This window comes from uncultured Methanospirillum sp., from assembly GCF_963668415.2.
In the GTDB taxonomy this organism is placed as follows: Archaea; Halobacteriota; Methanomicrobia; order Methanomicrobiales; family Methanospirillaceae; genus Methanospirillum.
This window is the reverse complement of record NZ_CAXXDL010000001.1, coordinates 2,189,985-2,305,327: the sequence shown is the minus strand read 5'-3', so window position 1 is coordinate 2,305,327 and position 115,343 is coordinate 2,189,985. Positions and strand designations below refer to the sequence as shown.

The 115,343-nt window shown below is 46.9% G+C and carries 116 protein-coding genes and 1 tRNA gene (1 of these 117 only partly in view); 68 read left to right on the top strand and 49 right to left on the bottom strand.

Annotated elements, in window-relative coordinates; all coding sequences use genetic code 11:
* The first annotated feature begins 33 nt into the window (after positions 1–33).
* The 6 genes from ACHZA2_RS10855 to ACHZA2_RS10830 all read left to right on the top strand — a co-directional run bounded on the left by ACHZA2_RS10855 (position 34) and on the right by ACHZA2_RS10830 (position 6,445).
* A complete protein-coding gene (locus tag ACHZA2_RS10855) occupies positions 34–1,077 on the top strand; it encodes a GTP-binding protein (protein WP_319579720.1) in 1,044 nt (347 codons plus the stop codon).
* Between the two features lie 544 nt (positions 1,078–1,621).
* A complete protein-coding gene (locus ACHZA2_RS10850; RefSeq protein WP_319579719.1) occupies positions 1,622–2,716 on the top strand; it encodes an FmdE family protein in 1,095 nt (364 codons plus the stop codon).
* 36 nt (positions 2,717–2,752) lie between these two features.
* The gene (locus tag ACHZA2_RS10845) at positions 2,753–3,898 is read left to right on the top strand and encodes an iron ABC transporter substrate-binding protein (protein ID WP_319579718.1); all 1,146 of its coding nucleotides are present in this window, start codon (positions 2,753–2,755) and stop codon (positions 3,896–3,898) included.
* 51 nt (positions 3,899–3,949) lie between these two features.
* Complete coding sequence (locus ACHZA2_RS10840) at positions 3,950–5,020, top strand: iron ABC transporter permease (RefSeq protein ID WP_319579717.1); 1,071 nt, start codon at positions 3,950–3,952, stop codon at positions 5,018–5,020.
* Entirely contained in the window at positions 5,017–5,802 is a 786-nt protein-coding gene (locus tag ACHZA2_RS10835; protein WP_319579716.1) for an ABC transporter ATP-binding protein, read from the top strand. The genes ACHZA2_RS10840 and ACHZA2_RS10835 overlap by 4 nt, the downstream gene beginning before the upstream one ends.
* 7 nt (positions 5,803–5,809) lie before the next feature.
* Entirely contained in the window at positions 5,810–6,445 is a 636-nt protein-coding gene (locus tag ACHZA2_RS10830; protein ID WP_319579715.1) for an FmdE family protein, read from the top strand.
* Positions 6,446–6,462: 17 nt separating this feature from the next.
* Here ACHZA2_RS10830 and ACHZA2_RS10825 read toward each other — a convergent pair whose 3' ends face one another.
* Both ACHZA2_RS10825 and ACHZA2_RS10820 read right to left on the bottom strand, forming a co-directional pair.
* Positions 6,463–7,308, bottom strand: a complete 846-nt coding sequence (locus tag ACHZA2_RS10825) for an EFR1 family ferrodoxin (RefSeq protein WP_319579714.1) — start codon at positions 7,306–7,308, stop codon at positions 6,463–6,465.
* A gap of 48 nt (positions 7,309–7,356) precedes the next feature.
* Complete coding sequence (locus ACHZA2_RS10820; protein WP_319579713.1) at positions 7,357–7,821, bottom strand: MarR family transcriptional regulator; 465 nt, start codon at positions 7,819–7,821, stop codon at positions 7,357–7,359.
* Positions 7,822–7,955: 134 nt separating this feature from the next.
* On the opposite strand from ACHZA2_RS10820, the gene ACHZA2_RS10815 reads away from it, so the two are divergent.
* The 13 genes from ACHZA2_RS10815 (at position 7,956) to cysK (ending at position 18,949) form a co-directional block, all read left to right on the top strand.
* Positions 7,956–8,276: a hypothetical protein gene (locus ACHZA2_RS10815; RefSeq protein ID WP_319579712.1), complete on the top strand. Its 321-nt coding sequence runs from the start codon at positions 7,956–7,958 to the stop codon at positions 8,274–8,276.
* A 259-nt stretch (positions 8,277–8,535) separates the two neighbouring features.
* Complete coding sequence (locus ACHZA2_RS10810; protein ID WP_319579711.1) at positions 8,536–9,732, top strand: MFS transporter; 1,197 nt, start codon at positions 8,536–8,538, stop codon at positions 9,730–9,732.
* A gap of 78 nt (positions 9,733–9,810) precedes the next feature.
* Positions 9,811–10,527 (top strand): hypothetical protein, encoded by a 717-nt coding sequence (locus ACHZA2_RS10805; RefSeq protein WP_319579710.1) that lies wholly within the window; start codon positions 9,811–9,813, stop codon positions 10,525–10,527.
* A 416-nt stretch (positions 10,528–10,943) separates the two neighbouring features.
* Entirely contained in the window at positions 10,944–11,843 is a 900-nt protein-coding gene (gene mtrE, locus ACHZA2_RS10800) for a tetrahydromethanopterin S-methyltransferase subunit E (protein ID WP_319538817.1), read from the top strand.
* Positions 11,840–12,685: a tetrahydromethanopterin S-methyltransferase subunit D gene (gene mtrD, locus ACHZA2_RS10795; RefSeq protein ID WP_319538818.1), complete on the top strand. Its 846-nt coding sequence runs from the start codon at positions 11,840–11,842 to the stop codon at positions 12,683–12,685. Before mtrE ends, mtrD begins: the two co-directional genes overlap by 4 nt.
* A 9-nt stretch (positions 12,686–12,694) precedes the next feature.
* Positions 12,695–13,591, top strand: coding sequence for a tetrahydromethanopterin S-methyltransferase subunit MtrC (gene mtrC / locus ACHZA2_RS10790; protein WP_319538819.1), 897 nt, complete (start codon positions 12,695–12,697; stop codon positions 13,589–13,591).
* Positions 13,591–13,878: a tetrahydromethanopterin S-methyltransferase subunit MtrB gene (mtrB, locus tag ACHZA2_RS10785; RefSeq protein ID WP_319538820.1), complete on the top strand. Its 288-nt coding sequence runs from the start codon at positions 13,591–13,593 to the stop codon at positions 13,876–13,878. The genes mtrC and mtrB overlap by 1 nt, the downstream gene beginning before the upstream one ends.
* A 10-nt stretch (positions 13,879–13,888) precedes the next feature.
* Positions 13,889–14,626 (top strand): tetrahydromethanopterin S-methyltransferase subunit A, encoded by a 738-nt coding sequence (gene mtrA, locus ACHZA2_RS10780; RefSeq protein ID WP_319579709.1) that lies wholly within the window; start codon positions 13,889–13,891, stop codon positions 14,624–14,626.
* Positions 14,626–14,829: a tetrahydromethanopterin S-methyltransferase subunit F gene (locus tag ACHZA2_RS10775; protein ID WP_319579708.1), complete on the top strand. Its 204-nt coding sequence runs from the start codon at positions 14,626–14,628 to the stop codon at positions 14,827–14,829. The genes mtrA (ACHZA2_RS10780) and ACHZA2_RS10775 overlap by 1 nt, the downstream gene beginning before the upstream one ends.
* Complete coding sequence (gene mtrA, locus ACHZA2_RS10770; RefSeq protein WP_319579707.1) at positions 14,829–15,572, top strand: tetrahydromethanopterin S-methyltransferase subunit A; 744 nt, start codon at positions 14,829–14,831, stop codon at positions 15,570–15,572. Before ACHZA2_RS10775 ends, mtrA (ACHZA2_RS10770) begins: the two co-directional genes overlap by 1 nt.
* 13 nt (positions 15,573–15,585) lie before the next feature.
* Positions 15,586–16,608 carry a tetrahydromethanopterin S-methyltransferase subunit H gene (gene mtrH, locus ACHZA2_RS10765; RefSeq protein ID WP_319579706.1) on the top strand — a complete coding sequence of 341 codons (1,023 nt, stop codon included), beginning with the start codon at positions 15,586–15,588 and terminating at the stop codon, positions 16,606–16,608.
* 163 nt (positions 16,609–16,771) lie between these two features.
* Positions 16,772–17,770 (top strand): serine O-acetyltransferase, encoded by a 999-nt coding sequence (gene cysE / locus ACHZA2_RS10760; RefSeq protein ID WP_319579705.1) that lies wholly within the window; start codon positions 16,772–16,774, stop codon positions 17,768–17,770.
* 228 nt (positions 17,771–17,998) lie between these two features.
* Positions 17,999–18,949, top strand: a complete 951-nt coding sequence (gene cysK / locus ACHZA2_RS10755; protein WP_319579704.1) for a cysteine synthase A — start codon at positions 17,999–18,001, stop codon at positions 18,947–18,949.
* 90 nt (positions 18,950–19,039) lie between these two features.
* On the opposite strand, the gene cysS is transcribed toward cysK, so the two are convergent.
* The 6 genes from cysS to ACHZA2_RS10725 all read right to left on the bottom strand — a co-directional run bounded on the left by cysS (position 19,040) and on the right by ACHZA2_RS10725 (position 24,267).
* On the bottom strand, positions 19,040–20,299 hold the full coding sequence (gene cysS / locus ACHZA2_RS10750) for a cysteine--tRNA ligase (protein WP_319579703.1): 1,260 nt from the start codon (positions 20,297–20,299) through the stop codon (positions 19,040–19,042).
* 18 nt (positions 20,300–20,317) lie between these two features.
* Positions 20,318–20,391 (bottom strand) — tRNA-Cys (locus tag ACHZA2_RS10745).
* Between the two features lie 121 nt (positions 20,392–20,512).
* On the bottom strand, positions 20,513–21,157 hold the full coding sequence (locus ACHZA2_RS10740; protein WP_319579702.1) for a TetR/AcrR family transcriptional regulator: 645 nt from the start codon (positions 21,155–21,157) through the stop codon (positions 20,513–20,515).
* A 59-nt stretch (positions 21,158–21,216) separates the two neighbouring features.
* On the bottom strand, positions 21,217–22,422 hold the full coding sequence (locus ACHZA2_RS10735; protein WP_319579701.1) for an aldo/keto reductase: 1,206 nt from the start codon (positions 22,420–22,422) through the stop codon (positions 21,217–21,219).
* Between the two features lie 197 nt (positions 22,423–22,619).
* The gene (locus ACHZA2_RS10730) at positions 22,620–23,663 is read right to left on the bottom strand and encodes an AIR synthase family protein (protein ID WP_319579700.1); all 1,044 of its coding nucleotides are present in this window, start codon (positions 23,661–23,663) and stop codon (positions 22,620–22,622) included.
* Between the two features lie 10 nt (positions 23,664–23,673).
* On the bottom strand, positions 23,674–24,267 hold the full coding sequence (locus ACHZA2_RS10725) for a thiamine-phosphate synthase family protein (protein WP_319538830.1): 594 nt from the start codon (positions 24,265–24,267) through the stop codon (positions 23,674–23,676).
* Between the two features lie 233 nt (positions 24,268–24,500).
* Between ACHZA2_RS10725 and ACHZA2_RS10720 the strand changes: the two genes are divergently transcribed.
* The 3 genes from ACHZA2_RS10720 to ACHZA2_RS10710 are packed head-to-tail and all read left to right on the top strand — an operon-like array spanning position 24,501 to position 26,730.
* Positions 24,501–24,878 carry a hypothetical protein gene (locus ACHZA2_RS10720; protein WP_319579699.1) on the top strand — a complete coding sequence of 126 codons (378 nt, stop codon included), beginning with the start codon at positions 24,501–24,503 and terminating at the stop codon, positions 24,876–24,878.
* Positions 24,879–24,919: 41 nt separating this feature from the next.
* Positions 24,920–26,044 carry an ABC transporter permease gene (locus ACHZA2_RS10715; protein ID WP_319579698.1) on the top strand — a complete coding sequence of 375 codons (1,125 nt, stop codon included), beginning with the start codon at positions 24,920–24,922 and terminating at the stop codon, positions 26,042–26,044.
* Positions 26,041–26,730 carry an ABC transporter ATP-binding protein gene (locus tag ACHZA2_RS10710; RefSeq protein WP_319579697.1) on the top strand — a complete coding sequence of 230 codons (690 nt, stop codon included), beginning with the start codon at positions 26,041–26,043 and terminating at the stop codon, positions 26,728–26,730. The genes ACHZA2_RS10715 and ACHZA2_RS10710 overlap by 4 nt, the downstream gene beginning before the upstream one ends.
* Before the next feature lie 177 nt (positions 26,731–26,907).
* Here ACHZA2_RS10710 and ACHZA2_RS10705 read toward each other — a convergent pair whose 3' ends face one another.
* From ACHZA2_RS10705 to ACHZA2_RS10680, 6 genes are all read right to left on the bottom strand, one after another.
* A complete protein-coding gene (locus tag ACHZA2_RS10705) occupies positions 26,908–27,192 on the bottom strand; it encodes a hypothetical protein (protein ID WP_319538834.1) in 285 nt (94 codons plus the stop codon).
* Positions 27,189–28,385, bottom strand: a complete 1,197-nt coding sequence (locus tag ACHZA2_RS10700) for an aminotransferase class V-fold PLP-dependent enzyme (RefSeq protein WP_319579696.1) — start codon at positions 28,383–28,385, stop codon at positions 27,189–27,191. Before ACHZA2_RS10700 ends, ACHZA2_RS10705 begins: the two co-directional genes overlap by 4 nt.
* On the bottom strand, positions 28,348–28,746 hold the full coding sequence (locus ACHZA2_RS10695) for a molybdenum cofactor biosynthesis protein MoaE (RefSeq protein WP_319579695.1): 399 nt from the start codon (positions 28,744–28,746) through the stop codon (positions 28,348–28,350). The genes ACHZA2_RS10700 and ACHZA2_RS10695 overlap by 38 nt, the downstream gene beginning before the upstream one ends.
* Positions 28,747–28,812: 66 nt before the next feature.
* Positions 28,813–29,613 carry a HesA/MoeB/ThiF family protein gene (locus ACHZA2_RS10690; protein ID WP_319579694.1) on the bottom strand — a complete coding sequence of 267 codons (801 nt, stop codon included), beginning with the start codon at positions 29,611–29,613 and terminating at the stop codon, positions 28,813–28,815.
* A gap of 129 nt (positions 29,614–29,742) precedes the next feature.
* Positions 29,743–29,937, bottom strand: a complete 195-nt coding sequence (locus ACHZA2_RS10685; protein ID WP_319579693.1) for a hypothetical protein — start codon at positions 29,935–29,937, stop codon at positions 29,743–29,745.
* 284 nt (positions 29,938–30,221) lie between these two features.
* On the bottom strand, positions 30,222–30,683 hold the full coding sequence (locus tag ACHZA2_RS10680; RefSeq protein WP_319579692.1) for a hypothetical protein: 462 nt from the start codon (positions 30,681–30,683) through the stop codon (positions 30,222–30,224).
* Positions 30,684–30,956: 273 nt separating this feature from the next.
* Between ACHZA2_RS10680 and thiI the strand changes: the two genes are divergently transcribed.
* The 4 genes from thiI to ACHZA2_RS10660 all read left to right on the top strand — a co-directional run bounded on the left by thiI (position 30,957) and on the right by ACHZA2_RS10660 (position 34,359).
* The gene (thiI, locus tag ACHZA2_RS10675) at positions 30,957–32,054 is read left to right on the top strand and encodes a tRNA uracil 4-sulfurtransferase ThiI (RefSeq protein ID WP_319538840.1); all 1,098 of its coding nucleotides are present in this window, start codon (positions 30,957–30,959) and stop codon (positions 32,052–32,054) included.
* Between the two features lie 49 nt (positions 32,055–32,103).
* On the top strand, positions 32,104–32,907 hold the full coding sequence (gene larE, locus ACHZA2_RS10670) for an ATP-dependent sacrificial sulfur transferase LarE (RefSeq protein WP_319579691.1): 804 nt from the start codon (positions 32,104–32,106) through the stop codon (positions 32,905–32,907).
* An 8-nt stretch (positions 32,908–32,915) separates the two neighbouring features.
* Positions 32,916–33,242 carry a hypothetical protein gene (locus ACHZA2_RS10665; protein WP_319579690.1) on the top strand — a complete coding sequence of 109 codons (327 nt, stop codon included), beginning with the start codon at positions 32,916–32,918 and terminating at the stop codon, positions 33,240–33,242.
* 199 nt (positions 33,243–33,441) lie between these two features.
* Entirely contained in the window at positions 33,442–34,359 is a 918-nt protein-coding gene (locus ACHZA2_RS10660) for a hypothetical protein (RefSeq protein ID WP_319579689.1), read from the top strand.
* 37 nt (positions 34,360–34,396) lie between these two features.
* Here the strand turns inward: ACHZA2_RS10660 and ACHZA2_RS10655 are convergent, their stop codons facing one another.
* Together ACHZA2_RS10655 and ACHZA2_RS10650 are read right to left on the bottom strand one after the other, a co-directional pair.
* Positions 34,397–35,020, bottom strand: coding sequence for a LytS/YhcK type 5TM receptor domain-containing protein (locus ACHZA2_RS10655; RefSeq protein ID WP_319579688.1), 624 nt, complete (start codon positions 35,018–35,020; stop codon positions 34,397–34,399).
* Between the two features lie 207 nt (positions 35,021–35,227).
* Positions 35,228–35,929 carry a hypothetical protein gene (locus tag ACHZA2_RS10650; protein WP_319579687.1) on the bottom strand — a complete coding sequence of 234 codons (702 nt, stop codon included), beginning with the start codon at positions 35,927–35,929 and terminating at the stop codon, positions 35,228–35,230.
* Positions 35,930–36,488: 559 nt separating this feature from the next.
* On the opposite strand from ACHZA2_RS10650, the gene ACHZA2_RS10645 reads away from it, so the two are divergent.
* The 4 genes from ACHZA2_RS10645 (at position 36,489) to ACHZA2_RS10630 (ending at position 41,941) form a co-directional block, all read left to right on the top strand.
* Complete coding sequence (locus ACHZA2_RS10645; protein WP_319579686.1) at positions 36,489–37,679, top strand: cation:proton antiporter; 1,191 nt, start codon at positions 36,489–36,491, stop codon at positions 37,677–37,679.
* 458 nt (positions 37,680–38,137) lie between these two features.
* A complete protein-coding gene (locus ACHZA2_RS10640; protein WP_394698550.1) occupies positions 38,138–39,019 on the top strand; it encodes an AAA family ATPase in 882 nt (293 codons plus the stop codon).
* Between the two features lie 16 nt (positions 39,020–39,035).
* Positions 39,036–40,592, top strand: coding sequence for a nitrogenase component 1 (locus tag ACHZA2_RS10635; protein WP_319579684.1), 1,557 nt, complete (start codon positions 39,036–39,038; stop codon positions 40,590–40,592).
* Positions 40,592–41,941: a nitrogenase component 1 gene (locus ACHZA2_RS10630; RefSeq protein ID WP_319579683.1), complete on the top strand. Its 1,350-nt coding sequence runs from the start codon at positions 40,592–40,594 to the stop codon at positions 41,939–41,941. The genes ACHZA2_RS10635 and ACHZA2_RS10630 overlap by 1 nt, the downstream gene beginning before the upstream one ends.
* Positions 41,942–42,247: 306 nt before the next feature.
* Here the strand turns inward: ACHZA2_RS10630 and ACHZA2_RS10625 are convergent, their stop codons facing one another.
* A complete protein-coding gene (locus ACHZA2_RS10625; RefSeq protein WP_319579682.1) occupies positions 42,248–42,652 on the bottom strand; it encodes a pyridoxamine 5'-phosphate oxidase family protein in 405 nt (134 codons plus the stop codon).
* 266 nt (positions 42,653–42,918) lie between these two features.
* Here ACHZA2_RS10625 and ACHZA2_RS10620 point away from each other — a divergent pair, with 266 nt between their 5' ends.
* The 4 genes from ACHZA2_RS10620 (at position 42,919) to ACHZA2_RS10605 (ending at position 45,747) form a co-directional block, all read left to right on the top strand.
* Positions 42,919–43,503: a winged helix-turn-helix domain-containing protein gene (locus ACHZA2_RS10620; RefSeq protein WP_319579681.1), complete on the top strand. Its 585-nt coding sequence runs from the start codon at positions 42,919–42,921 to the stop codon at positions 43,501–43,503.
* Between the two features lie 37 nt (positions 43,504–43,540).
* The gene (locus tag ACHZA2_RS10615; RefSeq protein ID WP_319579680.1) at positions 43,541–43,858 is read left to right on the top strand and encodes a hypothetical protein; all 318 of its coding nucleotides are present in this window, start codon (positions 43,541–43,543) and stop codon (positions 43,856–43,858) included.
* A 702-nt stretch (positions 43,859–44,560) separates the two neighbouring features.
* Entirely contained in the window at positions 44,561–45,379 is an 819-nt protein-coding gene (gene larE / locus ACHZA2_RS10610) for an ATP-dependent sacrificial sulfur transferase LarE (protein ID WP_319579679.1), read from the top strand.
* 110 nt (positions 45,380–45,489) lie between these two features.
* Positions 45,490–45,747 carry a DUF4405 domain-containing protein gene (locus ACHZA2_RS10605; protein WP_394698549.1) on the top strand — a complete coding sequence of 86 codons (258 nt, stop codon included), beginning with the start codon at positions 45,490–45,492 and terminating at the stop codon, positions 45,745–45,747.
* A 14-nt stretch (positions 45,748–45,761) separates the two neighbouring features.
* On the opposite strand, the gene ACHZA2_RS10600 is transcribed toward ACHZA2_RS10605, so the two are convergent.
* Positions 45,762–46,394: a flavodoxin family protein gene (locus ACHZA2_RS10600; RefSeq protein ID WP_319579678.1), complete on the bottom strand. Its 633-nt coding sequence runs from the start codon at positions 46,392–46,394 to the stop codon at positions 45,762–45,764.
* Between the two features lie 150 nt (positions 46,395–46,544).
* Between ACHZA2_RS10600 and ACHZA2_RS10595 the strand changes: the two genes are divergently transcribed.
* Positions 46,545–46,901, top strand: coding sequence for a helix-turn-helix domain-containing protein (locus ACHZA2_RS10595; RefSeq protein ID WP_319579677.1), 357 nt, complete (start codon positions 46,545–46,547; stop codon positions 46,899–46,901).
* A 53-nt stretch (positions 46,902–46,954) separates the two neighbouring features.
* Here the strand turns inward: ACHZA2_RS10595 and ACHZA2_RS10590 are convergent, their stop codons facing one another.
* The 4 genes from ACHZA2_RS10590 to ACHZA2_RS10575 all read right to left on the bottom strand — a co-directional run bounded on the left by ACHZA2_RS10590 (position 46,955) and on the right by ACHZA2_RS10575 (position 50,485).
* A complete protein-coding gene (locus ACHZA2_RS10590) occupies positions 46,955–47,731 on the bottom strand; it encodes a LarC family nickel insertion protein (RefSeq protein WP_319579676.1) in 777 nt (258 codons plus the stop codon).
* Positions 47,728–48,483: a nickel pincer cofactor biosynthesis protein LarB gene (larB, locus tag ACHZA2_RS10585; RefSeq protein ID WP_319579675.1), complete on the bottom strand. Its 756-nt coding sequence runs from the start codon at positions 48,481–48,483 to the stop codon at positions 47,728–47,730. The genes ACHZA2_RS10590 and larB overlap by 4 nt, the downstream gene beginning before the upstream one ends.
* A 66-nt stretch (positions 48,484–48,549) precedes the next feature.
* A complete protein-coding gene (locus ACHZA2_RS10580; RefSeq protein WP_319579674.1) occupies positions 48,550–49,452 on the bottom strand; it encodes a permease in 903 nt (300 codons plus the stop codon).
* Complete coding sequence (locus tag ACHZA2_RS10575; RefSeq protein WP_319579673.1) at positions 49,445–50,485, bottom strand: DUF362 domain-containing protein; 1,041 nt, start codon at positions 50,483–50,485, stop codon at positions 49,445–49,447. The genes ACHZA2_RS10580 and ACHZA2_RS10575 overlap by 8 nt, the downstream gene beginning before the upstream one ends.
* A 602-nt stretch (positions 50,486–51,087) precedes the next feature.
* Here ACHZA2_RS10575 and ACHZA2_RS10570 point away from each other — a divergent pair.
* The 3 genes from ACHZA2_RS10570 to ACHZA2_RS10560 all read left to right on the top strand — a co-directional run bounded on the left by ACHZA2_RS10570 (position 51,088) and on the right by ACHZA2_RS10560 (position 53,710).
* Positions 51,088–51,489, top strand: a complete 402-nt coding sequence (locus ACHZA2_RS10570) for a helix-turn-helix domain-containing protein (RefSeq protein ID WP_319579672.1) — start codon at positions 51,088–51,090, stop codon at positions 51,487–51,489.
* A 370-nt stretch (positions 51,490–51,859) separates the two neighbouring features.
* Positions 51,860–53,059: an aldo/keto reductase gene (locus ACHZA2_RS10565; RefSeq protein ID WP_319579671.1), complete on the top strand. Its 1,200-nt coding sequence runs from the start codon at positions 51,860–51,862 to the stop codon at positions 53,057–53,059.
* A 114-nt stretch (positions 53,060–53,173) separates the two neighbouring features.
* Positions 53,174–53,710: a flavodoxin gene (locus ACHZA2_RS10560; protein WP_319579670.1), complete on the top strand. Its 537-nt coding sequence runs from the start codon at positions 53,174–53,176 to the stop codon at positions 53,708–53,710.
* Positions 53,711–53,777: 67 nt separating this feature from the next.
* Here the strand turns inward: ACHZA2_RS10560 and ACHZA2_RS10555 are convergent, their stop codons facing one another.
* Positions 53,778–54,137 (bottom strand): helix-turn-helix domain-containing protein, encoded by a 360-nt coding sequence (locus ACHZA2_RS10555; protein ID WP_319579669.1) that lies wholly within the window; start codon positions 54,135–54,137, stop codon positions 53,778–53,780.
* Positions 54,138–54,277: 140 nt separating this feature from the next.
* Here ACHZA2_RS10555 and ACHZA2_RS10550 point away from each other — a divergent pair, with 140 nt between their 5' ends.
* The 4 genes from ACHZA2_RS10550 to ACHZA2_RS10535 all read left to right on the top strand — a co-directional run bounded on the left by ACHZA2_RS10550 (position 54,278) and on the right by ACHZA2_RS10535 (position 57,522).
* Positions 54,278–55,696: an MFS transporter gene (locus ACHZA2_RS10550; protein ID WP_319579668.1), complete on the top strand. Its 1,419-nt coding sequence runs from the start codon at positions 54,278–54,280 to the stop codon at positions 55,694–55,696.
* Between the two features lie 66 nt (positions 55,697–55,762).
* Positions 55,763–56,380: a flavodoxin gene (locus ACHZA2_RS10545; RefSeq protein WP_319579667.1), complete on the top strand. Its 618-nt coding sequence runs from the start codon at positions 55,763–55,765 to the stop codon at positions 56,378–56,380.
* Positions 56,381–56,485: 105 nt separating this feature from the next.
* Positions 56,486–56,902: a cupin domain-containing protein gene (locus tag ACHZA2_RS10540; RefSeq protein ID WP_319579666.1), complete on the top strand. Its 417-nt coding sequence runs from the start codon at positions 56,486–56,488 to the stop codon at positions 56,900–56,902.
* A gap of 71 nt (positions 56,903–56,973) precedes the next feature.
* Positions 56,974–57,522: an NAD(P)H-dependent oxidoreductase gene (locus ACHZA2_RS10535; RefSeq protein WP_319579665.1), complete on the top strand. Its 549-nt coding sequence runs from the start codon at positions 56,974–56,976 to the stop codon at positions 57,520–57,522.
* A gap of 65 nt (positions 57,523–57,587) precedes the next feature.
* Here the strand turns inward: ACHZA2_RS10535 and ACHZA2_RS10530 are convergent, their stop codons facing one another.
* From ACHZA2_RS10530 to ACHZA2_RS10510, 5 genes are all read right to left on the bottom strand, one after another.
* Positions 57,588–58,001, bottom strand: a complete 414-nt coding sequence (locus ACHZA2_RS10530; protein ID WP_319579664.1) for a hypothetical protein — start codon at positions 57,999–58,001, stop codon at positions 57,588–57,590.
* Positions 58,002–58,218: 217 nt separating this feature from the next.
* Positions 58,219–59,037, bottom strand: a complete 819-nt coding sequence (locus tag ACHZA2_RS10525) for a hypothetical protein (protein ID WP_319579663.1) — start codon at positions 59,035–59,037, stop codon at positions 58,219–58,221.
* A gap of 120 nt (positions 59,038–59,157) precedes the next feature.
* The gene (locus tag ACHZA2_RS10520; RefSeq protein ID WP_319579662.1) at positions 59,158–59,406 is read right to left on the bottom strand and encodes a hypothetical protein; all 249 of its coding nucleotides are present in this window, start codon (positions 59,404–59,406) and stop codon (positions 59,158–59,160) included.
* Positions 59,403–59,951: a hypothetical protein gene (locus ACHZA2_RS10515; protein ID WP_319579661.1), complete on the bottom strand. Its 549-nt coding sequence runs from the start codon at positions 59,949–59,951 to the stop codon at positions 59,403–59,405. The genes ACHZA2_RS10520 and ACHZA2_RS10515 overlap by 4 nt, the downstream gene beginning before the upstream one ends.
* Before the next feature lie 84 nt (positions 59,952–60,035).
* A complete protein-coding gene (locus ACHZA2_RS10510; RefSeq protein WP_319579660.1) occupies positions 60,036–60,545 on the bottom strand; it encodes a hypothetical protein in 510 nt (169 codons plus the stop codon).
* Positions 60,546–61,086: 541 nt separating this feature from the next.
* Between ACHZA2_RS10510 and ACHZA2_RS10505 the strand changes: the two genes are divergently transcribed.
* From ACHZA2_RS10505 to ACHZA2_RS10470, 8 genes are all read left to right on the top strand, one after another.
* A complete protein-coding gene (locus ACHZA2_RS10505; RefSeq protein ID WP_319579659.1) occupies positions 61,087–61,437 on the top strand; it encodes a hypothetical protein in 351 nt (116 codons plus the stop codon).
* Between the two features lie 78 nt (positions 61,438–61,515).
* The gene (locus tag ACHZA2_RS10500; RefSeq protein WP_319579658.1) at positions 61,516–64,488 is read left to right on the top strand and encodes a hypothetical protein; all 2,973 of its coding nucleotides are present in this window, start codon (positions 61,516–61,518) and stop codon (positions 64,486–64,488) included.
* 297 nt (positions 64,489–64,785) lie between these two features.
* Positions 64,786–65,058, top strand: coding sequence for a hypothetical protein (locus ACHZA2_RS10495; protein WP_394698548.1), 273 nt, complete (start codon positions 64,786–64,788; stop codon positions 65,056–65,058).
* Positions 65,059–66,132: 1,074 nt separating this feature from the next.
* Entirely contained in the window at positions 66,133–69,648 is a 3,516-nt protein-coding gene (locus ACHZA2_RS10490; RefSeq protein ID WP_319579656.1) for a PAS domain-containing protein, read from the top strand.
* Positions 69,649–69,652: 4 nt separating this feature from the next.
* On the top strand, positions 69,653–70,168 hold the full coding sequence (locus tag ACHZA2_RS10485; protein ID WP_319579655.1) for a chemotaxis protein CheW: 516 nt from the start codon (positions 69,653–69,655) through the stop codon (positions 70,166–70,168).
* A 172-nt stretch (positions 70,169–70,340) separates the two neighbouring features.
* Entirely contained in the window at positions 70,341–72,464 is a 2,124-nt protein-coding gene (locus ACHZA2_RS10480; RefSeq protein WP_319579654.1) for a PAS domain S-box protein, read from the top strand.
* Between the two features lie 927 nt (positions 72,465–73,391).
* Positions 73,392–76,169, top strand: a complete 2,778-nt coding sequence (locus ACHZA2_RS10475; RefSeq protein WP_319579653.1) for a PAS domain-containing protein — start codon at positions 73,392–73,394, stop codon at positions 76,167–76,169.
* A 235-nt stretch (positions 76,170–76,404) separates the two neighbouring features.
* Complete coding sequence (locus tag ACHZA2_RS10470) at positions 76,405–76,986, top strand: redoxin domain-containing protein (protein ID WP_319579652.1); 582 nt, start codon at positions 76,405–76,407, stop codon at positions 76,984–76,986.
* A gap of 19 nt (positions 76,987–77,005) precedes the next feature.
* Here the strand turns inward: ACHZA2_RS10470 and ACHZA2_RS10465 are convergent, their stop codons facing one another.
* The 8 genes from ACHZA2_RS10465 to ACHZA2_RS10430 all read right to left on the bottom strand — a co-directional run bounded on the left by ACHZA2_RS10465 (position 77,006) and on the right by ACHZA2_RS10430 (position 82,653).
* Complete coding sequence (locus tag ACHZA2_RS10465; RefSeq protein WP_319579651.1) at positions 77,006–77,278, bottom strand: ubiquitin-like small modifier protein 1; 273 nt, start codon at positions 77,276–77,278, stop codon at positions 77,006–77,008.
* Positions 77,279–77,368: 90 nt separating this feature from the next.
* A complete protein-coding gene (locus tag ACHZA2_RS10460; RefSeq protein WP_319579650.1) occupies positions 77,369–78,106 on the bottom strand; it encodes a HesA/MoeB/ThiF family protein in 738 nt (245 codons plus the stop codon).
* Positions 78,107–78,192: 86 nt separating this feature from the next.
* The gene (locus tag ACHZA2_RS10455) at positions 78,193–79,122 is read right to left on the bottom strand and encodes an ABC transporter substrate-binding protein (protein WP_319579649.1); all 930 of its coding nucleotides are present in this window, start codon (positions 79,120–79,122) and stop codon (positions 78,193–78,195) included.
* 15 nt (positions 79,123–79,137) lie between these two features.
* Positions 79,138–79,785, bottom strand: coding sequence for a (Fe-S)-binding protein (locus tag ACHZA2_RS10450; protein WP_319579648.1), 648 nt, complete (start codon positions 79,783–79,785; stop codon positions 79,138–79,140).
* Positions 79,757–80,464: a GTP-binding protein gene (locus ACHZA2_RS10445; protein WP_319579647.1), complete on the bottom strand. Its 708-nt coding sequence runs from the start codon at positions 80,462–80,464 to the stop codon at positions 79,757–79,759. The genes ACHZA2_RS10450 and ACHZA2_RS10445 overlap by 29 nt, the downstream gene beginning before the upstream one ends.
* Complete coding sequence (locus ACHZA2_RS10440) at positions 80,461–81,264, bottom strand: ATP-binding cassette domain-containing protein (protein ID WP_319579646.1); 804 nt, start codon at positions 81,262–81,264, stop codon at positions 80,461–80,463. Before ACHZA2_RS10440 ends, ACHZA2_RS10445 begins: the two co-directional genes overlap by 4 nt.
* Positions 81,265–81,444: 180 nt before the next feature.
* Positions 81,445–82,257 (bottom strand): sulfite exporter TauE/SafE family protein, encoded by an 813-nt coding sequence (locus tag ACHZA2_RS10435; protein WP_319579645.1) that lies wholly within the window; start codon positions 82,255–82,257, stop codon positions 81,445–81,447.
* A gap of 252 nt (positions 82,258–82,509) precedes the next feature.
* A complete protein-coding gene (locus ACHZA2_RS10430) occupies positions 82,510–82,653 on the bottom strand; it encodes a hypothetical protein (RefSeq protein WP_319579644.1) in 144 nt (47 codons plus the stop codon).
* A 182-nt stretch (positions 82,654–82,835) separates the two neighbouring features.
* Between ACHZA2_RS10430 and ACHZA2_RS10425 the strand changes: the two genes are divergently transcribed.
* Complete coding sequence (locus ACHZA2_RS10425; RefSeq protein ID WP_319579643.1) at positions 82,836–84,086, top strand: response regulator; 1,251 nt, start codon at positions 82,836–82,838, stop codon at positions 84,084–84,086.
* A 19-nt stretch (positions 84,087–84,105) separates the two neighbouring features.
* Here the strand turns inward: ACHZA2_RS10425 and ACHZA2_RS10420 are convergent, their stop codons facing one another.
* Positions 84,106–84,408 (bottom strand): two-CW domain-containing protein, encoded by a 303-nt coding sequence (locus ACHZA2_RS10420; RefSeq protein ID WP_319579642.1) that lies wholly within the window; start codon positions 84,406–84,408, stop codon positions 84,106–84,108.
* Positions 84,409–84,489: 81 nt separating this feature from the next.
* Positions 84,490–84,798, bottom strand: a complete 309-nt coding sequence (locus tag ACHZA2_RS10415) for a two-CW domain-containing protein (RefSeq protein ID WP_319579641.1) — start codon at positions 84,796–84,798, stop codon at positions 84,490–84,492.
* A gap of 227 nt (positions 84,799–85,025) precedes the next feature.
* Between ACHZA2_RS10415 and ACHZA2_RS10410 the strand changes: the two genes are divergently transcribed.
* Positions 85,026–85,268: a hypothetical protein gene (locus tag ACHZA2_RS10410; protein WP_319579640.1), complete on the top strand. Its 243-nt coding sequence runs from the start codon at positions 85,026–85,028 to the stop codon at positions 85,266–85,268.
* 449 nt (positions 85,269–85,717) lie between these two features.
* On the opposite strand, the gene ACHZA2_RS10405 is transcribed toward ACHZA2_RS10410, so the two are convergent.
* The 3 genes from ACHZA2_RS10405 to ACHZA2_RS10395 form a co-directional block, all read right to left on the bottom strand.
* Entirely contained in the window at positions 85,718–86,779 is a 1,062-nt protein-coding gene (locus tag ACHZA2_RS10405; protein ID WP_319579639.1) for a radical SAM protein, read from the bottom strand.
* A gap of 115 nt (positions 86,780–86,894) precedes the next feature.
* Positions 86,895–87,185 carry a DUF1894 domain-containing protein gene (locus tag ACHZA2_RS10400; protein ID WP_319579638.1) on the bottom strand — a complete coding sequence of 97 codons (291 nt, stop codon included), beginning with the start codon at positions 87,183–87,185 and terminating at the stop codon, positions 86,895–86,897.
* On the bottom strand, positions 87,164–87,640 hold the full coding sequence (locus ACHZA2_RS10395; RefSeq protein WP_319579637.1) for a DUF1890 domain-containing protein: 477 nt from the start codon (positions 87,638–87,640) through the stop codon (positions 87,164–87,166). Before ACHZA2_RS10395 ends, ACHZA2_RS10400 begins: the two co-directional genes overlap by 22 nt.
* 261 nt (positions 87,641–87,901) lie before the next feature.
* On the opposite strand from ACHZA2_RS10395, the gene ACHZA2_RS10390 reads away from it, so the two are divergent.
* The 5 genes from ACHZA2_RS10390 (at position 87,902) to ACHZA2_RS10370 (ending at position 93,297) form a co-directional block, all read left to right on the top strand.
* Positions 87,902–88,909: an ABC transporter substrate-binding protein gene (locus ACHZA2_RS10390; RefSeq protein ID WP_319579636.1), complete on the top strand. Its 1,008-nt coding sequence runs from the start codon at positions 87,902–87,904 to the stop codon at positions 88,907–88,909.
* A gap of 243 nt (positions 88,910–89,152) precedes the next feature.
* Positions 89,153–90,547, top strand: coding sequence for a SpoIIE family protein phosphatase (locus ACHZA2_RS10385; RefSeq protein WP_319538863.1), 1,395 nt, complete (start codon positions 89,153–89,155; stop codon positions 90,545–90,547).
* 9 nt (positions 90,548–90,556) lie between these two features.
* A complete protein-coding gene (locus ACHZA2_RS10380; protein WP_319579635.1) occupies positions 90,557–91,969 on the top strand; it encodes a carboxyl transferase domain-containing protein in 1,413 nt (470 codons plus the stop codon).
* A 214-nt stretch (positions 91,970–92,183) separates the two neighbouring features.
* Positions 92,184–92,378, top strand: coding sequence for a thiamine S protein (locus ACHZA2_RS10375; protein WP_319538865.1), 195 nt, complete (start codon positions 92,184–92,186; stop codon positions 92,376–92,378).
* Positions 92,368–93,297, top strand: coding sequence for a TIGR00269 family protein (locus ACHZA2_RS10370; RefSeq protein ID WP_319579634.1), 930 nt, complete (start codon positions 92,368–92,370; stop codon positions 93,295–93,297). The genes ACHZA2_RS10375 and ACHZA2_RS10370 overlap by 11 nt, the downstream gene beginning before the upstream one ends.
* Positions 93,298–93,308: 11 nt before the next feature.
* Here the strand turns inward: ACHZA2_RS10370 and ACHZA2_RS10365 are convergent, their stop codons facing one another.
* Positions 93,309–94,526, bottom strand: coding sequence for a cysteine desulfurase (locus ACHZA2_RS10365; protein WP_319579633.1), 1,218 nt, complete (start codon positions 94,524–94,526; stop codon positions 93,309–93,311).
* A 24-nt stretch (positions 94,527–94,550) separates the two neighbouring features.
* Between ACHZA2_RS10365 and nadA the strand changes: the two genes are divergently transcribed.
* The 3 genes from nadA to nifU are packed head-to-tail and all read left to right on the top strand — an operon-like array spanning position 94,551 to position 97,298.
* A complete protein-coding gene (nadA, locus tag ACHZA2_RS10360; protein ID WP_319579632.1) occupies positions 94,551–95,612 on the top strand; it encodes a quinolinate synthase NadA in 1,062 nt (353 codons plus the stop codon).
* A gap of 59 nt (positions 95,613–95,671) precedes the next feature.
* Positions 95,672–96,865, top strand: a complete 1,194-nt coding sequence (gene nifS, locus ACHZA2_RS10355) for a cysteine desulfurase NifS (RefSeq protein ID WP_319579631.1) — start codon at positions 95,672–95,674, stop codon at positions 96,863–96,865.
* Entirely contained in the window at positions 96,858–97,298 is a 441-nt protein-coding gene (gene nifU, locus ACHZA2_RS10350; protein ID WP_319579630.1) for a Fe-S cluster assembly scaffold protein NifU, read from the top strand. The genes nifS and nifU overlap by 8 nt, the downstream gene beginning before the upstream one ends.
* A 270-nt stretch (positions 97,299–97,568) precedes the next feature.
* Here the strand turns inward: nifU and ACHZA2_RS10345 are convergent, their stop codons facing one another.
* Complete coding sequence (locus ACHZA2_RS10345; RefSeq protein WP_319579629.1) at positions 97,569–98,798, bottom strand: C1 family peptidase; 1,230 nt, start codon at positions 98,796–98,798, stop codon at positions 97,569–97,571.
* A 338-nt stretch (positions 98,799–99,136) separates the two neighbouring features.
* Between ACHZA2_RS10345 and pscS the strand changes: the two genes are divergently transcribed.
* The 7 genes from pscS to ACHZA2_RS10310 all read left to right on the top strand — a co-directional run bounded on the left by pscS (position 99,137) and on the right by ACHZA2_RS10310 (position 105,991).
* Positions 99,137–100,504 carry an O-phospho-L-seryl-tRNA:Cys-tRNA synthase gene (pscS, locus tag ACHZA2_RS10340; protein ID WP_319579628.1) on the top strand — a complete coding sequence of 456 codons (1,368 nt, stop codon included), beginning with the start codon at positions 99,137–99,139 and terminating at the stop codon, positions 100,502–100,504.
* 13 nt (positions 100,505–100,517) lie between these two features.
* Complete coding sequence (locus ACHZA2_RS10335) at positions 100,518–101,813, top strand: O-acetylhomoserine aminocarboxypropyltransferase/cysteine synthase (RefSeq protein WP_319579627.1); 1,296 nt, start codon at positions 100,518–100,520, stop codon at positions 101,811–101,813.
* A 5-nt stretch (positions 101,814–101,818) separates the two neighbouring features.
* Positions 101,819–103,291 (top strand): homoserine O-acetyltransferase, encoded by a 1,473-nt coding sequence (locus tag ACHZA2_RS10330; RefSeq protein ID WP_319579626.1) that lies wholly within the window; start codon positions 101,819–101,821, stop codon positions 103,289–103,291.
* Positions 103,292–103,348: 57 nt separating this feature from the next.
* Positions 103,349–104,212, top strand: coding sequence for an MBL fold metallo-hydrolase (locus tag ACHZA2_RS10325; RefSeq protein ID WP_319580961.1), 864 nt, complete (start codon positions 103,349–103,351; stop codon positions 104,210–104,212).
* Between the two features lie 53 nt (positions 104,213–104,265).
* Complete coding sequence (locus ACHZA2_RS10320) at positions 104,266–104,496, top strand: DUF3006 domain-containing protein (RefSeq protein WP_319538876.1); 231 nt, start codon at positions 104,266–104,268, stop codon at positions 104,494–104,496.
* Between the two features lie 81 nt (positions 104,497–104,577).
* Positions 104,578–105,411 (top strand): winged helix-turn-helix transcriptional regulator, encoded by an 834-nt coding sequence (locus ACHZA2_RS10315; RefSeq protein ID WP_319579625.1) that lies wholly within the window; start codon positions 104,578–104,580, stop codon positions 105,409–105,411.
* A 49-nt stretch (positions 105,412–105,460) separates the two neighbouring features.
* Positions 105,461–105,991, top strand: coding sequence for a hypothetical protein (locus ACHZA2_RS10310; protein WP_319579624.1), 531 nt, complete (start codon positions 105,461–105,463; stop codon positions 105,989–105,991).
* Positions 105,992–106,057: 66 nt separating this feature from the next.
* On the opposite strand, the gene ACHZA2_RS10305 is transcribed toward ACHZA2_RS10310, so the two are convergent.
* The 3 genes from ACHZA2_RS10305 to ACHZA2_RS10295 all read right to left on the bottom strand — a co-directional run bounded on the left by ACHZA2_RS10305 (position 106,058) and on the right by ACHZA2_RS10295 (position 112,883).
* The gene (locus ACHZA2_RS10305; protein ID WP_319579623.1) at positions 106,058–108,262 is read right to left on the bottom strand and encodes a protein kinase; all 2,205 of its coding nucleotides are present in this window, start codon (positions 108,260–108,262) and stop codon (positions 106,058–106,060) included.
* 30 nt (positions 108,263–108,292) lie between these two features.
* A complete protein-coding gene (locus ACHZA2_RS10300) occupies positions 108,293–110,794 on the bottom strand; it encodes a protein kinase (RefSeq protein ID WP_319579622.1) in 2,502 nt (833 codons plus the stop codon).
* A gap of 70 nt (positions 110,795–110,864) precedes the next feature.
* On the bottom strand, positions 110,865–112,883 hold the full coding sequence (locus ACHZA2_RS10295; protein WP_319579621.1) for a protein kinase: 2,019 nt from the start codon (positions 112,881–112,883) through the stop codon (positions 110,865–110,867).
* A gap of 149 nt (positions 112,884–113,032) precedes the next feature.
* Here ACHZA2_RS10295 and ACHZA2_RS10290 point away from each other — a divergent pair, with 149 nt between their 5' ends.
* Positions 113,033–114,133, top strand: a complete 1,101-nt coding sequence (locus tag ACHZA2_RS10290; RefSeq protein ID WP_319579620.1) for an AI-2E family transporter — start codon at positions 113,033–113,035, stop codon at positions 114,131–114,133.
* A 19-nt stretch (positions 114,134–114,152) separates the two neighbouring features.
* Here the strand turns inward: ACHZA2_RS10290 and cmk are convergent, their stop codons facing one another.
* The 3 genes in view from cmk to ACHZA2_RS10275 are tightly spaced (at most 7 nt apart) and all read right to left on the bottom strand, a layout consistent with a single transcriptional unit that may run on beyond the window.
* Positions 114,153–114,689 (bottom strand): (d)CMP kinase, encoded by a 537-nt coding sequence (gene cmk, locus ACHZA2_RS10285; protein ID WP_319579619.1) that lies wholly within the window; start codon positions 114,687–114,689, stop codon positions 114,153–114,155.
* 3 nt (positions 114,690–114,692) lie between these two features.
* Complete coding sequence (locus ACHZA2_RS10280; protein WP_319538885.1) at positions 114,693–115,298, bottom strand: EMC3/TMCO1 family protein; 606 nt, start codon at positions 115,296–115,298, stop codon at positions 114,693–114,695.
* Between the two features lie 7 nt (positions 115,299–115,305).
* On the bottom strand, positions 115,306–115,343 hold the 3' portion of the coding sequence (locus tag ACHZA2_RS10275; RefSeq protein WP_319538886.1) for an adenylate kinase. The gene runs 535 nt beyond the window's last position; 38 of the gene's 573 nt are visible here — the last part of the coding sequence; the start codon falls outside the window, past its right edge — the gene reads right to left on this strand; it ends in the stop codon at positions 115,306–115,308.

The following is a 115,343-nucleotide window of genomic DNA, read 5'->3' as shown; positions in this document are numbered from 1 at the left end:
TTTTTTTTACCGCCGGGATAAGATCTATTCATTATGGGAACATTAGCAGGATTTTTTCTCAATACCTTGCCCGGTTTACTGAACCGAACCCCAACCCGGAAATCTGATCCTGCAAGAAAAAGGGTTGGAAAAGTACCAGTTTATCTTATCACCGGGTTCCTGGGATCTGGAAAAACCACGTGCATAAACCAGATCCTCAGTTCCACTATGGGAGTCCGGTTCGGAGTGATCGTCAATGATTTCGGCTCTATCTGTATTGACCAAAGCCTGATAGAAGGGACTAGAGACCAGGTCATTGCACTTGAAAACGGGTGTATCTGTTGTTCACTCCGAAATAACCTATCTGAAGCGATAACCACCCTCATCAAGTCAGATTCTGAACCAGAGATCCTCGTGATCGAGGCATCAGGAGTGGCAGATCCATTTGGGATCATCAGCCTTCTTGAACATGAAGAGATAAAAAAGATAGTCAGAATTGCAGGGGTTATCTGTCTGGTGGATGCGGAAAACGTCTCATCTGTATCTTGGATCATGAGTCATCTTGTGAGAAAGCAGATCCGATCCGCAGACCTTATTCTTCTCAACAAGACCGACCGAATCTCTGAATCCAAAAAGGCAACCATCAGAAAAGAATGGATACCACCCGGTATTCCATTGCTGGAGACAGCATATGCTGCCATCCCGGTATCGTTGATTCTGGGGATAAAACATGCCGGTCCTTCTGAACATCCTTCTACAGGAGAACCTGCCGGTCATCATCACCATGACAGTAGTGAGCATGGATTTTCTACCGTCTCCTGGACGAATACTTCACCGATTCGCCTCTCCTGCCTCCACGCATTCATGAAAAACCTGCCTCCCACAGTAATAAGGGCTAAAGGCCTTGCATACATCAATGAATTACCATTACAGCAGGTCATCGTCCAGGTGGTTGGAAGGCGGGTCTCGTTGACAAAAGGCAAGCCCTGGACTACGGGAGATAAAGCAACTCAACTCACGTTTATAGGGATCGGGGACAAAATGGAAAATGATGATATCAGCACCAGGCTGGAGTCATGTCTGGTAAAACCGGCATGATATCCAGCCCTCTTCGATCAGATCATCCGGGATTTACATACATAACCACCCCTGACTCATTGAAATAGATTCAGAATACCAGATACCGTGTGGTTTTACAAGTAATTGATCCCATACAGATTTACCAAATCATCAGATCAAAACGTGTTTAATCATTTTTTATCCACACTGTGGAATTTTGAAACTGTTGCTTTTTAACTCGTCAAATATTGTACTCACATTTTCGTCCAATTATCCTTGACATTCCTGGCCCTTCTTACGATAAGATACCAGGTGGCATTTCTGCATCATAGAATTTTCAGAAGGTAATTGCACCAAAAACCGGACAGCACAGGATACAGAATTCCACGCATGATAGTTTTTTTCAAACTACTTAAATAACACAAATTTCAAGATCAATTTCAAAATTATTAATTATTAGTAATTCAGTACAACTGAATAAGATGCATATGAGTATTATAATCTCAAAGTGTAACTAACAGATAACTTTGGCGATTATTTCATGAATGCATCAGATTAGTCATACCATACATGCGGGAGTACAATGAAACTATTAGCGTATCTGGTAATTCTGACCCTATGCTGCAGTATCCTGCCGGGCCTGGCACTCGCGGATACTGATCTGGCATATGATCTCGGATCCCGGGCAGCCACAGTGGGGATGGATCTGCTCAAGTTTGAACCTGGTGACGAGAACATCCTCGCCCTTACCAATGCGGGCCATGCACAGATCAAGGGAGAGACCACAGAACGGGCACTCTCCGGGATTACTGATGTATCAGGACTCCGGACCGGCGATGGCAACCTCTTCCAGGTCAACAGACCGAACTGGAAGCCGCTCTGGTTCTACTTCTTTAATAAGAAGACCGGCCTTGCAGCTTACATGGAGATCGATGCCTCAACCAACAGCATAAAAGGCGAAGAACGGACAGCCCTTCCGGCTGACAAAGTCTTCTCCCAGATCTCGCTGATGATGGTGGACCTGGACACGATGCTTGCACGGCCAGACGATGCAAATGCCACATTTACAAAGAAAAAATTCAGCGGTAATGAGTTCTCCCTGATCGGACTCTCCAATGTCTGGGCAAATGGGGCTACATACGACTTCATGAATGCGGCTGCTTTCCATGACCATCTCTGCCCCGGTGTCACCTCAGGGTACATGATCATCAAGTACGTGGAGAAGAACCTCCCGATCACCAACACTTCAGAGACGTACATCGACATCGGAAGTCCGAACTGGTGCAAAGAGGATGCATTCCAGATGATCTGGGACTCCACACCTGGAAAGAACAGTGAGTTCGTGATGGCCTTAAGTGCTGATGATGAGGCTGCACTCAAGGCAAAATACGGAACACGACCGGCAGGAATCATCATCCGCTGGAATGATGCGGCAAAGAAAGGAACCGGAGTTGCTCTTGGGTTTGACTTTGACAAAGTGAATGCTGATACCGGAGTTGCTAACTGGACCGGACCCTCATGGGCTCCAAAACTGGTTGAGGATATCGGGATGATGCCCCTTGTAGACAAAACCGAAGACTACATAACCACGCTCAAAGAGTTCCCGGTTGACGAAGCAAACCTGACAAAACTGAAGACAGCAGGAAATAACCCCTACAAAGTGCTGGGAATGCTGTAAGGAGACATAAATCCACCTATTTAGACGAGGAATCACATGACACGATTATCAATGTTTTCAATTACTGTACCCTTTAAAATTCTGACACTCATTGCCCTCCTAGGACTGCTCGCAGTACCGGCAGCGATGGCCGCTGATACTACCGCTGACAAGACCGTTACCGACAGTTACGGGAGATCCGTTTCGATCCCGTCAGAGCCGAAAGAGGTCATCTGCTCTGGATCCGGTTGTCTTCGGTACCTGACCTATCTCGGAGCACAAAATCTTGCCTCCGGTGTTGACAGTATCGAGAAGGAACCGCAGAAGATGGATGCACGGGGATACGCACTCCTCAATCCACAGTTCAAGGATCTCCCCCTCTTTGGCGAGTACCGGGGAAAGGATGACCCTGAAAAGATCATCGCAATCAGTCCGGAGATAATCTTTAAGATCAGTTCAACCGGACAGACAGAGGCGGCCACCAAGGATGAAGCAGACAAACTCTCTTCTAAGACCAGCATCCCGGTCATCATGATGCCGTACGGATCGCTCCGGACCGCAGAAGAGCAGGAGCAGATGTTCAGCACCCTTCGTCTCATGGGAGATGTCACCGGGAAGAAAGACCGGGCAGAAGAACTGATCTCCTACATCGAGGCGACCATCGCTGATCTGCAGAGCAGAACCAAGGGCATTTCTGAATCTGAACAGAAGACAGCCTATGTCGGTGGTGTCAGTTATGCAGGAGCTCACGGCATTATCTCAACCGAACCGGCATACCCGCCATTCCTGTGGGACAACATCAAAAATGTTGCCGGAAAAATGGGCTCTCAACATGCCGATGTAGCAAAGGAAGCTATCGTAGACTGGGATCCTGACTACCTCTTCATGGATGTCGGAACACTTCAGATGGATAGTGATGGAGGAATTGGTGAACTCAAAAATGATCCGGCACTTGCAGGTCTGAAAGCAGTCAAGAACGGAAACGTCTACGGAGTTCTGCCGTACAACTGGTATAGCACTAACTACGAGAACGTTCTTGCAGACGCGTACTACATCGGCAAGATTGTGTACCCTGACAAGTTTGCTGACGTTGATCCAGAAGCGAAAGCAGATGAGATCATGACCACGTTCCTTGGATCATCCCCGCTCAAGGATATCAACTCCCAGTACAAGAACATGGGATTTACCAAACTGACCATCTGAACCAGGAATGAATAACCCCCTGATTCACTTCATTTTTTGGAGAAGAGTATCATGCACCTAGCTGATGGAAAAACTCCTGCCGACTATCTCGGGTACATCAGGGTGAAGATCCTCTGCATATGTGCCGGAATTGTCCTGGTATTCCTGCTTCTGATCCTCTCGATATCGGTAGGAGCAGTATCTATTCCTCCCGGTGACGTGCTCTTCACCCTGCTCGGACAGAATGTAAGTACCAAATGGGATGCGATCATCTGGAACATCCGTCTCCCTCAGGCTTTGACAGCAATCGTCGCCGGAGTGGGACTCTCAGTAGCCGGGGTCGCCATGCAGTCGATCCTGAGAAATCCCCTCGGATCGCCTTTTACCCTGGGTATCTCAAATGCCGGTGCATTTGGTGCGGCCGTGTCAGTTATCCTGCTCGGAACCGGCCAGATGCACTCAACCGTTGCCGGTGCGGTCACCATCAACAACCCGTACACCACGACAATCATGGCTTTCATCTTCTGCATGATTGCAACCGGTATCATCCTGATGATCTCCCGGATCAGGGGGGCATCTCCCGAGGTGATGGTGCTCACCGGAGTGGCACTCTCCTCGCTCTTTACTGCAGGCACCATGTTCCTGCAGTATTTTGCTTCAGATACGCAGCTCGCAGCAGTGGTATTCTGGACATTCGGTGATGTGAGCAGGGCAAACTGGCCTGAACTGGGACTTATGACCGTTCTCGTCACACTCTCCACGATCTACTTCCTCAGTAACCGGTGGAACTACAACGCCATCGATGCAGGCAACGAGACTGCAAAAGGGCTCGGTGTCAATGTTGAGCGGGTCCGTATCATTGGAATGACAGTTGCAGCCCTGATTACGGCTGTTATTGTCGCATTCCTCGGCGTCATCGGTTTTGTAGGCCTTGTATGCCCGCACATGGTCCGCAGGATCATCGGAGACGATCAACGATTCTTAATTCCCGGTTCATGTGTGATGGGAGGAATCCTGCTTCTGGCGTCAGATACTGTGGCACGGCTTATCGTTGCCCCGTATGTGCTCCCGGTGGCAGTACTTACTGCATTCATGGGAGCTCCGGCTTTCATTTATCTTATCATCAGGGGGTATCGTCGATGATTCTCAATGTGGAAGAACTGAAATTTCTATACAGAAACAGGGAAATACTGGAGAATGTCGCACTTGAGGTGAACCACGGGGAGATGGTTGCCATCCTCGGACCGAATGGGGTCGGAAAGACAACACTTCTCAAATGTCTCAACCGGATCCTGAAGCCTAGGAGCGGCCAGGTATACCTTGATGGTGCAGAAGTCGGCAGTCTTGACACAGGAGAGATAGCACGACGGGCAGGATATGTCCCCCAGCGGGTCGAAACCGGGAGACTTACCGCTTTTGATGCGGTTCTCCTCGGTCGCCGCCCCCATATCAAATGGGATGTGACATCACATGACCTGAGTATCGTGGATGCAGTCTTCACCCGGCTCTCGATGGAATCTCTACGGCTCTCGTACATTGACGAGATGAGCGGGGGAGAACTCCAGAAGATTGCAATCGCCCGGGCTTTGGTCCAGGAACCACGGATCCTCCTCCTTGATGAACCGACAAGCAGTCTTGACCTCAAAAACCAGGTGGAGATCCTCTCAACGATCCACGGAATCGTGAGAGAACATGGAATTGCTGCGGTAATGACGATGCATGATCTCAACCAGGCATTCCGGTATGCAGACCGGTTTATCTTCCTGAAGAATGGCAGAATTCATTTTCAGGGCGACAGGTATTCGGTAACCCCTCATATCATCGAAGAGGTCTATGGCCTGCCGGTAGTAATGGGGACAATAGAAGGGATCACGTGTATCATGCCCGGCCTTCCCGGTGCCGGGATGGTACACCAGGAGAATTAAGATTACTATGTGTTCAAACGATTCAACAAAAACAGAACCGCAGCCTGAATACGCATCATTTGAGAATGCAGCAGAATTTCACGGGCATGTCTGTCCCGGTCTTTCAAGCGGATACCAGGTTGCAATTGCAGCCATGAAGGCACTCGGAGTTACAAGGCCAAAAGATGAAGAACTTGTAGCCATTGCCGAGACCGACGCCTGCGGGGTTGATGCAATCCAGGTGGTCACCGGATGCACGGCAGGGAAAGGAAACCTGATTGTTCATGATTATGGGAAGCATGTGTTCACTTTTTACTGCCGGGAGAGTGGCAAAGCGGTCAGGGCCATGACCTGCCTTGAGGAGTTCATGCCACAAAAACCAGAGATGGATGTACTCAGGCCAAAGGTCTTCTCAGGCACGGCTACCGAAGAAGAGCAGACAACGTTCTATGCCATGGTGAACCAGGTCTCAAAAGCCATCCTTGAGGCCCCATCAGAAAAGGTTGTGAAACTTGAGTTTGTCCAGATGGAACCTCCAAAGAAGGCACGGATATTCACCTCGATTCCATGCGGATGCTGCGGTGAGATGGTGGCAGATGCAAAGACCCGTGAGCATGAAGGGAAGCAGATCTGCATGCCCTGTTTCCTGAAGTTGAAAGAATGAGAGTTTCCGGTTACAGATCAGAGATAAAACCTGCTCTTCTTCTTTCTCATCTCCTCTTCAGTCACTCCTTCTGTCCTCAGTTTGTACGACCAGCTCTCTGACATGTCATTGATGGATATCAGATGGTCCGGACAAGCCACCACACAGGCAAGACAGGCGATGCAGGAGTCTTTCCCTGCTCTTCCAGTCTCCGGATCCATAGATCCTGTCGGGCAGCAACGGACACATCTCCCACAATCTGTACATGAACCCTGCCGGGCAGGCATTTGAGTAAGAATCCTGAATCTGAACTCTTCGATGCTGTCGAGGAATTCATCAGAGTGTGATGTCCGTTCCATCTCACCAAGAGTCCTACAATCCTCCCCGGTGAACCTGCAAAGAACCTGTTCAGCATAGGCACGGGCAATCTCTAAATCAGACTGATCAGGCCTGCCTTCCATCGCTTTCCATCCGCCGAGGTTGAAGGTGTGCGATCCACAGAACTCAGCCGAGGCAACAACAGAAAAGCCCTGGTTCTCAAGCAGTGACCTGGTTGTCTCATGGGCGGGATGAATACCAAATCCTCCATACGTAAAGAACAGGGCAATCTTTTTTCCATGACCCTGGAGAGTGGCTAGCCACTCCCTGACCACACGGGGAGCCCGCCATGAGTGAACGGGCAGTCCCAGGACAACTAGATCACCGGAGCCGGGGATGACCCCTGCGTTGCGTGAAGTATACGGAGTAATATCAATCAATGTGGCATCTGCACCAAGCCGGACATATTCCTCCTTGATTACTCCGGCTATTCGTGCGGTGTTTCCCGTTGCCGAGAAGTACCAGATATCAATCTTCAGGGGTGGTTGGTTGTGTTGAGCAGACATATGATCCTCTTTTAGTAATAGACTTAACAATAATTCGGTTGAAAAAAATTACCCGGACTGCATGAACTCGCCGGCTGTCTCTTCTATTGACCTGATAACACGCATAAGAAAGGTGTACTGATCAGCGGTGATATCACCGAGTTTCTCCTGCATGCGTGAAAAAATGATGGCGTGGTGCTGTTCATGACCAAGGTATGCGATCTGCCCACGGGGAGTGAGTCTCAGGCGGGTCTCTTTCTCATTGTCAGGACTGCGATATCGTTCAACCAGATTTTTCTCTGCGAGTCGTGCGATCATCTGAGAGACAGCACTTTTGGAGATCCCCAGAGACGAAGCAAGAGAGGTGACATTGATATCCTGATTCTGGCCTATCGCCATGATCGTGTGTATCTCTGATCCATAGAGGAGATCACCGGAGCCATAGTCACGGGGGGTTTTTTCCAGTTCACTCATTTTATTGAGGATCCGGATCCACCCGGCAGAGAACTGCATCATTTCGGCAGACGTTACCATATCAGCCTCACGTCACCTGTTCTCATGGTCCATTATTGGTAAGCACATTATCAATATAATTGATTGGATGATCGTATGATCGCCATACAACAAAGAATATATATTTTTGCGCACATGAGTAGCACAGAGGTGATATGATGGTATGGAACAAGTATTACACCCGGGCCATGGTACTGTTGGGTCTTCTCTCGATCTGCCTGATCATGCCGGTGTCTGCATATAATGAATACCTGGATGGCGGTTTCCTTGGCATTCCGTCTGACATCTACTCACGGATGGATCCCTCTGTCACGAACAATATTATAGGGACTGTTCAAGAGAAGACACTCTTTGGACTATCTGATGACAAACCTCTTCAGACAGGATACTGGAAGAGGCCATCCTACAATCTCTGGCAAAGGAACAGGTACAGCATCTTTAATCCATTCTGGTTCAGACCCACCTTCTTCTTCTGACTTTTTTTATCTGATGAATCACCCGGGTGGAGAGAGTGCAACCGTGACATCCTGAACGGTGATAATACTGCATGTTCCATTCCTGCTGCTAGTCCCAGTATCATCGTTGTCATCCCATTTTTTACTTGAATACGACATAGTACATAGTTGCTAGCTCAACTAACATGATAAGACCTCCAGAAAGGATCTGAAGTCGTCTGCCCAATCTTCAAATGTAAATACATGTCCGGTACCCGGACATCAGGAACCACATGATACGATGATTTTCAAAAAAATACACCTCGTTATGCTCTGTTTTACCGGTTATCTTGCGATGGCAGGAGGATCGCTTCTGGCACCTGTCCTGCCCGAGATGGTAACTCCTCTTCAGACCACGGCTCAGGCTGTCGGGCTGCTAATGTCAGTTTTCACACTCTCAACAGCGATATTCACCCTGGTACTGAGCCACTTCATAGACCGCCTCGACAGGAAACAGATCCTTGTACCCAGCCTGCTGATATACGGACTGACCGGCATTGCAGGGTACTACTCAACCGATTTTACAGTACTTCTGGTCATGCGGTTCGTCCAGGGGATAGGTGTTGCCGGGATGATGACCCTCGCCTTCCTGATCATCGGGGAGGCATACCGGGGAGTTGAGAGCATCAGTGCGATAAGCAGGATGAGTATGTCCCTGGCTATTGGAGCAATTACTGCACCAATGATAGGCGGAACCCTCGCCAGCATGGGATGGAACTACCCGTTCCTCTTCTTCTTACTCTCCATCCCCTTTGCCCTGATGGTGACAGTATTACTCCCTGAAACACGGGAACAGAACAGGAATGTGAGACATGCAGGGATCAGTGAAGCGTTATCTGCTCTCCGAGAGTTCCCGGTAACCTACACGATATTCATGGGATTCTCGATCTTTTTCCTGCTCTATTCACTGATCATCTACCTCCCTTTCATGCTCAAGGAGCTGTTTGACTTCTCATCAGGAGAATCCGGCCTGATGCTTGCCATTGAAGGAGTTGCCGTTGTGATCCTGGCATCACAGATGAGAATGCTCTCATGCAGGTTTTCCATGATCCGGGTTATTGCCGTGGGATTTTTTCTCGTCGGCATATCGATGCTCTGTATCTCGTTCACCTCCTCCATCACAGGTATCTTTCTCCTGCTGATCCTGTTTGGTGCAGGACTGGGGCTTGCACAGACGGCCATCGATGCCCAGATCATTCAGATCAGTCCGGCAAGATCGAAAGGCGGTATCCTCTCGATCCATACATGCATGAAATACATGGGAATGAGCCTTGCTCCCATCATCCTTGGAGTCATCCTCTCCTTCACCGGGCTGCAGACTGTCTTTATCATCTCCGGAATTCTCGGAATCGCTGTCACCATCGCGACACTTCTCATGAGAGGGCGGTTTGACGCCCTTGTTATTCAGGGATCAGAACCTACAGTATCCGCCAGGTAACCAGGGATTTTTCCATTTCTCATTTTAACCTCACCTACCCTAGCCTGATCCTGGTACCAGCAGGAGCAGGGAAAAGATTTGGACAGTACTGATCGATATAATCATTCAGCCTTCAGGATCCAACAATCAGTTATAGGTGACAATCCCATCACCATCAGAGTCAGCATGATCAGATCAGCATGTAACCTCCCGGGGAAGCAGAAGAGAAGCAGAATATCTGGACGGACCCTGCTTATCGCAGTACTCCTGACCGGACTGTGTGTAGTTCATGCCAGCAGTCTTCCGACAATCCTCTATCCCTTAAAAGAGTCTCCACAGACCGGGCCATACCAGGATGAGCAGTTCATGGCTTTGGCAACCGATGCAGTATACAGTCTCTCCAATGCCACAATCCCGAACGGAACTGAACTCCGTGACCTGCAGACCACCCAGCAGAGACTGGCATCGATGAACATCAGCCCTGACTTCTACCAGAAGGCACGAAAGATAAACGCATACCTGTATTATACCGCCCAGGCCGGGGATGCCTACTCAGATGCCATGAGCCTTTCAGGAAAAGCATACTCTCCGGTATATGAAGATCCATCTGCAATGAGTGAGGTCCAGGAGTATCAGGGGGCATCAAAGACGATGTGGAGCCAGATCCAGGATCTCTTCCCGAACGTTACCCCATACCGGATCACGACAGAAAAGAAACCCTTCTCTGTGAACGAGGATCCGGACTTCAAGCAGCCCAACAACCCGTTCTCATCGTACTCGGAAGAGGATGCAATATATGATCAATACTATCGATGATTGTCGATCACATGCCGCGCAATTGCCGACCGGCTCGCGAACGACATGACTTGATCAGGTGCGAAAAGAAGTGCTGAAATTTTCCCCGGATCTGTGATGCCATATATAACCTCCCATCACCATCAGACTTTTTTCCACAACTGTTTCATCGTGGAGAAAAGATGAGCAAAAAAAATTGTTTGCTAAACTACTTTTTCTTAGTTAAAGCAAATTCGGTTATAGCAAAAACGGCATTTTTCGTCTTTTTTCCATTTTCGTGACCGGTATTCTTTATAACGGGACATAATTTCGAAACATTTAACTAAATACTGACCAACTAAGCAATTACCACAACGGTATTGTAACGCTCTATGTGTGTGGTATTGCATAGTGAGTACTCTTGTGTCTGATCAGAGTTACGCAGGAGATAGGTTTACATGGAAGAGATTGTATTAGGCATTGGTATTACTGCATTGGCGGGAGCTCTTGCCACAGTTGCCGGTGCTGCGGAAGATACAGAATCTGATATCGGTTCACAGGGTGACCCGAACTCTCAGGTTCAACTCGCTCCGCAGATGGGATATATCCACCGCATCTTCAACAAGGCAGTCTCCGGTGAGCCACCAGCATACGGGCTTTGGTGTGCCATCGGGGCTGGAGTGGCCTGGGCTTTCTTGCAGCTTAACTACAACCCGGCTCTTGCTATTATACTTGGCTCAATAGTTGCGGTGTTTATTCAGGGTATCTACTGTACATCAGGTTACCTTGGACGTACCGCAAGTCTGGCCAAGTTCAAGCAGCCGGTCTATATCGACATCCTGAAGTCTTTGACTTCGGTGACGATGGCTCATGCGTTTGTCGCGATATTCTGTACCACAGCAGTGTGTTACCTGATGTCCGCAGCGCTGCACCACCCGTTCGCACTTCCGCTCCTCGGACTTATCTGGGGTATAGCGCTTGGTGCAGCAGGTTCAGCATCAGGAAACCCGTTCTATGGAAAGGAACGCCAGTACCAGAACCAGAAGTTCGGTGCCGGTGTCCCAATCTCTGCATCAGGAAACATTGTCCGGTATGCAGAGGCAGGCCAGAGATCTTCCCTTGACAACGGCTGGTTCACCACCAAGTTTGCCGGTCCGGCATCAGGGATCTGTTTCGGTCTGATTGTGTTCCTTGAACTCTGGCGTACCATTCTCTTTGAGAAGGCGCTCGCCGGATGGGGAGCAGTCATCGCAGGAATTGTCCTCATTCTGGTGTTCACATTCATCGACCGCTGGATTGAGGTATGGGGACGTAAGACCTACGGACCATACACTGAACCAGAGGAGGCATCATCATGAGTGCACTCGGAGGAAAGGCAGCCGGTGGTGACGGTATCAATATGTCCGGAACCATCGTCGGTATTGTCATTATCCTTATTTCAATCGGAATCACCGCTGTTCTTGGTGCATCCCTGGTTGTTCCCCTCATCGGGATCATCATTGGTGGCGCACTGATCGCATTCGGTGTTCACTTCGTCCCTGTCGGTGGAGCACCGGCAGCAATGGGACAGGCACCAGGTATTGCAACTGGTGTGGCAATGCTCGCAGCAGGTGCCGGTCTTGCCGGTCTCTTCGGCGGTGCATGGGCATACGAGACAACTGGCGACTTCCTTATCTCCATCATCGGTGGAGCAGTCGGTGGTGGCCTGATGATGGCAATCACCTGTCTGATGGTGAACGCAACTTACGTCTTTGCCATGGGTATCCCTGCAGCATCTGGAAAGATCGCAAAGGACCCAATCACCGGGGACACCTTCCCAGAATACAAATCCCAGGGAACTGAGGGACACGGTCTGCCATTCATCTCCTTTGTTGGTGGTGTAATTGGTGGACTTATCGCTGGTCTTGGAGGAACGATCATCTACATCGAACTTCTGGATGTATACAGCGTCGGTCTCACAACCCTGCTTGAAGCTCAGGCAACTGCAATTCAGCCACTTGCAATCTCACTTGCAGGAATCTTTGCAATTGGATTCTTCCTGGTCAACGCAGTGCTCGCAGCATACAACATCACCGGTACCATCGAAGGACCACACGACCCCAAATTCAAGCGGGTTCCCCGTGCAGTCATCGGTTGTGCCGTTGCATCTGCATTCTGTGGACTCATCTCACTGCTGCTGGTGACCAACATCGGGATGTGAGGAGAAGACATGACAGCAAAAATGGAAGCATCTGAAGGTAAAATGTCTCACAACACGCTGATGACCTATGGTCTGGTCATCGCTGTCGTAGGCACATACCTCACCTATCTCAATGTTCTTACCGGCGTTGCGGTATTCTCCTTCTTCGGAGGAATTGCTGCAGTCGCCGCCCTCTGGTGGGGTTCTGACACGATCAAGCACCTCTGCAGTTACGGTCTTGGTACCGGTGTTCCGTCAGCAGGTATGATCGCATTCGGTTCCGGGGCAATCGCCATGATCGTCGGTACCAAGTTCGGCATTGCATCGCCGATTGTAACCGTCATTCTGGCAGCAATCCTCGGAGCAGTCATCGGATACACTGCAAACAACATCATCAACATGAACATCCCTGTGATGATCATGTCCCTGATGGAGCTCGCAGTTGTCGGTGCAATGACAATGCTCGGATTTGCATCAATGGCAACCGGCTCGTTTGAGTTCAACCAGATGATCATCGGAAGCATGTCTCTCTCTGTAGAGAGTGCCGGAGCAGCAGCAGGTGGAGCACAGCAGTTCCTCGTTACTGCAGTTCCGCAGTACGGAAACTCACTCATTGGCGGTGCAGCACTCGCAGTGATCTTCTTCCTCGGTGCACTCGCACTCCAGCACCCGTTCAACGCCTGTCTCGGACCAAACGAGTCACAGGACAGAACACTGATGCTCGCACTCTCATGCGGATTCCTCTCTATGATCGTCGTAGCGATCATCTCACTTGTGTACCTTGGACTTCTTGCAGGAGTTGTTAACCTCGCTATCTCACTGATCGCCTGGTTCTACTGCTACAAGACTTACATTGACCTCTCCAAGCGTGATGCCTACGCATGGCTCGATTCAAAGCCGATCATTGAGGTCGGAGGTGACCAGTAATGACCTGGATTCCGGTACTTCCCGAGTTTGGTCTCGGTTGTGACGTGTTCGCAGGTTTTGTCTCCCAGCAGGGTGAGTCACTTGCACCCATCATTGCACAGGTAGACAAACTGGACAAGACTGCTGATGATATCATTGGAATGCTCTCCGGAGAAGGCAACTTCCTTGAGTCGTTCCCGAACCGTGAGAAGTCCCTCGTGTATGCAGGTGCCATAACCTCAATCTGGTATGGACTTGCAGTCGGGCTTCTGCTGGCAGGTGTCATCGTACTGGCCTTATTGAAGTGAGGTGATATAGATGGCAAACAAAAAATCACCGGCCAGTGGCTGGCCGATTGTTCAGGGTGACTTCCATACCGGAGATCCCCAGAGCCCGGTCGCAGTCGTGACCATGGGTTCACACCTTGACGAGCAGGCGATCTGTAATGCAGGAGCGGCTATCGCCGGATCCTGTAAGACCGAGAACCTCGGACTTGAGAAAGTTATTGCAAATATCATCTCAAACCCGAACATCAGATACGTTCTGACCTGTGGTACAGAAGTCAAGGGTCACCTCTCAGGACAGAGTCTCATCGCTCTGCACCAGGGAGGGATTACCGGCGGTAAGATCGTCGGATCCAAAGGCGCTATCCCGTTCATCGAGAACCTGTCCGCTGAAAACATCAAGCGGTTCCAGGATCAGGTTGAGATGGTCGATATCATGGAAGCAGAAGATATCGGCGTCGTTTCAGCAAAAATCAATGAACTCAAGGCCAAGGATCCAGGCGCATTCGACGCTGAGGCAATGATCGTTGAGATCAAGGATGAGAGCGGCGGAAGTGGCGACGCGGAAGGGGCAGAAGTCCGTCCGATGTCTGCTGAAGTTGCACTGATTCACGCCCGGATGAAGACCATCCAGATGCTCGTCACCGACATAGGATACCAGGACAAATTTGCAGCTGGTGTTTATGGAGGAAAAGTCGAGGGTCTGATGATCGGTCTCATCGTCTCGTTTGTGATTGTCGGACTCCTTCTTATGGGACACGGGGTGGCATAATGGCAGACGACGAGAAGAAATCAGGTCCGGTCAGAATGGCAGCTATCGAGGCCATGGTCTCTGATATTAAATACAAGGGACAGATCCTTGCACGAACAAACAAACTCGAATCTGGTGCTATGGACTCCGGTCTCATCGGGTTTGCCATCGGTCTTGCAGTAGCACTTCTGATGGTAGTTCCAGTCCTTCTGGGGGTACTGTAATGGCAGACAAGGGAGACGCAGCATCTGGCTGGCCAATCGTACAGGGTGATTTCCACACCGGGGACGTAAAAAGTCCGGTTGCAGTTATCACCATGGGTTCACACCTTGACGAGCAGGCAATCTGCAATGCAGGAGCTGCAATCGCCGGATCCTGTAAGACCGAGAACCTCGGACTTGAGAAGGTAATTGCAAACGTCATTTCAAACCCGAACATCAGGTTTGTTCTGACCTGTGGTACTGAAGTGAAGGGTCACCTTTCCGGTCAGAGTCTCATCGCTCTGCACAAGGACGGAGTGAACGGCGGTAAGATCGTCGGCTCCAAGGGTGCAATTCCATTCATTGAGAACCTCACTGCAGACAACATCAAGCGGTTCCAGGAGCAGGTTGAGATCGTTGACGTCATGGAGGCTGAGGATATCGGCGCTATCTCCGCGAAGATCAGCGAACTCACAGCACGTGACCCCGGTGTATTCCCAGGCGGACCAATGGTCGTTGAGATCAAGGAAGAAGGAGGAGGCGGAGCCGCTGTATCAGCCACTGCAAACCCACAGTTCCTTGAGATCGAGGCAAAACTCGATGCAATAGAGACGAAACTTGAGTTCGTTAACGGAGAAATGACCCAGCGTGTCGGCCGCAAGGTCGGACGTGATATCGGTATTCTGTACGGTATTGTTGCAGGTCTGATGACATATGTCATTGTGACAGAATTACTGCCAAAACTGCTTCATTTGATCGCAAAATAAGAGGTGATGTTAGATGTTCATGTTTGAGAAGGAACAGACGGTCCTTGACTTCAACGGTCACAAGATCGGAGGACAGCCTGGAGAATACCCACGTGTGCTTGGTGCATCGATCTTCTATAACAAGCACGAGACCGTGCTCGACGAGCACACTGGTAAGATTGACAAGGCCAAAGCAGAGGCACTCTGGAACAGGTGTCTTGAGCTCTACGATGCAACTGGCAACTGGTACTTCTGCCAGATCATCGCCGAGTACGGCGAGGCTTTCGAGAGCTACTTCAGCTGGTTCACCGAGATCGATGATGAGTTCCCATTCCTGATGGACTCCTCTGCACCGTCAGCACTTGCACATGCATGCAAGTACGTTACCGAAGTCGGTATCGCAGACCGTGCAGTCTACAACTCGATCAACGGTTCAATCGGACCAGAGAACATCGAGGCTATCAAGAAGTCCGATGTCGATGCAGCAATCGTTCTCGCATTCAACCCCGGTGACGCAAGTGTCCGCGGTCGTGAGAAGGTGCTGACTGATGGTGGTGTTGCAGGTCAGGAGAAATCCATGATCGCAATCGCCGAGGAAGCAGGTATCAAGCGCCCAATCCTCGACACTGCAGCAACTCCACTCGGTCTCGGTTCTGGTGGCTCATTCCGTGAGATCCTTGCATGCAAGGCAATCCACGGTCTGCCAACCGGTGGTGCATACCACAACATGACCGTTTCCTGGACCTGGCTCAAGCGCTGGAGAAAGAACGGTATCATTGACCGGTATAAAGACGCAGGCGTACTGCTTGAACAGATGGGCCACCACCACTTCGGCGGTGTTGAGGGTATCCGTCAGGCAGCATGGTCAGCACCAGATATCGGATGTAACATTATGGCAGGAACGCTCGGTGCAGATCTGCTTATGTTCGGTCCAATCGAGAACTGTGAAGCCGCTGCAACATCAATGGCATTCACTGATATCGTTCTCGCAGAGACCCTCCGTGAACTTGGTGGCGACATCAAAGAGCCAAACCACCCAATCAACAAGCTGGTATAATCCAGCTCTTTTTTTGATACCCGGTCTTATTGTATACTTACCAGAGACCTGCCTGACCCGTGAGGTAATTCTTTCCGCGATGCGAATGATTATTCACACGTCAGGGTAATCAGTACGCCAATAGTCACAATTGTGACCACAACCGCTCTTGGGATATGAAATTATGATTGGTGCACGTATCAGGGAAGATATCGACATTATCCTACAGAAAGATCCGGCAGCACGGAGTAGAATCGAAATTTTATTCTGTTATCCCGGGCTGCATGCCCTTGCCATACATAGAGTGGCACACCGGCTCTGGCTCAGAGAAAATCGGCTTACTGCACGTTTTATCTCTCATATCTCAAGACTTTTTACAGGTATCGAGATCCACCCAGGTGCAACAATCGGGAGACGAGTAGTTATCGATCATGGCATGGGGGTTGTAATCGGGGAGACAGCTGAAGTTGGTGATGATGTGCTGCTCTATATGGGCGTAGTGCTCGGGGGAACAACCCTGACGAAAGGAAAGCGGCATCCGACGCTTGGGAAAGGTGTTGTTATCGGGTCCGGTGCAGCGGTGCTTGGTCCGGTGAATCTTGGGGATTATGCAAAAGTCGGGGCTGGTGCTGTCGTGGTCAGGGATGTTCCACCAGGAGCTACTGTTGTCGGAGTTCCAGGAAGAATTGCAGGCCTTGAACGGAGAACGACTCAGGATGACATCAGGGACAATGCCATGCCTGACCCGACACTCCGGGTTATCAGCCGGATGCTTGAACGTCAGAGTTCTCTCGAAGAGAAGATCAGTAAGCTTGAGAAGGAACTGGTATGCATCAGGCAACATGCACCGATAACCCCGGTGTCAGATCGGGAAGAGGAGATCTGGGTTGCACTCAGGCAGATCATCGACCCTGAGATCGGGCATAATGTGGTTGATGTGGGCCTTATCAGATCAGTGAAGATCACCGGAGAAGAGGTGGACGTGGAGATGGCACTCAACACCGAGTCATGTCCCCTGCTTGAGTACCTCGTAAACCAGGTTGAGACCAGACTTAAGTTGATCACCTGGATCAGCAACGTGAAGGTGGAGGTTATCCATGATCCCTGGGAGGCAGAGACCTGTCTTAATCCGTTGATCCATTACAAAGTGAATACAGAGGATGAAAAGCAGATAGAACCCTGATCTTTTTTCCCGAAGCGGTATTGTTATCACCATCCTGAAGACACAAAGAATCCCAATAGAGACCAATTTTTCAGAAAATAGCCACTACCGGCATCGAGGCTTTTTTTTCCGGTTTGGAATACTATATACCATACCCTTGAGAATAGTATGTTCGAATGTCACAATTGTGATATTGCCCCAGGGCTTTTAATGACCCTGGAGAACGTACGTATTCTGCCGGAGGGCATCATGGGACGAATTTACAATGATATTACCAAAACGATAGGAAACACACCACTCATCCGTCTTAACCGTATAACCAAGGGATTAAGTACCCAGACATTTCCACCAACAATTCTGGTGAAACAGGAATCACGCAACCCGCTCGGGAGCGTGAAGGACAGGCTGGGTGTTGCCCTGATTGAGGCAGCAGAACGCGATGGGCTCATTAAACCGGGGACAACCATTATTGAGCCGACGAGTGGTAACACCGGAATCGCTCTTGCATTTGTTGCGGCTGCAAAGGGATACCGGCTGATATTAGTGATGCCGGAGTCGTTCAGTGTCGAGAGAAGGAAGATATTCAAGGCCCTTGGAGCAGACCTCATCCTCTCTTCAGCAGCAGAAGGAATGACAGGAGCGGTAAACCTGGCAGAACAGATCCACCGGGAACACCCTGACAGTTACCTTGTTCCCCAGCAGTTCAAGAATCCGGCAAACCCTGAGATCCACCGGAGAACAACTGCAGAAGAGATCTGGAACGATACCGACGGGCAGGTTGATATCGTTGTTGCAGGAGCAGGAACAGGAGGGACCATCACCGGTATCGCGTCGGTTATCAAGCCAAGAAAGGCATCATTCAAGGCCATCGCTGTTGAAGCTGCTGCATCGCCGGTTATCTCCGGTGGTAAACCAGGAAAGCACAAGATTCAGGGTATCAGTCCGGGATTTGTCCCTGATGTGCTTGGAGTGAATCTGCTTGACCAGGTGATTCAGATCACCGATGAAGAGGCCTATGAGTATGCACGCCGGCTGGCATCAGAAGAGGGTATTCTTGCAGGTCCATCATCAGGAGCAGCAGTGGCAGCAGCAGTGAAGCTTGGATCCCTGCCGGAGAACGCCGGTAAACTGATCGTTGCCATTCTTCCGGATACCGGAGAACGATACCTCTCAACAGATCTCTTCGATTACCAGGAATAACCAAAATAACCCACACAATTCTTTTTTATTTTATTCGTGCCTTTTAATTTTGTTAATAGGGTATAGTTGATAAAACTGAGTAATGAGGAGTTATAATGGAGAATCGGTAATGGTTATGCCGGCACTGACCATCTTCTCACGGATCAGATCTGCCAGTTCAAACTGTTTCCTGGTCCTCAGCTCTGATCTGATATCCTGTAGTATTGCAAGAGGCACGCTTTTTTCTCGTAGGAAATTTATCCCAAGAATCTCACCATACTCTGTCAGAGCAGTGATATCACCTGCAGATGCAAGAGACTGGATTGCAGCAAGTGCCATAGGAGTCTTGAGATCTGCATCCATCGCATCAGTAAACGCCTTTCTTCCTTCGAGGTTTGCCCCGCTGTCGTGTGTTGCTATAGCACGAATATGCTCCAGGGCTTTTTCAGCACTGGCTAATCCCTCATCGGTTGCCTGAAGCGGAGATCGATAATGCGAAAGGAGGATATAATACCGTAATACATCCTTGTTCCATAATTTGAGGGCATCTCTGATGGTGACAAAATTGCCGAGTGATTTCGACATCTTCTCACCTTTTACTGTCAAAAAGCCGGTGTGGAGCCAGTACCGCACCATCGGATGCCTTCCCTCAAGCGATTCCATTTGGGCGATCTCGGCCTCATGATGGGGAAAGATGAGATCAAGTCCTCCACCGTGAATGTCATACTGCTGGCCGAAGTATTTTTCAGAGATTGCCGTATCCTCGATATGCCACCCGGGTCTGCCCCTTCCCCATGGAGAATCCCAGGTATATTCACCCCACTCTCCGAATTTCCAGAGAGCGAAATCTTCAGGGTTCTGCTTGGTCACATCAGTAACACGGCTGACCCTCTTATCCCGTTTCTGTCCGGACAACTCACCATTGCGTTCAAATGTATCAATATTGAAGTAAACACCGGTATCTGTAGTATATGCCACGCCTTTCCTGACTAGCCGTTCGATCTGACTGATTATTTCGGGTATATGGGTGGTTGCCCTGGCATAGTAACTCACTGCATCAACACCGAGAGAATGCATATCCCTGATATATTCACGCTCGAACTGCCGTGAGAGCGATGCCTGGGAGACCTGCTCTCTCGCAGCCCGGTCGATGATCTTATCATCCACGTCGGTGATATTCTGCAGGTAAAAGACCTCTTTCCCGGTCCAGCGGAGATACTTTGCCAGTACATCAAAGACCACATACGTTCTGGCATGGCCCAGGTGTGAGTAGTCATACACGGTAGGGCCGCAGACAAACATCGAAACCCGATCAGGGGAGAGCGTCTCAAGCGGTTCGATGGTCTTTGATAGTGTACTGTATAACTGCAAAATAATCTCTCCAGTTTACGCCGGCGGAGGGAATCGAACCCCCAAACATTCGCTTTGCAGGCGAAGGCATTCATCCACTCTGCCACACCGGCATTGAAGAATAACCGCATTCACGCAGTTATTACCTGGAACAGGAGAACAGGCTGCTTCGTAATTTCCTTTTAATTCTGACTGCTCTGTCCGAACCAGATACGACAAAAAAGGTAGGACTCTTCAGATATTAAGCTTTACAGAAGAGGCAATTTTGTCATCAGACCCGGTATTCCGCCAGATGAGGTCAAGCCCTAGACTGATCAATTTTTCTGAAGACAGGCCTGTTTCTCCGGCTGCAATCAGTTTAACAACGCCAAACATGATCTGAGAGACCATGACAAGATAGAACTCATGAGGAAGATCACGGATCAGTCCCTTGGCAATCGCCTCTTCAGATATCTGATTCATCCAGGCAAATTCAGCATGGGCTTCACGCATGACTTCTTCAGAGATACTTGGAGAGTGATAGAACTGCTCGACAAAGAGAAATTTCTCATGGTTTGAGATCCCCCAGGTGACAAAACCATGAAAGCACCGCTCAAGTCTGGTCCTTGGATCGAGATCAGGATCATCACAGGTTCTGATCGCTTCAGCCATATCCTTCTTAATCGAGAGATACAACTGTTCAAAAAGGCTGTTTTTATCAGGGAAATAGTGAAAAAGCGTCCCGGTGGAGATCCCTGCCTCCTTACTGATCTGTGAGGTGGGGGTTGCATGAAACCCCTGGCTTGTAAAGAGATGAAGGGCAACATTCAGTATAATTTCACGTTTTCCAAGTGGAACGTCTGCGGTTTCTGAATGCCTTTCAGCTCGGGGTGGACTCATCTTCTCTTTTATTATTATTTTTTAAAACTGAAAATATATCCCAGGATAATGACCTGTGTCTATGCAGAATTATCCAGTTTTTTCCTGCTAACCATCATTTTAACCAGCGGTAGCAGTATTTTTGTTCTCCAGCCACTGAGCGTCTTTGATACATTCTTGAGTTCACCGGGTATGGGAATGTGCTGGGGACACAGGGAGACGCATTTACCGCAGTTTTTACAGAGCGAGGCATGAGATGTTGTTCCTCCCATCGCTCCCATGAGTCGAAACCCGTACATCCCTCTTGTTATCAGCCGGTTCCCTGCCATGTAATACGTGTTATAAAATGAGAAGCACTCGGGAATATTTACTCCAAATGGACAGGGCATGCAGTACGAACAGCCGGTACATGCCACTTTCATCAATTTTCGGTACACATTTTTGATCTCATTCATCATGGAGAGTTCTTCAGGGGTCAGGGATCCAGCAAAGGCATCTTCTGATGCTGTAATGTTTTCTGCAATATGTGCCTCATTATTCATCCCGGAGAGGACTACTGTTACTTCAGGATGATTCCAGACCCATCTGAGAGCCCATTCTGCGGGGGAGCGTTTTTTATCAGCAGAATTATAGATCTTTGTAACTTCAGAAGGGATTTTCTGGGTCAGGACACCTCCCCGCAGAGGCTCCATGATTATGACTGCAATATCCTTAGATGCTGCATAAAGCAACCCTTCTTTCCCGGCCTGGATATCCTCATCAAGAAAGTTGTACTGAATCTGGCAGAACACCCAGTCATATGCATCAATGATCTCTTTGAAGGTCTTTCGATGACCGTGAAATGAGAACCCGATGTTGATGATCTTTCCTGCTGCCTTGGCCTTTTCCAGGAATTCAATAACTCCGAGATCCTGAAACTTCTTCCAGTTGTTTGCATCAAGAGCATGGAGAAGATAGTAATCGATGTGATCTGTCTGGAGTTTTTTAAGCTGACCATTCAGAATTGTCTCCATATCTTCTGGCTTTTGTAGTTGCCATGGAGGAAGTTTGGTTGCAAGTTTTACTTTCTCCCGATACCCGTCCTGAAGTACATCTCCTAATATCCTCTCGCTCTCTCCATACATGAACGCGGTATCGATGTAGTTGACACCCGCATCAATGGCACTGCGGATCTGGGTTTTTGCCCGTTCTTCATCTATTCTCCCTCTTCTTGTAGGGAGCCGCATCGCCCCGAATCCGAGTACAGAAAGAGAATCACCATTCTTTTGAACATGCCGGTACTGCATATGATTACTTCTCCGTGGAATGCCTGATACCCATTAGAGTGATCAGTCTAGACTGACCACTCAATATGCAAATGATTCCACATATATCTTTTGGAACAATCACAGGGAGGACGGACCATGCCTCGCACCTGATTTGAGTTTTAATATTAAAAATGGAGAAGATGTCGGGATCCTGGAGGTATTGTATCAGTATTGTATTATGATACGCTCTCAAAAAAGACCGGCCAGAACGGATCCTGTTCTGGTACCGCGAGCGGGATCTCGGTTCCATCAAGCCGGGTGATCACCCGTTGATCACAATTCTCAGTGACGTACCCGATCACCGATGCCGCAATCCCGTTCTCTTTAAGGACTGAAATGATCTTGTCCGCCCCTTCCTTCTCTGCAGTGATCAGAAGGGAACCTTCAGCAATCGCCTTTACCGGATCAATTTCGAAATGTTCACAGACCATCTTCACTTCCGGCGGATAGACAAAGAGAGACTCATCGATCACCATCCCAACCCCACTGGCATCAGCGATCTCAAATAACCCTCCGATAACGCCACCTTCAGTTGCGTCATGCATACCTGTCACCGCTCCGGTTTTCATTGCAATCAACGCATCCTGAACAACACTCATCTTTTTGCAGAGGGCCTGGGCACGGTGAACGAGGTTGGTATCATATGTTGCAAGAAGATCGCTTTCACGCAGGACGGAGAGGAGGCCTGCCGTCTCTATTGCCGGCCCTTTTGTAAGGATGACCACATTTCCCGGATGGGCTCCTGCCGGAGTTACATACGAGTCTTCCTTGGCGATTGCAAAGACCGTCACACCCCCGATAGTAGGAGCTGCAAATCCCGGGTAGTACCCGGTATGCCCACCCACAATCGCGATACCAAGTTCTGAAGCGGCCTGATGGATAGAATTGACAATTTCCTTGAGATCATCATCAGGGGTATCGGGAGGAAGCAACAGGGAATAAGTCATGTACCGGGGAGCAACTCCCATCACCGCAACGTCACTGGCACCGATATGAACAGTATACCACCCGAACATCTCAAGAGGCTGACCCGGAATCGCGAATATCGGATCCTCGGCCACGATAAGAACTTCGCCGTTGCCAAGCGAGATAACCCCTGCATCTATCCCGGTACGGGGTGGAACGATAACTGATGAATCGGGAGCTCCAAGCCTGTGCTGAAGAAATGAATTGAATATACCAGTATCTATCTTTCCGATTTTTGGAAGCCTGTCTGTCAAAATGATACCTCTACCGTTTTGATTTTTCTGTCAGGTACTGATGAGCAAGTTCAATGACCTGATCAACGACCTCAATTGGGTTTTTCCCAACCAGCACAGTAACTGGCTCCTTTCCTACTGCTCCAGTCTCGTAGAAGACTTTTGGAGCAACACCACCACATGCACGTACTGCTTCAGCAACTTTCCAGGGCATTGACCCGCATTCCTTCTCCTTCACCTCTTCAGGTTCGTTGCTTCGGTCAATCACCGAGAAGGCCCATCCCTTAGAGGCGCAGTAGTCTTTGAGCCATATGGCAAACTCAGGATTGTTCATGAAGTCAATTCCGGCACGATATGAGGGATCAACTTTGGCAAGTTCGATGATGAGACGTGCCATATGACTCGATGCACCAAGCCGGGGACGGCCGGCTGCATGAGGCATTCCGTTGACTACTGTAATTCTCCCGTCAACAGCCAGTACATCATCCCTGGTTCTTGCAGACTTCCTGGCATACACAAGATTTGTCCTGACTTCAGGGATCAGAAGACCAAACTCCCTGCATTGCTCTATCTTCTCCAGTGCAAGGGAGAAGTAGCCGTATAATTCAACCAGTTCATCAGACACGTGAAATCACTCGCGTGATTACATCGGTCAGAATCCATATTGTAGGTTTTCATACAAAGAACCAGATGAATCAGGTAATTGCCCGAAACCAATGACACTCCGTTATGTAGCTGAAATTGTGAGAATTCATTTATTACTACAGAATGAACCTGATTCAGATCAGAAGACGAGTGGTATCTGCTCGACGGAAACCGAACGATACCAGATTCAACCCTCTTTCAATTGGAGAAAATATGAATTCAAAAGTAATCATACCAGGAGCCCTTATAATCATCGCAATCTGTGTCGGATGTTTTGCTGACCAGACAGGAGACCAGACCATCCCTGCACCTGAAAAAGTGAGTATCAGTGACCTGCTTACCGGTGCTGATAAATTCACCGACCAGATCCTTATCGTAGAGGGGAAGATCACGTCGCAATGCGGGTCCGGCTGCTGGTTTATCATGTCAGATGAGAGCGGTGACCTCTATGTCGACCTGAAGCCGAACAACTTTGTTATCCCACCATCTATGGGAAAAAAGGTTGCAGTGACAGGCAAGGTAGTTGTAAAAGACAATGACATCGCCCTTATCGGAAGCAGCGTCGATGTTGAAGGAACGCACTACTCATGAACTTCTGGTCACTGGCAGTAAAAAACCTCAGGAGGAGGAGGGTGAGAACTCTTCTCACCATCATAGGAGTTGCTATTGCTATTGCTGTCCTTTACTCCCTGTTATCGTTTAATGCAGGATATGAGAGACAACTTTCAGGTGAGATGAACAGCCTTGGGGTAAGTCTTCTTGCAGTTCCAAAAGGATGCCCTTATGAGGCTGCAAGTCTTGTCATGCATGGCGGAGTAATTCCGAAGTACCTGAATGAATCAAACCTGCAGACTATCAGGAGTACTACCGGGGTTGAGATAGCAACGCCGATGCTCCTGCAGCAATTTACCAATAACGGAAAATCTCACGTGGTGTACGGGATCGAGAGCGCCGAGATGCAGAAGATCAAACCCTGGTGGAAAGTTCAGGGGAGATTTTTTACAGATGATGAAAAGAACGTCATGGTAATCGGATCCGCACTTGCAGAACTTGATGGTGCAAAAGTTGGAGATACAATCCCGATAGGGCAGGCAAAAGAGCATTTTTCCATCGTAGGAATTCTTGAGCAAACCGGAGGGCAGGATGACCAGTCGCATTTCCTTCCAATAGATGAGGCGCAGCGTATCTTCAAAAAGGAGGGGAGGATCAATACCATTGCTGTTCTCGTGAAGGATCCAAAAGAGGTTGCTTCTGTATCTGATGAGATAGAGAAGATTCCTGATACGCAGGTTGTAACGATGTCACAGATATCAGGAACCATCATGAATCTTGTTGGATCTGCACGGACACTCCTCTTCTCTCTGATCGCGGTCGCAATTGTGATCAGTGCATTTGGGATCATGAATACGCTCCTGATGTCAGTTCATGAGCGTTCACGCGAGTTCGGGATGATGAAGGCTATCGGGGCATCAGGAACAGATATCGGGATCATGATCATGATAGAGACGATCCTGGTTACAACCGCAGGTGGAATCCTGGGTATATTCGGATCATTTGTCGGAGCTGGAATGATCGAGAAGTTTGTCAGATCAAATATTCCCTACGCTCCGGCAGGAAGTCTCATCGCCATAGAACCAGTTTTGATTGGAGAATGCCTGTTGTTTTCAGTCATATTAGGTCTGATTTGTGGATTATACCCGGCTATCCGGTCATCACGACTCAGTCCCATGGAAGCCATCAGGAGTGAGTTTGAATGAACCTGATTGAAGCCCGGGATCTCTCCAAAGTATACCATCGGGGAAGTGAAGAGATTCATGCCCTCAACGGGGTGAGTTTATCAATACAAGCAGGAGAATTTGTCTCTATCGTGGGTCCTTCAGGATCAGGAAAGACCGGGCTCATGAACATCCTCGGACTTCTGGATGCTCCATCCGGTGGGACCGTGATGATAGATGGAACTGACGTAACAAGACTCAAAGAGAGAGAGAGGGTCATCATACGAAGAGATAGCATTGGGTTCGTTTTTCAGCAGTTCTTCCTTATTCCTACAATGACAGCCAGGGAAAACCTTGAACTTCCCCTGCTCTTCAGCAGGAAAAAACCGGATCCTGAGAAGACCGAGACAATCCTGGAGATGCTTGGTCTTGCTCACCGTGGGGATCACCTCCCACATCAGCTCTCAGGTGGGGAGATGCAGCGTGTTGCCATCGGAAGGGCCCTGATGAATGATCCAAAAATTATTCTGGCTGATGAGCCGACCGGTAATCTCGATTCAGCAAGTTCAGAAAAGATCTTTGATCTTTTCAGAGAACTCAGAGAAATGGGGCTCACCCTCATCGTTGTGACCCATAATACCGACCTGGCAAACCGGGCTGACCGGGTATTTACGATCCGTGACGGTATGCTCACCGGAACAGAACCGGTAAGCTCTCCCTGTACCTGATATCCTTGAAAACCCTTTTTTGAAGCCCTGAAGTGGTAGAATTCAAAAAACCGCAGTTCCAGGGAGATAGAGTTAATCGCCTCGCTCGATATCTCATGCAAGCGTGACCGAATGGGTACGTACCAGGTACAGATCAGAAATACATTCAATTCTGTGATCCGGCTCTTATTTCAGAACTCACACAGGTGTGTCAAAGACAGATTCCAGGAACTGGTGAACTTTTTCGGAATTTTCTTTCCGGTTCGTGATATAGATTATGGTATCCCCAACCATTCCCTTCATTGAGAAGAGATCACAGGAGAAGGTAAAGAGAGTATTTGTTCCGAGTTGTTTGATTGAAAGATCGCCGTCAGCCCGAACAAACTGAAGAAAGGCATCATCGACCGGGAGATCAAAGGTGTATTCAGTTACGATTGCACCGTCCGTACACTTTGATGAGAACTGTGATTTGATGATCTTCATGCCGCCAGTTCCTCAATAATATCAGCCACGATCCTGCACTGTTCCATGGTATTCAGGTACGACATGCTCATCCTGACGCAGCCTGCCCCGCCAGTAAGTTTTTTGTGAATCCACGGGGCACAATGAAGACCGGTCCGGGTGACGATATGGTATTTTCTTCCAAGAATCAAGCCGATATCTTCTGGATCCACGTTAGAGAGATTGAACGAAATGATCGGTGTATCCGGATTTGGTGCATACAGTATCAGCGAATCAAGGTGTGACATACGTTCTGAGAGATACCCGGACATTGAACTGAGATGAGAGGTTATCGTATCAAAACCGATATCAGACAGGTACCGCAGCCCGGCTGTCATTGCAGCAATGCCCGGAAAGTTCGGAGTTCCTGCCTCAAACCGTACCGGCATCTCCCCGGGGTGATCAGGGGAAGCAGAGTCGAACCCGGTACCCCCCTGTTTTAGTGGGAGGACAGGTTCAGGAGTTCGGAGGAAAAATCCTCCAATGCCAGGAGTTCCAAAGAGATACTTATGCCCGGTAAAGACAAAAGCGTCAGCAGATGTTTCAGAGAGACTGATTGGAATCTGTCCGGCAGTCTGCGACCCGTCGAAGATCGAAAAAACCCCTCCATCATGAAGGACACGGCTTATTTCCCTGATATCCTGCACTGCCCCGGTTACGTTGCTGCCATGATTGATAATGCCAAGTCTGGTTTCCGGAGTAATGGCTTCAGCGATTGAATCAGGATGTATATGCCCACCTGAATCTACAGGCACGATGGTAAGTGAGATTTTTCCCGCCTTTTTAAGGGACAGAAGCGGGCGGATCACAGAGTTGTGTTCAAGTTCGGTTGTGATCACATGAAACGGGGAGGCATGGGATGCAGCAAACCCGTGAATAAGGATATTGAGCGAATCTGTCGCATTTGAGGTGAAGACATACTCACCCGGTTCATTTGTATGAAAGAAAGAAGCAAGTGCCTCTCTTCCTTCATCAGGATAAGAGACCTGACCTTCCAGTGTCGTTCTCCCGGATTCAAGATAAGGAAGACGGGATGCTTCAGATACAGCATCCAGTACACATGCCGGTTTTGGCCAGGTACTGGCAGCGTTATTCAGGTAGATAAGATCCCGAAGATTCGCCTGCTGCACGATGAAATTACTCTCCTGCACCCGGTACCCAGCGTACCTTGTCACCAAAGAGTTCTGCTTTCCAGATCGGAACCCGGACCTTCAGTTCATCGATAAGATACCGTGATGCTGCATATGCAACATCGCGATGGCCGGATGCAACCGTGATGAGCACGATCACTTCACCCACTTTCATCGGCCCGTACCGGTGAATAACCTGGACACGGGTGAGATCCCACTTCTCTTCAGCCTCTGAAATTATCTTCTGGATCTCTTTTTCAGCCTCTTCCTTATCTGTCTCAAGTCGCAGGATATCCATTCCGTCACTCCTCACAGTTCCTGCAAAGATGAGAACAGCCCCTGTTTCAGGCCCGATATCCTCAAAAACCTGCGTCAGATCGATGGGGTCTTCTTGTAGACGGTACATACTCTCTATCCTATACTATTGGGATCTGTTCCTATAATGGATCTATCCTGCAGATGCGGTGAAGATTCAGCTAAAATGATTACCATGGATCTCTTGGCTGGATCGATCAGACGATTCAGATCGTTTACATACCGGGCAGAAAGGGTCTCTTCTGACCTTGAGATTATCGACAGTTCCCTGTTCCCCATCCCAGAGAACAAGTCTGCCTGCCTGAACTCTGCCTGTTCCGGTGATCAGTTTGATCACTTCGTTCGCTTCCATAAGCCCGATGATGCCCGCCGTTACCCCCAGTACCGGAACGACCGGATATCGTATGGGACGATGAACAAGACACTGCAGGCAGGCGGTCTCATCGGGCATTATCACCATCATCTGACCTTTAAGTCCATGAACAGCCCCATGAACAAACGGGACCTTGAATCTGACCGAATATGAGTTAAGAATCAGACGAGTCTCCATTGAGTCAACAGCATCGACGATGATATCAGCGCCTTTTGCAAGAACAGGAAGAGACTCATAGGTAATAGAATCATGAATGGCGTGGGTGGATATTTCAGGATTGAGACATCGAAGTTTCTCCTCTCCTGACCTCACCTTTGCTCTCCCGATATCAGCAGACCAGTGTAGAATCTGGCGGTTCAGGTTGGACAAGACCACAGTATCCTGATCAACCAGAGTCAGTGTTCCGACTCCAGCAGCTGCAAGATACAGGGCAATCGGGGAGCCGAGACCGCCACAGCCGGCTATGAATACATGGCTTTTTTTAAGAGACTCCTGGCCTTCTGAACCAAATATCAGGATCTGACGAAGGTATCGTTCCTTCTCATCCTCTGACAACCCAACGGATGACAGATCAGGTGACTTCATAAGGATGATACACAGAGAAATGATTCACGATACATGAGATAATCATCAATCTTCAGAAGATATGTAGGAACAGAGGAGGGCATGGCCCCCCCATATAGCAATGACATATACGAAGCGGACATTACAGGTTTATTGTACAGAGATCGGTATCAGGCTGGTACTATTACACATGGCATGTGAATATCGCATCTGCCAACAGTAATTGCCTCGCCTGAGTTCCCTGGGATATGGGATCTCATACACTGATCCTGCCCCGTATCCCAGGATATGTTCTCCATCCTCTGACTGAGAGGCCAGAGTTCCTGCTTTTTTATGAGGATTCATTTCTACCTCGTGTCCACCATGTGAACATACAATAGTCATTCTTCAGACACATAGCACCACCAGTAGCGGCAGATCTTACCTGACACAGATCTGCCCCTTGGGACGTTGATGTATCCATATCGGGAATTATCCAACATAATTGTAGTCAGCAGGCTGACTAAGTACATCACGTAAAAATGCAGATATTGGAGTTATTTCAAACCTGTCGTCCACGGTTTGTATCAAACAGAAGTGCCAATATCGCCAGGGAAAAAAGAACCTGAGGAACCATCGTTCAGATGGTTCTAATACTCATAATAATCTTCATCTGAGTAATCCGGATTACTATTGAGCAGATCCTGTATGTCAGCCGGAGTATATTGTCCCAGATCCTTGATCGTCCCGGGAACCCAGTCGATATCATCGCAGGACAACACCCATTTTCCCTCCCCTTTGTATGCATACAGATACAGGTAATGCTTGTATCCTTTGTGCTGTGGTGCGATTATGTAGTCGGTGTTGCCATCTGCCTTGGAGGAATACCAGGTTTCACCCCAGGTATCCCAGACGTACAGATTATAATCAGCGCCATCAGGCATGTCGACATCGTACTCGATGTCCTTATTTGAATTCGTGTTTATGGTCGTAGTCCACAGATGCTGATTGAAGGTGTAACCATAGATACTGTCAGCGATAGCGGGGCTTATCCCTCCTACCAACATGATACATACTATGACCATTCCAACGATGCGCCATATCTGAATCATGATTCCTCCCTGTGCGGTGAACACGCACGTGATGCTTACATATCACTGGAGGATGATAATGATATCGCCAGAGGATTGCCAACTCTTCCCCTGGATTTTCAAAACCTGATACAATCAGAAATCATTGCGATTTATGCCCATTCAGTCGACATTGCCTCATTCCCATACCTTTTAATCACGAAGGGAGAAGATGTATTCAACTTGAATCCCGGCAGGGTTGATGACAGACATCTGCCTGACAAGAGATTCTGATTATATCTGAACGGAACTTGTATGAAGACTGATATTTGGTTAGTTAGATATTCTGAAATATTTCTAAAGAGCGAACCGGTCAGGAGATCATGGGAGGATATCCTGATCCGCTCACTGGCAGGCAGGCTGCCTGACTGTTCTGTGACCAGAGAGCGGGGACGGATATGGATATCAGGCCCCGTTGATCCTGACCAGCTCAGATACACATTCGGTGTCCACTCCTTCTCACCATGCAAAAAAGCATCCCTTTCTGACATAAAAGAGGAGACAGCAAGGTATGCTGCAGAGACGGGCATCGGCAAGGCATCTACGTTTGCACTCAGAGTTCACCGGACCGGTGAGCACCCCTTCACCTCTCAGGAGCTGGCACGGGATCTCGGAGATTATTTGAGGAGTTTTCACCCTGAACTACGTGCAGATCTCAAAAATCCGGAGTACGAACTGTATATTGAAGTCAGGGAACAGAACTGTTACTTTTACACTGAAATATTCCCGGGTCCGGGAGGAGTGCCCCCCGGTGCATCAGGAACCCTTGTTGCCCTTCACTCAGGTGGTATCGACTCACCGGTTGCAATGTACATGATGATGAAACGGGGATGTAAAATAATCCCGGTGTACATCAAGATTGCTCCGTTTCATGATGACAGTTCAGAAGAGAGGGCACGTCTCATTGTCGAGCATCTCAAGAGGTATCAGCCAGATCTCTCTCTCCATGTGATCGATGACGGTCAGGTGTATGCAAACCGGATGCAACTCAAAAAGAAGGGAATTGAGAAGTATGCCTGTGTCCTCTGTAAACGGCACCTCTACCGGATTGCTGAGGACATCGCCCGAAAATCAGGGGCGAAGGGGATCGTTACCGGTGAATCCCTGGCCCAGGTCGCATCCCAGACACTTGACAACCTCTTTGTCCTTGATGATGCAGTAGATGTGCCGGTGTATCGTCCGCTCATCGGATATGATAAAGAGGAGACGATCATCATGGCACGAAAGATCGGGACATTCGATCTCTCGATCATGCAGGTCCCGTCCTGCTGCTGTGCCATCCCGTTCAAACCTGCAACAACATCAGAGCGGGAAAGAGTACAAGAGATAGAAGATACCCTGTACAGCGAGTGAAAATTCTTTAGATAACTCTCCAGATAGGATATCCTGCAGGAACAAACCCATGGATCTTATAACAAAACTCTCCAGACTCGAAGGGATACTCAAAGAACATGCACCGATCCTGATCGCATACTCAGGAGGAGTGGATAGTTCACTCCTGGCTGCATTGTCACTGGAGACACTCGGCACTGAAAACGCCCGCTGTGTCCTTGTAGACGGACCTGAAGTCCCACGTAGAGGGGTTGCAGAAGCAATATCTACCGCTACAGCACTCGGTTTGAACATTGAGATAATCAAGGGTGAATCACTTTCAAAAGACCTGAAACAGATCAATCCGTCAGACCGGTGCAGACACTGCAAGATCGGAACATACCAGACTCTTGTAGAAGCAGCCCGGCGATATGGAAGTAACTCAATTGCTGACGGAGCAAACATCTCTGATCTGGGAGAGCACCGTCCCGGAATCGATGCCTTCAGTTCATGCGGCGTGATTCATCCGTTCATTATGGCAGAGATCACAAAACAGGATATCAGGGAGATCGCACGACAGAAAGGACTCCCGTTCTGGGACAAGCCATCTTCTGCATGCCTGTACTCCCGTATCCCGTATGGCGACGAGATAACAGATAAAAAACTGCAGATGATCGAGGAGAGTGAAGAAGTGTTGAAGGGCTTCGGATTCACCCAGGTCAGAGTACGCCATCATGGAAATATCGCACGGATCGAACTGCTGCCTGATGATATGATCAAATTCATGGCCCTGAAAACAGAGATAGAGCAGAAAATTCGGGGTATCGGATTCTCGTATGTCACACTCGACCTTCGGGGATACCGATCAGGAAGCATGGACGAAGTGCTGCCATAACGTGATATATGACCGAAACCGGAGAAGAAGAGGATACCACCAGAGTCATCCTGACTTCTGACCGATTTCGGGTATGGATAGATGATCTGTCTATCGGACATGTACGGGTCATCAAACGAATCAACTTCGGTATGATCATCTCGGCGATACGTCAGATAGTATCAGATCAACAGAAAAAGTCTGAAAAAACCCGGATAATTCGCATATACATTCCCAGATCACTCAGGTCGATTCACTCAGAAAACCTTCAGGCGTTTATTCAGTTTGCAAAAGACTGTGGAAATATCTCAATAGAGGTGATTGAGACTGAAGAACTGCAGAATACTACTCATTAAATCCGGTAAATTTTGTAGAATTACCGGCACAACAACAGCAGAATATGTGTCGTCCGATGTAAAAGTGTTGAGGAGTTGGACGGGTTGAAAGAGTCGAATACCATGATAAACCTGACAGATAAACGTATTGAGCATGAGCAGCTCTTTCGGATTTCCAGGATCTCTGTGATGCTTATACGTAATAACAGACGGTAGCAGAATGAGTCTGAAATACAGTATAAACAGGGCAATAGATATCACTCGTGCACTACCTGATGCGATTGAGAACTCAGGGCTCTTAGCTCCGGAGGAGACCAGAAATTATGCTCCACCTCAGGGGGTGACGGTTGGATCTATCGAGCATATCATCTTCATCACACTCACGCTCTCGATTGACAACGGGAGTAACTCTCCTGCACTCTGGGACTCATCGAGGCAGGCATATGAGGCTGAACAGACGAGATACCTCTTCTCACCTGAGGCACTGTTCAGTGAAGAGGTGGATCAGGTCAGATATGATCTGAAAAATCTCAACATGGAAGGCACCAAGAATAAAAATGTTGAGATCTGGAAGAACGCCGGCACATACCTGTTTCAGAAGTGGGGAGGGGATCCAAAAAATTTCCTCAGTTCATGCCAGTGGGACGGACCTGAAATCCTGAGCCGGATGATACCGGCCCGGTATCATGAGGTGTACGACTTTCAGCATTTCATCGGTGAGAAGAAAGGGCAGTTATGGCTGTCGCTGCTCAAGAGTGAAGCAGGGATAGAGGAACTTGTAAACCTCAATAAAATCCCTCTCCTCACCGATATCCACATCGTCAGGGCAAGTATAGCCCTGGGACTTGTATATGGTTCGTACTCGGGGCAGATGTCACTGATATCTCAAAAGGTCAGGGAGCTCTGGGAGGAGGCACTGACACAAACCGGGTCTGAAGGAGCGTCAATCACCACATTTGGCCTTACAGAAGCCCTTCGTAGCCTTTCACGGAACGGATGCTCACATCGGGACGGAAAGAGAGCCCGATGTCAACACTTTGAGGAGTGCCCGTTCAACCGGTTCTGTGTCGAGGGCATATTTGCACTTGAGAATAAAGGAGCCCTGATCGATACAACAAGTGGAAGTACCCTGGCCTAATGATAGGTACCATTATTCATTATTGCAGAATAACTCCTCAATCACCTTTTTCACTAGCACCCTTCTCTTTCATCCGGGCCAGGTAATCTGTAACAATTATTGAAAATGCGGCCATTCCAAGGGCATTTGCCACGATCATTGGTATAGCAGAGGTGGCGACAATCTCATATGCAACCGAAAATGGCTGAACCATCGAGAGCTGCATAAGCATATGGAGGCCCTCCATCAGGATAGCAAAACAGACAGCAGTACGAACACCACAGAATCGTTTCCCTGATCGCAGATAGATCAAACCACCAATGAGACCTGCCAGGATGGTTGCCAGAGAGCAGGGAATTGCGGTGATACCACCGATCGAATACCGTTGGATCCCTCCGATGAGGCCTGCACCAATACCTGCATACGGACCAGCGATGAGACCTGCAATCATGGGACCGAGATCCCTGATATTTATCTTTGCACCAAGGATCTCAAGACCTGAATATGTCCCATAGATTGAGAGAAGACCAAAGAGAATAGCAATGACCAGGATCTGTCTCCATGTTCCTTTTTGCAGAAGGGTTAGTCTGAGAAATGGTGAAGCCGTGACGACCTGGGCAACAACCACGATAACACAGGCCATCTGGATGAGGATAACCACCATATCGAATGATACATTCATGAATTTGCCGTAATCTCATTTCTGAAGGAGTACTATAAAAATGAATTCGGTTGAAATGTTGCTGCTCTGGCGGTTACATGGAGAGGAAGAGATCTCTATTCCAGAGATTGAATCCCTGGTTCAAACCCCTCGCCATTTCACATGAAATAGCCCTTTATCGGCCCTGCCCAGGTCCCCAACGGGCACCATTGGGGGTATCAAACCTGATCACAGAACCTTTGTTGCATTCCACGAGTCAGCTCCTGCAGAAGAATTTTGTGCCATATCATAGGTTCCATTCCAGTACCGGTCATCTTTAGATATAGTAAATGAGAAATTTCCACTCTCACTCCAGTTTCCAAAGAGTGTTGTTCCATCTTCAGAGACAGTTCCGGTAAATGTCCCGGGTTCATCTCCTGTATCAGGCAATGGGGCATATGAACCGGTAACTGTTACTCCATTCTGAATGAATGTATTTATTACCCGATCTGTCTTCCATGAACCATTCCAGAGTTGTTCAGGATCAAACGACGATTCCATCCTTGTTCCTATTGTAGCGTATGATCCAGATGAGTTCAGGCTGGCATCAGGGCGGACATTTCCAGCCCCGGTATATGACAACTTATCAGAAGTCAACACAAACGCAATGGGACCGGTTTCAGACCATGTTCCGGAAAAAACCCTGCCATCAGATGAGAGAACCCCTTCAAGCAGCCCGGGATCCTGGCTTGAGATATTAAAAGGCTCATAATATCCTTTGATTTCTGAATCACTCTGCTGGATATACAGAGAATACCCTTCAGATTCCCAGGTACCATTCCAGATCTTTTCACTCTGGTTAATCACGCCAGGTGCCTGATCAGCCGTTCCCATACCTGATAGACATAGGAGGCATATCAGGAAAATTCCACACATAATCGCGAATTTCATTCCAGTCTCCTCAATTATAATAGAATAGGGGTTTCCACCTTATGTATTATAATTTTGCATGAAAAAGTCCTTTTCACCGGTCCTACCTGGGGCCCCCAACGGGGCACCGTTGGGGTTTTTATTCGGAACTCATGATATCCCGGGCATACCCTGTACATAAGAGAGCAGATCCTGTAGGAACAGGATACGAATCAGGATATGCATGGTGATCTCCGATTCCGATCTCCCCCATACATGATCCTGATTTTTCATTCATCAGGTTACAGGAATCCCTCCGAATCATGGTTGTTGAGGTTCTGCCCACGCCAAATGGTTTTTTCCAATGTAAGACAGAATATTACTCGGAGAATCGCTTTTTTGTTCAGCGCGTTCTGTCTTTGACATAGAGGATACATACCAACTATTGCTCGTGGATGTATTGCTCATGGTTTTTCCTTTTCGAGTATGATTATCTCAAGTACAATCAGGATTATTTCGAATCTATTTTTTCCACGGAGAGCAAACGTATCACATTATATGATTCCAGACCCCGAAGATGGGGCCTTAGCTGGGAGATACCATGGAAGAGTTATTTATTTCACCTGAATTTCAGATGAGTCTGCTTCTGCTTGTTGCCCTTGCTGGTTATCTGATAGCCTCTCGAATTAACCAGTCCGCAGTAATCGGGCTTATCTTCGTCGGGATTCTCGTTGGTCCGAGTGTTCTCGGATGGATTCAGTACACGGATTTTGTGAGTAGTCTTGCCCATCTGGGTGCAGTGATCCTGCTCTTTGTGATAGGATTGGAATTTAAACTGCATGAGATTATGCAGATTCGAAACGGAATAATTGCCCTTGTCGGAGTGATTATTCCCTGGATCGGAGGATATGGTATTTCAATTCTCTTCGGGTACTCAGGAACCAGTGCGATCTTTATCGGGACAGCACTCACCGCAACGAGCATCGCAATTACGGCAAATGTTCTTCAGGAACTTGACCAGCTCCAGACCAATGCAGCAAAAGCAATCATCGGTGCGGCTGTTATCGATGATATTCTGAGTCTCCTTGCACTATCCATCAGCAATGAAGCTGCCAGCGGATCGATATCAGGAATATCAATTGCATTTATGGCAATCAAAGCGGTGGCATTTGTCATTATCGGAGCGGCAGTAGGGGTTCTGATCATCTCCCGGTTTATCGAATACGTTGACGAAACACCATTTGCCGGAAAATACCCGGAGTTCACCTTCATATTTGCGATGATGATGGCATTTGTTTATGGAATTCTTTCTGAAATGGTTGGGTTATCAGCGATTGTCGGTGCATTCATCGCTGGTGTTTCATTCAACGAGATCAAACTGAAACAGGGTCATGATCTAAAAGAAGGAGCAGGGTATCTCCAGATCATTTTTGCATCAATATTCTTTGTTTCACTTGGAATTATGGTTGATCTGAAAGCAATAACATCTGATATTGCCATATTCCTTGTTGTATTGACAATAATTGCAGTAGTGACCAAATTAATCGGCTGTGGAGTTCCGGCATATTTCAGTGGTATGGGTGTTAAGGAGTCACTCATTGTCGGATTTGGGATGGCACCCCGGGGAGAGGTCGCAATGATTGTCGCATTAATCGGGCTGCAGGAAGGGGTAATAAACCAGGGTATCTATGTCACTATCATCATCATGAGCCTGCTTACAACAATGTTCACTCCGTTAATCTACCGGAACTGTTTCTTCCGGGACTGTAAGAATGGGGTGAATGGTTCATAACTTTTTTAGTAATCTATTATCAGCCATATACAATCCCAGAATCTTGTTATTATCCCGTTGTGTTATTAGATCAACAAATCAGAGAATATCAGATCTGGTTCAGCAGAGATCTCTGATTGAACCAATACACCATTTTTCAGGATATTGCCGTTACATCTACTGGTCATGTAGTTGTGAAGTACCTGGATCCGTATCTGATAGCGCGATCGGCATTCACGTGTAGATTCTTCAGAATCAGGGAACATGAACCCTGATCACAGGAGTTGAGATCTCACCAGCCAGTATGAGATCTGTACTTAAAAGAACCTTATTTTCACCCTGGATTTCTCTGGAGAGAGCTGAGGCCTACAATAATTGCCGCATCTTTTCCATCATTTGAGAGATACAGCCATCAGTTGCACCATTCTTTCGGTTTATCCTTTGTCATGATGACCTTGGTATCAGAATTTGGAGATACCATGACCGGAACCAAAAATATTGCCATCTATGGAAAGGGCGGTATTGGAAAGTCAACGACGACATCCAATATCAGTGCAGCTCTTGCTGACAGTGGCCTGAAGGTCATCCAGATAGGATGCGACCCGAAGAGTGATTCGACCAACAACCTCCGTGGAGGAAAATCAATCCCGTCAGTTCTTGACGCCATCAGGAGCGGCAAGAAGGTCGAGATCGAAGACATCGTGTACGAGGGATTCGGAGGAGTACTCTGTATTGAAGCCGGAGGACCAGAGCCGGGGGTAGGCTGCGCAGGACGAGGAATCATCGCAGCTATCGAACTGCTCAGACAGAAGAAGATCTTCGAGGAGTACAAGCCTGATGTTGTCCTCTATGACGTCCTCGGCGATGTGGTCTGTGGAGGATTCTCGGTCCCAATCCGTGAGGGTGTTGCAGAGCAGGTGTATACGGTAACATCTGCCGATTTCATGGCAGTATACGCTGCAAACAACCTCTTCAAGGGGATTAAGAAGTATGCCAACAGTGGAGGAGCCCTCTTCTCAGGCATCATCGCAAACTCGGTTTCCCTGCCGATCCACAAGGAGATCATCGATGATTTCGCTGCCCAGACCGGGACAACCATCGCCGAGTATGTACCGAGATCGATCACCATCACGAGGAGTGAACTTCGTGGACAGACAGCGGTTGAGTATGACCCTGACTCAGAGCAGGCTGATGTCTACCGCAAGCTTGCAAAAGCGATCATAGCCAACGAGAAGAAGTATGTTCCTGCCCCGCTTGACGCGGAAGGACTGAAAGGATGGGCTGAATCATGGTCAGACCGCCTCCTTGATAAAAAGGAGGAGGGTTCTCACCAGTCAGGAAGAGCAGCTGCAGCCACGTAATTGAAAGGGGATAAAAATGGTATACAACACCAGGGATGAAGCAGAGAAGGAGCTCTACGAGAAGAAGATAGATCTCTCCCAGACCACCTGTCCAAACCGTGAACAACGGGCAAATGGTATCAATATCTTCTATGGGAAAGCGAGTGAGCTCGTCGACCAGGCAAAATCAGGATGCCTCAAGAATCATGAGCGTGGATTCGCACAGTCGTCAGGATGTACGCTCAACTTCTACCTCTCGGTTCGTGTCGGCACGATCAGGGATTCGGCAACGATCTTTCATGCTCCGGTGGGGTGCTCATCGTCGGCACTCGGATACCGTGAGCTCTTCAGGGGAGTCCCTGTCGAGATGGGAAGACCTGCAAACTATGACCTGCACTGGATGACCACAAACCTTCGGGACAAGGATGTCGTATACGGGGCCGGCGACAAGCTGAAAAAGACCATATACGAGGCACAACGCCGTTACAATCCAAAGGCAATCTTCATCCTGACCTCCTGTACTACCGGGATCATCGGTGAAGACATCGAAGGAGCAGTCGCTGATGTACAGCCTCATATCGACGCAACCATCGTTCCGATACACTGTGAAGGCGTTCGATCCCGGTTGGTTCAGACCGGATATGATGCATTCTGGCATGCAATCCTGAAGTACCTGGTGAAAAAACCAGAGAAGAAGCAGGAGGACCTGGTTAATGTTGCAAGTATGCTCTCGTACACCTGGCAGGACAGGCTTGAGATTCAGAGGCTGCTCAGCAAGGTCGGTCTTCGTGCAAACCTGATTCCGGAGTTTGCCAGTGTGGAACAGTTCCAGCAGCTCTCAGAGGCCGCAGTAACTGCACCACTCTGCCCGACGTATACCGATTACATCTCTCGCGGACTCGAGCAGGAGTATGGTGTTCCGTACTTCATGTATCCCTCACCGATGGGTGTTGCAAATACTGATGAGTGGCTCAGACAGATCGGAAAGCATACCGGGAAGGTCGATGAGATCGAGGCGTTGATTGAGGATGAGCACAAGACCTGGGTTCCAAAACTACAGGCGATCAGATCAGAGTTTGACCGGATTGCTGCTGAAAAGGGAAGCAAGGTACGGGTGCTCGGATCACTCGGACAGGGCAGGCTGCTTGCACAGCTCCCGTTCTTTGACGAACTTGGGCTCACATCACCGGCTGCGATGTCACAGGACTATGACAATCTGATCCTTGAGGATCTCGAAGAGGTTATCTCAAAGGTTGGTGACTTCGATCTTCTGGTAAACACGTTCCAGGCCGCAGAGCAGTCACATATCACCCAGCAGCTCGACCCCGATCTGACCCTCAGCTGCCCATTCCAGGGAGGGGCATACAAGAGAGTCAAGGGATCAACCAGGATTCACGCACTTCGTGGAGATCCACATCCGTGGAGTGCACAGAGCGGGTACACCGGAGCGATCGCCTTTGGAAATTTCCTCCTCCAGGCACTTAAGAGTACCTCGTTCCAGAAGACCCTCAAAGCGAAGACAAAAGACAGTTACCGCGAGTGGTGGTTCAAACAGTCAAACCCACTCTACTACATGAAACCGGAGAGCATCTAATGAGCAGTGCAGAAGCAGAATCGACATCTGAAGATTATTCAGAAGGGAGAGCATTAGAAGCACCGAGATTCTCCTGTGCACTTGGAGGAGCACTCGGAACTGCACTCGGGATATATGGATCAGTTCCAATCCTTCACTCAGGAGCCGGCTGTGGTATCGGCCAGCTCTTCGGGCAGCTCTATGCCGGGGGCCAGAACGCAGGTGGTCCACAGGGAGGAACCAGTACTCCCTGTTCCTCACTTGTCGAGCACCACGTCGTCTTTGGCGGTGAGGAGAAACTGAGGGATCTCATCTCGGCAAGTACTGAACTGATGGAAGGGGATCTCTACGCAGTGATCACCGGTTGTGTTCCATCACTTATCGGAGATGACGTGAGTGCGGTTGTCAGACCATTTAGAGAGGAGAAGGACATCATCTATGTGAAGACTTCCGGGTTTACCGGAAATTCATATGAAGGGTATGAACTCTTCTTTGAAGCAGTAATCAACGACCTGCTCAAACCAGCTGAGAAGATCAAGCCGAAGACGGTGAACATATTCGGAATAGTTCCATATCAGCATGTCTTCTGGAAAGGAGATGCAAAAGTCATAAAGGATCTGCTTGCGAGAATCGGAATAACCGCAAATGTGTTCCTTGCCGAGTTTGACGGAACCGATCAGCTCAGAAACATCCCATCTGCAGAGTATAACATCGTCCTCTCGACATGGAACGGTCACCGGGTTGTAAACCTGCTGAAAGAGAAGTTCAACACACCGTATCTGACATTCCCATCAGTCCCAATCGGGCCAAAACAGACCGCAGAGTTTCTCCGGACTGTTGGAAAAGCACTCAATGTTTCAGAGGGCGTTGTTGAGAAGGTCATTGAATCTGAAGAGCGACGGGTGTACCGGTTCATTGAATACGGTGGTGACGCTCACATGCTGGTCAGACCACATCCGTTCTTTGCGGTAGTGGCTGATTCAGGCATTGCAATAGGGATTACCCGGTTCCTGGTTAATGAACTCGGGTATTTGCCTGATGTCGTCCAGATCTCTGATGAACCACCGGAGGAGGTCAGGGCAGAGATCATAAAACACCTCACCGAAGGCCTTGAGACCCCGGTTAAACCTGATGTGATATTTGAGACCGATTCATATCTCGTGCGACAGAATCTGAAGAACCGCCCATTTATGTTCCTGTATGCAAGTTCGCTCGAAGCACCAACTGCACTGCAGGAGTATGGAGCACTGCCGATAACCGTCTCATTCCCAACGATGAACCGGCTCATCTTAAACCGGACCTATGCCGGGTTTGATGGTGCTCTCACGCTCTTTGAAGAGACGATCAGCACCTTTGTCGGACCGCTGTAAGGAGGGGTATATGTACGTGTAGTCAATAATTTCGTGAGACCAGAATTCCGGGCATAAAGGGAAGATCAGACATCTACTGCTTTCCCAATCTCCAGATTGTAGGTCCTAACCTACAATCTTACTTCCTTACGGGAACTTTCGGATATGGGTACTGGTTCTTCAGGCATATTGACCAGTACCCTGATTCCACAGGAGAGAAAACAGAGTATAACCGGGGGTGGAGTTGTACTATCAAAACCCCAACGGTGCCCCGTTGGGGGCCCCAGGTAAGACCGGTGAAAAGGTCTTTTTCATGCAAAAAGGGAGTTATATGATCTTTTCTCCGACTGTCGGTCCTGGAGTGCAGGAGAATACTTCCCGTATCTTAACAATGAGAAGTCCTTTTGCAGGAGCCTGTGCCATTTTTGATCTTACAGTTTCATGCATCTTATCAAACTCAGGACCCGATGTCTTCAGTTCCACATCACCCTTTATCTGAAAGCAACCTTGGGTTTCTGGGCCCCAAATAAAGATGGATAGTTTAGGATTTTCCCTAATGTTTGCAAGGGTTTTTTTCATGAAATTGTCAGCAATCCAGATTGTATCATCACTAGCGAGTTCAACAAATCCGATAGGAACAACATTCGGCCATCCTTCTTTTGAGGCAGTTGCAACCGGGAAAACTTTTATGGTTGAAAATGCCGCTTTCATTTCTGCTGTGAGTGCTACCATCTGTATCAACTACTATTCTGTCGAATACAAAGATATACTGAATCGTCATAAAAGTATACTTCCCACCTGTTTGATACAGATTTATAACTTACTTCATCACTTTGGGGAATAAAATGACTAAAATTTCTGAAATTTCAACCGATTTTACCCGCATTTTAAACGAATTGCAGGAGATGCGATCAGACTTAAAAAAGTACTCAGAACAAATGTATCATCTCCAATCCTCTTCATTTCTGAAAGAATTTCAAAAAAATTGCAGTGAAGTCATGATGAAAGGTTATCAGGATGCGGGGTGCGAGTCAATTGGGAAGGTAGCTGCAGGCTGCACGAACTGGACGAGATGTCACCCAGTATTCAAAGAACTCCTTGGTGATATTCTGAACTACCTTAATTCAGGTGAACTCACTTCAGATGATATACAATCAGTTCGGAAAAAAGCACAGGTAATACAATCCCGGTCCACACATGATAACTGTGAATTATGTCACCAGGAAGTCATCCAACAACTCGATAAACAAATAGAGATGCTTCGTGCAATAGGTGTCTACAAGGAGGGAGAAGAAATTTCAGAACTTGTAATGTCTATACCAGAGGGGGAGAGTGCTGCTCTTTTCAATGAGGGACTCAGTAGTCCTGTTCGGATTCAAATTCTCAAATTGCTTTACTGTGGTGGTAAGTCATTCACCGATTTGTCGTCTGCGACCGGGCTCCGTGGAGGAAATCTTCTCTTTCATCTGGAAAAACTACAAAAGTGCGGGATGATTCATAAGAAGGGGGAATATCTGATGAGTTATCGAGGATATGAAGTGTTACACTCAGTGGCCCATCTTTTCAGAGAGTCCTTTACGTAGGGTGAATGAGCATCGGATTTGAGGAGATACATCTCTCGTGCGACAGAACCTGAAGAACCGCCCATTCATGTTCCTGTATGCAAGTTCGCTCGAAGCACCAACTGTACTGCAGGAGTATGGAGCACTGCCGATAACCGTCTCATTCCCAACGATGAACCGGCTCATCTTAAACCGGACCTACGCAGGATTTGATGGTGCTCTCACTCTCTTTGAAGAGACGATCAACACCTTTGTCGGACACGGTAAGGGGGGGTATATGCACGTGTCGTCAATAATATCGTGGGACCAGAATTCCGGGCATAAAGGGAAGATCAGACATCTGCTACTTTCCCAATCTCCAGATTGTAGCTCCTAACCTACAATCTTACTTCCTCACGGGAAAGATCATCGGATATGGGTACTGGTAATTCAGGCATATGTACCAGCACCCTGGTTCCACAGGAGAGAAAACAGAATATACGATCTGTTGTTTTTGAGTAGCCTCATCGAAGGCATCCCGATGATAATCGTTTTTACAAGTAAGAGTGCAATCGTTTAATTCCCTGGATTAACTCAATACTTCTTCAGTGCATGAAAGGCACGGTTCACACCATAGTAGGGCAAATTCACCAAAATAGAAAGCAATTTAGTATGAATCGTTTTTCTATATTACCTTTCAGTTTCATCCATGTTCCTATGAAACAACTATGTTTCTTAACTCTTTTTCATTGATACGATATCACATGTATTGAGACAGTTACACACACTTATCTCATTCCCTGTTTGAGCAAAGAATCCAAGCATCTTGAATCGAATTTTTTAAGAATTCATTCTCCGTGAAATATCAGATCGGTAAGAGTTAGGGAGCTGGATCAGCCTTCATAATAACCAGCCCGGCACTTGAAATTTGCAACCTTGGTGTGTCAAATATCATCTAGGAGCAAAAAAATTTGTATTTTGCTTGCCTATGTCATGTTACTTACAATAATTCCCTGGTTTCTTGAAACACATTCATCTCATGGACCTGCATTGTCGAATAACTAAAATCGGGACAAAACATTGAAACAGGACAGGTATTATGGATCAAACAACTAAATTAGAAAAACTTGAAGAAATACTCCAAAAACATGCCCCCATGTTGGTTGCATATTCCGGAGGGGTAGACAGTACGCTCCTTGCGGCAATTGCCAATGAGGTTCTTGGAAAAGAACAGGTTCATTGTGTACTCGTCGATGGTCCGGAGGTCCCTCGGAAAGAGGTTGCAAAGGCTGTCGAGACTGCTGAAAATCTTGGGTTTTCTTTGGAAGTGATACCTGGTGAATCTTTATCTACCGAATTAAAAAAGATCAATCCCCATGATCGGTGCAGGCATTGTAAAATTGGGACATACCATACTCTCATAAAGGCAGCAACACAGCATAGGTGCAGTTTTATTGCTGATGGGGCAAATGTATCTGATCTGGGAGAACATCGCCCGGGAATTGAAGCATTTAGTTCTTGTGGGGTTATTCACCCGTTCATTCTTGCGGATATCACCAAAACAGACATCAGGGAGATAGCCAAATTCAGAGGATTTTCTTTCTGGGATAAACCCTCTGCAGCATGCCTCTATTCCCGTATCCCTTATGGAGAGGAGATTACTGATGTAAAATTGCGGATGATTGAGGAAGGGGAAGAGATCCTAAAAGTACTCGGAGTCAGGCAGGTTAGAGTCAGACATCATGACACCATAGCAAGAATTGAAGTTCTTCCTCAGGATATCATCAGAATTATTGACCAACGATTACCAATCGAAGAAAAATTCCGTAATATTGGGTTTTCTTACGTAACAATCGACCTGAAAGGGTACCGTTCCGGGAGTATGGATGAAGTTTTATCAGAAAATCAGCAGTCATAGTCATCTTCATGGTGAACTGATATTGAACATTTGAAATTCGGTTCATGAAACGAAACAGTGGTTTGGATTTCATCCTTTCTTTTATCTATGAGAATAATTAGTGATTTTTCATGAAAAAAAGGGTATTCATCAGAATTACAACAGTCCTCCTTCTCATGACGACAATTGTCTCCGTGATAACCGGTATCATCAAATGGCCAGGATTCATTTCTACCTTTGGACTGAGTTATCGGCATATCCCTCTTGCTTTAATCACAGACATCCACGACTGGTCTGGATTATGCATGATCATTTTCTGTAGTATCCATGTGTTCCAATTCCGTAGAGCAGTCAAAAGGATGATCCTCAAATTATTCACAACAGATTGATCTGAAAACTCAGGCTATCTGATAAAATTTGTGAAGATGTATTGTTCTTTTACCGGGAGTTGTACGCCTGCTTTCAATCCAGCTTCCTTGCATTTTAGGAAAAATGCCATATTCCGTGCAAGTACTCGCATGATTTGCAGGCCTTCAAGATCATTTTCGACATCCTCAGGTTTTCCTCCATGTACCATATTCCAGTATCGGGAGGATATTACAGGCATTTCCGAGATGGTGAAGTACTTGATGAGTTGATCAAATGCAGCTGTCGTTCCTGCTCTTCGTGCGGAAACGATTCCTGCGGCTGGTTTCATGTAAAATGTCTTTTTACCTGCCTGAAGATCGGTATAGAATGCCCTATCCATAAATGAGGTCATTGCACCCGATATCGCTGCATAATGGACCGGAGATCCGAATATGAAACCATCAGCATCGCAAGCAATCTCCAGAAATTCATTGACAGAGTCATCAAATATGCATTGGCCTGTCTTTGCACAGGACTTACAGGCCGTACAACCGGCAAGTGGTTTTATACCAATCCAGAAGATCTCGCTATCCAACCCTTCTTCATTCAGGGTTTTTTCTATTTCAGTCAATGCAGTATGTGTACAACCCTTCTTATGCGGGCTCCCATTCACCAGTATTACCTTCATGTCATCTCCTCTACATCGGTGGTATATAATCTGAGTGTTTCTTGTATGACAGACCGGTATCACCGATGTTTTTGTAGAAAAATGATAGGAAGGTTTCTCTAAAATAATGCATACAAACATACATGAGACATACTTACCGGTTTGATACCCATGATCGATACCCCAGGGAAATACAAATATAATTGGCCAATTGAGGCAACAATGGATATTATTGGAGGAAAATGGAAACCTCTATTAATTTATCAATTAAAGGAAGGGACGTTACGCTTCAGTGAGTTCTTAAGCAAAGTTAAACCCAAGATCACACAACGCATGCTGACAAAGATACTTCGGGAAATGGAGAGTGATGGTCTCATCACCCGGAAAGTCTATGCACAGGTGCCTCCGAAAGTAGAATATTCCCTAACTGAAAAAGCAGAATCCCTCATTCCAATCCTTGATCAACTTTGTGAGTGGGGATCGGAACATATGGCTGATGATATTGAGTTTAAATGCGAAGAAGAATAAGCACACATACACAGATCTGGTTGCAAGGTATTCAATAAAAGGTGAATAAAAGATTATGCCTGTTTGAAACTCTGAGATTCTCCAATTATTGCACGAAGACAGTTAGCACTCTCAAAATCTTTCTTTCCCATCCCGTATCCAATCTTTTCAACCTTCATCACTGGCATTGATACAAAGTCTGATGAGAAATATCTTAGTAAAGCAGCTCCTGTTGGTGTGCAGAGTTCTCCTTTGATCGTTCCACCATAGATCGGGACACCATTGAGAATATGTGCCGTTGCAGGAGCAGGTACCGGCAGGATTCCATGTGCACATGCAACCTCCCCTGATCCGACATGAACAGGGGAAGAAAGCACGTAATCTACCCCAAGTTCACTCATTAAAAGGCATACCCCGGCAACATCTGCGATTGCATCCATCATTCCTACCTCATGAAAATGAACCTGTTTCACAGGTTTTTGATGAACCTGACTTTCTGCAGCTGCAATGATCGTGTACACAGCAATTACATCATCTCGAACAATTAAAGGGAGATCCAGATGATGTATGATGTGCTTGATGTCAGACATCGAGGTGTGCTGATGTTCATGAGGAGGATCATGATGGTGGAGATGATCGCTCCCTTCTTCTATCCCATGTATGGTAACGATGATCTGCGTTCCACAAATCCCGCACTTTTCTGCTGACACTGCCTGAATAAAAACACCAGGAATTTGTAGAGCGTTGAGCCTCTGCAAAAAACCTTCAGGATTTGGATGTAACTCAAGCAGTGCTGACATGAGCATATCCCCTGATGCACCCATGCTGCAATCAAGGTAGAGGACTTTCATTCAACCCCAATGTGATTGATCATACTCGCCAGATATCCGGCTCCAAATCCATTGTCAATATTCACCACGCTTATTCCACTAGCACAGGAGTTGAGCATGGACAAGAGAGCAGCCAGACCACCAAATGATGCCCCGTATCCAACGCTTGTTGGCACTGCAATGACCGGGCAGTCGGCAAAACCCCCGATTACACTGGCCAGTGCTCCTTCCATTCCTGCAATAGCGATGATGACCCGGGCACTCATGATATCCTCAACATGAGCAAGTAACCGGTGCATTCCTGCAACTCCAACATCATAAAGCCGTGTAACCTCATTTCCAAGAGCCATAGCAGTAAGTGCTGCTTCTTCAGCAACCGGAATATCACTTGTTCCCCCGGTAGCAAGAACAATCTTTCCTGCACCATTTGGTTCAGGTATCTCACCGATAATTCCTACTTTCCCAATGTCATAATAATGTAATGGAAGTAATTTCCCCACATACTCAGCAGCCTCATTATTAATCCGGGTAATCAGAACTGTCTTCTGGCCATGAGAGAGCAGGGACGATGATATTTCTGCAATCTGCTCTGGTGTCTTTCCTGCTCCATAGATCACTTCTGCTATACCCTGGCGAAGGCCACGGTGATGGTCTATCTTGGCAAATCCCATATCCTCAAACGGCTCTGTCCTGAATTGCAATATTGCCTCATCAACAGACAAAGAACCATCTGCAACTTGTTTTAATATTGTTCTAATTTTATGTTTGTCCATTCAATCACCTCCGCATATGTTGATGAAATCATCTCATGTTTTAAATAACCCTGAAGATTACGTTCACTACATAAAAGCATTGATCAAAACTCCGCTAATTACAGCAAATATCCACACATAGAGGATGTAAATCGTGAAATTTTTTGCACCAAGGATAATTTTAACCGCACCCAGATTGGTTATCTTTGTAGCAGGACCGGTTATCATAAATGCAGCCGCAGCCCCCATGCTCATCCCACTCTGGAGCCATTCCATCAGAAGGGGTATTGTTCCTCCACCACATACATAGAGCGGAACTCCGATGGTAGCCGCAAGGAGAACACCAAATCCTCTCTGATCTCCAAATATATTAGCGATAAACTCCGGTGGAACGTATTGTTGAAATAATGCTGACAAAATGATACCAAGGAGAAAATATCCTCCTGTTGCTCTTACATTTCTCCAGACATTTTTCAGGTACCGCAGAAACAGATTTGGATCTATGTCACGACATACCGGATCTCCAAAACCGGTAAAATTAAAGAAACCTTTATTCTTGTATGCTATTCTAACCCCAATTCCTGCAATAACACCGCAAAGGAGACAACTGAAAAAACGTATGCTAAACGCTGTGTTGCCAAGGGCCAGGGTATAAATCAGTAATTGAGGATTTAACAAGATGGAACTCATCATAAACGCTGCAAGCCAGTCATCCTTAATCCCCTTCTGTGAAAAAGAGGCAGCAATTGGAATTGTTCCATACATACACAGAGGTGAAGCAATTCCCAGCAGGCTGGCAAGAACAAGGCTTAAGACTCCACAATTTTTCTTTTGCATTGCCACGGAAAATGTGTGAATCCAGCGTTGACCAAACACAGATATTGCTGATCCAATAAGGATGCCCAGGACCCAGTAAATGGCTATCTGGTCGAGTTGGGTGTTGAAATAAAACTGGAAATAGATGAGTTCCCTTTGTAAAGGGTCATCCATCCACTGACACCAGGTTATATTGCTGACTGCCTACTCCAAGTTTTTCTGCATCATCGAGAACAAGAGTTCCGTTTCGTGCTTCTATCCTCTCGATTAAATGCTTCTTACCCTCATCAGGAGATGCATAAATTTGGTCAACACTGGCTTTGTCGAGGGCTACCGGATCGAGTGAGGCAAGAATGCCGATATCTGCCAGTTCAGCTTTATGTGCACGGCCGTCACAATCACAATCTACAGAGAGATTGTTCAATACATTGATGTAGACAATTTTGTCACCTTTATCATCAGCAACGGCTTTGGTGTACTCAGCCACATTTTCAAGGAATTCAGGTTGAGGAGTAATAAAGGCATCCGCGAGTGTCTCAGCTCCATGAACCTTTCCCTTCCCCTTCACTGAAGCAAGTCCAATCGCAAGATTCTTGAATGTTCCACCAAATCCCGCGATTGCATGACCTTTAAAGTGCGCAATTGAGATAATAAAGTCATAATTCTTGTAATGTGATCCAAGTATTGCCTCTTTTTGTTGAATTCCTCCATTTATTGGAAGACTGATCTCTCCGTCAGTATCCAGGATATCAACTGGGGCATAGGTAAAACCATGATCCTTTGCAACCTGCAGGTGCATTGGGGTATTGTTTCTTGCCCCTCCATAGAAGGTATTGGAGTCAACAAATGTGCCATTTACTGAAAGAACCAGATCTTTGATGAGATCAGGAGAAAGATAATTTGTGTTTCCAAGTTCTCCCATATGCAGTTTAATCGCAACTTTTCCTGTTGCTTCACGCCCAAGTGCCTTGTATACAGACATCAACCCCTCCGGAGTGATATTTTTAGTCATATAGACTGTTGGCACATCTTGAGCATTCCCACCTGATAGTTGAGAATCAGGTTCTGAAACTTCTCCAATGAAGGACAAATTAGTTGTTGATTGCTGATCCTGGATAATCCCCTCATCTTCAGCACCAAGGCTTCCATATACACAACATGTAAGAAAGAAGAGAGAAACCAGAAGAATATGTAATTTTTTTCGCATTGTTCGTCACTTCCATAATCTTTTAATAATCAGAGTCATCGTTTTCATACACCCAATATCGCGAATTACAGTCACAATCTGATAATGATATCAAAAAATCACAGATTTAGTGTTGGTTCTTCGTTACCCTGGGTAATAGAAGAACAATGATGTGTTTTTAGATATCGCAATATATTGTAAAAAATGTAAATTCATAAAGGAAAATGGAACATTCATGTTCCATACGAACAAGGATGTAACTAAATGTTATTATACAAACATACTACATAACTGGAAAAAACAGAGTTATTGTACGATATAATCAGGATCATCCAGACAAATAGGGATATTTTTACCAAGCAAATAATTAAACTTCGGATTTCATGAAAAAACTATCAAACTCCCGATGATTGATAAAAATATCGATAATTTAAGGTAAATCAAATTATTCGCAAATATATGTTAAAATTCCAGTAAACGCACTACAATATTCTTCATAACCCCACATTGTTTAAACAATTATCAACCGACATATTTGATCCAAATTCCATTTAAAACGGTTGTTTCAAGAAAGAAATCTGATATAGAAAGCAGTTGATAGCATTGGGGGCTATTCGTATCATATGAATCATTCAACTGGTGGAAATAGCAGGAAAAAAACTGATAAAAAATATCTCACCGGTGTTGAGGCAACCCTTGATCTAATAGGAGGAAAATGGAACGGATTGATGATTTATGTTATTGGAGACCGGAAAATTCGCTCCTCCACGATATTAGAAGAGGGAGACCATATCATCAGTCAAAGGATGTTAACGAGGGTTCTTCGAGATCTTGAAAAGAACGGGATTGTTCATCGGGAAGTGTTTGCAGAGATACCACCTCATGTGGAATATTCTCTTACAGACCTTGGAAAATCATTAATGCCTGTTTTGGATGTACTTTGCCTTTGGGGATCCAGACACATGCCTGATGATATTGAGGTAGTATGTAGCGAAGATGAAGAATGTGAAAAATGTAATGAGTAACTCCCTGGCTTCATCTGCCAATGTCTCTACAGTATTATCCTTTTCTGGTATCCAAATGAAAGCACCCCAATTATCAGCAGCGAATTAATGGGGATACAATTTTTGAAGGCAATTAACCACAGAACACACAAAATCGGCTTACATCTCCATTGTTTCGAAAAGGTACTGAAGTTTGAGATCTACTTAAGAATACAGGATCAAAAAAGCGTCAAAAATCGCTTAATTTTAAATTCAATAGGATAATTACTCATTAGTCACACACATGTTTGTATGTGCTATTCATGTTCGAACCCACTATATATGCAATTATGTCGCATACATATATTTGTCTTATATTGAAATTTTTTATTACAAAATACTGAGGTAAATCATGTTATACAGAAATAACCCAAAGACTGGCGATAATCTTTCAATTCTTGGATTTGGATGTATGCGACTTCCTGTAAAAGAAGATGGCTCAATAGATGAAGACCGGGCAAAGAAACAGGTACGATATGCCATTGATCAGGGAGTAAATTACGTTGATACTGCCTGGCCCTACCACATGGGAGAGAGTGAACCCTTTTTAGCTCATGCCCTTGCGGACGGGTATAGGGAGAAAGTAAAAATTGCAACGAAACTCCCATCATGGCTCATCAATACCAGGGAAGATATGGAGAAGTTTCTCAATGCTCAACTAGAAAAACTTCAGACTAACCAGATCGATTATTACCTTGCTCATTACCTTGTAGGTGATCTCTGGGATACCCTTGTAAAACTTGGTATTCAGGATTTCTTTGATACAGCCAAAGCAGATGGAAGAATAAAATATGCAGGTTTTTCGTTCCATGGCGATGGAAAAGATTTCAACCGGATTGTGGATGGGTATGATTGGGACTTCTGTCAAATCCAATACAATTACCTGGATGAGAAAAACCAGGCTGGAACAGCAGGTTTAAAATACGCTGCTTCAAAAGGTCTTGCTGTTATGATTATGGAGCCTCTGAGAGGGGGAAACTTAACAAATCCCGTACCGCCTGTAATCAAAGAAATATGGGAGAGTTCTCCGATTAAGAGAACTCCTGCAGAGTGGGCTTTTCGCTGGATATGGAACCATCCTGAGGTCACTGTCGTTCTCTCAGGGATGAACGAAGAATCACATATTGAAGAGAATATACGGATAGCAAATGAAGCATACCCGAACTCCCTGACTGAAACTGAATTGCAGGTAATTTCAAAAGTAGAAACGAAATTCCACGAATTATTGAAAGTTAACTGTACCGGGTGCCGGTATTGTATGCCCTGTCCAGCTGGCGTAAATATTCCACTCTGCTTTGAAATCTATAATAACAAGTATTTAAACGGAAATGCTGACGAAGCAAAATTCTATTATGCAGTTCGTTTGAGTGGAGCAATAACAGCAGGCGAACCTGAGTTTGCATCTCAGTGCATACAATGTGAGCAATGCCTAGAGAAGTGTCCACAACATATCGAGATTCCAGGCATTCTTGAATCAGTAGAAGAAGAGCTTGGTGGGTCTGATCTTGAGGAACGAATTGCTATTGCACGGGAGATGTTCAAGAAGTCATAAAATCATCATCCTTAAATCGCGACATTAGTACCAGTTTTTTAAACATTTCCCACATTTTCGTAAATATCTTCAATGTGGCTCATTGCTACAACATTTAGATAGAGAGGTAACATAATGGACCCTAAAAAAGCTACAATTCTCATCGCATATTTTTCACGTAGCGGTAATAACTATGTCAATGGGCAGATTGTTAACCTGATCAAGGGTAACACAGAAGTAATCGCAGATATGATTCGAGATATAACCAAAGCAGATCTTTTTTATATTCTATCAGCTGCAGCATATCCTTCGGATTATATGGAAACTACTGAGATTGCGAAGAGAGAGTTGCATGACAATGCCAGACCAAAACTGACCGATTCGCTGTCAACCGCAGCACCGTATGATATCATCTTTCTTGGATATCCCAATTGGTGGGGAACTATGCCAATGCCGGTCTGTACCTTCCTGGAGAGTTGTGATTTCTCAGGAAAGACCATTGTGCCATTCTGTACTCACGAAGGAAGCGGTCTTGGAAGAAGTGTTTCAGATATAAAAAAAATATGCCCGGAATCAATTGTTTTGGATGGCATAGCCATTCGGGGCGGTGAAGTGACAAATGCCCAGGATACTGTCATCAAATTCGTTCGAAAGATTGGGATAGTATTGTAATTTATTAAACCATTTAATTTTTTTAACTTGATAATAGTCGTATATAATCAGTCTGATCCTGATGAAATTATTCCTCTTCGTTACAATGAAACTCAACGATATCACTCAAGTGCTCATCGCCCCAGACACAGAGGTCCTCAAGAATTGGTATGAGGGTTTTTCCTTTTGCAGTAAGTGAATACTCAACTTTGGGTGGAACCTCAGGGTACACTTTTCTAATTACGAGATCGTCCCGTTCTAGCTCCCGAATTTCTTTGGTAAGCGCCCGTTGGGATATTTTAGGCTTGATTCGTTCCAATAGTTCACTTGTTCGTAATGTCTCTTCCATTAAGGCATACAGAATCAAAGGTTTCCATTTTCCACCGATGACATCTATTGCAGCAATGATTCCCCAACTGTATTTCACTTTTCTCTGCTTTTTAGCCATTAGTTTCATCCTTGTGTGTATGTAACATACATGTTTGAACTTTCTATTAAAGTAATACATTCCATATATGTGCTATAACGTATTCAAATGATACGTTTTGGTTAATCCGAAAAAACTTATTTCTGTTTGAGAGTACCACGATGCAAAATTCTTTCCAGGACAAAGGCCGTTCCCACAAAATAGCAGTTCTTGTGATCATTCTGGTAAGTTACCTAATGATCGTTCTTGATATTGCTGTCGCCATAACGGCTCTCCCAAAAATTCATTCAAGTCTTGGCTTTTCTGATACCGGACTTGCATGGGTACAAAATGCATATACTCTTGCATTTGGAGGGTTGCTATTGCTTGGTGCACGATCTGGTGATATCCTTGGGAGAAGAAGGATGTTCATTCTCGGAGTTGCCCTTTTTTCTGTTGCATCGTTCATCGTAGGTGTTGCTCCAAGTGCTTTCTGGCTGATTGCAGGCCGGGCATTACAGGGAACCGGTGCTGCGGTGTTGGCTCCTTCGACACTTGCACTCCTCTCTGATTATTTCCCGGAAGGTACAGAACGAACCCGTGCTGTCGCATATTATGGTGCCGTTGCCGGTATTGGTGCAAGTACAGGACTCATTTTAGGTGGAGTACTCACAAGTTGGCTTTCATGGAGAGTAGCTTTTTTCATCAATGTACCTATTGGAATCGCGTTGATCCTTGCAGCCATATCCTTCATTGTTGAAACACAGCGAACCCCAGGTCACTTTGATATCGCAGGTGCTTTGAGTTCAACACTCGGTATGACTGCACTCGTCTATGGAATCATCCACTCTGCAACAACCGGGTTTGATTATCCCCTTGCAATTGGAATAATCGTCATCGGAGTTTTGCTCCTTGCGTTCTTTGTTCTGAATGAGTGGAAGGCAAAACAACCGATAATGCCGCTCAGATTATTCTCAAGTCGGGAGCGTTCAGGCGCATATGGTGCACGATTTCTCTTTCTTGGAGCGATGATGGGGTTTTGGTTCTATATCACACTCTTTCTCCAGAATGTGTATGGATATACCCCTCTTGAGGCAGGTCTTGCGTTTTTGCCGATGACAATTGCGAATTTTATTGTCGCAATTGCAGTTCCAAAACTTACTGAACGGTACGGAAACGGACGCCTCCTCGCTGTAGGTCTGATTATTACTATGGTCGGTATGGCATGGCTCTCAAGGCTCTCTGTTGAGGTTCCATACCTGACTGCAATTGCACTCCCGATGGTTGTCATTGGTGCTGGTCAGGGTGCTACGCTCGGGCCACTTACAGCATCAGGAATTGCTGGTGTTACCAAAGAGGATGCAGGGGCAGCTTCAGGAGCGGTCAATGTTGCTCATCAGCTTGGTGGATCTCTTGGATTGAGTATTCTCGTTGTTGTGTTTGCAGCAGCAGGATCTCCAGGATTAGATGCACAGCATATCCTGGCCGAACGGATTTCTGCTTCACTTACCGTCGGTACTGTCATGCTGGCGTTTGCATTCGTTCTTGTGATGACATTAATTGTTCGATCACCTTCACTCTGTCAGAATCCGGAAATGTAAAGATGCACCTGAAAAAATGCGTTTCGAGAATTGTCTAAAACTAAAATTACCAGGAGAACCAGGATTATGAAAAAAAAATTGATCATACTCATTATGTTGATGAGCCTCTCCATGATTGCTTGGGGAGATGTAACCAGTGACCAGAATAGCCAGACGAATGATGTACAGAATCAGGAGCCTGATACATCCAATGGAGGGAGCAACCATATCCTTGTAGCATATTTTTCCCATTCCGGGAATACCCGCACGATAGCCAATCAGATCCATGATGTGGTCGGGGGAGATCTGTTTGAAATCAAGACGGTTGATCCGTATCCTACAGAATACCAGGCAGTAGTTGATGTTGCGAAGAAGGAACTGAGTGAAGGATACCGGCCAAAACTCGCTACCCATGTTGAAAATATTGATTCATATGATGTAATCTTCCTTGGATATCCAAACTGGTGGGGAACCATGCCCATGGCAGTTGAAACCTTTTTGACTGAGAATGACCTTTCTGGAAAAACAGTCATCCCCTTCTGTACTCATGAGGGAAGTCAACTCGGATCCAGTGTAACAGATATCAAAAATCTCTGTCCCAAAGCTACTCTACTTGACGGGCTTTCGATCAGGGGAAGTGAAGTGAATAATGCTCAAAATCAGGTCGCAGAGTGGATTGGCAAGTTAGGTATAACCAAGGCATAATCTCATTTTCTTAATCAGGTTTTTTTCGATATAATCTGGAATAAAGAACTCAGATGATGTCGATCTTTGTGATATATTTGGATTACACGAATAAGGAATATTTTCATGGAATGTGGAAAAGAAGTTCATGATAGATCTGTCTTCCCGGTAGGGGAACGGATAACAAATGAGAATTTTATAGGTCCAGTCTGGCTTGAAATACTGGTATCATCGGATACTATCTTCAACTGCCCCATCTACAATGTGACATTTGAACCAGGAACCCGCAATAACTGGCATAAACATCCCGGAGGCCAGATATTGCTTGTTACAAACGGGAATGGCTACTATCAGGAAGAAGGAAAACCTGTTCAAACCCTTAAAACTGGTGATGTCATCAGTATTCACCCTGATGTGAAACACTGGCATGGAGCAACACCTGACAGTTGGTTTACCCATCTTGCCATCAGCACAAACCCACAAAAGGGAGAGGCTCAATGGCTTGAACCTGTACCGGATGATGAATATCACAATGTACGATAATTTTTGGAGTGTACGTTAATAACAGCCTATTTTTCTCTAAAAATTTTAAAAAATTACATTTACAGGACTAAATGAGAACTATGAGTCAAAGTGTGTTAATCTTATCTGCAAGCCCCCGGAAGGGTGGAAATTCTGATCTGTTATGTGACCAGTTTATGAAGGGAGCAGTTGAATCAGGCAATCATGTTGAGAAGATCTCTGTTCAGGATAAGAAGATCAATTTCTGCATCGGATGTATGACCTGTCAGACAAACGGTGGAAAATGCGGTTTGAATGATGATATGGGCGAGATCCTGGAAAAAATGATCAAGGCTGATGTCCTTGTTATGGCAACCCCGATCTATTTCTATAACATGGATGCCCAGTTAAAAGTCCTGATTGATAGAACATGTTCGCGTTATCAGGAGATATCTAACAAAAAAGCATACCTGATAACCACCTGTGCAGATACCAGTGAAACTGCATCTGATGTTACTATTGGCGGATTCAGAGTATTTCTTGATTGTCTGAACAATGTGAAAGAGGCGGGTATCATCTCTGCAGTAGATGTAACCTATGTGGGAGATATCAAAGATAAACCAGAGATGAACCTGGCGTATCAGATGGGGAAAAGTGTGTAATCTCCATCTCATCATTTTTAATTTAGCCAAAAATTAGGATAAAGTATTCTGCAATACCATCTGACCTATTTTCGTTCATATGAGGCAGAATAACTCGCCTTCATCAGTGTCTCATCATTCAATAATTTAGGCATTGTTGCCTGGAATACTTTAGTTCTCTCTTTTGGGGTTGTATTGACGTGTATAATAGAGGTTACACGATAAACGGATTTATTTCCATAGATCTTTTCTAATGATGTACCTGTTGCATTGATCTGTGAGACTGAATACGGTACAACCGTAATATCAGACAAATTCATGTTTCCTTTGGATGGATCAAGCATTGAGGATAAGATATAGTTTATCCGTTGTTTACTTTGGTTTTCTGCAGCCTCAATTGTATAATCGGTGGTATTCACTGTGATATTAAGATTCAATGGAGCAGATTCATTCGCAGAAAATCCTGGGAAGAACGTACCTTTTTGTCCGTGTGATGGCATATAGTCGGCGCTAATCGGTGATGAGAAACCAATCATTACAAACAGTAGTCCTAACCACAAGGAAAGGCAAGGGAATCGATAATTAACGCCATTTTTGTGAAGCCATACTGATATCACATTCATGTATACACTACCCTGTATGCAAAGAAAATGTTTCTTCTATCATACAAATATCGTTGAAATTTTTTGAATGTTTCAAAAAAATGGGTGTTTTAAATCAAACACGTAACCCGGATGTGTATCCGAATGACTTCTGGAAATTCTTTATTCCACCTGTTACTGATGAGGAATCTTTCCATGTGTTTGTTGCAGATGTCTTGTTCCAGTTCTCTCCGGTTGTGTCTCTCGCCTCCATAATACTGCCAGCAAAGACGGTCTTCACGGTTCCTTCTGCAAACTTTGATCCAGAATTTGAATCAGGGGTGACCGCTATCTGGTAGTTTAGAGCAGCAGGAACATCAGCACTTGAGGCTACAGCCCTTACTCCTCCTCTTGTAGATATCTGTGCACTGTTTACATTGATCAGACTACTCTTGGCAGTCACGATATTACAGAACGATGGCAAATCTGCCCCGCTTCCCTGTGAGAAGACGCACCTGATTGCGTCATCTGAGCTTCCACTCCTTCCGGCAACGGAGAGCGTGTACTCTTCTTCACCAACAAGATGAGACCCGTCAATTCCATTATATGTCAGAACCTTCTGTGTCTCCAGATTGTTCATACCTGCAGATTTGTCTTTGGAATCGAAATCAACCTGCTTGTTCATCATGAGATGCCCGCCGTTCGTCATAGTTGAGTCATGATAACTGAGATCAGCTACAGACTGACCTGCTCCGAGCATTCCGGTGGGTATTGCACCTGGAGATGCAGTCACCCAGGAAAATTGTGTGCTATCTGAAACAAAACCGATGACATCTATGACAGTACTGATGGAGATCACCTGGTTTTCAGGAGTCTGGTTCGGCAACCAGTCCGCGAAAGCACCTCCTGAACTCAGGATCGCGGTGATCATTCCAATCCACAAAAGTTTACACATATTGCATTCCAGTTGTTCTGTCTCGATAAACAAACAACTCGAATACTTCGTTTAAAACAAGATAATTAGTTTCTTCTGAAAAAAGGGATGGATAAAAGGGTCCATAGCCATGGATCACCATTAATCTCTTCCCCTGATCCATTTCACAATCCCGGACATCCGACTCATATAATCCATGACCTCTCCGGCAAGGACCACCGGATCAACAGCGATCTCCCCATCCTCATGCCTGATCAGGGTAATCACCATACCTGCAAACTCTGTTGACTCCTCTGCAAGCAGACGATACTGTCGGTAGAGATGATACGCTGCGAGCCCGTTCATCACCGCAATCCCAACTGATACCCCGGCAGCCAGTTCAGTGATCATACTCTCCCTCCATACCTGAAGAAATCCTGCACGGAGAGGTTGCCCGAAACGAACCCCCGGGTCTTCAAAGACCTGTTCCCAGATCCGACTGATCCGAAAGCAAGCAGCCCGGACCCGTTCACCTGGGTCTCTCCCGAGAGATCTGTACCGATAGCACGGGAAGCATCATACTCTCCCTTTTGCAAAATCCCGGAAGTGTATACCGACGCCTCACCCAGAGATCGGTCACTTCCGGCATCAAGAAAAATGCAGCGATCCCTGATCTCAGGATTTCTCAATAGTGTTGATGCAAAATCTGATACAAGAACCGGTCCTGAACCAGATACCACCAGATCGTGCACGCCATCGTCACCTGATACCGTCCTGACCAGACGGGCAGCATCCACACCCATCACCCGCGATACAAACGACCCGTTCTGATCAGACCCTGATGTTGCAAGCATCGCCGACCCGTCGGTGCTTATCGAAGTTGCGAGATAATCAGCACCTGCAAGCCCTGCGAGAATAAGGCAAATGAGCCCGACAGCAACGCAATCTTTCTTCATACTCCCCCCGGATATAAACCCCAATGGTGCCCATTGGGGGCCCCATCAGGACTATTTAAAATGTTTTCATGCAAAAAGAGAGGTTCAGGCCAGGATGGCAACCGTATCAGCCCAGGCCTCAAGACCGGTCCGAATTGAATCAGCCTCATAACTGGAGATGGTGACACTGTCCCTCTTGAATGTCACCGAGTAGAGCTCCCCGTTGCTTGCATGAGCCTTAAGCGTGCAGCTGAACGAGTCCTCAGACGAGTCATGTGATGGCGTCACACCGGCCCCCATTCCGGTAGTGATTGCTGCAGTGCCAGTGATCTGGGTGACGGCGGTGTTCACCGCTGACATCGTCGGCCCACGGACCGGAATGCTCCCGACGGTCTTGGCCTCTGCATTCTCATACACGATGGTTGCCGCATACGCTTCTTTTGACTTTTCAACAGCAGGCTTTGCGACACCTGCGGACTCGTAGGCTGTGCATCCCCACGGATTGTTGTCCAGGACATCCTGGACAAGTGCATTGAATGCAGTATAGTCGGTAATTGGTGATGCAAGTTTGCGCACCGCTGACTTAACCACACTCTTCTGAGTGAAATCTCCCATATTTTCCCCCTTGTCGCCCGAATAGCGACTATAAGAGATGGGTAGTCCACACATATAGTTCTCCGGGCAGGGGTCCGGATCACGGCCATTACAGGACTTATTTTAGAAACTAACCCGTTTTAGAAGCATTACTGCATGCGAGAGAAGTATACAAAAAACCCCTGACAAACACAGTCATCAGCGCTATAATGAGAATAAAAACGGTTAACCGTACTTCCGCATGCTATTAACTCCCATAATAGTTACGTTTACTTTTCCGATTAATATCACAACATTTAGAAAGATGACAAGAATACGGTGTTTTCAATGCCCGGAGAATCAGAATCAACATGTGGAGCGGGCAGACAGGAGAAATAATGAATCAGAAGAGGAATTATGCAACGATATGAATCCCCGTTAGTTATTCATGCTTGCAGGCCGATTAACGCGGGGATTACTCATATTGCAACCGCCACTTTTTTAATAGTATCCATATTGAAGGTTGTAAAAGCAAGTTTCAGAAAAAGAACCGGACAGAGATTATCAGGACGCGGGGGCAGTAATGACTCCGGTTTATGAACGGCAAAGCCGCAGAACAGCAGAGTATGGAGCAAGGAACCTGCTCCGGAAACACGGATACAATGCTGTCAGGGTTACTGAACGTGATGGAGCCCTACCCTCTCTTTTCCATCTGATAGCCTGGAACAAGATGAAAAGGATCTTGTTTATCAGGATAGGCTCGCTTAAGATGAAGGAAACAACATTTCAGGATGAGATCAGGCTCCTCGTCTCCTCTGTCCAGACCGATGGATATCCTGGAGAAGTTCAGTTCTGGATAGGCTCAGACCACTGTTATCGTCGATACCTGATCCTTTCTGGCGGGGCAATCAGGTTAAAGGAGCCTCTCCCATGATTTTTCTACAGACACCGGTAATACGCGATGCCTATTTTGCCGGAATGAACCGCGAAAAATTCATTCATGGATGGAGCGATGACAGACTGTGATCGTGTCACAGAGGTCCTCAGTTCTCTGCAGTATCTCTTTGAGCCCGGGCAGGTTATTGAGATCAGGACCATTAGTGGCGATGGAATATCATCCGGATACTTTGATGATCTTGCAAAAGCTACAACAGAGATTCTTGAGCGGGAGAAGGATTTTCGTGTTTCAGGCATATATGCAACCCTGAACGAGGTAAATCCTGCCCTGCTTGCCAGACGGGCAAACAGGATCAAAGTGAGGCTTGAGAGAAAGGATGCATCAACAGCGGATGCAGATATCATCAGAAGACATTGGCTCCCCATTGACATCGACCCAGTGCGTCCATCAGGTGTCTCTTCTTCAGATGAGGAACACGAAACAGCCCTCTCACTTGCTAAAACTATCAGATCGTTCCTTGTCTCATGCGGATGGCCTGACCCGCTTATGGCTGATTCAGGCAATGGGGCACATCTTCTCTATCCGGTGGATCTTCCAAACGATGATGATAGTAGAAACCTCATCAGAAATGTCCTTGAGATCCTTGACATTAGGTTTTCACATGCACGATGCAAGGTAGACACTGCCAACTTCAATGCAGCACGGATATGGAAGGTATATGGGACAATATCCCGCAAAGGGGACAATCTGCAAGAGAGACCACACAGGAGATCGCGAATTCTCTTCGCACCACCTATTGAAAGAGTTCTTTCTGCTGATGACATAAGCCAATTTATCAGTACCTATCCGGTTCACTCATCAGAACCAGATGTGAGGCATAAAGGAAGAACCCGGACCTCTGAAGCTATTGCTGCAGTGAGTGAGCATGTTCTGGATCTTGCAAAGTGGCTCCGCAGATATGGTCTGACATATATTGCTAAGCCATACCAGAGTGGAACACTCTATGTTCTGGATTCATGTCCGTTTTCAACTGCTCATACTGACGGGGCATTTGCTATTCAGTTTGAAAATGGCGCCATCTTTGCTGGTTGTCATCATGACTCCTGTGGAGGTGGAACGCAGCGATGGCCTGAACTGAGGGCCAGATTTGAACCTGTGTATAAGGATCCGGAGAAATGGATTGCAAAAGTAAGATCTGATAGGATCAGGGCAAAGATCGATCCAGAGGTGATCAAGTATGCTAAAGGAGAACTTAAGGCTGACTCTGTGTTTTCCGGCCACGGTTATGCCAGAGAGGCTCCTGATCCCTTTGCGACCCAGTCATTTGAGATACTATCAACAGGTGATCCGCTGTCATTCCTGCTCGAAACCTTCGGCAGACAACATGAAGGTGACAGACAGGTTGCTCAATGCCTTATTCATTCACTTATTTCCCGGATTGTACTGAATAGCAAAGGTCTTCATGTATCAATTTCTGGTGAATCAGGGAAAGGGAAGTCACATGCAATGGATACCATGCGATCCCTGATCCCACCAGAGTTCAGGATAGAAGGGAGGGTGAGTGATAAAGCTCTCTTTTACATGGAAGATCTCAAAGCAGGAACCGTGATTACTCTTGACGATGTGGGTCTTTCAGACCAGATGCAGGAGATCCTCAAAGGAGTGACAACATCCTTTCAGAAGCCTTTTCCCTACCGGACCGTTAACAAGGACAGAAAACCACAGATCTGTATCATCCCTGAACGTTGCGTGTGGTGGCTTGCAAAAGTTGAAGGTGTCGGTGATGATCAGGTCTATAACCGGATGCTCACCTGCTGGATCGATGATACCGACGATCAGGACCACAAGGTACTTGATCGGACGCTCTCTAACGCAGGACAATTACCTGATTCTTCTGTTGAATCAAACAACGATATCAGTGTCTGTCAGGGGATGTGGGAAGACCTGCGTTCTGTATGGGTCGTTATCCCGTATGCCACGAATATCAGGTTTCAGTCTGCAGAGAACCGAAGAAACCCTGACATGCTTCTTGACCTGATACGCACCAATGCGGCCATTTTTCAGCATCAACGGGAAAAGAAGGTTTTAAACGATGTTGTCTGTATCGTTGCAACAATTGATGACTTTGATCAGGCAGCCAGGCTCTTTATGGGACTCAACGGGGAGGTAGGAGGACAGGCAAATAAGCTGACAAAACGTGAAGCAGTTCTTGTTTCAGCTCTTTCCCAGTTCAGCCACTCTGAAGTTACAGTTTCTCAACTTCAACGGGCTACCGGATGGACGAGTAGTCAGGTTTCCAAGTTACTTCATGGGTATACATCCAGAGGAAAACTGTATTCAGGTCTGCTTGAAAAATGCCCGGCTGTCTCATTTCTTGACCGTACGGTTTCCAAAGGGGATGAAGGGTACACAACCATGCGACGGACAACTGTGTACATGTGGGACCAGTACCTCTATGATGCCTGGGTAAAAGGTGGGAGTGTCTGGCTGGTTACCGATCCCGATAAAATGAGCGGATCTGATGACCCTGATGATCGTACCAGGGAGAATGATTCAGGCATCAAAACTGTCAAGCAGAAGGATGGAGGCAATACACAGGGTAACAGAGAGGATGGTCTGATATCCCGGGATCTCTGTATATCTGATGATTCTCTTCATTTGCCAGATAATGAGAGCGGATGTTCATTTGAGTCTATTAATCCATATGATTTCACACGAATTGCAGGGTTCCCGGAGTACCGTTCATGTTCAGTCTGTGGAAAAGGCCAGGTACATTACAAAAAGCGAAGGTCAGCAGTTCAGAATGCTAATTCGTCAGATGAGCATCAGGTTCTTTGTCTGACCTGCTATAACAGGGCTGTATCGCGAAGAATCGCCTCGATTGTTACAATTCCCGGCGTGATAAACCCGGATGCGATGATCCGCAGGGAGGTTTATATCGGCACTTGCGATATCTGTGGATTAAACCCTGCAACAATGTCAGATCCGGTTTCACGGACAAAAATCTGTGAATCATGTTATAACCGGGAGAAACTGAACGCAGATTCGACTGAATGTGCGTCAGATAGACAGGCTGGCCCTCCCTGAATGCGATAACGGGAGGAGAACGCGGGTGGGAAGTTACATACTTAAGGTGAACGATGCGGTTGCTTACTTCCAGGTGTCGAAAAAATGGGTGTCAGTTTCTGAAATGGCAGTATTACACGACAACACGATCGACACCAAAAAAACGGAGGCGGGGGATATGCATGATCAGCGTGAAGCAGCCAGGAAACATGTATGTCTGTCCACTTGAAGATGAGAAATCAGACTAAAAGGTAATGGAATATGGGTGCATTCATAGAAAAAACAGTATTGGATAGCGGATTTGATCTTTGTGGAAGAATGATTCGGCAAAATGGAGATCTCGCTCTGTTTATTGATGGAGTTGGAAGGTTCACGATACCGGAGAGTCATGTTATTACAGTCCTGATGGGTCTTGGTGAGTGTGAGGTATCAGGTCCGGTGTCTGGATGTGCCAGGCTCTCGGATAGTGGAAAAGGGTTTTACCTTTCGATCAAGGATACCTTATACGTCTCTCCGGTTTCACGGGTCAGGGCTGTTCTTTCAGGAGAACACAGGAAAGGACCCGTAAGCAGAGTGAAACAGATCCCTTGAGTTCTCTTTCACCAAAATCTCGTCCCTTTTTTGTGTTGATCTGATGATCCTGATAGTGGTATGTATCAGGTTTACAGTGCGGCAGTGCGGGGAAAAAGCCTGTTTATTGACAGCCGAGCGGAATCCACCGCACTATAAAATCCTTACATTTACTCTCTAAATTTAAAATAATAGAATTATATTAAGATTCATTGAAGTAGTGCGGAAAAAGAGAGATGTGTATAATGATTCCATAATTCTACAAGAGGATATCAGTGAGATCTGATCTTCCGCACTAACGGGCAATACACGTAATATTCAGTCGTGGAATTAAGATTCACATGAGAGATCAAGTGCGGATCGGATCCGCACTACAGAGGGGAGAGATCATCATCAGTGGTGATGAAAGGGTAGAAATAGCGTTTGAATTTTAGTATTTATGACATCAGACAATTTTCTCACGACATGTTCATTAAATAAAAATATTGACAGATTATCACAGAACTGCCGATATGCTGGTGATATCAATAGCTGAACAGAGAAGAGAGAAGAGGATAAGAAGATGAGGATGATATTGCCTTGATATTTGCTTATATAACCCTGGAAGAGCAACGATAGTATGTAACAGGTGTAAGCCTGAAACAGACGCCAGAATGGCAGAGAGGCTATGCAGCTGACTGCAGATCAGCACAGCCCGGTTCAATTCCGGGTTCTGGCTCTATAATCTAAATAGATATTGACCGCAATTTCTAAGTTCGGGCTCTATTATCTTATAATGCAAACATACTGTTTTGAAGTAATCGAAGTGACACAGAGATTGATTCTAAACGTACTCTCAAAAAACGCTTCATAGTATTAAGCAAACGTTCTGGATTGTTCAAGAACGTTTTGCATTATACTATAATCAACACCGACTTTTCTTTGACATAATAATCCGAGAGAGACCCATTAATAGTCCTTCCCAAGATACTGATATATAAATATTATTAACCTGGCGCCAGCACTCTTCTTTATTATGACTCTACAGGGTTAACAATTGTATCATATTAAATCACTCGGTGCCAGCTTTGAAGGCAGAGTGAATCGGGTAATGTTATGACAAGAAGTGACTCTGCCACTATTAATTCCAAAGATACAGCATCGCTTCAGAAGATAATAGACTCAATTCCTGTTGCAGCATTCATCATTGGAAAAAACGGGACTGTAATAGACTGCAACAAGGGCACCCTTCGGATATTTGGCGCTGGAAGCCGTGAGGAGATAGTAGGAAAACATCCAGGTCTTCTCGCACCCCAAACACAGAGAAATGGACGAGCTTCAGATTCTGAAAGCAGAAAATACATACAAAAAGCACATGAGACCGGATCAGTAACGTTCTACTTTGATCACAGCACTTTGAGCGGTTCTATTTTTTCTGCCAAGGTGACCCTCACTAAAATCGAGTACGAAGGTGAACCTTGCCTGTTGAGTTCTGTCACCGACATGACCGGACAGGTAAGAATCGAAGAGAACAATACCCTGATTCATGAAAATCCATACGCCCTTGTTGAAATGGATCCTAACCTGTCAGTTATCGGAGTAAACCAGGCTTTTCTTGAGATGTCAGGGTACAAAAGAGAAGATTGGATCGGAAGATCCTTTACAGACTTTGAAATAATACGGCGTGACGGCCAGACAGTTAATGAGGCCATATACAACAAGAGAAAGGCAACCGGAAAACTCATTATTGAGTTTCCAAACGGTGTAAAAACTCTTGAGTATGCCCATATTCCGGTTATTGATAATACAGGCGAGATACCCAAGATCTTTGCCGTTTTTGCTGATAATACTGAACTTGTCGAAAAGATCAACGAGGCCGAATCGCTGGTCAGAGAGAATCCGGCTTCCATTTTAACAATGGATCTTACTGGAAAAATACTCTCTACGAACCCTGCATTCCAACAATTATCCAGGATATCCAAAGAACAACTGCTCACAATGAAAATGCAGGATTTTAAGATCCTAAAGAGAGAAGGACGTTCACAGCAGGATATACTTGCATCCAGGCAGCCATCAAGAGGAAGACTTGTTGTTGATTTTGGATGGGGAGTCAGAACCCTTGATTTTACCTACATTCCAATCGTGAATGCAAAAGATGCTGTAACCTCCCTTGTTTCGATGTATGTTGATGTCACTGAACTTTTAGAAAAGATTCATGAGTCTGAATCACTTATCAAAGAAAACCCAGCTTCTATCCTAACAATGGATCCTTCTGGAAAAATACTCTCTACGAACCCTGCATTTCAACAATTATCCAGAATATCCAAAGAACAGTTACTTACCATGAGAGTGCTGGATTTTAAGATTCTAAAAAGGGAAGGACGCTCACTACAGGATATACTTGCATCCAGGCAGCCATCAAGAGGAAGACTCGTTGTTGATTTTGGATGGGGAGTCAGAACCCTTGATTTTACCTACATTCCAATCGTGAATGCGAACGATGTTGTGACCTCCCTGGTTTCGATGTATGTTGATGTCACTGAACTTTTAGATAAGATCCACGAGTCTGAATCATTGGTTCGAGAGAATCCGGCTTCCATTTTAACAATGGATCCTTCTGGAAAAATACTCTCTACGAACCCTGCATTCCAACAATTATCCAGGATTTCGGAGGAAAAACTACTGTCCATGAAACTACAGGACTTTAAGATCCTTGAAAGAGAAGGTCTTTCCCTTCAGAGTATTCTTGCCTCTAAACAACCATCGAGGGGAAGACTTGTTGTGGACTTTGGATGGGCAGTAAGAATCCTTGATTTTACTTATATTCCAATCGTAAACGCGAATGATATTGTTACCTCTTTGGTTTCGATGTACGTGGATGTCACAGATCAGATATCCTATATTGAGGAGATCAAGACCTTTATCAGGGAAAATCCACATGCCATCATCACAGTAACTCCTGATCTGTCCATTACTGATGTTAATCCTGCCTTTTCACGAATCACAGGATACAGTTCTGAACAAAGTCTAAAGATGAAACTGTCTGATATTAAAGTACTTGAACGCAAAGGAAAAACTTTAAAAGACTCACTTGCAAGTAAAAAACCAGAGGGTGGAAAACTAATTGTTGAAACTCCGGCAGGACTGCGACACCTTGAATGTGTATACATCCCAATCCTCGATAAAAATGGAGAAGTTCAGAGATTTATTGAAATATTTACTGATTTGACTGCAGTAAATTCGATGATACAATATTTGAGTAAATCTGTAGCACTCATCCAGGAAAACATCAGTTCCATTGCCAGGGGAGATACAAATTTCACGAGCACCGTTCTTGATGCAGATGAACATTCTGCATCTGCAAGAGAGGAATTTGTAAAGATCAATACGGCTGTTGAGACTGCACGTAACGCGATTACTCAACTGGTGAATGATTCAAACACGATTGCCAAATCAGCAATAGCCGGAGATCTCAGTTTTAGATCTGATCCAACCATTCATGAAGGGGACTATCGGGCTATAATTGAAGGGATGAACCAGACTCTTGATTCTATATCAATTCCGATTCAGGAATCCATGAAAATTGCAGAGGCCTATTCGAATTATAACTTCACTGCACGATTCGATCCATCAATAAAAGTAAAAGGGGACTGGACACAGTTTGTTTTTGCACTAAACAATATGGGTATCCAGGTTTCCGAAGCAATCTCATTGATTACTAAAAATGTCACTGATCTGGTCACCAGTACTGAAGAGGTCCATGCAAGTATTGAGGAGGTTCTTTCAGGTGCACAACAGATCGCATCAAATACCGGTAAAGTAAGTCAGAATGCAGAACAGGGAAATGATGGAATTGCCCAGGTTCTCAAAGCGATGGAGGATCTCAACGTTACAGTTGGAGCCGTATCACGAAAAGTCGAATCAGTTTCCGTAGCTTCAGATGAGGCAAATAACCTTGCAAAAACAGGTGTTGAACTTGCCAAACAATCTGAAAAAGCAATGACCGAGATTACACTATCGGCAAACGAGGTTGACTCAATTGTAACAGGGATCAATTCCCAGATGGATGAGATCGGAAAGATAGTTCGTTTAATATCAGATATTGCAAACCAGACCAACTTACTCGCTCTTAATGCAGCTATTGAAGCTGCCCGGGCCGGGGAGGCAGGTAGAGGATTTGCAGTCGTAGCAGCTGAAGTCAAATCCCTTGCCCAGGATTCACGAAAATCTGCTGAGAATATAGAGGATATGATCGCAACCCTGCAGACAAAAGCGAAACAGGCAACCGAGGCGATGGGGAAATCCACTCATGCAGTACAGGACGGAAGCTCAGCCCTGAAACAGACTCTTTCTGCGTTTGACCAGATTGCCACCACCATAGAAGATATCAACCGTAATACCGTCGAGGTCGCATCAGCTTCGGAAGAACAGGCTGCATCTGTTGAAGAAGTAACCGCCAGTATACAGGAAGTTTCAAACCTGGTTCAGAATACATCACATGAAGCCGGAGATGCTGCTGCAGCAACCGAGGAAACGAGTGCTTCAATAGAAGAAATTGGTCGTATAATGAATGGTGTTGTCACAATCGCTGAAAGTATCTCTGGCGAGATGACCAAGTTCAGGGTAGCATGATACCATGGGTGAGTATGAACAGATATCCTCTAAAAAGATCCATGGAGTTAAAACAGAGACAGAAGAAGAGATCCAGATTGTTGAGTTTCTTCTTGGAAAGAATAAATTTGCACTCAACCTTTTTGATGTAAAGGAGATTGTTGAATATACCCGGATTACACCAGTTCCAGAAAGTGGTCATTACATCAAGGGAATTATTGATTTAAGAGGAGATATTACCACAATAATCGATCTCAAATCAAAATTGGGAATCGTATCATCTAAAGAAGATCTTAAACAGTCCAGGATTATCGTAATAGATAGTTCAGTGACAAATAGCAAGAGCGGAATCCTTGTTGATGATGTAGCAACCGTTCTTTCAATCACAGAATCAGAGATCGATAAAAAAGTATGCGATAAAAACGGATCATCGTTCATCCTTGGAGTCATACGACATAAACAGGGAGATAAGGAATCTGATAATGGTGAACTGGTGATATGGATCGATGTCCCAGGTCTTTTGAGGGATATGGGTCAGTAGAGGAACTACCATGTCTCCTTAATTTATATTATCGGTTTTGGTTTAACCGATTATCATAGCCATTAAAGAAAGAAGACCATGGAAATCCTATTTGGTAATCTCTGGTTCTGACTATTGGGTTTCTGCAATGTTTAATGAGAGATTACACTAATTATCTTTTGTTCTAACCAGTATGATTAAAAAGGCTGACGATGAAAGGAGAAAAATACTTGCAGTACTTAATGATGACCGGTATTCTCTTTCGATTTCAGCAATTGCTCAGCATACAGGGCTTAATCGCCATATGGTCGCCCGACACCTGGATATGCTTGAATTACTTGGAAAGGTAAGAAAGTTAGAGAAGGGAACGGCAAAAAAGTATTTACTTGTCAAAAGTATTCCGGTATTCGGTCTGATAGATATAAGTTCAGATCTGATTCTAATCCTCAATTCAAATTTAATAGTTCAGTATATAAATGCATCTGCATGTAGATACTTCAATACATCGCTCAATGACTGTATCGGGATACATGTAAACTCGTTACATTTTCCATTGTTATCTGACTGGGACGTAATTAAGGCATTGAGCTCTTATTCTTTTGAAAAATCCGAGGTGATTGTTATCCAGGATTCCCACGGGCTATGGTTTGAGATAACTATCCTCCGTTTTTCTCTTCTCCACGCATCAAATCAGATTTCACTCATTTGCAGGAATATCACAGAAAAAAGGTGTTCTGAAGAGGAACTTAAAACAACCCAGCAAAAATACGTTCATGCATTTCATGAATCGCCAGATGGCATTATTATGAGCAACCTCGACACTGGTGAACTTCTTGAGGTTAATCCCTCATATTGCAATCTGGTTGGATATGCCTGGCCTGACTTAGTGGGTAAGACTTCAGTGGAACTGGGGCTATTTGAATCGTACGAATTCAGGAAATCCCTTGTTCAAAATATAAAAAATAGTGATAACAATAAATATCGCTATGACCTGAAAATCCACAATTTATCTGGAGAAATAATCGATGTATCATGTTCATCCAGCATAATTCATATGCAGGATAGAAATTGTATGCTCACAGTTATCCGGGATGTCAGTGAACAGAAACGGGCAGAGGAGCAGGTACGTAAAACTGAAGCCCTATATCGTCTTCTTGCTGACAATACCATGGATGTTATCTGGATTATGGATCCTGTAACCTATTCACTTTCCTATGTGTCTCCATCTATCGAACATCTATTGGGATGGACTCCTGATCAAATATTACAGATGAATATTCAGGAGATTATGACAAAGAAAACATATCTCCGGATGATACTAAAAATGCCTCAGTATATCAAAGGTCATTTAAAAGGGCGATATCCGGATTATTGCAGACTTCGAATAAATTATTTGCATTCAAACGGATCAAAAGTCCCGACCGAAGCTGTTATCACCTTTATAATTGATGAATTCGGAACGATCACACAACTATTGGGAGTCTCAAGAGATATTTCATACAGACTAGAAATAGAAGAAAAATCACGACAGTTTGAGCGTCATTACCGTTTATTTGCCGATTCAACCACAGACCTTGTATGGGTAATGGATCCATTATCAAGACAACTAAAGTATATGAGTCCGTCTGTTACTGCAATGCTTGGCTGGATACCGCGTGAGATCTGCGAAAAACCTTTTGAAAAATTCATTTCTCCAGATATGCGTGAAGAGTTCATTTCCAACTGTAAGATGCATTACCAGGAATTTCTCGATACTAATAGCACGCGACAATATACAAGTGAACTTCGAATGCTTACAAAATCAGGAGATATTGTCTGGAATGAATTCATATCTCACTATTCCCGAAACGAAGAGATAGGAGTTGTTGAAGTAATCGGGACATCCAGGAATATCACTGAAAAGAAGGAAGTTCTTCTAAAATTAACAGAAAGGGAGGCAAATTATAAGTTAATTTTTGATAACATTAAGGATGTTATCTGGATTCTAGATCTTCAGTCCGATTTTTTCACATACGTCAGTCCTTCAATATCACTTCTTTATGGATATCAGCCAGATGAGATCATGGGGCAGCCTTCTTCTAATATAAATCCGGGCATTATCGATACCATCGGTATTAATCTGCTGAAAAAACAGATTTCAGATTATCAATCTGGTGATGAAAATGCAGTGTTCCGACAGATGATGAGTATTTACAATCACCAGGATGGCTGTATATTATCTATTGAGACATCAATATCACTCATTCATGCCTCTGATCAGAAATTAATTCTGGCCATTGGTATTTTAAGAGAGGTCCAAGATAATAGAAACAAGTAGTGCAGGTTGCATAAGATTTCCATGATTATCCCCAATAAGAGGCTCTTCGTTGTTTCAAGTGAGTTAGTTACGTTTCAATTGTTCCTGTCTTGCTTGCCTAACCCCGAAATTAGGACGGACTATTCTTGGAATTCTACCATTAAGAAAGGTTTGATGTTCAAAAAAGTCTTAACGATGTCATGTTATGGTTGTTGTATCACGTACTTCACATTGTAAGTGATTGCATTCTGGGCATGGAAATCGTGTAACTTTAGGAAAGTCAACGCAGATGTTTAATTTTCGCTCTCCTTCTGTGATTTTTTTATATAGATATATACTAGGGTCCCTCGTCATCTAAAATTTATATCAAAAATCCCTAGAGAATCAATTCGAAAATAAAGTGACGATAAGCACTAGGGAACTGTTAAGCGAAGGGCGGCCCAAAAGAGATCCTCTGCAATAACCATTACTCATATTGAATGGCATCCTACATCTTCCCCACTAAACAGACGAAAAGCCTCAATAATCATACCCTCTCCTCTTTATCATCTGTTACACTTTATCTATCAGAATTTAATTCTTCTTAATGTCCATATGAACAGGAATAAAATAAATTAAGCCATTTTACGTTATAATCAGATGAAACAGGTAATGAATGATAAAAACTCCATTCACTCTCATGAAACACTCTGAACAAACATCAATATGAAGTTTGTTTCAGGGTGTTTCATTATCATCTACGAACCGAGGTTCATCGCTGACTTTTTTTAAACTGCTGGATTGGAAGCATATTCGAATTGTTTATATGATTAGATCTCACAATCCACATAGAGTCAAGCAAAATAAAAAAAATATGTCAGACAATAAAGCATTGATTGTTGAGATAAGTAATGAGACCATCAGTTTCATTACATTCCGATTAAACCCCGCATATTCAACGTGAATACAATGCTCTCTCTACTCTACATCGACGACGAAAAGGATCTTCTTGAGATCGGTAAACTCTTCCTTGAAAGGTCAGGAGATTTTATCGTCGATACTCTATCCTCACCAGATCGAGTTTTGGATATTATCCGCTCAAATCAATACGATGCAATTATTTCAGATTATGAAATGCCAGGACTGAATGGGATAGAACTGTTAAAAAAAATAAGATCTGAGTTTGGGGACATTCCCTTTATTCTATTCACGGGCAGAGGACGAGAAGATGTGGTAATTGAAGCGATCAATAATGGGGCTGACTTTTACATCCAAAAGGGAGGTGAACCACAATCACAATTTGCTGAACTCGGACATCAGATAAAACAGGCAGTGGCAAAGAGACAGGCAGAATGTTCCCTTGTTGAATCAGTTGAGAAACTCAGGGCATCATCTTCCCGCTTTGAGGCACTCATTTTGGCCTCAAATACTGGTGCTTGGGAGTATGATAGTTCCGGAAATTTCTGGTGCAGTCCTGAATATTTCTCCATGCTGGGACGAAATATCAGGGATTACGGAAGTTCAGAAAGCCAGGATTTCAAAAAAGTTTGGATTGACCTTATCCACCCTGATGACCGGGAACAAGCGGTAAAAGCCTGGAATTCGTATCTTGTCAATCCCGAAGGGATGTACGAGCAATATTTCCGGATGCTCCATCAGGATGGGCATTGGGTCTGGATCCTATCGCGTGGGAAAACACTACAGGATTCATCCGGATATTTTACCCCTGTGACGATTGGGACACACATCGATGTGACAGGGCAAAAGTTGATAGAAGAACAGCTTTTGAAGAAAAATGAAGAACTTCAAGCCACTTATGAGGAGATTATCGCTACAGAAGAGGAACTTCGTACAAATTATAATGAACTCGTCAAGAGCAAACAGGCTCTTGAAATTAGTGAAAACAGATACTCCCTGACATTAGAATCGATCAATGACGGGTTATGGGACTTAAATATCGCAACAGGTGTCCTCTTTCTCTCTCCCCAGTTTTACCGGATGTGTGGTTACCAACCTGATGCCTTTCCACCAGATATAGCACATTGGGCTTCACTTATTCATCCTGATGATCAAGAAAGAGTTCAAATATTATTTAATAAAACCCTGATGAACGGGGATAATCTTTTCGTTGAATACCGTGTCCTGCGAAGCGATGATACATACCAATGGATATTAGAGAGAGGAAAGGTTATTGAATGGAGTCCGGAAGGTAAACCACGTCGGGTTTTAGGCACTCATACAGACATTACCGCAAGAAAAGAGATTGAAGAAAAATTAGACGAAAAGAGTCGAGTGCTACAGACATTAACGGATAATCTGCCAGGGATGGTGTATCGCTGCAGGAATGATCAGAACTGGACAATGGAGGTCATCAGCGATGGGGTTCTGCCATTAACCGGGTATCAAAAAGAAGAGATGCTTTACAACCGGGATGTCTCGTATGGGTCGATAATTCATCCGGATGATCAGAAAATTGTCTGGGATTTTGTGGAAGAGGGGGTAATTAATAGTAAACCCTTTGAATTGAGATACCGGATCATCTGTAAAGATAGTTCTGTTAAATGGGTTTGGGAGCAGGGTAGGGGAGTGTTTCAAGGAGAAATATTACAGGCTTTGGAGGGTTATATTACTGATATTACTCCGGAAATTGCTGCACAAAAAGCACTTCAGAAATTAGCTCACTCCATCGAACATCTCAAGGAAGGGGTATTCTGGTTTAATAGTGAGGGAATCATTTATGACACAAATATTGCCTTTTCTGAATTTTCATCCCAATCAAAGGGAACAATTATCAGATCTCATGTAAGTGTGCTTCCTTTCATCCTCCAATCTAAAACCTGGTCAGAGTTGATGGACCTGGCAAAGTCAACAGGTTCCATTTCAGAGGGTGCTTTATTAAATATCTCCCCAGATACTCAAAAGAACCTCCATATGAGTATAAGTTACGGTCAATTTGGGGAGGAGAGTGTTTTTTGTGGTATAATCAATGATCGAACGAAAGAAGAGGAATATCTCAGTGAGGTGGTAAGGAGCAGGGAGGAGCTTGCATCTGCATATGAGGAACTTCTCTCATCCGAAGAATCTCTGAAAGACCAATATCTCCAACTCACGAATACAAAAGAAGCTCTTCAGGAAAGTGAGTATAAATTTCGTTCCATTTTTGAGGATGCTATCCTCGGTATATTTAAAGTAACAAAGGAGGGCTCTATAATTAACGTAAATCCTGCATTCGCAAGGATACATGGATTTGATACCCCGGATGAAATGAAAGCAGCCATAACAGATATCAGAAGCCAGATGTACGTTCACCCTGAAGATCGTGACTTACTGCTTCGCCTTCTTGAAGAAAACGGAGAGGTCAGAGGATTTGAAGTCGAAAAGTATCGTAAAGATGGATCTACGGTCTGGATATCGGTAAATGAGAAAGTTATTAGATATCAGGATGGAGAGAGCTATTCTCTGGAAGGTACCATTGAGGATATCACGAGGAGAAAGACAGTTGAATATGAAAATGGAATTTCTCTCAATCAACTAAGAAAAAATTTCGCTGAATTCTCAATTCTAAATGATGGCATTAGAAATCCATTAACTGTTCTCGCTATTTTGGCAGAATCTTGTGATCCGATTATATCTGATAAGATCTCAAATTACATCCAGCAGATAGACGACTTGATCAATCAGGTAGACAACCGATGGGTAGAATCAGAGAAAGTAATCTCATATCTCCAAAAACACCATAATTACTAAATTTGCATTGCCGTTTCAGAGAAATTCTTACTTCTTGATTGAAAAAGATCAGGAGTATGATGTATTTAATTCGTAATACTCTTCTTCGACTGGAAATCTGGTTCCTCATGCTCCCCGCCGTTGATAAGAGTTACATTAGTCACATGGTAATTACTCATGCGGTATTCTCATAAAACTGATGATTCAGGAATAAATATTCAACAAACTATTATCCTGAAGATTACGAACTCTGTATATGCAACGTATAGATCACCGGATACTGCTCCTGGCATTATGTCTCATAGCGGTCCTGCTTTCAGCAGGCTGTACAACATCTGATACCAGCAACCAGACAAACACCAAATCCAATACATCACTTTCTTCTGCTAAAGAGATGGGTAATGAGTCATCGTGGATGACAGTCCCGATCACTGATGTAATGACCGGAAGGCAGACCACGATCGTAGACCTTGCCGATGAGGGAAAACCGGTGATCATTCATTCCTTTGCGGTATGGTGCCCTGCCTGTTCAATACAACTCCGTGAAACTGCTAAACTTCTTAAAGAGAACCCGGGGGCATACACAGTCCTTGGGATAGATTTCGATTCTCGGGAGAACACGGAGATGATCAAGAGTCATGTTGAGAAGAACCAGTTTGTCGGGATGTATATCGCCGCTCCAACAGATCTCACCAGGGGATTAATCCAGACAGTGGGGCCACGGGTTGTCCAGTCACTCCCACAGACCCTGATCATCTGCAACAAAAAAGTTACGTATGTGGGAGACGGGGCATTTCCTGAAGCTAAACTGAAATCGATCCTTTCAGAACTCTGCTGAACAGGCAGAAAAATATTTTTTATCCTCCCGAGACAGGGGGGAATACCTTGATCTCATCACCATCGTGAACAGGCGTTGAGAGACCATCAAGATCCCGATATCCGGTTCCGTTCACCAGAATGTTCACATACCGCTTCAGTTCCCCATCCTGGAACAGAAGTGCATTAAGGCCAGGATATCTACTCGTCAGTTCAGTGATAATATCCTGTACAGTCGTAACATTACTGATCTCAACATCTTTTACACCGGCAATTTCCCGGTAATTTGCAAACAGAATTACTTTCAGACTCATAATAATCGCCTGGGGTATCTTCCTCTCTTATATTGAAAAGTCCTTTTCATCGGTTCTGCCGGGGCCTCCAGTGGGGCACCGTGGGGTTTTTTATTTCAGGTGTGAACATGCAGGACACACCGGATTGCGGGAAAGCGGGAGCTCATGGAATTCAAGATACTCTCCATCATATATCACCATACGGTTTAACGCAAGTTTCCCAACTCCGGTAATAGCCTTGATCGCCTCAGTCACCTGAAGAGTTCCCATCACACCCGGTGTTGCACCAAGGACAGGGAAGACCTCTTTGGGTGGAGCCTCCGGGACCAGGCACTCAAGACAGGGCGTCTTCCCTGGGATGATGGTCGTAAGGCGGCCCTCAAGACCCCATACTGATGCATGGATAAACGGAATATTATGATAAATAGCGGCCTTATTCAGAAGATAGCGGGTCGGGTAGTTGTCCATCGCATCAATGATGATATCAGAGCCTTTGGTCAGGTCCAGGTAGTTTGCCTCATCGATCTTCTCCTGAAGACCAGTAACCTTGATCGACGGGTTGATCGCGGCAAGTTTGGCACTGGCACTCTTGACTTTATACTGATCAACATTCTCATCCCAGTGCAGGATCTGACGATTCAGGTTTGATGCGTCAACAACGTCCATATCAACGATGACGAGATGACCTATCCCTGCTACTGCAAGATATGTTGCAACCGGGCATCCAAGCCCTCCACATCCTGCAACAAATACGGTTGCATTCTTCAGACGCTCCTGCCCTGCCTCACCAAACCCACGAATCAGGATCTGGCGGTTGTATCGTTTCTGATCATACGATGTTAATGTCATACTTTGAAGTCAGTACTATGAGTTCAGTGATGATCCATAAAATCCCGGTGATCCGGGCAAATATTGACATCACGATCCTCTGTTATTCACACAATTCCATCCCGGTAATGATGCCCTGCAGGGTGAATCCTCTCCACTGCTGCCAGGAAAAATATCTCATCTGATGATATCAGTCGTTCAGTTGAACCGAGTTTGTACAGTGTCTGTGCAAACCCGGCTGTAGACTGGATATACTCTGGAGGTAATGATGCACAGTAATGAGGAGAGAGGCGATATGTCTCCTCAACAAAGGATTCATCAACAAACCCACAGGTATCAGCAACGATTGTTGCACATACCCGGGGTTTCTGGCAGATCATGTGAGACACCTCTTCATGAGCCCGAATAAATGACGATACAACGTCATCCTCACTGATCAGGTCATCAGTGGCAACAATACCATAACTCGGATTAAATGACCATATCTTCTCTGCAGGGATTACAACCCGGGCTGATCCATATCGCCGGGCCGCGACTGCAAGAGCAGGAGTTCCTGCCGCAGCCATGATCTCACCATCAGCAAGAGCATCATGAAGAAAATCTGCCCAGGCATAATTCTTCACATGGACCGACTCTTTCCCGTACCGGGAGAGAAGATCCCTGATGATGATATCATGGATAGAGCCTTTTGGTGGTGTTCCGATGCTTTCACATGCAAACTGATCGAGAAAACTGCCCATATCAGGGAATGATTCCAGGGGGGCAACAGAAGGGTTTGCGATGATAACTGTCCCTTCAACATGGCCTCCGGCAATACACCGGGCATGAAGACCCCGATCTAGACCAATAATAAAAGGGGGGAGCCCGATATAAGCCAGATCGAGTGACCCATTCTCCATGGCTCTGATGATATCAGGACCTGAAGGATACAGATTCCATTGGGCACTAATCCGGTTACGTTCCAGAAGATCGGTTCCCATCAGAATAAAAGCCGTATGATACACCGTCGAGAGGTGACCGATACGAACTTGATGCATGGTCATAATTTTCTATCAGAGAATTCTGATATCCTCCACACGGACGTGAATTCCGTCCTTCTTCTGAAGTACCATGTTCACAAGTGCTGTGTGTGCAAGATCGATCATGCAGTATCCGGGAAGGAAATACTGCCTGATTCCCAGGATGGGTGGCCGTTTTATCGGCTCTGCAATCCCTTCAAATGCATGGACATGGTAGGCTTGTACATCATGTGCCTCTTCTGACCGGGCTGCCAGAGGGCCGACAGTATGGCACTCAAGTACTCCGGTAACCGGGTTTGCAGAGAGGACCCTGAGTGCGTGATAGAGCGGACAACCAGGGCCGGCAGGTCTTCCAGTTATCAGATCACCAGCCTTGATATCCCATTTCTCCACAAGATCGGCTCTGAAGGGAACCACAAACTTCCGGGCAGACGGCTCTCCGGGAAAGGCTTTGATTACAAAGTCATACTCCTTTCCTGCGACATCAACTCCGGAATAGGAGACCGTTCTGGCAGTATGCTCTGATGGAGCCACTGAATACGGACAGTCCTCCTTTGAACGGTCACCTGTTGAGAGTGCCCTTGAGAAATCATCGCATGTGGAATAACCACATGCACCACAATCTCTCCCTGGCGGATGCCAGACCATCTCTTCAGTCACCCCGGTAGATCGGATCTGCATTGTCAAGGGTTCTGATGACACCAAAGTGGTTCTTCCATCCGATCTCCTTCTTGCCGATGCAGACCGTGCACACCCCAAGGGGAGGAGTTCCCCGGAGCGTTACAGTTCCGGCATCTTCCACATCCGGGAAATCTCTGATCTTGTTTATCAGGAACCGAAGCCCTGAACCCTGGAGTGCATTGGTCTCGATGATCTCGATATCGGGTGATGCAGAGAGAATTCCCTCGCGGTACACCTCTTTCTCTGCCTGCGATACAAGATCGACCTTGGTAACCACTGCAACATCAGCGAGGGCAATCATGGGAGCCATCTTGAGGGGAGCCTTGCTTCCCGATACTGCAGAAAGAACAACCACCCCGAGAGACTGGGTTGTGTATGGAGTACAACGCAGACAGAGCCCTGCACTCTCCACAATCAGGAGATCAGAATCAACCGCAACCGCCCAGGCAAGGGCATCAGCCAGGACGAGAATTCCCATATGATCCGGGCAGACATCGCCGGAGTAGGTCTTACGGGTCGGAATCCCAAACTCTTCCCTGAGTTCCTCATCCTCAAAAGCTCGAACCACATCGATCTTCAGGTACGACGGCTTGAATTTTGAAGAGAGTTCCTTGATCACCTGTCTGATGACTGCAGTCTTTCCAACGCTCGGGGGTCCTGCAACGATGAGAAGCTTCATGCTGCCACCTTGGTTCCTGTAGCAATTACTGGTGCATCAGAAAACTGCTCACCATCTCGCACTTTTTCCCTGATTTCAGATACAAACTCATCGATATCAGAGAGTCTTCTGACCAGATTCTGTTCAGATCCTGACGGATAAATGACCTCACGGACAGCACCGTTCTTCATCACAATCCTCCGATCAGTACTCAGGGCAAGCAGCGGATCATGCGTCACCAGGATAACGGCACGACGATGTTCTTTGATCCGGGAGATGACCCGCTCTTTTGCAATTCCTGCATTCTCTACCTCGTCAAGAAGAAGAATCGGAGCATCACCAATTCTGATAGCATCTGCGATGAAGAGCGAACGCGTCTGTCCACCTGAAAGGGCCGTCATCCGGTAATGTGGCTGGATCTTCTCGCCTGTAAACTCGTTGGCAAGTTCAATCGTGTCCAGGACGAGAGACTCGTTGGCAATCCCCCGTGCCTTCATGTGAAGCGAGAGAAAATCAACGACCTTGAGGTCTGCAATACAACGGTTATTCTGAGTGATCATAACAATCGGTTTCTTTGCCGGATTTCGCACCATCTCTTCAGGTGGCTCGGCTCCATTGATCCTGATTGTCCTTCGTGTGATGGTATCCCCCTGTGCAAGAACTTCTATATCATTAATGAAGGCAGATTTGCCTGATCCGGTTGATCCGACAATGGAGACGGTGTCACCCGGTTGAATATCGATCCGCGTAAAGAATTCCTGCTGACCATCCTTACTCAGGCCTGGCAGGATCGTGATGATAAACCTCTGGAGGGATTCCATGAAGTACCCTCTATGTCAGGCTATTTAAGAAGAAAGAAACAGGCAACAGAATATTAATACTTTAAGCAAAATATGTTTTTAATATCATCCCTATTAAACTAAACTAGTAAAATAATAGGTAATTTTTGAGAATATATGACCCTCAATCAGACATGTGACGTCAGAAACGAGAGTAAAGAATCATGCGAGTGTTAACGCCTTGATTATCATAACAAGGGCAATAGTGCCAATAGATACACCAAGCATCCACCTGATGAGATCGGCGGTGAGATAAGGGGAGAGCCGGACACCAATTGCTCCTCCAATCAGTACTCCGGTGGCAGTACTGAGAAGAAACGGGATACTTACATGGCCCATCAGAAGACTGGTTGCGGCTGCACCTGATGAGGTAAAGATTATGGATGCCAGCGAGATGACGACCGCATTATGAATCTGAACCTTCCTGCTGATGAGGGCAGGGACAAAGATGATCCCGCCGGAAATGCCGGTTAGACCGCTGACAAGACCTCCAAGACAACCGGTTGCATATAAGAAAAGAGCGCTCATTCTCCTGGTCCTGACTATTTTTGCAGAATCTGATGATGCTGAACTGCTTGATTGATGAGAGAGGAACTCCAGGAGTACAGGCCAGATAGTGAGTCTCCCTGCCATGATCAGAAGAAATATTCCAAATATCCCGATGAGTGATCCACCAGAGAGATACTGGGTACAATATGAACCAATCACCGCTGAAGGAAGGGAGAAGAGAACAATTCGGAGGATAACCGACAGATGTGCCTTCGCTGACTCTAGTTGAAACAAAGTAGCAGAGAGGGTGGTACATATGGTAGCTGTAATACTGGTACCAATGGCAATCTCTGGAGCAAGCCCAAACAACAGCGTATACATCGGAACAAGAATAAATCCCCCACCAAGACCCACAAGTGCAGAGAAGATACCAACAAATACAGAGCTGATTCCTGCAAGGATGAGATCACTGGAGAGTAGTATCATAATAGTTCTGGCATTGAAATATTGTGATCATCGGCAGGGTCAGGAAAAACACCCGATTTCAAAACCGGAGGAGAAGGATAAGATCCATCCGGCCATATATAATGTAAAGGCGTCTGATCCGAGGTAACGTATGGCATAGATACGTCCAGCAACACGACCTGTACGAACGATCGGTTGGTTATGGGTAGATGATCCCGGGGGTCCAGTCCGGTATCACCCTGAGAGGCGTGATGTTCTGTGATGAGTGAAAACTTATCTCCGGTGACAGTACCGTCCTCTGACAAGTTCCCACGGGTAGACATATGCAATCATGTTATCTCCTGTATCCAGGGAGGATACCGGAGAATCATGGATGGATGATGTTTTTACACCCGTCCTGGATCTTACATAATTCATGAAATCTCCCCTAGGATTCACGATTGTGAACACACTATATTGATCCTTCCCAGACATAATAGAGCCAGTATCGGCAGTTCTTACCAGGATCTCTGTCAAAAGTGCCGTTTGCCATAGGTTCATTCAATATACAGAGAAATACATCACCACACTAGTACCTTGAGCGGAGATGTACCAGATTTATGATCTCGATCCTGTTGGTAGACGATGAGCCAGTCCTTTTGGATCTGGGATCCTTCTACCTGACCCAGCGTGAACATTTCACCGTTGACACTGCTTCTAATGGAAAGGAAGCACTGGAGCGGCTTGAAAAGCATCCATATCAGATCGTTGTCTCTGATTACGACATGCCATACATGAATGGTATCGAACTGCTCAGAGAAGTCAAGAAACGTTCACCAAACCAGCCATTTATCATCTTCACCGGAAAAGGACGCGAAGAGGTGGTCATTGACGCACTGAACCTTGGTGCAGACTTCTATCTCCAGAAAGGTGGTGAGCCCAAGGCTCAGTACACCGAACTGGCACACAAATGCCGGAGAGCGACCGAGCGAAGACAGGCACAGGATCAGATTCGCCACCTTGCAAGGCTGTATTCCCTCCTTTCACGGGTCAACAAGGCAGTATACCAGATAAGGACGCGTGACGATCTCATCAGGGAAGTCTGCCAGATCGCAATCGAACAGGGAGGATTCAAGGTAGCATCAGTCTGTATGCTCCATCCGGTAACCAACCTCACGGAGATTGCGGCATATGCTACCTCACCAGAGATTCCCAAAAAGACAGCAGAACCCTTCATCAGCCCGGAATCAGTGCCTACGCTTCATACACTGAAAGAGGGCAGGTTTCATGTATGCTCAGACAACCGGCGGTATCCACATGAAGAGCAGTATGGCCGTGCTCTCTGTGCTGTAGGTTTTCTCACCAGTGCTTCATTCCCACTCCGCGTAAGCGACGGTCTGATCGGGGTACTCACACTCCATTCCGATGAGGCAGACTTCTTTAGTGAAGAGGAGGTGTTGCTCATGATGGAGATAACCGAGAGTCTCTCCCTCGCATTTGAACTCATGGTACAGGAGCGTGAGAAAGAGAAGGTCGTAGACAGGCTGAACATGATGCTCAGTGCGATTGAAAGTGACAATGATGCCTTCTTTCTGATTGATACACAAGGAACAATTCAGTATGCAAATCTGGCGGCCCAGAGGATTGCATCAAAAAGCAAAAATATCCATGCAGGCCTGCAGAACATCACTGACACCGGGCTGCTGACCACTGGGGAGATTCATCAGTTGGTAGCCAATATCCCAAATTCAGACACCGGTACTGAAAAAAGTGGTATCAATCTATCAGAAAAGACAGACAAGGTGCCTGGCTTGTCAGTCAGACCATTTGACCATGATGGTTCCCGGTTCTACCTGGTTCACCTAAAGTAGGAAGAACCGGATATAAGGTTTACTCCTGCTTTATAAGTGCTACAATATATCCGGCAGTCTTGAAATTTGGCCGTTCTTCTTTCTGGACCAACTGGTAAAAGTCACAGTTCAGACAGTTTCCAAGTTTCTGTGCATGGGTTCCCTGTACCTTGCCCCCACACAGGGTGCCGGTTATTGCCCAGCATGCACGACCGCCTTTTGAACCGCTATTTACTCCGTCAACCCGTGACTCGACCGCAGCCGGACAGACACCAAACTCCGCTGCCTTTTCACCACCAGGTTGACGACCACACTTCTTAAAATCCCAACAGTTAGTTTTCATCCGTTATTCCTCACAACCTAGTAATTAATACCGCGAACGCTCAATTCCAGGGATTATATCATCCATAAAGAAAATAACCTATTACTCTTCGTCTCTGATGAGATTCAGGATATAGCCGGCTGTCTTAAAGTTCGGCCGTTCTTCTTTTTGAACTACCTGGTAGAAGTCACAGTTCAGGCAGTTCCCCATCTTTGACGCATGGGTTCCCTGTACCTTTCCACCACAGAATGTTCCGGTTATCGCCCAGCATGCACGACCACCGTTTGATCCACTGTTAACCCCGTTAGTACGCGATTCGACTGCAGCGGGACAGACACCAAGATCCTTTACCTTTTCCCCGCCAGGTTGGCGACCACACTTCTTGAAATCCCAACAGTTCTGCTTACTCATGATTATCTCCTGAAATCTTCAGATCTGGTTGCTTGTGATCTCTTTCGGCTTCGGAAAACCTTCGCACGCCTGATTGAAGAGATACATGCCCCTTATGTTGCTTCTCAAAATGTGAATAGATCTGCGATGCGGCAATTTCGGCTGAAATTGTACAAACCTCTTTTGCGTACATACATAGATGAGAATTATGAAAAGAACAAAAAACTGAAGAATATCAGGTACGAAACATGGGGATGAGGGGCGACCCCTCGACCGGTTCAACCCATGATCACCGGACGGACGAGATCCGCAATGCTGTAAAGGCTCTGCCGGGCGTCTATGTAACTGAGACGCTCTTTGAGCAACGCATTGGTCTTCAGACGCCTGATTGCATAACGCACTGTCCGCGGAGGCAGTCTGGTTTTTTCGATAATGTCTTTCTGGGTGAGTGGCTCACCCGTCTCGAGCACCTTAAACACCAGTTTTGCTGATGGAGGCAAGTGTTCGATAGTTATCTCGTCATAATGTTCTGCCTCAGTAGAGGCAAAAACGATCCCTTCTCGTCATAGTGACTATACATATGTTGAATCCAGGAGTAGATAAATCTTCACAATTGTGAATCGGGATTCATACAATATCATGCCTCGTACCCGAGATACCTTCCCCAGTCCCACGGGCGTCTAAAATCTAATAAATCCAAATTTCCAGGATTATTACCCAGATGTACTCCATCATCCCCTGGGGGGACCAACATATCAACCTGTTCAACTGACTGAAAAGAACGCGGACGGCATCCCTTTGTTCTCATATCAGACGGCCCCTCCGACCAGCCAGAAAGCAGCGGAGGTATTGAGACAATTCATCACAAGGATGGTTGAACAGAAAAAGAAAAAGAGGGTGGTGATATGGCGATTCTTACCCATATTCATACGACTCATCATCAGAGATCCCGACCAGGAATGAGATCACATCCGGTACATGGGAGACACATCGTCCTCGCATGGAGCGGGGAAAGATTATAATCCTCCAGTATCTTCTTCAAAGACTGGGCAAGATGATACAGACGCTCAGCAGAAGGCCGGGATGCTCCTTCAAGAGGATAGTCCGGGTTGACGGAGATCGCTCTGAGTACCGGTAACACTCCGATTGATGCCAGATTTTGAGCACCTAATATGACTGTCTCATCAGACTCTCCAAGCCCGATGATCATGTTTGAACTTACACGGTTTTTTCCATAGATCGGGACTGCATGTTTGAGTTCGTTCAGAATATGATCGAGTCCGAGATCCGGACAGAACCGGGAGAAGAGAACAGGATCCATCGTTTCAACATTGTATTTAATCTCGTGGGCCCCTGCGGCGTAGAGCTCTTCTGAACTGCCCGGAGTGGGATATACCGAGACCCCTATCGGAACGTCATACTCCCTGACAAGGTCTTTTACAAGACCTTTCATCCGATCCAGTTCCTTCTCCGGTGTTTCGGTGACACCGCCAGTGAGTGAGATAGCCCTGAGATCGCCGGAGAGATAGACCTGATCGATCATGGAGAGTATCTGTTCACGACTTTTTATCTGTCCGTTCAGGCGAGGAACCGGACAGAAGGCACAATGAAACGCACACTGTTCTGAAACGGTGATATATGCCTGCTGTGGACAATGGGCTCCGACCGGTTCAAGTGAACCTTTCGCAAGAATCTCCCCATTTCTCTCAATAACCACCCCTCCGTTCTCCTTTCGTATCCGGAGCGGACTCTCATTTTGTATGAAAAAATCCTTTTCATCAGTCCTGTCTGGGGCCCCCAACGGGGCACCGTTGGGGTTTTTAATCGATACCCTGACCCTTCGTTTTCCGTCTGTGAAGAAGACTGATCGTCCCCCGGCTCCCGGACCGGCTGTCGATCTCCCCACATACTCCTCAGTCTGGAGTTCAGGATCAACCATGGCATGACCGATACTGATGAGGGTAGCTTTGTCCCATGGAGTCAATTCAGTTGTAATGTACATCACACCTTAATTCTGAATCACCAAATAATCCGGTCAACACCGGGTTCATACAGTACCTGTATATCTATGGGAAGAAGAGAAGAGTGATGCCGGCAATTACTGCCGCATCGATGAATTATTTTTTGGGGGCAGGTTTTGCAAAAGAAGCAAGCCGGGCAGCTTCGCCTGGATCTTCCACCTTTAGAACAAAGGTTCCGTGACATGGTTTCACGTATGGGAAAATAAGAAAGACTCCGTCGGTGCCCACAGCAATCGGTGGTGGTCCGATGATGCCTTCGCCAAATAACTTTGTTCCGGGTTCAATATGGTAAACCCGGGGACATAATTTTGAGATGAACTCACGACATTCCTGGAAGGTAAGACCCTTCGCAAGAACCTCATACGTCAGTTCTTCGATGCAGCCCATCCTAGAACCTCACTCATCTTCTTTCGAAGGGGCATCGGGTTGTGAACCGCAACCTCTACGATGGTCTCACCTTCATACTCGATAAGCTTCGCAATCTCTTCAGCCTCTCTCCCGAAGACGATGGTGATAAATCGGGCTTCTGGAAGCAGGTACCGCATCGTTGCAGCATACGAAATTCCTGCATCACTGTGGGCAAACGCGAGACAGAGCTCGTACTTCTCACCCTTATCAGTGATATCCTCAACCGCTTTTTCCAGGGTAGTCATGGTGGATATGTAATGCTTCTCGGGATCTGATGTCATCAGAAGCTTCATGACTGCAGGGTTGCCTGCTATGAGAGGAGAATAACCGGTTTTCCTCAGTTGGTAGGTAGTGAAGACCGCAAGAGAGTTCTGAACCGGAACCTCGGGGCAGCCAAGTACGACCAGGGCTTTTTTCTCTTCTGCTTCGGTCATAAATATCGTAATAATCAGAAGGAGATTTCAGGATTTAAGTGATGCCCAGATCCTGGAGTCCATCACGTGATTGTCCTGTGATATCGTGATTGTATGCAAATTCTCAATTGTGAACGCAGATGAAACCAGCCTCCGGATGAGATACTGATTAGATATTTTCTTTATGGTAAACAAATTGTCCAGATAATTATACAATAAGGGCATAATTGTTGCCTCAATAATACGGATTATAGGATCCTCATGGAATATGATCCCTGGAACATGAGACAAGAGAAGAACGTTACCAAGGCAACGTCATGGATAGTGCTTGCATTCAGTCTCGCACTGCTCATGGTTGCTCTGCCGGTTGCTGCCGAAGATGCAAAAGCAAAAGATGTTGTAACCATCGGGTATCAACCAAGCACCCATCAGATTGCATTTACAACGGCATATCAGAAGGGATATTATAATGAAACTCTCTCTCCTCTCGGAGTAAAAGAAGTCAAGGCATATAGTTTCCCAACCGGAGCACCTGAAATTCAGGCACTTCTCGCAGGAGATATCGACGTTGCATATGTCGGATCTGCACCATTTGTAACAGGGGTCGCCAACGGTCTTCATGCAAAGATCATCGCTGCAGTAAACACTCAGGGATCTGATCTGGTTCTGAAAAAGGATCTACCATATACCAGTCCTGCTGATTTGAAAGGTCTCAAGATTGCAACATTCCCGGCAGGAACGATACAGGACACTCTCCTTCGCGACTGGCTCAAGAAGAACGGTCTTGATGCAGACAAAGATGTTGAGATCGTTCCTCTCGGACCTGGTGATGCCATTACTGCATTCCTTGCTGGAAAGGTAGATGCTGCATTCCTGCCACATCCGTCACCTGTTACTATTGAAGATTCAGGAGCAGGAAAGATCATTGTTCATTCTGGTGAGATAGAGGCGGACCATTCATGCTGTGTACTTGTCGCAACAGATGATGTCATCAAAAACAACCCTGAAATCGTGGAGCAGGTTCTCAAGGCACATCTGAAAGCAACCGAGTATAACGCTGCAAACCAGGAAGAGGCTGCCAAACATCTGAGTGAACTGACCGGACTGGATCCATCAATCATTCAGAAGTCATTTGATGAATGGGACGGTCAATTTGTATCAGATCCAGCAAAGATTACAACGTCAGTTGAAAACTTTGCAAACGTCCAGAAGGACCTTGGATACATCAAGAACCCGGTCAGTGAGAAGGAACTCTTTGATACCGGTTTCTGGGATAAAGTCAAGGCTTAATATCCAAACTTTTTACAACCTTTTTTACTTTCGTAATAGAATCGGACACCCATACCCGGATTGCTGCCAGAAAAATCAGGTACATCCTGCAAGTGTTGCAATTGAACCATCCCGGATTCAGGGCTGGCTTATCCAGGAATATGTTCGTAAAACCTTAAACAACAGGCATTATGTTAGTATTATCTGATCTCTGTTGGAGGATAAAGCCCAACATATTTACTTTATCTCTTCCCATATTCGGGTATGGATACCGGGCTTCTGGTTGACTCTGTAACACTGTTTGAGATGGTTTCAGTAGTGATGGTCATTGCGTACCTCTTTAGCAGAAGCCGGTTTTATCAGGAAGTACTCGAGCATCGCCCGACAATTGTAACTCAGGGTATTCTCGTGCTGATATTTGGTATCCTCTCGATATACGGGATGTCCAGCGGAGTAAATTACTACGGTGCTGTGGTAAACATCCGGGATCTCGGTCCAATCATCGGGGGTCTCTCCTGCGGTCCTTTCGTAGGTATCGGAGCGGGTATCATCGGGGCATGTTACCGGTTATCGGTTGGGGGGGCAAATGTTTATGCCGCGGCCTTAGGACCCCTCATCTCCGGAGTCTGTAGTGGTATCATCTTCCTGATTTATAAACGGGAGATCGTATCAACACGGAATGCGATCATCGCCACAATAGGGATTGAGTTAGGGGTCTCAATCCTTGCACTTATAATACGGGCGATGGGAGGATCAACCTCTACGATTCTGACAGTATTCGTAAATGTAGCACTTCCAATGATCTGCCTGACTGCCATAGCAGCAGGAATCTTTACCTTTATTATACACAATCTCATCAGAGAACGCCAGGTTCAGGCAGAAAAAGAGAAACTTGAACAGGAGATAGCCAAAAAAGAGGCTGAACTCAGCATAGCAGCAGACATCCAGAAAAGTTTCCTCCCGGACTCCCTGCCCAATTTCCCTAAATACGAGATGGCAGGAAAGAGTATCCCAGCCAAGGAGGTCGGCGGTGACTTCTTTGATTTCATGCCGCTCGAACTGATCCCATTCTCAAAAAGCCAGATGGGTATCATGATCGCAGATGTTGCTGGAAAAGGTGTCCCAGCTGCTTTATTCATGGCCCTTTCGCGGATCGTGATCCGGATCAGTGCATTATGGTTTAAAAACTGTGCTGAGGCCATTGCGTTCGCCAACCCGGTGATAACTCATGACTCAAAGACAGGGATGTTTGTAACTCTCTTCCTGGGAATCCTTGACAACGAGACGATGACCATGTCGTATGTGAATGCCGGTCACAACCCCCCTCTTGTAATCAGGGCAGGAACCGATACCATTGAAGAGTTAAAACCAACAGGGATTGCAATAGGGGTAATCGAGGATATCGCCTTTGATCAGGATTCCATTCATCTCTATGACGGTGATGTGATTGTTCTGTATACAGACGGAGTAACTGAAGCGATCAACACAAAAACAGAAGAGTTCGGAGTCCCACGACTTATCAAGACAATACAGGACTCAGTCTCACTTCCTTCCCAGGAGATCGTGGATACCATTGTCACAAGGGTTTCAGACTTTTGTGGAACACAGCCACAACATGATGATATCACTCTGCTGGTCATCAAAGTCCATAATTCATAAGGAACCTTCATGAATTCACTGATGAGAGTGCGACTCAACACCGTACTGGATGAAGGATCATTCGTACCCCTCATCAGATCTGAAGATACCGAGTTGGTCGGCGGAACCGGATGTATTGATGGCAGAAAGGTCTGCATTATCGCCATCAACCCGGTAGCTTCAGTTCCGCTTGATCCTTTTGAAGTTCTCCAGGATGAACTGGCACTCCTTGAATACGCAGAAGAGCACCATCTACCGGTCATCCACCTTGCTGACCGGCCAGGACGGGTGCCAATGAGCACCACCGCCATCCCGCTCTCAATTATGAGGACATATATTGAGCCGAGAGGTGTCGGCAGTGTCTTCACAAAATTTGCACGATTGTCAGGAGTGGTTCCCCGCATTGCAGTTGTGTTCAGCCCGATTGCAACAACCCTGACATACCCGGTTGCTGAGTGCGATGTTGTCCTGATGACAAAAGCATCAGGGATGTCCCTTGCCCGCCCGGATATGCAGCATCTTATGACCGGAGAGGCTGCGTCATACGAGGCATACGGGGGGGCAGAGATGCATGCAACGGTGTCGGGAACCTGTGATATCTTATGTGATACTCCGGATGATGCTCTTCAGGCGGTCAAAAGAACCCTCCACTCGTTTCCATCATGGTACAGGGAGAGACCACCGTTATGTAAGCCTCGAAATCCTGATCCTGATGCCCGGCTTCCTTCTCCCCTGACGCTCGCATATCCGTATTCGCGGTTTGATATGCACGATCTCATTAAGACGTTCATCGATCAGGATACTTTTCTGGAGCACAGAGCCCTCTATGCAAGTGAACTCATCACAGGGTTTGCAAGGGTGAACGGCATGACTCTTGGGATTATTGCAAACAATTCCCTGCACAAAGGGGGCATCCTCTTCTCAGAAACCTGCATAAAACTTGCCTCGTTTGCCTCGTTGTGCAATTCATTCAACATCCCTCTCTTATTCCTTGCTGACCTGCCCGGGTTCATGGTAGGAAAGGAATCAGAATGTTCAGGGATCATTCATCATGGCGCTCTTGTCTTCTCCACGCTTGCCAACCTCTCAGTACCAAAGATCTGTATCATAGTCAGAAAGGCGTATACTGCAGGGCTGTATGCCATGTGCGGGACCGGGTTTGAACCTGACCGGCTGCTGGCATTTCCTGATGCAGAACTGACCATATACGGAACAAGAGCAGCGTCCAAACTGGCAGAAGAGAGCGGCCTTACTCCGGATGAGATTAAAGCAGTCGAAAAGGCTGTAAAAGCAACTGCAGATCCCAGACGTCACGCTGAATCAGGGTGTATAGATGGAATAATCGAACCTGATAAGGTGCGGGTTGAGGTATCAGATCTTCTTGAGCATGCGTATTCTGTTCCATTAAACCGGACGTATCCTAGACGGGTACTCTGCCTGTAAGCCTTTTTTACCTTTTTTAGAACTCTCCAGGAAGGAATGTAATAAGACCTGAGGGTCTTCGGATCTTTGAAAATTGTTCTGACATCGGGAGGATAGATATGTTCTCCTTCATCGTTAAACCGCATATTGATATACATAAGGATTGAAGATGGTGAGAAGGTGATGGTACAAACCCAAGGTTAATGCTCCAGTCAGACGCAAAAACAGGGAGACAATGAAACTTATCTTTCCTGATGGGCATGATGCAGAGGTTGCTTCAGAAGGCCGGACAATAGAAACGATTATTCTGGACCTAGGACTCAACCCGCTCGAACTTCTCGTCTCACGGGATGGTGAGATCATCCCCGAAGACACAATCGGAAATGAGAGCGATACCATCAGGCTCATCAGGATATCCCATGGAGGGTAAGCGACCGGTCTGCTCACACTGCCAGAGCCGGGCTGTGTATCTGGATAGGGAGAGCGGAGCCCATCTCTGCAGCCGTCATCTCAAAGAGTCGGTTGAGTCCAGAGTTTTGAGCAGGCTCATGCAGGAGGAACCTCTCCCGGAGATCATCGGGGTTGCATTCAGTGGGGGGAAGGATAGTACGGCTCTTCTCGCAGTTCTTGCATCCCTGAAAGAGAGGATTCCATCACGGCTGATTGCACTCACTGTTGACGAAGGGATCAGCGGGTACCGGGAGGATACCATCAGACATGCGAAGGATGTATGCACCAGACTTAACGTCGAGCACAGGATCATCAGTTTCACCCGGCTGTATGGCAGGAGTCTTGATGAGATTCTGAAGAGTTCCAACCGAAAAGCATGTACTGTCTGTGGAATTCTCAGAAGGCGGGCACTTGAGGTGTTAGCTGAAGAAGAGGGAGTCCATCTCATTGTAACCGGTCATAACCAGGATGATCATGCCCAGACGACGCTCATGAATGCCTTCTCTGCTGATATCAAAAAAGTGTTTGCGGGCTCAGGGAGTACATCCCGGTTTGCACGCCGGATCAAACCGTTTGCAGCGGTGAGCGAGAGAGAGGTGACACTCTATGCAATCGTCTCTGATCTCTTCATGGACCTTCCCGAATGCCCGTATGCAGGGGAGGCTCTCAGGGGAGAAGTCAGGAGACTCCTGAACAGGTTTGAGCAGGAACATCCGGGTTCGATGAGAAACCTTGCTCGTGTCGAGGAGAATATCAGAGCCCGGTTGCATAATAAAGTCAAGAAAACACCAATGGAGACGTGTAAGGTCTGTGGATGGCCCGGCTCCGGGGATGTCTGCCAGGTCTGCTTGTTGCTTAATGAGAATGTAGCAATAACCAGAACTGACTTACAGACCTAACCATAGCATTCTCAAACCCCTTCCACAATCTCCCTGACACCCTCAACCAGCGTCTGAATCTCTTCTTCTGTATTATAAATGTACAAACTTGCCCGCACCGTCCCGTCAGGAAGCCCCAGATATTGCATAAGCGGCATGCAACAGTGATGCCCTGATCTCACAATGACCGTGTCCTGATCATCCAGAATATGGGCAACTTCATGAGGGTGCAAACCCTCAACGATAAACGAAACAACCCCAATCCGATTCTCTCCTTCAGGAGGTCCGATGATACTGACCCCTTCGATTCCTGACAAGCCGGAGAGCAACGTGCCGGTAAGAACTCTCTCATGAGCTTCAATCTCATTCATCCCGATGGCATTCAGATACTTCACCGCTGCCCTGAGCCCGAGTGCACCTGAAATATTGGGAGTGCCAGCCTCGTACTTCGAATACCCTGATGCAACGAGGTACCCGTCGGTGGTAACATCATCGATCATTCCCCCGCCGAGAAGCAGAGGCTCCAGGGTATCCTCCGCCATCCAGAGGATACCGGTTCCGGTAGGGCCGAGCATCTTGTGACCTGAAAAACAGAGATAGTCACATCCGATATCTTTTACATCGGTCTTCATATGGGGAACAGACTGGGCGCCATCCACAAGGGAGAGGGCATTATGATCATGGGCGATCTCTGCAATCTCTTTCACCGGATGAACACTACCAAGGACATTGGAGGCATGGCTGACGGCGACAAGCCGGGTATTTCTGGTTATCGCAGAGGAAACATCGTCAGTTGTAATCCCTGCCGTAGGAGTTGAAGGAGCGATCACCTTCACGATGACACCCTTTTCCCGAAGGGCATACCATGGAAGCAGGTTGGAGTGATGATCAGTGACCGTGGTGATGATCTCGTCACCCGGTCTGAAGATCAGACCGTGGGAGACCATGTTGATCGCCTCGGTACAGTTCCTGACAAAGACCGGTGTTCCACCTTCCCCGCCGATGAACCGGTTCACAGTCTCATGGGCGTCCCAGTAGAGCTGGCCTGCGATCTGTGAGAGCCGGTGCACTCCCCGTCCCACATTGGCACGGTAATGGGTCTCATACTCCACCATTGCATCGATGACCGGCTGCGGGGAAAGGCTCGTTGAGGCATTGTCAAGGTAGATGACCTCCCGGGTGAGAGGGATCTCCTGCCTGATCCGGTCGATGTTCATCTGATCTGATATCCTCCCATGATGTACTACCATGTATTGCCGGTGGTTAAGAATCTCATGATACCGGCACTGCCGGAACCGTGGGCATTATCCCGGAGGAGGATACAGATAATTATCACAATCGTGAAAGCGCTTCCATCAGACGGAGAACCAGCGGAGCCTGCATGTAACCGGGATCTCATCAGAGAGATCAGGGAGATGGCAGACCGGCAGGGGGTTCTCATCCTCGCCCACAACTATCAGTCGCCTGAGATCTACCAGATCGCAGAGAGAATCGGAGATTCCCTAGAACTGGCAAGAGCCGCTCAGGAGACCGATGCAGAGACGATCCTCTTCTGTGGCGTTGACTTCATGGCTGACACCGCGAAGATCCTAAATCCGCAGGCACGCGTCCTGATCCCGGATCCACAGGCCCGGTGCACCATGGCACACATGGCAGGAGAGCAGGCAGCCATGAAGCTCAGGGAGCAGTACCCGGATGCAGAGGTGGTCAGTTATGTCAACACCACAACGGCAACCAAGGCGGTGAGTGACATCTGCTGCACCTCTGCAAACGCGATCGAGATCGTAGAATCTGTTGAATCAGATCAGGTCATCTTTCTTCCAGATCGGAACCTTGCTGCATATGTGAGCAGGTTTACGAGAAAGGAGATCATCCCTGCAGCCGGGTTCTGTTATGTCCACGATGCCATCACAAGAGAGAGTGTCGATGCCATGCAGAAGCTTCATCCTGAAGCAGCCTTTGTTGCACATCCGGAGTGCAGGCCTGAAATCATTGACATGGCTGATGCAGTCTGCTCAACCGGCGGGATGGCAAGGTTCTGCCGTGATGCATCTGCATCATCCTTTATCATCGGCACCGAGTCAGGAATGCTCAACCGGCTGCGAACAGAGGTTGTGGGAAAGAAGTTCTTCTCGGTTGCCGGGGTCTGTGCACCGATGAAACAGGTAACACTTGAGAAGATCAAGACCTGTCTGACAACCGGTTCTGGTGAGGTTCTCCTTGACCAGAACCTCATGGATGCAGTACGTGGCCCGCTCGAACGAATGATCGAGGTCTCAAAATCAATGAAGAGCCGATCCTGCAGGACCCGGGAAGAGATCAGAAAAGGGCTATAGGCAAAGGGCACCTTGTATTAATCGTCTGATTACAGCACATCACAGAACTGGCGTAACATATGACTGCAGAACGAATCGTGTACATGGACCATTCTGCAACAACCGCTACCGATCCAGCGGTCGTCGATGCAATGATCCCATGGTTCTCAAAAGGGTACGGAAACCCGTCGTCCCTGTACCGCATTGCACGCGAATCAAAAAAAGTGATTGAAGAAGCAAGAAATCAGGTAGCGACTGCACTTGGTGCAAAACCTGATGAGATCTACTTCACTTCAGGTGGAACCGAGGCTGATAACTGGGCAATAAAGGGGATTGTATCAGCTAACCATAAGAAAGGCAACCACATCATCACCAGTGCAATTGAGCATCACGCTGTCCTTCACACCTGCGAATACCTCGAAAAACAGGGATTCACAGTCACTTACCTCCCGGTGGATGAGACAGGACAGGTGCGTATCAGTGACCTGAAGGATGCAATCACTGACCAGACCATTCTGGTCACGATCATGTTTGCAAACAATGAGATCGGTACGATAGAACCGATTGTTGAGATCGGAAAAGTCTGTCGCGATCACGGAGTGTTCTTCCACACCGATGCTGTCCAGGCGATCGGGAATGTCCCGATCGACGTCGAGGCGATGAATATCGATCTCCTCTCGCTCTCTGCGCACAAGTTTTACGGTCCGAAAGGAATCGGTGCCCTTTATATCAGAAAAGGAATCAGGATTGACAACCTTCTGCATGGTGGTGGACAGGAGAAAAGGAGACGTGCCGGAACCGAGAATATTCCCGGAATAGTTGGGCTCGGTCTTGCTATTGAACGTGCCACTGCAAGAATGGATGAGCAGAACAAGCGGGTTTCTGCACTCAGGGACCGTCTGCTTGACGGTATTCTCAAGGCCATTCCGAACACAAGGCTGAACGGACACCCGAAGGAGAGACTTCCAGGCAACCTGAATGTGAGCTTTGACTTTATTGAAGGAGAGTCTATGCTCCTGCTCCTCGATCACTTCGGAATCTGTGCCTCAACCGGGAGTGCATGCACATCAGGATCGCTTGAACCGTCCCATGTGCTGCTGGCTACCGGGCTCCCTGCCGAGACCGCACATGGCTCACTCAGGCTCACACTTGGAGCAGAGAACACAGACGAGGATGTCGATTATGTTCTGGAACAGCTCCAGAAGGTGGTAATCCGCCTGCGGGAGATGTCTCCTCTGTACGCAGATCATAAAAAGAGGTCATGTAATGTATAGCGAAAAGGTAATGGATCATTTCATGAACCCCCGGAACCAGGGGGAGATCACGGAAGCTGATGGTGTTGGAGAAGTAGGAAACCCCACCTGCGGGGATATCATGCGTATCTTCCTCACAGTGAAGGACAACATCATCACCGAGGTGAAGTTCCAGACATTCGGATGCGGGGCAGCTGTTGCATCCAGCAGCATGGCAACCGAGATGATCAAGGGAAAGACCCTTGAAGAGGCATGGGAGGTCTCAAACAAAGCAGTCGCCGAGGCACTCGAAGGGCTTCCGGCCATAAAGATGCACTGCTCGGTTCTTGCAGAAGAGGGAATTCACAAGGCTATCAATGATTACCGGGTAAAACATGGGCTTGAACCCTGGGAAGAGAAGAATCCTCATTCACATGATCACCATGGGATTGAGGATGAGACCTGCTCTACATAATCCTCATCGAACCACTTTCTTTTCTAAACATTCTCCCTCCTTCTTCTGACAAATCAGATCCCATGAGGGAGAGAGGCATCCCATTTTGAAATCTTACGAGACCTCACGTAAAACCCTTTTATCAGTTCTGATCAAATCGGTAGCAGCCTATAATTTTGTGTCAGAATCAAAAATATTCCGAGCAGATCCTGAATTTTTGATACAATGACTCAATCTGATCTACATCAAAGACATTGGCAATGGTATAGGAGAGGAGTCAAAAAAATAGATTTACCGGGAAATGAGGGAACCCTTCTCCGGATATGTCACATTCAAGACATAGAACTCATAGGAGTTAACCCCATCCGGATTCTGGAGTGAGTAATCGATGCCCATATTCAACCTGAATAGTGCATGAGGCCGGTTTTCTGATGAACCCCAGCTGTTAAGCACGGTCCAATACTGGTTTTCAGGGTCAGAATCGTTATAACCCAGGATGAGCATGACATGACCGCCATCATTGTGAAGGGTACCCGGTGTGAGGCCAGGTGTAAAAATATCCTCTTCAGTCTGGTTATTCCAGAAGTTCATCATAGGAGTCCAGTTATCAGGCGTATATATGAATAGAACTGCTTTTCCTGATTGCAGGGCTGCTTTTATCGAATTGACTGCGGTTTCATTGGATATCGGGAGCTCTTCATACTTAGCATTTGTACTAATCATGAGAGCAGATACCTGATCGAGAGGGTAGTAGGGGGTGGTTTGGATGTTTGATGCATTCATTGCGGTTGACTCACCTTTCTCGCACATGCTCCGGCTGTCTACAAATGATGCATTCGTGTTGGTCCAGGGAACTGCTTTTTTTGTTGAATTATAAAAATCAGCAAACCAGACTGGAGACCCACCACAACAGGCCCATATCCCGGTTCCATTGTGATACGACGAGGTGAAGTACTGAACTGACAGCCGGTCGGTGACGTTTTTCTGGTATGCGAGATCAAGTTGAAGAGCTCCGGTATCTGCCCATACCCAGCAGTTTCCACAATGTTCATCGACCCCTCCGGTCTGGTCCCATTCGGAGGGAATATAGACAAATCGATCGAGATGGCTGAATGAACCTCGGGGGAGGGATGTCAGGTTTTCAGGGATGGTGAACCTGGGCAAATTTCGATTTGCTTCCTGCATTGCAAGCACGACATCGGTTTGTAGACTCATCACCGCTGCAGCAGTATCCGGAGTTTCATTATTTTGAGTAGTAGCAATAATTGTGCTGATCTCATCCAGATCAGCATGTGAATATCCACTGATATCCATCGCCCTGCCAATTTCACGGGGATCAATACTCCGGAATGCAGTGAGGTTTCCCGAGTCAATGTCTTGTAAACTTATTCCGCTGACAGAAATATTTACAGGACCGGTGCAGGATGTACAGGAGGCTCCTGAAGAAGGGGCCACGAATAAAAGTGTAAATATCACGGTCATTACGAGTGTTCCACTCACCACTCCGGGCAGGTTTGCCATATACGGTACTAGATGGTGAGACGAAGAAGAAAAATTTGTGATAAAAATCAGTTCTGATCCAGGATCGTTGGACTCATTTTTTGTGAGATATTTGGAGATATACGAGATTCAAACGTCCAAATAGACATAATCACCCCATACGAAAAGGCATTGGGTGACTACATCTGTTCATCCGGCATCATTCAGTAGTTCAGAATCACAACCATCAAAGATGCAGAGATTTTTTATCTGATCAAATTTAGCCGGATTCTTATCCCTTTTATACTCCCGCGATAACCTATAGGATAGTTCACGATTGTGACAGAAACGATAATCCCGTAATGAGGTAAGGTAGGGAGATGGAAAAGAATACAGATCTTATCTTTGCAGCACTCTTCAAACTGGAAGAGGCACGACAGGTGATCCGGGACGGACTCCCGTCGGGGCTCAACAGTCAGGAAGAGGCTCAGTTCAAAGAGAAGATCTCAGAGCTCAAAGGGATTGTCCAGGCCCTTGAAACCGGGACTGCCGGGAAGAAACCAGGCAGGATCGCCGGAACGATAGAAGTTCGAACACGTGAGGAGGAGAATATCAATATTCAGCCGATCCAGGCAGCAGGACGGCTGACCCTCGCAGCCCGTCAGGCGATTATTGCCTATGGTGACGGATATTCTACATGTGATGCCTGCCGGAAACCATTCAGACTGGATAAGATATCAAAACCGCCAATCGCAGACTTTCACACCCAACTCGCCCAATTCGTCAATATGGATCAGGCACGGGTTGTGCCTGGAGCACGAAGAGGGTTCCAGGCAGTTGCCCAGACCGTTGTAGAGAAGGGCGACTCGGTGATCGTCTCCGCATTTGCACATTACACCGAGTTTCTCGCTGTGGAAGGCGCAGGGGGAGTCGTTAAGGAGGTTCCCTTAAACAAGGATAATATCATCACCGCTGATGCAACTGCAGAAAAGATCGAACAGGTAAAACAGGAGACCGGAAAACTCCCGAGTCTGGTGATGATCGATCACTACGACTACCAGCTTGCCAACGAGCATGATGTCAAAGGGATCGCAAAGGTTGCACACAGTTACGATATCCCCTTCCTCTATAATGGTGCATACACCGTCGGAGTCATGCCTGTCGACGGAAAGGCAGTAGGAGCAGACTTCGTAGTCGGCTCCGGTCATAAGAGTATGGCTTCGCCGGCACCTTCCGGGGTGCTGGCGACGACGAGCGAATGGGCAGACAAAGTCTTCCGAACCACCCAGATGGTCGGAGACGTCACCAAACGCAAGTTCGGGATCAAAGAAGTAGAGATGGTCGGATGCACGCTGATGGGATCCAATCTTATCGCAATGATGGCTTCATTCCCTGAAGTGAAAGAGCGGACACTCCACTGGGACGACGAGCTGAAGAAGATCAACTTCTTTGCTGATCGCCTGCTTGCCATCGACGGAAGCAAGATCCTCTCAGAGTACCCCCGGAAACACGCACTGACCAAAGTGGATACAACCGGCAACTTTGACAGGATTGCAGAAACGCACAAACGTCGCGGTTTCTTCCTCTCAGACGAACTCTCTTCAAAGGGAATCGTCGGAGAGTTCGCTGGAGCAACCCGCACCTGGAAGCTCTCAACCTACGGGCTCTCCTGGGAGAAGGTCAGATACCTTGCCGACACATTCACCGAGATAGCAGAACGTTACGAATTACCAGTTTCAAAAAATTAAATCACTGATTACCATGACTGACAAAAAAGACAGAGACGCAACTACATCACTGCACGCAGGACAGGTCCCGGACCCGACAACCGGAGCACTTTCAGTACCGATCTACCAGACAACCAGTTACCAGTTCCGTGATGCTGACCATGCAGCAGCACTCTTCGGTCTTTCAGAGCTTGGAAACATCTACACCCGGCTCATGAATCCAACCACCGACGTGCTCGAGAAGCGTATCGCTGCACTTGAGGGCGGATCAGGAGCACTTGCCGTGGCATCAGGTCAGGCAGCCATCTCGTACGCCCTCCTTAACATCACCAGGGTTGGCGATGAGATCGTAGCTGCAAACAATCTCTACGGCGGTACCTACACGCTCCTGCACTACACATTTGCTAAGCTCGGACGCAAGGTTATCTTTGTCGACTCCCAGGATCCTGAAGCATTCAGGAAGGCAATTACCCCGAAGACCCGTGCAATCTACGCAGAGACACTCGGAAACCCGAAACTCGATGTACCTGACTTCCGTAAGATCGCTGACATCGCCCACGAGGCAGGAATCGCATTCGTTGTTGACAACACATCTGCTGTCGGTCTGGTCAAGCCGATCGAGCACGGTGTCGACATCGTTGTCCACTCTGCAACCAAGTTTGTCGGGGGACACGGCAACTCCATCGGCGGGCTCATCGTCGATTCAGGCAAGTTCAACTGGGGCAACGGAAAGTATCCCGAGTTCTCAGAACCAGATCCAAGTTACCACGGGCTTGTCTACTGGGATGTCTTCAAGGACTTTGCAGGGCTTGGAAACGTGGCATTTGTCTTCAAGATCCGTCTCTCACTTCTGCGAGATCTCGGGGCTGCTCTCTCTCCGTTCAATTCATTCCTGCTGCTCCAGGGATTTGAGACGCTCCCGCTCAGGGTGAAACAGCACTCAGAGAACGCTCTTGCAGTCGCAAAGCACCTGAAGGCACACCCCAAGGTCGCCTGGGTCAACTATCCGGGTCTTTCAGACAACCCGACCCATGCGGTTGCATCCAGGTACCTCAAGCACGGGTTCGGAGGTCTGCTCGGAGTCGGCATCAAGGGAGGGGTCGAGGAAGGAAAGAAGGTCATCAACGCACTCAAACTCTTCTCCCATGTTGCAAACATCGGAGACTCAAAGAGCCTTGTGATCCACCCGGCATCGACAACCCACCAGCAGCTCACTCCCGAAGAGCTTACTGCAACCGGAGTTACTCCAGATTATATCAGACTCTCAATCGGAATCGAAAATATCGAAGATATTATTGAGGATCTGGATCAAGCCTTAGCTCAGATCTGACCAATATGATTCGAGGATCTGTTGGAACGGTAAAAACCGAACAGGTGACATTCAAAGAGCCTCTCACACTGGAAAGTGGGGAGACTCTCCCTGAACTCACTATTGCGTACGAAACGTACGGTACCCTTGATCGCGATAGATCAAACGCTATTCTTATCTGTCACGCCTTGTCAGGTGACTCTCATGTAGCCGGTTATCATGCAGGAACCGACAAACCAGGCTGGTGGGATATTGTCATAGGTCCGGGAAAAGCACTTGATACAGATCAATACTTTATCATCTGTTCAAATGTTCTGGGCGGCTGTAAAGGGACTACCGGCCCCTCTTCTATCAATCCGGCAACAAACAAACCATATGGTCTTTCCTTCCCGGTCATCACCATCGGTGACATGGTTCATGCCCAGAGTCGCGTTCTTCAGCACTTCAATATTCAGCGTCTTTTTGCAGTCATCGGCGGATCGATGGGGGGAATGCAGGCACTTAAGTGGTCAGTTCTCTACCCGGACCTTGCAAGCAGGGTTGTGGTGATCGCAAGTACTGCCTACTCGACGCCGCAGCAGATCGCCTTTAACGAGGTTGCCCGGAGTGCAATCCGGTCTGATCCTGACTGGAATCATGGCGACTACTATAAGAATTTCCCCCCGACCCGGGGGCTGTCGCTTGCCAGAATGATAGGCCATATCACGTATCTCTCTGATGAATCGATGCATCAGAAGTTTGGCAGAGGTCTGCAGGGGAAGGAGGAACTCAGTTATGACTTCACCACTGATTTTCAGGTAGAGAGTTACCTGCATTATCAGGGTGATCGGTTTACCCAGCGGTTTGATGCAAACTCGTACCTGTATATCACCAAGGCGATCGATTACTTCGACCTGTCAGTGAATGACTCACTTATCGAGGCATTTCGAAGTGTGAAGGCAAAATTCCTGATCGTTTCGGTCTCTTCAGACTGGCTGTATCCCCCATACCTCTCACAGGAGATCGTAACCGCCCTCTCTTCAGCCAATGCGGATGTTGAGTACTGTGAGATCAGGTCAAATTTTGGTCATGATGCGTTCCTGCTTGAGGAAGGGCAGATGAACTACCTTCTCGGACGGTTCCTCTCGTCTCTGACCATTGCAGATGTGATGAAAGTTCAGGCCCCGACTCTGAACGAGGACGTCACGATCAAAGAGGCTGCCGAGCTGATGATAGCCCAGTCAGTCAATCATCTGCCGGTGGTTGACTCGGAGGGAGCACTCACCGGGATCGTCACATCCTGGGATATCTCGCGATCAGTTGCACGGGAGTTCACCGCTCTTGATGAGATCATGACACGGGATGTCTTCTTTGCATCACCAGAAGAACCGGTTGACAGTGCAGTGAAGCGGATGGAGCAGAACCATATCTCTGCACTGCCGGTAGTAGACGACAAGCGAAGAGTGATCGGCCTTATCACAGCAGAACGTCTCTCCAGGCTTATCGGCCGTTGCAGATAATCACCCACGTTTCGAAATACCCAAATCTGAGTCGTGTGAAGATCTGGTATCTTGACAGTGATCAGATCACACTGCCTCATCGTAGCAGGGATCCTGTTAGTCCTGATTGCATCATCCGGATGCATCGCTACCGATGAGAATACCAGACTGAATCTCACCTTTTTTGATGTCGGCCAGGGAGATTCCTGTCTCCTGCAGGTTGATGGGAAAACCATACTTGTGGATGCAGGCCCGTACGAAGCGGGGCCGAAGATCGCAGAGTGGCTGAAAGCCAGAAATATCTCGTATCTTGACGTGGTGATCGCGACACATCCACACAGCGATCATATCGGTGGAATGCCAGCAGTGCTCAGGCAGGTAAAGACCGGAGTCTTCATCGATTCTGGTGATACCCACACAACCCCGTCGTATGAAGTACTTCTGAAAACCATTGAAAAATATCAGATTCCGTACCGGGTCGTTCATGAAGGCGATCAGATAGATTCGGGCCCCGGGGTAAACATCAGGGTTCTCAACCCTGATACCACTGTTTCAGGCGATCTCAACGACAACTCGATCGTTCTTGAGATCACTTCAGGGAGCAGGAAGTTCCTGCTTATGGGTGATGCAGGGATTTCAGTGGAAGAGCGACTTCTCAAAGAGGGAACAGATCTCAGGGCTGACCTTCTCAAAGTCGGCCATCACGGAAGCAGGCACTCTTCAGGGCGAAGGTTTATTGAGGCTGTATCACCAGAGATTGCAATCATATCCCTTACTGCCGGAAACGAGTACGGATACCCGCAGAAGGATCCGATCAGGTATCTCACCGATGCAGGTTCCCGGATATACCGGACTGATCAGAAAGGGACGATCACCGTGACCGCAGATCAGAAAGGTCTTGTAGTCAACGCAGAGATGATACCCAAATCTGCCCCAAAATAAACGAAGAGCAGAATCCCGAATAGATCCCCTGCTGTCTCGCACGAGGAGCAATCATGACAGATGCAAGTAGAACAGTGGTGATGACCATAGACAGGATTGAGGATGGATATTTTATCCTGATACCCAGGGACAATCCGGAGGATATGATCAAGCTCCCACGAAAATATCTGGGAGATTTCGAAGAGGGGGATATCCTGGAGTTTTCAATCAGAAAGGACGAGTCAGCAACAAAGGAGGCGCGAAACCGGGCGAGCAGGCTTAGAGAACGGCTCGTGAACCGGTGATACGATAAGGATGAGATGCTTGATCTTCAAAACAGTCACGATTGTGAAACATAATATACTTTTGCATATAATGGGTACAGAATGAAACTGCTGGCTGGTGTGATTGTCATCGGCTTTCTTCTGCTCGCAGTACTATCCGGTATCCCGTCTTTCCCAATGGAGCGAAAAAGCTCCTGCTGCACGAGTGACAGTTCATCTGGCCGTCTCTCCTGTCATATGACCATGACCAGTCAGGGGACAGTCCATCCCTGCAGTTGTAAGACAAACGCTGCTGCGTCACCGGCACAAATGCCGGCAGGCTCCTGTGGAGCCTGTGGATCTCTGATGGCACCGGTAACACAGCCTTCAACTCTGCTCGACCGGATTCGCAGATACGCAGTCAGCGGATATCGCAGAATAACAAACAGGAACCTGCTTGAGCATGAGGGCAGGCGCCAGATATATGATGAGATTGTTGCTTCACCAGGTGTTGATATCAGAAGACTTATCGGGATAACCGGGATGAATGAGAATACCCTCCGGTACCATCTTGAACGGCTCTACGACGGGGGGAAGATCCAGGCATCTACAATCGGTGGCGTCTGTCACTACTTTGAAAACCACGGGAAGTACTCAACCGGAGAACAGATTCTGATGGCACGGATGCTGACCGCTGCAAGTTCACGGATTTTGAGGATCATCCTCCACCAGCCAGGCCTCACCCGTGGAGAACTGGCAGATCTCCTCGGAGTTGCAGGCCCGACAGTGACACGGAGTGTGCAGCATCTCACCGATGACGGACTTGTCCATGTGGAACGCGATGGAAGATATACCAGATATTATCCAGATGAGTTAGTATGGGGAGGCTGCGGCCAGGGATTTACTCCCCCATTCATACACGATACTGCGTCTTGCGATCGGGCATGCGCAAAGTGAGAGAGAATATAAAGTACATTTTATATTCCTTTAAGCAATATTTTCCCTGATGATTAGATCACGTTTTTTTCCACCCGTTCTGATTCAGCTCATTCTGGTTCTCCTGATAATCTGCATTCCTGCCAGCTCTGCAGTGTCTGATCCGAGCCTGAACCAGACAATCAAAGCTGCTGACCAGTCCGGACCAGACTATGAGATAACAGAAGTCACCATGCCTGTCCAGACCTCCTGGACAGAACCCGGTACCTACATCCACCCAAATATAACCATACGAAATGCCGGTGCTGCTGACATCGCAGCAGAACCGCTGCAGATTCAGGCATCTCTCGGAAAGTATCAGTTGATCTCAAAAAATAATCAGATCTCACCGTTCAAAGCAGGAGAGGTTCGCACAATAACACCTGACTATCTTGTCCCGAGTGGAGTCCCGACCGGCGAATATACATTGACTGCTTCTGTTACCCATGGTCCGGAACAGGAAGGGGAGAGTATAGTGAGCAGTACGGTGTCGGCTCCTGATAAGCTAAATGTGAAACTGATAACATCGAAGACAAAAGTCCGTTCGTGTAACTGCGGGTAAAATTATACCCGGAACTTTTTTTGCAGAGAAGAGATTCGCTCTTGAAAAAACTGGTGAGTTGCATATTTACCTGCCATTTGTTGTATCCATAGTAGACCTGATGGACTCAATATCAGACAGCATTTCATCGAACGACCCATATCTTACATTTGGATCAGGCGAGAGGGTTCTGGAGATCAGGATGTCAAATACCCCCAGATCGGGTCTCTCCAGGGAAGGTAACACAAGTCCTGATGAAGAACCATCCCAGTACTCACTTGCTTGCGTAAGATGATCATTACGACCATATGGCCTTGAGCCGGTTAACAGCAGATACAAGAGAGCACCGGCCTGGAAGATATCAGTCTTTACGGAGGTGTCACCATACTTTTCAGGAGAGATCTGTTCTGGTGCCAGTATCCAGCACGCAGAACTACATCCTTTCTCTGACAAGACCGCTGCATTGTCAAACCCACCGATCCGGATATGAAGATTCCTGTCAATAAAAACTTCAGAGGGTGCAAGAAGGTAATGCCCGAACCCCTGATGATGCAGGTATGACAGACCCCTGCAGAGCCCAAGTCCAATTTTAACTACAGCACGCCTGGGAACCGGTACTGACAGGTCAGCCAGTGAGTACCGTCTCCTGCCTTTCTGAACCGCCCCCTCCGGAGGATTTGTCACAAGATAAGAGACGGGTTCTTTTTCACTGGCAACAAGGCGAAGAATATGTGGATGCTGAAGAGAACGCCAGACCGTAATTGTATGATCAAATGAGAGAGATTGTGCAATATCAGGACTGATGACCTTAACCATCTGAACAGATGCGTCAACCGCACGTTTTACAAGGAAACAATCCCCACTCTGATCAGAACTGACTGAAGCAACAGGAGTGTACAACTCCAGAAGGCTGGAGGGAAAATTTGAGGTGTCAGAAACTTCAGGCTTACGCTGCTTCAACCCGTCATTTTCTGACTTTTGTACGACCTTGCGGGCATTCAGATTATCTGGATCGATCTCAAGGGCCTGGTGATACGAGAAGTTTGCATCCTCATATTTACCAAGTTTCTCCAGAACCATACCCTTCTGAACCCAGAGATCAGCAGAACCAGAATCCCTGCTGAAAAGGGAGTTGTAGTAAGACAGTGCATCATCAAGCAGGTTTTGAGATTGTAACAGGACGCCGTAGTTATAAGGAAGCACGATCCGCAGTTTTATCTCCTCTCCAAAGTCTGCTCCCGGGTTCACAGATAAGATCCTGCTCACTTCCGGCTGATCACTATCAGGATCATCTAACGGGAACTCAATCTCACCTTCAGTATCAGGGGGAATCTCAATATCTCCGGCCATGACCGGATACGATGATGAATTCTTCATCCTGACTATGGCAGTAGTTTTGTTATTTTCAGATACAAACCCGACAAATGACCAGTCTAGTGCAGGACTGACCGGACGCACACGATAGCGAATCAGGACATCACGGATGAACTCACGCCCTGCTTCATCAATGAAAGGAATATTTCTGATGAAAAACTGATCTCCGGGAATTTCGACAGGGACACGGATGAGGATATTACGGCTCTCACCATCAGGAATCATCTGACCTTCGATGAGGATCGGCCGGCTGCCACAATTTATGGCTCTCACTACCACCTCTCCGGTTGCTCCCTCATCACAGGTCATCATCTGGGGCTCCAATACCAGATCTGTTTTTGCCACCCCTCTTCCTCTGACTTTTTCCACAATATCCAGACAGGAATTGATTCTGTCATTCACTGATGAAGATGACAGAGGGGAGGGAACCTCAACAGACTCTTTTATCTTCCCGGCAACCCGCCGGGTTGCATATGCCCCAACGAGCGTGATACCAAGAAAAGCACCCAGAATAATCGCGTAATCAGTCAATCCAAAGGATGATACCGGATCCTGATCCGGGGGACCTTCTGTACTTACATACGAGAGACAGAACTGTCGGGTTTCTGGATCAATGGAAAGAACAGTGTCTTTTTGGGGCTGGACCATAGCTTCAAGATCCTGATCAAACCCGTCACCGACCAGACGGATATCATGGGAACCCGAAGAGAGGTTTCTGGCAATTAGCGGAGTTACACCACGGTTATTACCATCGATTGAGATCTGTATCGCCATATTTCCGGTGAGAACCTGAATTGATCCATTCCCGGGAGTCTGATCAGATGAACCACCTGAGATCTCTCCGGATACGGGAATAGTGGACACCAACAGAAGGAGTGCCAGTGAGAATATGCCAAAAAAGAGAGTAAAAGATCTCATTTTGATACTACCAGGACGCACCATTCTGATTCAGGTTCCATTATGTGGATTCAGTTCATTCAATTCTGCGATAAACTCATCAAGAGATCCATACCGATCACTTTTTTCAAGTGCTAGAAGTTTTTTGAGTAATAGGTCATATTTCGCGTATCCAGGGTGATGGATCGATGGAGATACATACACACCGGAGATGTACCCGTTCTCACCAGCCAGGGAGATCGAACCATCAGGATAGGGCGATCTTCCGGTCATCAGCCAGTACCAAATTGCACCAAAATGAAAGATATCTGTTCGTTTTCCCAGTTTTCCAAACTTCTCACGGTTAATCTGCTCAGGAGCCAGGCAAAGGGCAGGAGATACAGATTCTGATCCCGTCCGTGAAACAGACTCCCTGATTATCCCTGATATCTTCGGGGTCATTGGCTCATCCAGAAGGATATGTCTGGGCGAGAGGTGATAATGCCGTACCCCTTTCTGATGGAGATATCCAAGACCCTGCGCAATCTGCTCGATAAACACAATCATCGTCTCTTCAGGAACCGGGTGCTCGAGGTCTGCCAGGGTCCTGCACAAACCTGTAGAGCAGGGAAGCCCTGAGGCGTATTCAAGTTCGAGAAAGAGGGTCGGATCATATTCTGCCCGATACATCCTGAGCACATTCGGGTGTTTCAACTGGTACAACACGGATATTTCTGTAAACAGGGACGAGCCCGCAACCGTACCCTCATGTGCAATTTTCAGAGCACGCAGGTCACCGGTATCATTTCTGAGCACCAGAATGATCGAGGCAAAAGCATCATTTCCAAGTAACCTGATGGGAGTATACCGATCATACAGAATATCAGGAAATCCCTGAATCTTTGGCTTCTCTTCTGATCTCTTCTTCTCAGCTGCACGTTTTTCTTTAAGGGCAGCAATCTGCTTCAGAACCTCCTGTGCCTCCTGATTATCAGGATCCAGCGATACTGCCTCATTTAGCAGTGCCTCAGCCTCTTCCTCAAGACCCCAGCGGAGCAGAACCTCTGCCTGTTTGACGAGTGCATCAATCTGGGCAGGATTGTTCCTGAACATCTGGTGAAAGTACTCATATGCCTTCTCTGCAACACCCCGGGCAAGAAGAGCGACTCCCCGGTTGTAAGGAATCTGCATGTACCGGCAGATCTCCTGACCTTTCTCTGAGAGAAACTTGAGAGAGACCGTCACCTCGTACTCGTCGGTCACCGGCTCGGCTACCTCTACTGAGACAGGTGCAGATGTTCCCGGACCGATCAGGAGTCCTTCAACCGACAATGGATCATCTGTATGGTTCAGAGCAGAGAAGTGGGCGACGGCTGATCCGGGTCTGACATCAAGATGATCCAGCCTGATTGCAACTGAAGATTGAGAGTTCTCCTCTTTCCCTGACGCTGCTGCCATACCACCAAGCCCAGCTTCTGTTTCTTCAGGGCGGTTTTTATCCAGCATATCGCGGGAGAATTTTCGAACATTCTTCATCCCGCCGACCGCAACATCAACCACCTTCGGCCCTGCAGCCGAACCGGAACCGGGATCAGAACCTGGTGCTACCTGTTCCAGAAGGTGCTTCTGGTGATGATACTCATCCAGCAGATCCTTCTCTTCAAGAGAGGAGGCACCATCAAGCGATCGCTGTGTCCCTTTTCTCTGAAGATTCTCCTTGTCTTCAGACTCTTTCTCCCTACGAAGCCTGACTGTATGAACCATCAGAACAATGCACCCAATAACAAAGGCAGAAACTATGATGATCAGCGGGACATTGGCCTCGATATACTCAAACAGGGTTCCATTGGAGACAACATCTATCTTCTTGAAGTTTATCGTCGGCTCCTGAGTCACATTCCCTACAAAAACACGGGACATCGTGCTCTTTTCAACCTGCACCTGGACCGTTCTCTCATTCCCTTCACCACGAACTATCACCTGGTACGAACCCGGCTTAAGATCAGGGATGATACAGGGTGTGGATCCCATCGGTTTACCACTGAGAAGGACGATGAGATCCTGCTTTGCACTATCAACTGATATAGAACCGTTTAACGGAGAAGAGACACCATCGCTCGGAACGATGGTAATTTTCTTGACCCACACCTCGGTAACCCGCTGATCCCCCTGTGCAGTCCGATACGCAACATAAAACGGGAGCGAGTACTCTCCGGGAAGACTAACAGGGACAATCGAGACGGCAAAAGAGATCTCTTGTCCAGAGTGAACCTGGGAGTTCTCAGGGATATCAACATAGGATGGCATGCCAACCACCTCAGTCAGATTTCCACCATACACCATCCCGACACGGTGACTCTTTCGCTCCCACGTCACCAGGCCGGTATTTTTGAATGTTACCAGTACAGGATATGAACGGCCTGGTATTAGCCGGTCAGGAATGGTGTCCTTGACATACGAAAGTCCGAACCCGACATTATATGCACTGGCATCCTCTTCCTGGGCGAGAACAGACGGAACCAGGATCAGAAGACAGAATAGTAACGACAGAGCCAGGGCCGGAATCCGGGACATAGTATCCTAATCAATCAGATCCACATGAACAGATATCTACGTATCGGTTTGTCAAAAGAGAAGAACCGGTTCAGGCAGCAGGTACAGCATCGAGATCTGCCAGAAATTCTTCAACATACGCATATCTCTTCTTTTTGTCAGCCACCAGCATCCGGGAGAGGATCTGATCATACCGTGAAAGTTCGGGTTTGAACTCTGAGGGAAGAATCAGCCGGTTTTCACTCTTGTCGTGCCATTCAACAGAGGCACGATCAGCAGCCTGCCGGGAATACGGGAGAGACCCGGTGAGCAGTTCGTAAAAGATCACCCCGAGTTGGTAGATGTCTGTCTTTCTCCCCGGATTCCCAAAGACGGCTTCATTCTTCTGCTCTGGAGCCAGGTACGCTGCTGTCGCTTCACGGGTATCAGACTCCGGCACCGAGAAACCGAGTTCATTCTTCCCCCTGGCATACCCGGCTATTTTTGCCTGCATCTTTGGCGTAAGCAGGATGTCACCGGTCTGCAGGTGGTAGTGTCTGATTCCAAGGCTGTGAGTATACTTGAGCCCGGTTGCCACATCTCGTATCAGTGAAACGGCATATTTTTCACGGAGAGGTTTCGGGAGTGCAGAGAGAGAGGTCAGGGCTCCCCCTTTGTACCTGATGCCGTCAAGGAACTCCAGATCAAGGAAGGTCAGTTCATCTTCGAACTCGGCCTTGTACAATTTAACCACATTCGGATGTCTGAGGTTTCCCCATACCGATGCCTCTTTCCGCAGGATCTCACTACCGGCATACTTCAGGTGAGAGACCTTCAGAGCACGGATACTCCCGTTATCTTTTTTCCGCACCTTGAAGACACGAGCATACGCATCATCACCTGCCACCCCGAGAGGTTCGTACCGATCTTTCAGACCGTCAGGAAACCCGAACGGATTATCGATATCACGAGCCTGTTGATCAACATCAGCAACCTTCAGCTCTTCAGTCTCTTCTCCCTTCAAGTCACCCTTCTTCTTCTGTTCATCACCGTACCCGGGTTTCTTGTCCTTGAGTTCACGAGAGCGTGAAGAGGTCTGTCCGGCAGTTCTTGTAGCAGAACTATCTCCCCGCTTTGAGCCATGCTCATCTGCACCCGTGCCTGATCCATCAGAACCTTTAGCAGATCCTTTCTCCCCTGTCTTTCGGGACCCACCCTTCCCTTCGAAACTAACCGGAACAATGGTTATCGGTCTGACCAGGAGCCGTACCGGATGGTTCTCAGGAAACCGCTTGGTATCCATCATCAGCATCTGAAGACCAAAGAAGAGGATAGCGATGGTCAGGATGAGAAGGGGAAGGTTTGCCTTTAAAAAACCCAACAGAGTATACCGCTCATCCTTCTCGATGGAGATATCAGTCTTGTTTGAACTGGTGAGATCAATCCTGAGCCTGCTGACTGAACCGGGCTCGACCGTAACCTGGACAACCTTTGTTTTGTACTCAGGTGATGCAACACTCAGGTCATATGTCGCAGGCATCAGATCAGGGATCGTGAGTGGTGTTTTTCCCCTTACATCACCACCGATGAGAACCTGTGAGTCGGTCGGGATCGACGAGACGATGATGGAACCTACAGATCCCGAGGAGATTCCATCCTGCGAGATGACTTTTACAGTCTTCGAGAAGGTTTCAGGGAAGGTGTTGTAACTCTCTCCCTTCAGTGTCGCCATTGAGAAGCTGATGGTGTAGTCACCGGGTTTATCAGGAGGAGTCAGAGTCAGGGGGAAGGTTATCTCACCGCCTGGCTTTGTTTCGGTATCCTTTCCCAACCGTGAGAAGACCGGATCAACCTGTATTGATGACTGAAGGCCCTGGTATAATAGACCGAACTTCTCTACTCCCCAGTCCCAGGAGACCATACCGGTATTCCTGAAGGTGATCGTGACCGGATAGGACTTTCCCGCTTCGATCATATCAGGGATCGAATCATTGGTGTGCTCTCCCTTGTAATAGGAGACATCTATCGAACCAATGGAGGTATCTGCCAGGGCCGGAACCAGCATACCAAGTACGAAGACCAGAACTGATACACAGAACATTGATCCACTCCAGGTATATCCGGCGTTCATATCGTTAGATATTGTTCGTCTTTCAGACAGAAGAATGTCAGGCCTAAAAATCTCATCTGAGCGGACTGAAGAGAACAATCATCACACAGCATGGATAACCATCTTATCAGGAGAAGACAAAACGTCTCATTGCGACACAGGAATGAGTTATGCTGAAACAACAGCCATTACCGCGTACCCCTGACTTTTTCGGGAGACTTTCCGGGGAACAACGTGCAGGGATCATCCTTGCTACTGTAATACTTCTGCTCACCGCGTTCCTATTCTGGAGATTAGCCTATGCAACTGTGATAGCAATCTCACTCGCAGTAGTTCTCATGCCTGCCCAGAAATACCTGGAGAGATTTATTGGAAAAGGGTATGCAGCAATATCTGTCTGTCTGCTTTCAATCACAGGGATCCTGGGGTTCCTGCTCCTTCTCGCCAACTCAGTCATCATTACCAGGTTTTATATCTTTGAAGTGGCACAGACCATTGCAGCCGCGATCAGAAATTTTCAGCCAGGGTCCCAGTCATTCACCGGATACCTGCTGACAACACTTGGAGGAACATACCTCCATCAGGACTCGGCAAAGATAGTCGAAGACTCGGCACCGGCGATTATTCAGAGTCTGAGTTCTATCGCACAAGGCCTCCCTGGCCTGATGGTTGAACTGTTTATCGTCATACTTATACTCTTTCTGCTTCTACGCAACGGTGAGACACTCTCATCCCAGTTCTTCTCGATAATCCCGTCGCAGATGAACCGGTACATCACAATACTCTGCAGGGTTGTCACCGATACCATGTACGGCGTCTATGTGGTCAATATCAGCGTCGCAGTCCTGACCTTCTTTCTCACTCTCCCCTTCTTCTGGATCCTGGGATATGGTCAGATTGTGTTCTGGGCATTCCTATGTGCAGCATCACACCTCTTCCCGTTCTTTGGTCCGCAACTGATCACCCTCATTCTCGCTGTATATGCCATAGCACAGGGAGATACACGTGGACTTCTCCTTGTTGCTGCGGTCGGATACCCCCTCATATCAGGCCTGCAGGACTTCTGGATCAGGCCCCGTCTTCTTGCCAGGAGGATTTCCATTCATCCGGTGCTGATGATGATCGGTATCTTCGGAGGAATGCTTATTCTAGGGCCGATTGGTCTTATCATCGGACCGCTGATCATCGCTCTGGCAGACGCAGGATATGATATCCTGACAGAGATACTTGCAGAAGAGCAGTCAGAAGAGGCCGAAGATGTTTCGGTTTAAAAAAGGGTTCTGAAAGAACCTACTCGTTTTCAAGCCTGGCCTGCAGGGCAGAAGAGACGATCCTTCCAAGCTGCTCTACAGTCCAGAGTTCGGTATCAAGAACCAGATGATACGGGGCAAGTGATGCGTAATCAATATTGTAGTACTGTTTGTACCGAAGAGCTTCACTTGCCTCCCGGTCTGCAGTTGCCTGCATAGCATGATCAAAGTCAGCAAACTGATCCCGATCAAGAATACGTCTTACCCGGCACTCAAGTGATGCCTTCAGCCAGATCCTGAGATCTGCTTCAGGAAGCATCCACCCGGAGAGGCGTCCCTCGATAAGGATCTGATCCTGCGAGAGCGCTATCTCACGCTGCCGTTCATCGATCAGTTTGTCAACCGAGGGATCGCTCTCACAAAATGCACCAAACTCGGCAAGAGTCATTCCCTTCTCCTTTGCCATCTGGCGGAAGACCTCGCCTGCTGATATGACATCAAACCGGTGCTCACTTGCCAGATGATAGGTAAGGGAGGTGGTACCGCTCCCAGGAAGGCCACTTATGGTGACCCGCATCGATCAGATTCCCCCGATATCAAGGGCCTTTCTGATCACCTGGGAGAGCGATATCGAGCAGAGCATATACCAGATCATCCATGCAGGAACTGGACCAAGTATTGCAGCGGTCAGATGAACTGAACCACAGAATGGCATACTGATCAGTGCATCATAATTATTCAGCCTGAAGTAAAGCCAGAAGAAGATAGGAAGCGTGATGACCATGATGTATCCCATCGGCTTGAACTGAGCCTGACTCATCTCAAGCTGATCCTTCATCATGGTGTCACGTTTAGCTTCTATCTTCTTGACCCGTTTTTCATCCTTTGAGAGCATCGCTTCCCGATACTCTTTCTGGAAATCTTTCATCTTATTCTGCGTCTCTTTCATCTTCCGGTAGTCTATAGTATACTTCTGGATGATAGAAGAGTAGAAACCGGTCATCGCAGAGAGAAGAAGAATAACGATGTAAAAAGGAATCTGGAGCGTATCAACAAGAGGGCCGAGTGCAACATTCAGTGATGTACCGATGCCTACCCTGACTACCTCAATACTTGCAAGCATGATCAGGCCCATCGCAAGGATGAGCGGCATCATACTCATGTTTCCTGAATTGGATGAACCCATAAAAAAGTCACCGGAGGGTCTGCATCATCTCTTCGACCGCACGGT

Bases quoted from the DNA above. Each gene is read 5' to 3' on its own strand.
- ACHZA2_RS10515 (WP_319579661.1), bottom strand. From the start codon at position 59,951: ATGAAGAAAGATTGCGTTGCTGTCGGGCTCATTTGCCTTATTCTCGCA.
- ACHZA2_RS10365 (WP_319579633.1), bottom strand. From the start codon at position 94,526: ATGGTAGTACATCATGGGAGGATATCAGATCAGATGAACATCGACCGG.
- ACHZA2_RS10600 (WP_319579678.1), bottom strand. From the start codon at position 46,394: ATGAAGGTAATACTGGTGAATGGGAGCCCGCATAAGAAGGGTTGTACA.
- ACHZA2_RS10490 (WP_319579656.1), top strand. From the start codon at position 66,133: ATGACAAGAAGTGACTCTGCCACTATTAATTCCAAAGATACAGCATCG.
- ACHZA2_RS10855 (WP_319579720.1), top strand. From the start codon at position 34: ATGGGAACATTAGCAGGATTTTTTCTCAATACCTTGCCCGGTTTACTG.
- ACHZA2_RS10565 (WP_319579671.1), top strand. From the start codon at position 51,860: ATGTTATACAGAAATAACCCAAAGACTGGCGATAATCTTTCAATTCTT.
- ACHZA2_RS10300 (WP_319579622.1), bottom strand. From the start codon at position 110,794: ATGTCCCGGATTCCGGCCCTGGCTCTGTCGTTACTATTCTGTCTTCTG.
- ACHZA2_RS10420 (WP_319579642.1), bottom strand. From the start codon at position 84,408: ATGAAAACTAACTGTTGGGATTTTAAGAAGTGTGGTCGTCAACCTGGT.
- cysK (WP_319579704.1), top strand. From the start codon at position 17,999: ATGGGACGAATTTACAATGATATTACCAAAACGATAGGAAACACACCA.
- ACHZA2_RS10655 (WP_319579688.1), bottom strand. From the start codon at position 35,020: ATGAATGTATCATTCGATATGGTGGTTATCCTCATCCAGATGGCCTGT.
- ACHZA2_RS10330 (WP_319579626.1), top strand. From the start codon at position 101,819: ATGATTCGAGGATCTGTTGGAACGGTAAAAACCGAACAGGTGACATTC.
- ACHZA2_RS10580 (WP_319579674.1), bottom strand. From the start codon at position 49,452: ATGGATGACCCTTTACAAAGGGAACTCATCTATTTCCAGTTTTATTTC.
- ACHZA2_RS10370 (WP_319579634.1), top strand. From the start codon at position 92,368: ATGGAGGGTAAGCGACCGGTCTGCTCACACTGCCAGAGCCGGGCTGTG.
- ACHZA2_RS10280 (WP_319538885.1), bottom strand. From the start codon at position 115,298: ATGGGTTCATCCAATTCAGGAAACATGAGTATGATGCCGCTCATCCTT.
- ACHZA2_RS10705 (WP_319538834.1), bottom strand. From the start codon at position 27,192: ATGAAGATCATCAAATCACAGTTCTCATCAAAGTGTACGGACGGTGCA.
- ACHZA2_RS10595 (WP_319579677.1), top strand. From the start codon at position 46,545: ATGATCGATACCCCAGGGAAATACAAATATAATTGGCCAATTGAGGCA.
- ACHZA2_RS10445 (WP_319579647.1), bottom strand. From the start codon at position 80,464: ATGAAGCTTCTCATCGTTGCAGGACCCCCGAGCGTTGGAAAGACTGCA.
- ACHZA2_RS10660 (WP_319579689.1), top strand. From the start codon at position 33,442: ATGAGTCTGAAATACAGTATAAACAGGGCAATAGATATCACTCGTGCA.
- ACHZA2_RS10495 (WP_394698548.1), top strand. From the start codon at position 64,786: ATGATTCGGCAAAATGGAGATCTCGCTCTGTTTATTGATGGAGTTGGA.
- ACHZA2_RS10415 (WP_319579641.1), bottom strand. From the start codon at position 84,798: ATGAGTAAGCAGAACTGTTGGGATTTCAAGAAGTGTGGTCGCCAACCT.
- ACHZA2_RS10550 (WP_319579668.1), top strand. From the start codon at position 54,278: ATGCAAAATTCTTTCCAGGACAAAGGCCGTTCCCACAAAATAGCAGTT.
- ACHZA2_RS10480 (WP_319579654.1), top strand. From the start codon at position 70,341: ATGATTAAAAAGGCTGACGATGAAAGGAGAAAAATACTTGCAGTACTT.
- ACHZA2_RS10535 (WP_319579665.1), top strand. From the start codon at position 56,974: ATGAGAACTATGAGTCAAAGTGTGTTAATCTTATCTGCAAGCCCCCGG.
- ACHZA2_RS10520 (WP_319579662.1), bottom strand. From the start codon at position 59,406: ATGATCACTGAACTGGCTGCCGGGGTATCAGTTGGGATTGCGGTGATG.
- ACHZA2_RS10810 (WP_319579711.1), top strand. From the start codon at position 8,536: ATGATTTTCAAAAAAATACACCTCGTTATGCTCTGTTTTACCGGTTAT.
- ACHZA2_RS10710 (WP_319579697.1), top strand. From the start codon at position 26,041: ATGAACCTGATTGAAGCCCGGGATCTCTCCAAAGTATACCATCGGGGA.
- ACHZA2_RS10560 (WP_319579670.1), top strand. From the start codon at position 53,174: ATGGACCCTAAAAAAGCTACAATTCTCATCGCATATTTTTCACGTAGC.
- ACHZA2_RS10815 (WP_319579712.1), top strand. From the start codon at position 7,956: ATGATGGTATGGAACAAGTATTACACCCGGGCCATGGTACTGTTGGGT.
- mtrH (WP_319579706.1), top strand. From the start codon at position 15,586: ATGTTCATGTTTGAGAAGGAACAGACGGTCCTTGACTTCAACGGTCAC.
- ACHZA2_RS10440 (WP_319579646.1), bottom strand. From the start codon at position 81,264: ATGGAATCCCTCCAGAGGTTTATCATCACGATCCTGCCAGGCCTGAGT.
- ACHZA2_RS10505 (WP_319579659.1), top strand. From the start codon at position 61,087: ATGACTCCGGTTTATGAACGGCAAAGCCGCAGAACAGCAGAGTATGGA.
- ACHZA2_RS10840 (WP_319579717.1), top strand. From the start codon at position 3,950: ATGCACCTAGCTGATGGAAAAACTCCTGCCGACTATCTCGGGTACATC.
- larB (WP_319579675.1), bottom strand. From the start codon at position 48,483: ATGGACAAACATAAAATTAGAACAATATTAAAACAAGTTGCAGATGGT.
- ACHZA2_RS10825 (WP_319579714.1), bottom strand. From the start codon at position 7,308: ATGTCTGCTCAACACAACCAACCACCCCTGAAGATTGATATCTGGTAC.
- ACHZA2_RS10630 (WP_319579683.1), top strand. From the start codon at position 40,592: ATGAGCAGTGCAGAAGCAGAATCGACATCTGAAGATTATTCAGAAGGG.
- mtrB (WP_319538820.1), top strand. From the start codon at position 13,591: ATGACCTGGATTCCGGTACTTCCCGAGTTTGGTCTCGGTTGTGACGTG.
- ACHZA2_RS10555 (WP_319579669.1), bottom strand. From the start codon at position 54,137: ATGGCTAAAAAGCAGAGAAAAGTGAAATACAGTTGGGGAATCATTGCT.
- mtrA (WP_319579709.1), top strand. From the start codon at position 13,889: ATGGCAAACAAAAAATCACCGGCCAGTGGCTGGCCGATTGTTCAGGGT.
- ACHZA2_RS10820 (WP_319579713.1), bottom strand. From the start codon at position 7,821: ATGGTAACGTCTGCCGAAATGATGCAGTTCTCTGCCGGGTGGATCCGG.
- cysE (WP_319579705.1), top strand. From the start codon at position 16,772: ATGATTGGTGCACGTATCAGGGAAGATATCGACATTATCCTACAGAAA.
- ACHZA2_RS10410 (WP_319579640.1), top strand. From the start codon at position 85,026: ATGGGGATGAGGGGCGACCCCTCGACCGGTTCAACCCATGATCACCGG.
- ACHZA2_RS10695 (WP_319579695.1), bottom strand. From the start codon at position 28,746: ATGTACCGTCTACAAGAAGACCCCATCGATCTGACGCAGGTTTTTGAG.
- ACHZA2_RS10295 (WP_319579621.1), bottom strand. From the start codon at position 112,883: ATGAACGCCGGATATACCTGGAGTGGATCAATGTTCTGTGTATCAGTT.
- ACHZA2_RS10545 (WP_319579667.1), top strand. From the start codon at position 55,763: ATGAAAAAAAAATTGATCATACTCATTATGTTGATGAGCCTCTCCATG.
- ACHZA2_RS10690 (WP_319579694.1), bottom strand. From the start codon at position 29,613: ATGAAGTCACCTGATCTGTCATCCGTTGGGTTGTCAGAGGATGAGAAG.
- ACHZA2_RS10830 (WP_319579715.1), top strand. From the start codon at position 5,810: ATGTGTTCAAACGATTCAACAAAAACAGAACCGCAGCCTGAATACGCA.
- ACHZA2_RS10465 (WP_319579651.1), bottom strand. From the start codon at position 77,278: ATGAGTCTGAAAGTAATTCTGTTTGCAAATTACCGGGAAATTGCCGGT.
- ACHZA2_RS10685 (WP_319579693.1), bottom strand. From the start codon at position 29,937: ATGAATCCTCATAAAAAAGCAGGAACTCTGGCCTCTCAGTCAGAGGAT.
- ACHZA2_RS10540 (WP_319579666.1), top strand. From the start codon at position 56,486: ATGGAATGTGGAAAAGAAGTTCATGATAGATCTGTCTTCCCGGTAGGG.
- ACHZA2_RS10485 (WP_319579655.1), top strand. From the start codon at position 69,653: ATGGGTGAGTATGAACAGATATCCTCTAAAAAGATCCATGGAGTTAAA.
- nifS (WP_319579631.1), top strand. From the start codon at position 95,672: ATGACTGCAGAACGAATCGTGTACATGGACCATTCTGCAACAACCGCT.
- ACHZA2_RS10500 (WP_319579658.1), top strand. From the start codon at position 61,516: ATGACAGACTGTGATCGTGTCACAGAGGTCCTCAGTTCTCTGCAGTAT.
- ACHZA2_RS10625 (WP_319579682.1), bottom strand. From the start codon at position 42,652: ATGGTAGCACTCACAGCAGAAATGAAAGCGGCATTTTCAACCATAAAA.
- ACHZA2_RS10530 (WP_319579664.1), bottom strand. From the start codon at position 58,001: ATGCCATCACACGGACAAAAAGGTACGTTCTTCCCAGGATTTTCTGCG.
- ACHZA2_RS10375 (WP_319538865.1), top strand. From the start codon at position 92,184: ATGAAACTTATCTTTCCTGATGGGCATGATGCAGAGGTTGCTTCAGAA.
- ACHZA2_RS10570 (WP_319579672.1), top strand. From the start codon at position 51,088: ATGAATCATTCAACTGGTGGAAATAGCAGGAAAAAAACTGATAAAAAA.
- ACHZA2_RS10385 (WP_319538863.1), top strand. From the start codon at position 89,153: ATGGATACCGGGCTTCTGGTTGACTCTGTAACACTGTTTGAGATGGTT.
- ACHZA2_RS10430 (WP_319579644.1), bottom strand. From the start codon at position 82,653: ATGAATTATGTAAGATCCAGGACGGGTGTAAAAACATCATCCATCCAT.
- ACHZA2_RS10590 (WP_319579676.1), bottom strand. From the start codon at position 47,731: ATGAAAGTCCTCTACCTTGATTGCAGCATGGGTGCATCAGGGGATATG.
- ACHZA2_RS10835 (WP_319579716.1), top strand. From the start codon at position 5,017: ATGATTCTCAATGTGGAAGAACTGAAATTTCTATACAGAAACAGGGAA.
- ACHZA2_RS10665 (WP_319579690.1), top strand. From the start codon at position 32,916: ATGACCGAAACCGGAGAAGAAGAGGATACCACCAGAGTCATCCTGACT.
- ACHZA2_RS10390 (WP_319579636.1), top strand. From the start codon at position 87,902: ATGAGACAAGAGAAGAACGTTACCAAGGCAACGTCATGGATAGTGCTT.
- ACHZA2_RS10850 (WP_319579719.1), top strand. From the start codon at position 1,622: ATGAAACTATTAGCGTATCTGGTAATTCTGACCCTATGCTGCAGTATC.
- ACHZA2_RS10310 (WP_319579624.1), top strand. From the start codon at position 105,461: ATGATTAGATCACGTTTTTTTCCACCCGTTCTGATTCAGCTCATTCTG.
- ACHZA2_RS10645 (WP_319579686.1), top strand. From the start codon at position 36,489: ATGGAAGAGTTATTTATTTCACCTGAATTTCAGATGAGTCTGCTTCTG.
- ACHZA2_RS10320 (WP_319538876.1), top strand. From the start codon at position 104,266: ATGACAGATGCAAGTAGAACAGTGGTGATGACCATAGACAGGATTGAG.
- larE (WP_319579679.1), top strand. From the start codon at position 44,561: ATGGATCAAACAACTAAATTAGAAAAACTTGAAGAAATACTCCAAAAA.
- ACHZA2_RS10450 (WP_319579648.1), bottom strand. From the start codon at position 79,785: ATGCAGATCCGATCTACCGGGGTGACTGAAGAGATGGTCTGGCATCCG.
- nadA (WP_319579632.1), top strand. From the start codon at position 94,551: ATGATACCGGCACTGCCGGAACCGTGGGCATTATCCCGGAGGAGGATA.
- pscS (WP_319579628.1), top strand. From the start codon at position 99,137: ATGGAAAAGAATACAGATCTTATCTTTGCAGCACTCTTCAAACTGGAA.
- ACHZA2_RS10775 (WP_319579708.1), top strand. From the start codon at position 14,626: ATGGCAGACGACGAGAAGAAATCAGGTCCGGTCAGAATGGCAGCTATC.
- ACHZA2_RS10435 (WP_319579645.1), bottom strand. From the start codon at position 82,257: ATGATACTACTCTCCAGTGATCTCATCCTTGCAGGAATCAGCTCTGTA.
- ACHZA2_RS10460 (WP_319579650.1), bottom strand. From the start codon at position 78,106: ATGACATTAACATCGTATGATCAGAAACGATACAACCGCCAGATCCTG.
- ACHZA2_RS10380 (WP_319579635.1), top strand. From the start codon at position 90,557: ATGAATTCACTGATGAGAGTGCGACTCAACACCGTACTGGATGAAGGA.
- ACHZA2_RS10315 (WP_319579625.1), top strand. From the start codon at position 104,578: ATGAAACTGCTGGCTGGTGTGATTGTCATCGGCTTTCTTCTGCTCGCA.
- mtrA (WP_319579707.1), top strand. From the start codon at position 14,829: ATGGCAGACAAGGGAGACGCAGCATCTGGCTGGCCAATCGTACAGGGT.
- larE (WP_319579691.1), top strand. From the start codon at position 32,104: ATGGATCTTATAACAAAACTCTCCAGACTCGAAGGGATACTCAAAGAA.
- ACHZA2_RS10650 (WP_319579687.1), bottom strand. From the start codon at position 35,929: ATGAAATTCGCGATTATGTGTGGAATTTTCCTGATATGCCTCCTATGT.
- ACHZA2_RS10640 (WP_394698550.1), top strand. From the start codon at position 38,138: ATGACCGGAACCAAAAATATTGCCATCTATGGAAAGGGCGGTATTGGA.
- ACHZA2_RS10635 (WP_319579684.1), top strand. From the start codon at position 39,036: ATGGTATACAACACCAGGGATGAAGCAGAGAAGGAGCTCTACGAGAAG.
- ACHZA2_RS10620 (WP_319579681.1), top strand. From the start codon at position 42,919: ATGATGAAAGGTTATCAGGATGCGGGGTGCGAGTCAATTGGGAAGGTA.
- ACHZA2_RS10680 (WP_319579692.1), bottom strand. From the start codon at position 30,683: ATGATTCAGATATGGCGCATCGTTGGAATGGTCATAGTATGTATCATG.
- ACHZA2_RS10510 (WP_319579660.1), bottom strand. From the start codon at position 60,545: ATGGGAGATTTCACTCAGAAGAGTGTGGTTAAGTCAGCGGTGCGCAAA.
- mtrC (WP_319538819.1), top strand. From the start codon at position 12,695: ATGACAGCAAAAATGGAAGCATCTGAAGGTAAAATGTCTCACAACACG.
- ACHZA2_RS10395 (WP_319579637.1), bottom strand. From the start codon at position 87,640: ATGACCGAAGCAGAAGAGAAAAAAGCCCTGGTCGTACTTGGCTGCCCC.
- nifU (WP_319579630.1), top strand. From the start codon at position 96,858: ATGTATAGCGAAAAGGTAATGGATCATTTCATGAACCCCCGGAACCAG.
- ACHZA2_RS10455 (WP_319579649.1), bottom strand. From the start codon at position 79,122: ATGCATCAAGTTCGTATCGGTCACCTCTCGACGGTGTATCATACGGCT.
- cmk (WP_319579619.1), bottom strand. From the start codon at position 114,689: ATGCGGGTCACCATAAGTGGCCTTCCTGGGAGCGGTACCACCTCCCTT.
- ACHZA2_RS10290 (WP_319579620.1), top strand. From the start codon at position 113,033: ATGCTGAAACAACAGCCATTACCGCGTACCCCTGACTTTTTCGGGAGA.
- ACHZA2_RS10335 (WP_319579627.1), top strand. From the start codon at position 100,518: ATGACTGACAAAAAAGACAGAGACGCAACTACATCACTGCACGCAGGA.
- ACHZA2_RS10400 (WP_319579638.1), bottom strand. From the start codon at position 87,185: ATGGGCTGCATCGAAGAACTGACGTATGAGGTTCTTGCGAAGGGTCTT.
- mtrD (WP_319538818.1), top strand. From the start codon at position 11,840: ATGAGTGCACTCGGAGGAAAGGCAGCCGGTGGTGACGGTATCAATATG.
- ACHZA2_RS10740 (WP_319579702.1), bottom strand. From the start codon at position 21,157: ATGAGTCCACCCCGAGCTGAAAGGCATTCAGAAACCGCAGACGTTCCA.
- ACHZA2_RS10470 (WP_319579652.1), top strand. From the start codon at position 76,405: ATGCAACGTATAGATCACCGGATACTGCTCCTGGCATTATGTCTCATA.
- thiI (WP_319538840.1), top strand. From the start codon at position 30,957: ATGAAGACTGATATTTGGTTAGTTAGATATTCTGAAATATTTCTAAAG.
- ACHZA2_RS10735 (WP_319579701.1), bottom strand. From the start codon at position 22,422: ATGCAGTACCGGCATGTTCAAAAGAATGGTGATTCTCTTTCTGTACTC.
- mtrE (WP_319538817.1), top strand. From the start codon at position 10,944: ATGGAAGAGATTGTATTAGGCATTGGTATTACTGCATTGGCGGGAGCT.
- ACHZA2_RS10405 (WP_319579639.1), bottom strand. From the start codon at position 86,779: ATGTACATTACAACTGAATTGACTCCATGGGACAAAGCTACCCTCATC.
- ACHZA2_RS10525 (WP_319579663.1), bottom strand. From the start codon at position 59,037: ATGTGTAAACTTTTGTGGATTGGAATGATCACCGCGATCCTGAGTTCA.
- ACHZA2_RS10345 (WP_319579629.1), bottom strand. From the start codon at position 98,798: ATGGCAAACCTGCCCGGAGTGGTGAGTGGAACACTCGTAATGACCGTG.
- ACHZA2_RS10575 (WP_319579673.1), bottom strand. From the start codon at position 50,485: ATGCGAAAAAAATTACATATTCTTCTGGTTTCTCTCTTCTTTCTTACA.
- ACHZA2_RS10425 (WP_319579643.1), top strand. From the start codon at position 82,836: ATGATCTCGATCCTGTTGGTAGACGATGAGCCAGTCCTTTTGGATCTG.
- ACHZA2_RS10720 (WP_319579699.1), top strand. From the start codon at position 24,501: ATGAATTCAAAAGTAATCATACCAGGAGCCCTTATAATCATCGCAATC.
- ACHZA2_RS10605 (WP_394698549.1), top strand. From the start codon at position 45,490: ATGAAAAAAAGGGTATTCATCAGAATTACAACAGTCCTCCTTCTCATG.
- ACHZA2_RS10845 (WP_319579718.1), top strand. From the start codon at position 2,753: ATGACACGATTATCAATGTTTTCAATTACTGTACCCTTTAAAATTCTG.
- ACHZA2_RS10305 (WP_319579623.1), bottom strand. From the start codon at position 108,262: ATGAGATCTTTTACTCTCTTTTTTGGCATATTCTCACTGGCACTCCTT.
- ACHZA2_RS10475 (WP_319579653.1), top strand. From the start codon at position 73,392: ATGCTCTCTCTACTCTACATCGACGACGAAAAGGATCTTCTTGAGATC.